A 115,343-nucleotide genomic window follows, 5' to 3' on the forward strand; every position below is an offset into this window, starting at 1 on the left:
CTAGTGTCCTTTAACAAAAGTTCATCGACTCCGTGACTGTCCCCCTGTATCCTGATAACAGGCACTCGGGAGGCGACCGGAATGGGACGACCGATCAAGACGTTGACGATCAGTGAAGCCGAACGCGACGAGCTCGAGAGCTGGCTGCGGCGGCGCCAGATGCCCGCGGCGGAACAACAGCGCGCGCGCATGATTCTGCTGAGCACGCGAGGCCTGAAGGCTTCGGAGATTGGCGCGCGGGTTGGCGTCTCGGCGGAGACGGTGAGCAAGTGGCGCAAGCGCTTCGAGCAGGCACGCATCGGAGGGCTCACGGATGCCCCGAGAAGCGGACGTCCCCGTACGATCGATGACGACAAGGTGACCGAAGTCATCAACAAGACGCTGCAGTCGAAGCCGGATAACGCGACGCACTGGTCGACCACGCTGATGGCCAAGGAGACCGGGCTCAATGCGATGGCCATCAGCCGGATTTGGCGGGCCTTCGGTCTCAAGCCGCATCGGCTCGAGACCTTCAAGTTGTCCACGGATCCGCACTTCGTGGCCAAGGTGCACGATATCGTGGGCCTGTACATGCACCCACCGGACCGCGCCCTGGTGCTGTGCGTCGACGAAAAGAGCCAGATCCAGGCCCTGAACCGGTCCCAGCCGGCGTTGCCGTTGTCGTTCGGCCATCCCGAGACCCGCACCCATGACTACCTGCGCCATGGCACGACCACCCTGTTCGCGGCACTGGATGTGGCCACCGGCGAGGTCATCGGCAAACTCCATAGAAGGCATCGCGCCAAGGAGTTCCTGGCGTTTCTCAACGAGATCGATCGCCAGGTCCCCGACGATCTCGACGTCCACCTCATCCTGGACAACTACGGCACCCACAAGACCGAAAAGGTTCGGGCCTGGTTCGCTGCACGACCGCGCTACCACGTGCACTTCACGCCGACCTCGGCGTCCTGGATCAACCTGGTCGAACGCTTCTTCGCGCTCATCTCGCAGCGCTGGATCAAGCGTCAATCGCATCGCAGTACTCGCGAACTCGAAGACTCCATCCGCGAATACCTGAAGACGTACAACGATGAGCCTCGACCGTTCATCTGGCGCAAAACAGCCGATCAAATTATCGCGTCGATCGCCCGTCTAACCGATCGCCTCGATAAAAATACGAACTTTTGTTAAAGGACACTAGGGAGCGCATGAATTTTCTCCACACCCTGGGTCATGCGGCACGCAACCTCGCTCCGATCGTGATCGTGGTGGCGGTGTTCCAGGCGCTGGTGCTGCGCTCGGTGCCGGATGGCCTGCTGTCGATGGTGGTGGGCCTGGCCATCGTGGTGTTCGGCGTGGCCTTGTTCCTGCAGGGCCTGGAGATGGGGATCTTCCCCATCGGCAAGAACCTGTCCAACGCACTGGCGCGGCGTGGATCGTTGCTGTTGCTGATGGCCTTCGGCTTTACGCTCGGGTTTGCGACGGTGATCGCGGAGCCGGCCCTGATCGCGGTGGCGGAGCAGGCGGAGGTGATCAGCGAGGGCCGTATCGAGGGCATGGTGCTGCGGCTGATTGTCGCGCTTTCGGTAGGGGCCGTGGTGGCGCTGGGGATCCTGCGTACGGTGCTCGGACATCCGCTGCACTGGTACATCCTGACCGGCTATGTGCTGGTGGTGCTGGTGACCTTCTTCGCCCCCGAGGAGATCGTGGGCTTGGCTTACGACTCGGGCGGGGTGACCACGAACATCGTGACGGTGCCGCTCGTGGCGGCACTGGGCCTGGGGCTGGCGGCCTCCATAAGCGGGCGTAACCCGCTGCGCGACGGCTTCGGGTTGGTGGCGCTGGCGGTGATGGTGCCGATGATCACGGTGCAGATCTACGGGATCATCGTGTTTACAGGAGCGGAGATCGCGGCTCCAACCGGCGCCGAGACAGCGGCCATGGATCCGGGAACCGATCTGCCAGGCGCAGGCGAGCGGCACTGGCTGTCCGCGATGGGCATGGACCTGTTGCTGATGCTGCGTGACGTGGCACCGATCATCGCGGTGATCGTGGTGTTCCAGTATTTCGTGCTGCGCAAGCGCATCCCGTATCTGCCGCGGGTGATGTTCGGTTTCGTGTTGGTGGTGCTGGGGCTTTATGCCTTCGTGGTGGGGCTGAAGCTGGGCCTGTTCCCGATCGGCGAGAGCATGGCCGAGCAGTTGATTACCAACGAACTGTTCGTGTGGGTCTATTTGTTCGCCTTTTCCATCGGGTTCGCGACCACCATGGCGGAACCGGCGCTGATCGCGATTGGCCAGAAGGCCGAGGAGGCCGCTCGCGGTTCGTTGCGCGGCAATGTAATCCGCATCCTGGTGGCGCTGGGCGTGGCCATTGGCATCACCATCGGAGTGCACCGCATTCTGGCGGGGGACTCCATCCACCACTACATCATGGGCGGCTACCTGCTGGTGATCGTGCTCACGATCCTGGCGCCCAAGCAGATCGTGGCACTGGCCTTCGATCTTGGCGGGGTGACCACCTCCGAGGTGACTGTGCCCCTGGTGACGGCTCTGGGGATCGGCCTGGCGACGCACCTGGAGGATCGCAACGTACTGATCGACGGCTTCGGTCTGATCGCGTTCGCGTCGATATTTCCCATCGTCACGGTGATGCTCTACGCGATCGCCGTGGACCTTTACGAACGCTGGTCCGCTCGCGACGAGCGGCAGGAGGAGTGAGCAATGCGATTTTCTGCACTGGTGGCCGTCCTCTCGGATGATCTGGAGGAACAGGCGATTGCCACGGCCAAGGAAGCGGGCGCTGGTGGCGTAACCATCATGGATGCGCGCGGGATTGGCGCCGAGGCCCGCAGGACGTTTCTCGGCATGACCTACGAGGGCAGTCAGTCGGTCCTCTTGTGGGTGCTGGAGAAGAAGGTGGCCCTGGACGTGCTCAAGTGCATCTCGAGGGAGCTGGACCTGGCCAATGACCCGCGGGGAGTGGCCTTTACGGTGGATGTGGCCCATCTCGCCGGTATCGGGCGCAAGCAGATCGAGCAGTTCCAGGAACAGGTCAAGGAAGAACTCTGACGGAGAGCAACATGCTGGTAAGCGAAATTCTAAGACCCAATGTCGTCACGGTGTCTCCCCTGGCACCGCTGCGCGAGGCGATGCAGCTGATGCGCAAGCATGGCGTCAAGTCGCTGGTGGTGGAGAAGCAGCACGCCCACGATGCCTACGGCATCATCACCTATACGACCATCCTCAAGACGATCGTGGCGGAAGAGGGCGATATCGACCTCTCGAATGTCTATGATGTCTGCACGAAACCGGTGATCACGGTGCCCGCCGAGATGGATGTGAAGTACGTCGCGCGGCTCATGGTGAGCCAGGGGATCCGGCGGCTGGTGGTGCTGAAGGGCAACGAGCTGGAAGGGATCGTGACGACCAGCGACATTGTCGGTTCGATCCTCGAGATGGCGGACATGGACTGAACCGCGCCGCCCCAAGCGGGTCGGATTTCAGTGACCTCGCGCATGACCCCGTGTCGTGCGTTCATTTTTTGCAGAAGGCCCGATATGGCGTCCGTGTCGATCATCGAGGGGTTCGAGAAACTCCGACTGCTGGATGCCGCTATCGAGCAATCGTACAACTCGGTCGTCATTACCGACGCCGATCTGGACGGCGGTCCGCGGATCGTTTACGTCAATGCCGGTTTCGAGCGCATGACCGGGTATTCGCGGGAAGAAGCCCTGGGGAAAACCCCGCGTATCCTGCAGGGTCCGGCAACCTCGCGCGCCGTTCTGGACAGGTTGCGCGGGGCCCTCGTCAGTGGCGAGTATTTCGAGGGCGAAACGGTCAACTACCGCAAGGATGGCTCCTCGTACGAGGTTCGCTGGCACATCTCGCCCATATATGCCAGCGATAACGACCGTGACATCACCCACTTTGTCTCGGTGCAAAAGGACATTACCGAGGAGCGGCGGCGGGATGACGAGCTGCGGCTATTGTCGACGGCGCTTGAGGTGTCGGTGGACCCCGTGCTGATCACCGATCCCGAAGGCACGATCACCTATGTGAACGCGGCCTTCGAGGAGCAGACCGGATACAGCCGGAATGAAGCGGTAGGCAAGAATCCGCGGTTCCTTCAGTCCGGTCAGCAGGAGCCCGGGTTCTATCGCGAGATGTGGGATACGCTCGCGCGCGGCGAAGCCTTTCGTGGCGAGTTCGTGAACCGCCGCCGCGACGGCACCCTGATGAACATGGAGCAGAGCATCAGTCCGGTGACCGATGCCCATGGCCGGGTGACGCACTACGTGTCGATCAGCAAGGATGTGACCGATCGAGTGCGCATGGAGGACGAGATCCGGCGTCTGGCGCATACCGACTGGCTGACGGGGCTGGCCAACCGCCTGAGCCTGGGCAACACGCTGGAGGCGGAGATGGAGCGCAGCCGCCGCTACGGACGGCCCCTTTCCCTGATCATGTTCGATATCGACCATTTCAAGGACTTCAACGACGACTACGGCCACGAGACCGGAGATGACGTCCTCAAGCGGCTGGCCGATACGGTGCAGGGCGCGCTGCGCGAGGCGGATGCCCTGGGGCGCTGGGGCGGGGAGGAGTTCATGGTCGTCGTGCCAGAGACCCCTGGCGCGGGCGCCGAGGCCATGGCCGAAAAGCTGCGCAAGGCCGTCGCGGCCATGGAAACGGCGTGCCCGGTGTCGGTTACGGCCAGTTTCGGGGTGACCGAGATGCGCCAGGGCGATACCCCCAAGACCTTCGCCCGCCGCGTGGACGAGGCGATGTATCAGGCCAAGGAGGCGGGGCGCAACCGCGTCGTCTTGCTCTGAGGCCGTGGTTCCGGTAGTGCGGCGGCGGCCCTAACGAAAACGGGCCGACCCCAAAAGGGCCGGCCCGTCCTGTCGGGGATGCCATGCCCCGAGATTGGCAGCGTCCGGACTACGCGCGGCGGCGCAGCACCCAGATCTCCAGCAGGGCCCAGTCTTCGCCCGGATAGTTCTCCTGCTCCAGCGGCGACAGGCGGCGATGGCGGCTGGCGGTGCTGCCGACGAATTCCAGGTGTTCCAGCAGCAGGCGCTTGGTCGCGTCGGCCTTTTCCAGGGCGAAGGGGTTCAGGAAGTTGACCAGCATGTAGCCCTCGCGCGGGGTCTCGGCGAAGGAGCGGATCAGCTTCTCGATTGCCGGCGGGTCCAGATAGACCAGCGATGCGGTGGAGATCACGATGTCCGCGTCGGCCATGGCCTTTTCGATCGCGGCCTGGGTCTCCGGTGCGGGCTGGTTCAGGTCGGCCTCGAAGGTTTCGTCGAACAGCCCGGCGCTCTTGCCATAGGCCAGCGCGTTGCCCGAGATATCGATGCCGGTGGTCTTCATCGGCAGACGGCGCGGGGCGGCGACGGTCTTGCAGGCCTGCTCGTCGGCCCAGTTGGCGCGGATCGCCTCAACATCCATATTGTGGATGGCGGCCATGGTGGTGTTGCCAAAACAGCAGCACAGATCTACGTAGTTCAGGGTCTTGCCGGTGGCGGCCTGCTGCTCGGCCCAGGGAAGGATCAGCCGGTCGAAGGTTTGCCGGTTGAAGTCGTCGGAGATGTAGTCGAGCGCGTCGATGATGCGCTCCTTGAACGGCACCGGGGTCTCGGCGACGTAGATATCGTCGAAATGCTGTTTCTTCTCCTCGGTCTTCACTTGCGGCTCACTCATCGGCTTTTCCTCGTTGTATAAACCCACCATGCTCGGGGGTATGCGTGTAGAGCGTCAAGTAACGGCACTCACGCCAGTGATGCTGGCATGGCCTCGCGGAGCCCTTTGGCTATGTATCATGAAGGTGTACGCAACGGATTTCTGTCCGGTGCGGGAAGCGAATGATGCCGGTAAGGGGCGTGCATGAAGATCGACTGTTTCAAGGCCTACGACATACGTGGCCGGGTGCCGGACCAGCTCAATCCGGATGTGGTGCGGGCGATCGGGCGCGCCTTCGCCGAGGAGATCCGGCCGGGACGCACAGTCGTCGGGCACGATATCCGCCTTTCCAGCCCGGAACTGGCGCGGGCGCTCACCGAAGGGCTTACGGCGGGCGGGAGTGATGTTGCCGATATAGGCATGTGTGGCACAGAGGAGGTGTATTTCGCCACCGCGCACTATGGGGCCGGTGGCGGGATCATGGTGACGGCCAGCCACAATCCGCTGGACTATAACGGGCTGAAACTGGTACGCAGCGATGCGCGCCCGATCAGCGGGGATTCCGGGCTGCAGGCGATTCGCGCTCGCGCCGAGCGCGGTGACTTCCGGCCCATGCCCCACGGGCAGGTCCGGCACCTGGATCATCGGGCGGACTACATCTCCCGGTTGCTGGCTTCGGTCGACCGCGAAACCTTGCCGAAACTCAAGGTGGTCGTGAACCCCGGAAACGGGGGGGCGGGGCCGGTGCTGGAGGCCCTGGAGCCGCATCTCCCGTTCGAGCTGATCCGCGTCAACTTCGAACCGGATGGGCGTTTCCCCAATGGCATTCCCAATCCATTGCTGCCGGAAAACCGCGCGGCCACCGCGGAGGCGGTGCGCAAGCACGGCGCCGATCTGGGCGTGGCCTGGGACGGCGACTTTGATCGCTGCTTCCTGTTCGACGCCCAGGGCAACTTCATCGAGGGGTATTACATCGTGGGCCTGCTGGCCGAGGCCTGCCTGGAGGGGCACGCCGGGGAGTGCATCGTCCATGATCCGCGCCTGACCTGGAACACCATTGAGATGGTGTGTGCCGCGGGGGGCGAACCCATCCAGTCCAAGACCGGACACGCCTTCATGAAGGAGCGGCTGCGCCACGAGGATGGAATCTACGGGGGCGAGATGAGTGCTCACCACTACTTCCGGGACTTCTACTACTGCGATACCGGGATGTTGCCCTGGTTGCGGGTGGCCGAGCTCATGGGCCGACGCGGCCAGGCATTGGGCGAGATGGTGGCCGAGCGCATGGCGCGCTTCCCCTGCAGCGGCGAGCTGAATTTCGAGGTCGAGGACGCCGCCGCCGCCACCGATCGGGTGATGCAGGCCTACGCGTCGGAAGCCGTGGGGCTGGATCATACGGACGGCGTCAGCCTGGAATTCGCGGACTGGCGCTTCAACCTGCGCAGTTCCAATACCGAGCCGCTGTTGCGGTTGAATGTGGAGACCCGCGCCGATCCGGCCCTGCTGGAACGCCGCGTGGACGAGATTTCACGCCTGATACGGGGGTAAGGCCGATGGAACCTACGCAAAGCCGGACGGAACTGCAGCCGGTGATACTGGCCGGCGGATCGGGGACTCGGCTGTGGCCGGTATCGCGCAGTCACTACCCCAAGCAGTTCCTGCCCCTGACCGGGGAGCAGACGTTGCTGCAGCAGACGGTCGAGCGGCTCGACGGTCTGGGCGCGTCGGCGCCCCTGGTGCTGGCCAACGTCGAGCATCGCTTCCTGGCGGCCGAACAGTTGCGGGCGGCAGGTGTGGAGCATGCCCGCATCGTGCTGGAGCCGGAGGGGCGCAATACCGCCCCGGCGATCGCCCTGGCCGCATTGCAGGCGCAGGCGGAAGGGCGCGACCCGTTGTTGCTGATCTTGGCGGCGGACCACCACATCGGTGATCCCGAGGCCTTCCAGGCCGCCGTGGCGCGAGCCATGACGCTGGCGGAGGCGGGCCACCTGGTGACCTTCGGGATCGTGCCTACCGCTGCGGAGACCGGTTATGGCTACATCCAGCAGGGTGAGTCCCTGGGGGAGGCCGGGGCGCGAGTGGCGCGTTTCGTCGAGAAGCCGGATGCCGCCACCGCGCGCGAGTACGTCGACAGTGGCGATTACCTCTGGAACAGCGGCATGTTCGTGTTCCGCGCCTCGCTGTACATGCAGGAGTTGCAGCGTTTCGAACCGGGCATCGTCGAGGCTTGTCGCGCTGCGCTGGAGGGCGCCCGCGAGGACCTCGACTTCCTGCGGGTGGACCCGGAGGCCTTCGCCGCGGCCCCGAACATCTCGGTGGATTACGCGGTGATGGAGCGCACCGAGCACGCCGCCGTCACACCGCTGGCCGCCGGTTGGAGCGACATCGGCTCGTGGTCCGCTCTGGCGGGCGTGCGTGGGGTGGATGAGCAGGGCAACACCCTGCGCGGGGACTGCCTGCTGGAAGATAGCGAAGGCTGCGTGGTGGATGCCGACGGCCTGCTGGTCGCCGGCATTGGCCTGCGCAACCTGGCCGTGGTCGCCACCCGTGACGCCGTACTGGTTGCCGACCGCGACCGCGTCCAGGACGTCAAACTCATCGTTGAGCGCCTGAAAGCCGACAACCGCAGCGAGCACGTCGATCACACAGCGGTTTATCGTCCCTGGGGGTGCTACGAATCCATCGATACCGGGGCGCGCTATCAGGTCAAGCGCATCACCGTGAACCCCGGTGCGCGTCTTTCCCTGCAGATGCACCATCATCGGGCCGAACATTGGGTAGTAGTCAGCGGCACCGCGCGGGTGACCAATGGCGAGCAGAACTACCTGGTCACCGAGAACGAATCGACTTTCATCCCGATTGGCCAGGTTCACTGCCTGGAGAACCCCGGCGCGCTCCCGCTGGAACTGATCGAGGTGCAATCCGGCAGCTACCTCGGCGAGGATGACATTGTCCGCCTGGAGGACGTCTACGGCCGCGCGTGACCGGGCATCGGGTGGTTCCGGGAATGCTATGATCCGCCCTTTTGGGCGGCGCGCGGACGGGGCGTGGCCTGCGAGCAGGAGTTGGCATGGCCAAAGTGGCATTGATCACCGGGATTACCGGGCAGGACGGGGCCTACCTGGCCGAGTTTTTGCTGGACAAGGGCTACGAGGTGCACGGCATCAAGCGCCGCTCCTCTCTGTTTAATACCGATCGTATCGACCACCTGTATCAGGATCCGCACGAGAGTGATCGCCGGTTCATCCTGCATCACGGGGATCTGACTGATTCGACCTGCCTGATCCGCATCATTCAGCAGGTGCAGCCGGACGAGATCTACAATCTCGCCGCGCAGTCGCATGTCGCGGTCTCGTTTGAGGAGCCGGAGTACACCGCCAACTCCGATGCCCTGGGCACGCTCCGCGTGCTGGAGGCGATCCGCATCCTCGGTATGGAGCAGACCACGCGCTTCTATCAGGCCAGCACCTCGGAGCTCTACGGGAAGGTTCAGGCCACCCCGCAGGACGAGACCACCCCGTTCTATCCACGCAGCCCGTATGCGGTGGCCAAGCTGTATGCCTACTGGATCGTGGTGAATTACCGCGAGGCCTACGGGATGTATGCCTGCAACGGCATCCTGTTCAACCACGAATCGCCGGTGCGCGGCGAGACCTTCGTCACCCGCAAGATTACGCGCGCCCTGGCCCGCATCAAGCTGGGGCTGCAGGAACGGCTCTATCTGGGGAACCTGGATGCCAAACGGGACTGGGGGCATGCCCGTGACTACGTCGAGATGCAGTGGCTGATGCTGCAGCAGGAAACCCCGGACGACTACGTGATCGCCACCGGCGAACAGCACAGCGTGCGCGACTTCGTGGACGCCGCGGCGCGCGAGCTGGGCATGAGTATCGAATGGCGCGGCGAGGGCGTGGACGAACAGGGATTCGACGAAAAGGGCCGCTGCATCGTGTCGGTGGACCCGCGCTATTTTCGTCCCACCGAGGTTGAGACCTTGTTGGGGGATGCCAGCAAGGCCAAGCGTGAGCTGGGCTGGGAACCGCGCATTCGCTTTGGCGAACTGGTGGCCGAGATGGTGCGCGAGGACCTCAGGAGCGCCGAGCGGGACGAGCTGGTGCGCGACCACGGCTACCGGACCCTGAGCCGCCATGAGTAATTCGCAACGCGTCTTCGTCGCCGGACACCGCGGGATGGTGGGCAGCGCGATCTGTCGCCAGCTCGAGGACTGGCCGGGTGTGGAACTGCTGACCCGCAGCCATGCGGAGCTGGACCTGACCGATCAGGCGGCAGTCGAGGCCTTCATGCGCGTGGAGCGCCCGGATCAGGTCTACCTCGCGGCGGCGAAGGTCGGGGGCATCCATGCCAACAACACCTATCCGGCCGAGTTCATCCGCGACAACCTCGCGATCCAGACGAACGTGATCCATGGCGCGCACATCGCGGGCGTGCGGCGGCTGCTCTTTCTCGGGTCCAGCTGCATCTATCCGCGCGAGGCGCCGCAGCCGATCCCCGAGGAGGCCCTGCTGACCGGGCCGCTGGAGCCGACCAACGAGCCCTACGCGATTGCCAAGATCGCCGGCATCAAGCTGTGCGAGAGCTACAACCGGCAGTACGGAACGGATTACCGCTCGGTGATGCCGACCAACCTCTACGGCCCGGGTGACAACTATCACCCGGAGAACAGCCACGTGATTCCCGGGCTGATCCGGCGCTTTCACGAGGCGAAGCGGGCCGGAGCCGGGCATGTGACCGTCTGGGGGAGTGGCACCCCGCGCCGGGAGTTCCTCCACGTGGATGACATGGCGGCGGCCTGTGTGCACGTGATGAACCTCGATCACGTGACCTACGCAGAACACACGGAACCGATGCTGAGCCATATCAACGTCGGCACCGGCGAGGATCTTGCGATCGCCGACCTGGCGCGGTTGGTGGCGCGGGTGGTCGGCTTTGCCGGCGAACTGCGTTTTGACACCTCGCGCCCGGACGGGACGCCGCGCAAGCTGCTGGATGTCTCGCGACTCGCGGCGCTGGGATGGAAGGCCCGAATCGAACTTGAAGAGGGGCTCTCCGGGGCCTATGCCGAGTTCTTGGAACGCGGCGGAGATCGGCCGTGACCGAGCCCACCTCGCGTCCGATTCGGGTCAAGTTTCTCTCGACCATGCGCGAGGGTATCTGGCGCCATCAGTTGCCGGACGGCGAGGGGCGCTGGGGGCGCTGCGAGTTCGTTTTCGACCCCGCGGTAACGGACTACGACTGGCTGGTGGTCTACGACGAATTTCCTTCCAACACCGGGCGCAACCGGCACTACAGCGAACAGCTGACCTGTGGGGCCGAGCGCACGCTCCTGGTAACCATGGAGCCGCCGTCCATCAAGTCCTACGGCCGGCGTTTTACCCGGCAGTTCGGGCGCGTGCTGACCTCGCACCCGGAATGGGCTCTCAAGCACCGGCGGCGCATCCATTCCCAGCAGGGGATGCTCTGGTACTACGGTTTCGGCAGTCAGGGCGAGCGGGCGTACAACGATATGCACGCGAAGCCGCCGCTGGAGAAGACCCGCGAGATCGCCACCATGTGTTCGGCGAAACGCCAGCGCCACACCTTGCACCGGCGGCGCTATGACTTCACCTGGGCGCTGAAGTCCGAGTTGCCGGAACTGGAGATCTTTGGCAAGGGGGTGCAGCCGCTGGATGACAAGGCCGAGTGCCTGGACGCGTACCGGTACCATCTGGCGGTGGAGAATTACGTGGGTGCGCACCACTGGACCGAGAAGCTGGCGGACGCCTTTCTCGGCGCGACGCTCCCGTTTTACTACGGTGCGCCCAATGCGGCGGACTATTTTCCGCCGGAAAGCTTCATCGCGATTGATATCGAAGACGTGGAGGGGACGGCACAACGCATTCGCCGCGCCATCCGCGACAACGAGTATGAACAGCGCCTGCCACACATCCTCGAGGCCCGGCGCCGGGTACTGGAGGAGTACAACCAGTTCGCCGTGGTCTCGCGGATTATTGAAGCCGCACACGACACCGAGCCGGCTGGTCCCACGGGGCAGTGGATCCATTCTCGTCGCGCCCTGCGGCGCCGCGATCCGCTGGCCGCTCTGGAAGGAGCCTGGGAGAAGGTCAGCCAGCGCGTTGGCCACCTCGCCGGACGTACCTGAACTGGCCGCTTTGCGGTTCAGCCGAAGTCGCGGGAGTGGGTGGCGAGTTCGCCGAGCCAGGTGCTGCGGTCGATCAGGCGCTGCACGATCAGGTGGCCGACGCCCTCGCTGTACTGCCACTCGCCGTGGGCTTCCAGCAGGCGGCTGTGCAGGACCTCGGCGCGAAAGCGCTCCACCCGATCCGGCCAGACGATCAGGTTGAGCGTACCGGTCTCGTCTTCCAGGGTCAGGAATACCGTGCCGTTGGCCGAGCCGGGGCGCTGGCGGGTGATCACCAGTCCGGCGTAGCGGGCGCCACTGTGGCCGGGTTGTTCGAGTAGCCTGGAGGCGGTGGCCAGGCGGTGCTGTTCCAGGGACGGGCGCATCAGTGCCAGCGGGTGCGGGCCCAGGCTCAGCCCGGTAGTGGCGTAGTCCTGCACCAGGTCGTCCACGGCATCCGGGCGGGGCAGCAACGGGGTCACGTCGGCCTCGCGTACGGTCTCGCCCGGTCCTTCGGCGAACAGTGGCAGGGGTTCCTCCACCGCCTCGGTCGCCCAGCGCGCCTGGTGGCGATTGCCGGCCAGGCCCTTCAGCGCGTCGGCGCGGGCCAGGCGATTGGCCTGGGCGCGGGTGAGGGCGGCGCGGGCCACCAGGTCCGGCACGTCCGCGAAGGCCCGTTCAACGCGGGCGGTGACCACGCGCTCGGCGACGTCGCGCGCCAGCCCGCCGACGCGGTTGAGGCCCAGGCGCAGGGCCAGCGCGTCGCTCCCGGCCAGCGGTTCCACCGAGCACTCCCAGTCGCTACAACGCACGTCCACCGGGCGGACCTCCACGCCGTGGCGGCGGGCGTCGGCGACGATCTGCGCCGGGGCGTAGAAGCCCATCGGCTGGCTGTTCAGCAGGGCGCAGGCGAAGATCGCGGGCTCGTGGCACTTGAGCCAGGACGAGACATAGGTGATCAGCGCAAAGCTGGCCGAGTGCGACTCGGGGAAGCCGTATTCGCCAAAACCGAGGATCTGCTTGTACAGCTGCTCGGCGAATTTCTCCGGATAGCCGCGTTCGCGCATGCCGTCCATCAGGCGTTCGCGGTAGCGCGCGAGCTGGCCGGTGCGGCGCCAGGCGCCGATCGCGCGGCGCAGCCCGTCCGCCTCGCCGGCAGAGAAGCCGGCCGCGACCATCGCCAGCTCGATGACTTGCTCCTGGAAGATCGGCACGCCCAGGGTGCGCCCGAGAACGCGTTTCACCTCGCTATTTGGGTAGCGCACCCGTTCCGGGTGGGCCCGGCGCTTGAGATACGGGTGCACCATCTCGCCCTGGATCGGGCCGGGGCGCACGATGGCGATCTCGATGACCAGGTCGTAGAAATTTGCCGGTTTCAGCCGCGGCAGCATGCTCATCTGGGCGCGCGACTCGATCTGGAACACGCCCAGGGTGTCGGCCTTCTGCAGCATGCGGTAGACCCCTGGGTCCTCGGCGGGGATGTCGGCCAGGCCCCAGTCGCGGCCCCGGTGGCGCGCCATGAGTTCCAGTGCGCGGCGTACGCAGGAGAGCATCCCCAGCGCCAGCACGTCGATCTTCAACAGCCCCACGGCGTCGAGGTCGTCCTTGTCCCACTGGATCACCGAACGTTCCGGCATGGCCGCGTTCTCGATGGGCACCAGTTCGTCCAGCCGGCCTTCGGCGATCACGAAGCCGCCGGTGTGCTGCGACAGGTGGCGCGGGAAGCCGAGCAGCTCGGCGGTCAGGGTCTGCCACTGCCGGGCCAGGGCGCCATCCGGGTCCAGTCCGACCTCGCGCAGGCGCTCGGCGGGGATGCCGTCATCCCACCAGGCGAGGTTGGCGGTCAGTGCGTCCAGCCGTGCGCGCGAGATGCCCAGCGCCCGGCCGACGTCGCGCAGGGCGCTGCGACGGCGATAGCGGATCACCGTGCAGGCCAGTGCAGCGCGCTCGCGGCCGTAGCGCTGGTAGATGTACTGGATGACCTCTTCGCGGCGCTCGTGTTCGAAGTCGACATCGATATCCGGCGGCTCGCCGCGCTCGGCGGAGATGAAGCGCTCGAACAGCATGCTGGAGCGCGAGGGATCGACTGCGGTGATGCCGAGGGCATAACACACGGCCGAATTGGCGGCCGAGCCGCGCCCCTGGCACAGGATCCCGCGGCCACGGGCAAAGCACACGATGTCGTAGACGGTCAGGAAGTACGGCTCGTAGCCCAGCTCGCGGATGATGCCCAGTTCGCGTTCGATCTGTTCCTGCACGTTCGGCGGGATGCCGTCGGGCCAGCGCTTGAGCGCGCCCTTGAGGGTCTCCTCGCGCAGGTAGGCGGACGGGGTCATGGTCTTCGGCAACGGGTCGGTGGGGTAGCGGTAGGTGACCGCGTCCAGCGAGAAGTCGCAGTCCCGCGCGATGGTCACACTGGCCTCAAGCCAGGCGGCGGGATACAGCGTGGCCAGCTCGGCCCGCGGGCGCAGGCAGCGTTCCCCATTGGGGAAGCGTTCATGCGCCGCCTCCGCGACCGTCGAACGCAGGCGCAGGGCAGTAAGCACGTCCTGCAGGGCGCGCCGGCCGCGCCGGTGCATGTGCACGTCGCCGCAGGCGACGAGCGGGAGTCCAGTGGCGGTTCCCAGCGCCCGGGCGCGGGCCGTCAGGGTGGCATCTTCGGGGGTACGCAACTGGCTCACGGCCAGGTGGCCCTGACCTAGGGCGGCCCATCCGGACAGCCAGTGGGCCGCTTCGGCGAGCGACGCCCCTGGGCTGTCGGCCTCGACCCGCAGCAGGCTGTGCCAGCCGGCGCGGCTCTCGGCGGGCAGGGCATCCAGGTCGGCGCGCGTCAGGTGGTAGTGTCCCTTGTTCGCCGCGCCGCGGGCCCGAGTGACCAATCGACACAGGGCGGCGTATCCCGTGGGATTGCGCACCAGAAGCGTCAGGGTGGGGCCATCGGCCAGCCGGAAGGTCGCCCCCAGGATCAGGTGTAACCCACATTCCTTTGCTGCCGAGTGTGCTCGTACTGCACCCGCCAGCGAGGCGATATCGGTCAGCGCCAGCGCGCGATAGCCCAGTTCCTGCGCCCTTTCGACCAGTTCCTCCGGGTGCGAAGCCCCGCGCAGGAACGAGAAGTTGCTGAGCGTCGTCAGTTCGGCATAGGCCGGGGGGGCGACAGGATGCTTGCGGGTGGGGGTATGGGCTTCGATCTCCATATACTGTCGATATATACAGTATTTGGAGATCGCCCCACAATGACCGCAGGGATCGCCAACCCATTACGCTTGAACGTGGTGCCGGGATTCCAGGCCTCTGACGAACCGCTCCCCAGTTTGTTGTAATCGTCTGTGTACACTGAGCGAAGATCCTCATGTATTCGCTGCGTGCCTGGAGACCCCATGCGCTACGTCCTGCTCCCGATGGTGTTGATTTCCCTGATCTTTGCGCTGGGGAATGTGGTGCTGTTCAACGCGTTGCCGAAACCGGACCGGCTGAAAGAGCCGCTGGCGCTGGAGTACGGGACTTCGTCGGAGCAGTTCCGGCGGGACATGGGCCTGCTCCTGCAGCAGCCGATCGTGAGCGGCAACCGCATTGACCTGTTACAGGACGGCGAGGCCATCTACGCGGCCAAGATCGAGGCGATCGAAAACGCCGAGCATTCGGTCACCTTCGAGGTATACGAGTACTGGGGCGAGCAGGCGGCGATCTTCTCCGAGGTCCTGGCGCGTGCGGCGGAACGCGGGGTTCGGGTGCATGCCATGCTGGATTTCCTTGGTTCGCGCGATGCTGACCCGGAGATGTTCGAGCGCATGGAAGAGGCCGGGGTGGAGCTGGTGCGCTGGCGCGAGCCGTCCTGGTACCAGTTATCGCGCTTCAATCACCGCACGCACCGCAAGCTATTGGTGGTGGACGGTCATACCGGTTTCATTGGGGGAGCCAATGTGGCCGATCCCTGGGTTGACGGTGACGACCGCGATGGCTATCGCGACAATCACTTCCGCATCCAGGGCCCGGTGGTCGGCAATCTGCAGGCGGTGTTCCTGGAGACCTGGCTGGACGCCACGGGGCGGATGCCCACCGGCGAGGCGTATTTCCCCGAGCTGTCCGAAATGGGGGATCGCGACGCCCAGATGGTTAACAGTGCCCCGCGCGAGGGGCGTCACCGGGTACGCCTGATGTTTCTGCATGCCATCGCCGCGGCGGAAGAGCACATCACGATCGGCACGGCCTATTTCTATCCCGATCCGCGGTTCCTGGAGGTACTGGAGGAGGCGGCCGACCGGGGCGTCCGTATTCGCGTGCTGGTCCCGGGCGACAGCATGAACTTCGGTTTCTTCCGTCATGCATCGGTCAATCGCTGGCGGCCGATGCTCGAATCCGGGGTGGAACTGTACGAGTATCATCCGCGCATGTACCACTCCAAGCTGATGGCGATCGACGACCGCTGGGCCAGTATCGGCTCCGCGAATCTGCACAACCGGTCGTTTCGCCTGAACGACGAGGCCAACCTGAACATCTGGGACGAAGGCTTCGCCCGCGAGATCCGCGAACAGATCGAGGTGGACAAGGCCGATGCCGAGCGCCTGACCATCGAGGACTGGGAGAACCGGCCGCTGCGGCGCCGCCTGGCGGGGTGGATCACGCACCTGATTGGTCCCTACCTTTGATTCATTACCACCATGTTTCCGCAGGAAAGCACCGTGACACTGACGACCACCCATTCGGCAGACACGCTTGAAATCGGCACGATCCACCTGCTGGAGGGTGGCGCGATCGGTATGACCCGTTGCCCTGGCAAGCGTCGGGATCGCGAGGTCTGCGAGGCGCGGGATGTACAGGCGGATCTGGTGGCCCTGTCTGGCTGGGGCGCAACTGCGGTCGTGACCTTGAACCAGGAGGGTGAGCTGGAAAGCCTTGGCGTACGCGATCTGGGGAAGGCCGTGCAGGCTGCGGGCATGCGCTGGCTGCATTTGCCGATCGGTGACATGGCGGCCCCCGACCGACCCTGGGAAGAGGGCTGGAAGGACATCGGACCACGGGTCCACCAGTGGTTACAGGCCGGGGAGCGCGTGGTTTTCCACTGCGGAGGGGGGCAGGGCCGAGCCGGGACCATTGCCGCCCTGACCCTCATCGAACGCGGATTGGCGTCGGAAGACGCCATTCGAGAGGTGCGATTGGCCCGCCCCGGCGCGATCGAAAGCATCGATCAAGAGCGCTACCTGCTGAATCATCCGCGCCCGACCTGATCGGACTGCCTGGCGCTACAAGCCGTTGCGGGCGAGCAGTGCGGGGATCTTGCGCTTGAAGCGGAAGAACCCGTGGGTTGCATGGGGCCAAGCGAGATCGTCCCACGTCCGGCGCAGGGGGATGATCTCGATTCCGTCTTCCGCCAACTCGTGCGCAAGAGTATCGAGGGCGTCGGCCAAGGGCCCGACGGGCGCCTCGGGTGTGGCAATGGTGGTCACGCTGGCGGCGACGCACTGCACGCGGAGGGCATCAGCGTGTGGCCGCGGGAGCACGGATGCGGGCTTTTGCAGGGCCTCGCCCGCGTGCTGCACCGCGTCCTTGGCCAGTGCGTCGACCCAGGTGGCGGCCTTGGGACCAAACGGCCAGGGCATGTCGGGGTGACCACGCGGAGTGACGGCGACCGCGGCCACGTTGGTTCCTTTCGGGAGCAATTCATGGCCATTGAAGTCGTCTCCGTGAAGCAGGAGCAGCACGCGCCGGTCCCGCGGTAGAGTTCGCGGTGCGGGCAGCGCTCCGGGCGGAGGTGGGGCCTCGTCGCGGATCGCGGGTGCCTGGGGCGCCAGGCCGGTGGGGCGGAATCGGTTATCGGTAAAGCGCGCGATGTTGTCGGCACTGGCCTGGTAGGTCTTGCCCGGCGTTTGGATGCCGGCGATCCAACGCCAGCCTAGGGTGTTCGAGGCTGGGTCGGCATCAAGCAGGTGACGCATGAAGAAGTCCGCCCCAAGGGTCCATGGAAGCCTCAACGTGAAAATCCAGATGGAGGCGAACCACATGCGGGCGTGATTGTGCAGATAGCCGGTTTCGACCAGTTCGCGGGCCCAGTGATCGAACCCCTCCAGCCCGCTGCGTCCAGCCTCGGCGGCAGCGACCGCCTCGCGCAACCCGTTGTCCCTGGCGAGGCGCGCCTGTTCGATGTCGCGCTCGTCTAGGAATGACCGCCAGACCTGGGGGCGCATCTGCAGCCACCCTTTCCAGTAGGTGCGCCAGAAGACCTCCTGGACAAATTTCTCGGCCGCCTTGGGTGAATGGTGGGCGAGCACCTTTGCGATCACCTCGTGTTCGGTAATGGCCCGATGGCGGATGTAGGGCGAGAGCAGGGATACGTTGTCGCGTTCACCTGGACCGGGGTCGCGGTTTCGCTGAGCCGCGTAGTGACGACCCGCGAGGGGGGCGAAGTCCGAGAGCCGTTCCAGGGCGGCTGCCCGCGTCGTGGGGAAGAAGGCGGTGTGACCATCCGGCGCCTGGCCGGTGGACTTGAAGGGGCTGGTCACTGGGCGTGCCGGTCCGGCGCCGGAAGGGCTTGAAGGACCGTGTCGGCCAGTGCTTCGCCGCTGTCGAATGCAGCTTCTACCCGCGGCCCCAGGGCCCAGTCGCCGCAGGCGCCGAGCCGTTGCTCCGCGTCCCAGAGACAGGACTGGTCGGCGGCCTGTTCGACCCGTGCGTATAGCCATCTATGGACCTGATGCTGGAGGAGGCGGGCTGAGCCGAGCAGGGGCCGGAGGGCCGTCAGCAGCGGTTGCGCTAGCTGATCGGGGCCTTTCTGGATGTGCTCACGGGACCAGTCTGGGCCTGCGTGGGCCACGAGCGTCTCCGGTTTTGCGTTGCGGCCGGGTTTGGTGTTGTTGCGGGCTACCCAGGCGAGCGGTTGCCCGGAGAGTTCCTGCGATGGTCGGTCCATTGTGATCTGGCCTTCGAAAGCTGCCAACAGCGCAATGCAGGGTGCGTAGCGAACCCCGTCGAGCTCCGGAAAGCCCATTCCGGCGGTAACCGCCAGTTCGGCGGCCTGGGGTGCTGGAAGCGCAAGCAATACTGCGTCGAATGGTCCGTCCAAGTCGGCGTTCTCCGACGGCCTCTCAACTCGTAGATGCCAGCCATCGACTGACCGTAGAAGCGTCTCGACGCGGGAATTGAGCCGCACGTTTAGAGGGGTGGCCAGGGCGTCGGCCGGGGCTGTCATGCCAGGGCAGCCCACCAGCCGGCCGTCTCCCCAGGTCGCTACGACACCTTGCTGCTGCCAAGCCTGGACCTGTCGCGCAAAGCGTGCGCCGCGGGCCGTGAAAAACTGGGCACCGTGATCGAAAGTCAGGTGATTAGCGCGCCGGGTCGCCATGCGCCCGCCAAGGCCCCGGCTCTTCTCCAGCACAAGGCAGTCATGTCCGGCATCATGCAGGCGCCGGGCGGCAGTGAGCCCGGAGATACCGGCGCCAATGATCGCTATGCGTGCCAAACCCCGTTAGCCGCCCGTTTGCACCAGAGGTCGCACACGGGAGAAACCGCCATCCACTGACAGGATCTGTCCGGTTACCCATTCGGCTTCGTCGGACAAGAGCCATGCGGCGGCCCGTGCGAGATCCTCCGCCTGCCCGTAGCGTTGCAGCGGATACTGCGCCGTGATCTGTTGCTCGGCAAGCGGTGACGCAAACAGGCGTTCGGTAGCTCCCGTCCGGGTCAGACCCGGGGCGATGCCGTTGATGCGGATGCCGTGACCGGCGTAGGTCGCGGCAGCGGCGGGGACCAGGCTGGCGATGGCGCCTTTGGCCATGGCGATTGCCTCGTGATTGGAGACCCCGATCTGAGCGACGACGGAGCTGAACAGGACGGCACTGCCGGAGGGTTCGTTGGCTTGTAGCCGGGCCTTCACCCAGGCTCGAAGGGTGTAGAAGGCGCTGTCCTGGTTGGCGGCAATGCAGGCGCGGTACTGCGCCTCCGTCGTGCGGTGCAAGGGCGCCAGAAGCGCGCTGCCCGCGCAGTGGGCGAGTTGCGTGGGGGACTCTCCGAGATGTTCGGAGGCCTGGGCCACAGCCCGATCCGCGCCTTCCGCGGTGCTGACATCCGCGACGATTGTGTATGCCTGGAGGCTCTCTGGCAGGTGGGCACACAGGGTTTCCAGTCCCTCGGCGTCTCGCGAGATCAGGGCGATCCGGTCCCATGCGGGATCGAGTGCCTGCAACAGCGCTCCCGCCACGCCGCCGGTGGCGCCGGTCACCAGTAACGTACGTCCGCTCATCGGGCGTGGCTCCTGTCGGATGGTTCCTCGGGGCAAGACAAAGCGTTCGTCCTGTGCCGGACGAGCAAGTTCAATGTCGGGTTTCGTGCAGCCATTGGGCTGGGGCTCGAGCGAACCTGGCGGCATGCTGGGGAGTCTGCACTGGGAAAGGCTGGGCCGGCGCCTTCGATGCAGGCCGGTTCAGGCCCCATGTTCCAGAGTCCATACCGAATACCCGAGCCCGTCCACCTCGTATGGTTCAAGCGCGATCTGCGCGTCGATGATCACGCCCCGCTCCAGCACGCCGCACAAGCGGGGCCCATACTGCCGCTGTACATCGTGGCACCGGGTTACTGGGAGCTCTCGGACACCAGCCGGCGTCACTGGGATTTCGTCCGCGCAAGCCTACTGGAACTGGACCAGGCCGTGTCCGAACGGGGTCGACCTCTCGTCGTGCGTGAGGGCGATGCGGTGGAGGTGCTCGAACAACTGTGCGAAGAGATCCCTGTGGTCTCGGTGTACAGCCACCAGGAAACCGGAAATCGCTGGACCGATGACCGTGATGGCGCGGTCGCGCACCTGCTTCGCCATCGCGGCATCCCATGGCGGGAGTATCGCCAGCATGGGGTAGTCCGAGGTCTGCGTAACCGCGATGGCTGGGTGTCCCAGTGGGAGGAATTGATGCGCGAGTCCGCGTTTGTACCGCCCGGGGCCCTGGCCGCCGGACCCGCCGTGGCGGGTGGCGTGGAGCGCCTGCCTCGCTGCCCGAAGGGTGTGGTGGCAGATGCCGTGACCGAACTGCAGGAACCGGGCTCGGAGGCAGGACGCGGGGTTATGCGCGATTTGCTGCGGGAACGCGGGCAGCGTTAGGCCGGCGGTATCAGCAGCCCCGGCCGTGCCTGGACGGCAAGTTCCCGCCTGAGTCCGCATCTGGCCTATGGCACGGTTTCGTTACGTCGCGTGCTGCAGGCCTTGCGTGACCGCCAGATTCAGTTACGGGCACCAAGCGGCCAGGATCGCCGGCAGGCCGCGTGGTGAAAGTCGCTGCGCCAGTTCGAAGAACGGCTGCACTGGCACTGCCACTTCCTGCAGAAGCTGGAAGATGCCCCGGACATCGAATTCCACAACCTGCACCGTGCGTGTGATGGCCTGCGCGAAGACGCCTTTGACGAGCACCGATTTTGTGCCTGGAAGGATGGCCTCACAGGATATTCGCTGGTCGATGCGTGCATGCGCGCGATGGTCGTCGCGTTCGCCTCGTATCGCCTCTGGCTCCACTGGCGGCGACCGGCGCTGCATCTGGCTCGCATGTTCACGGGCTACGAGCCGGGCATCCACTACAGCCAGATGCAGATGCAGTCCGGCACGACAGGCTTTAACGCACTGCGAATCTACAACCCCGTGAAGCAGTCACTGGAGCAGGAGCCGGAAGGCCAATTTATTCGTCAGTGGGTGCCTGAACTGGCAAGGGTGCCGGGCGACTGGATTCATCAGCCATGGAAGATGCCGGAAAGCCTGCAGCGCCAATCCAGTTGCCGCATCGGACACGATTATCCGGCGCCCTTGGTGGATCATAAAGAGGCTGCGAGGAGGGCACGTGAACGCTTCAAGGCGGTGCGGGGAAACGGTGCTTTCCGCCAGCAGAATGCTGGCATCCATCGGCGTCATGGCAGCCGGCGTCGACTCTCGGCGCGTATCCAGGGCCGGGCGGGGCAGGGGCGTGCGCGGGATCAACTGGATCTCTTTCCGGACCCGGATCCATGAGTGGCTTCCGGACCTGTCGATTTGGCGCTTCCGGGTGGTCCGATCATCGTGCCCCGTCATGCGGTAGGGTGGCGCATCGCGGTCGGCGCGCTTGCACGGCCCCGCCGCGACAACCCTCCCCTGTACCTGGCGAAACGTTCCATGCGAAGCGCAATCTATGATTTTCTGATTCTCCGGCTGACGGCGCGCTGGTACGCAGCCGCACTGGATCGGATGCCCGAGGGGGCCCGGGTGCTGGACGTTGGCATCGGCACGGGCGGGGCGTTGCTGGCGAATGCTGGGGACGTGAGGCGTAAGCGGTTGCGCCTGACCGGGATCGATATCGATGGCGACTATGTCCGGCGGGCTCGGCGGCGTCTGGCGGGATCGCCGCTTGTGGACAGCGTCGAGGTGTGGAAGGAATCCGTGTATGACCACGTGGCTGGGCCCTACGACGTGGTGTATTTCTCTGCGAGCTTCATGCTGCTGCCCGATCCGGAGCGGGCCCTGCGCCACTGCAAGGGTCTGCTGGCAACCGGTGGCCGGTTCGTGTTCACGCAGACGATTCAACGGCGCACTGTGCGCTGGATGGAGACGCTGAAGCCCTTGCTACGGCGGATCACGACCATCGATTTTGGGCATGTGACCTACGAGGCCGATCTCCGCGCGCAGCTCGCCGCCGCGGATCTGGTGGTGGAGGAATGGAGCGTGCTGGCCACCCATGGGTCGCGCGCTTCCTGCCTCGTGGTGGCGTGTCCGGCGAGCGAAGACGCCGGATTAGGCAGGGGGCTTGCGCGCCAGGATCATGTAGTTAACGCTCATGGATCGTGACAACCACATCCGGCGGTTGAGCGGATTTACCTTGACCCCTGTCTGCGCCGCGGGTTCCAGGCCGTCCCGGGCGAGCAGCTCCCGTGTTTCCCGCGGCGTCACAAAGCGCTTCCATTGATGGGTGCCCCGGGGCAGGATGCGGAACAGGTACTCGGCGCCGACAATCGCCACCACGAATGAGACCGGACTCCGGTTGATGGTGGCCACAAAGGTGTGGCCGCCGGGGCGGAGCATGCGGTTGACGCTCCCCATGAACGCGGGCAGGTCCGCGACGTGTTCGACCACCTCCATGTTGAGGATCACGTCGAAGGCTTCCCCGCGTGCGGCGAGGGCCTCGGCGGTGTTGACCTCGTAGCGGACATCCAGGCCTTGTTCTTCGGCGTGATGCCGCGCTGCGGCGATGTTGCGGTCGACGACATCCACCCCGAGCACGTCCGCGCCCAGGCGGGCCATCGCCTCGCTCAACAGGCCGCCGCCGCAGCCGATGTCCAGCATGCGCAGGCCGGCCAGGGGGTGGTCGGCTTCCGGGTCCCGTCCGAGCGAGTGGCAGAGCTGATCCCGGATGTAGTCGGTGCGCAGGCGATTCAGCACGTGCAGGGGCCAGAGTCTGCCATCCGGTTGCCACCACATCTCGGCCAGGGCGCGGTAGCGCTCCACCTCGATGGGATCGACGGTTCGGTCGCGTTCAACATTTGGAGCGTTCATCGGGGCCCTACTCACAATTCCGGTAGCGATCTCTATCGGACCATGCGATGCCGAGTTTGATCGCACCCCGCTGCGATCGATGCGATCGTGGGTCCTCTGGAGTAGGGGACCGAGGGATTTAGAATGGCGCAGATGATCATCGGGGTGGACCTGTCCGGCCCGGGGAGTTCCTTGCATACGTCGGTCGCTGTGTTCCGCGAACAGGGCGGGGGACTCCAACTGACGGAGCTGCTTGCGGGAGCGAACGACCAGGCCATTCTGGACCAGGTGCCGGCCGGCGCGATTGTGGGGCTGGACGCACCACTGTCGTATTCCGCCACCGGCGGCAGCCGCGAGTCGGATCAGGCCTTGCGCCGTCTGGCTGTGGGGCTGGACCTCCCGGCAGGGACCGTAATGGCCCCGTCGGCGCCACGTATGGCCTATCTGACGCTGCGCGGTGTGGCCGTCAGCCGAATGCTCTGTATGGAACGCCCGGATGCGCGAGTGGTGGAGGTGCATCCAACCGTGGCCATGGCCCTGCGAGCGGCCCCTGTCGCCGCCTTACGGGCCATGAAGAAGGATCCGGCGGCGCGCCAGATACTGCTCGCGTGGCTTGAAGCGAGGGGACTGGCTGGTGCGCAGGATCTTGGGGGCGCCAGTGACCACTCGGTGGCAGCCTGTGCCGCGGCCCTGGCCGCCTGGCAGTGGAGCCAGGGCAAGGCCGCGTGGAGCTATCCGGCGCAGCCGCCATTGCATCCTTTTGACTTTGCCTGCTGAGCGGACCTTGTCCTCTCGAAATGTCCCGGGTGCGGGCGAAGTTTTGACCATGACCATATCGAGGCAGCGGTTGGTTTTAGATCCGGGAAATCGGCGCGGTTACGCAGTCCAATCCCGTCGCTCAGAAGACTTCGGCCCGCCCTCTGGACAGCGATAACACCCATCGGATGAACCCCGTTCGGGGCTTGGTGCCGAAACCGTATTTGCACCACTTGATCAAATGAATGGATCTCTCGGTTTGGAGATTGTGCGTACCGACAGAGTGGCCGAGCAGAAAACGTTGTTCGTGTCATCCGGCCGGTCGTCGACAGGGCGTCCCCGAATGCACTGACTGGAATCCTGAATGATAGTGTCGTTGCAGTGGCGAAGGGCGCGTGGCATGGACAAACCCTCGCGGTGATGTGCTATCCACAGTAGCCTGGGTTTTGCATGGGGCCATAGTCTTGCGCTTCTCGAGTGGCAGGCCCTGCGCTCAGGCCGGTGCCGCAAGCCGGCCATCCGATTTCTGCAAGGAGCACGAACATGTCAGCAAGACAACAAGTCACGCAGCTGTTACGTAGCGCTGACGTCGAGGTCGGGGGGCAGCGGCCCTGGGATGTCCAGGTCCACGACGAGCGGCTGTATCGGCGGATTCTGGCGGAGGGGTCGCTCGGCGCCGGCGAGGCCTATATGGAAAGCTGGTGGGACACCGAGCGGCTCGACGCGCTGTTCTTCCGGTTGCTTCGGGCACGTTTGGACCGCGAGGTGCGCAGCCCGGCGGTGCTCGGCCGGGTGCTGCTGAGCTGGCTCGCTAATGAGCAGAGTCGCCGGCGCTCGCGGCGGGTCGCGGAGCAGCACTACGACCTCTCGAACCGGCTCTACGAGTCCATGCTCGGGCCGACCATGCAATACACCTGCGCCTATTACGGCCCCGACGGGGCTGACGCGACCCTGGACGAAGCCCAGCGCGCAAAGCTGGACCTGATCGCGCGCAAGCTGCACCTGGAGCCGGGTATGCGCGTGCTCGAACTGGGCGGCGGGTTCGGCGAGCTGGCCCGGTTTCTGGCCGCGGAGCACGGATGCGAGGTGGACAGCTACAACATCAGCAGTCAGCAGGTGGAGTACGCGAGAGGGCTTTGCGAGGGCCTGCCGGTCGACGTTCGGCAGCAGGACTACCGCGAGGCGGCCAATGAATCCCGGGAATACGACCGTGTCCTGAGTGTCGGTCTGATGGAGCACGTCGGGCCGAAGAACTTTCGCGCCTTCTTCGATCTGGCCCGGGCCCGCCTGAAGCCCGGCGGCCTGGCGCTGGTCCACACCATCGGCGGCAACATTAGCCGTGGCGGCACCGACCGCTGGATCGCCAAATACATCTTCCCCGGTGGCGTGATCCCATCCGAGGCGCAGCTCACTCGGGCCAAGGAGGGGCTGTTCGTGCTCGAGGACTGGCACAACTTCGGCCCGGACTATGACCGCACCCTGATGGTCTGGGACGACAATTTCGTTGCCGCGTGGCCGGATCTGAAACAAAGCGAAGGCCTGGATGAACGCTTCTACCGGATGTGGCGCTATTACCTGTTGAGCTGTGCCGGCGCCTTCCGGGCGCGCCAGCTGAATCTCTGGCAGCTCGTGCTCAGCCACGGGGATCTGCCGCGTTACGAGCCGGTCCGATGAGCAGCGCCGCCTGGGCCGCCCACCGCAATCGTGTGGAGGCGATGGCCGCGGCGCTGGCCGGGTCGGACGGACCGGTGCGCCTGAGAAAGTCGACCAGCAACCTGTTCAGGCCGCGCGAGGAGGCCCGCCGGACGGAGATCGACGTGGCTTCGCTCAACCACGTGATCGAGATCGACCCCGAGGCCTGCATTGCCGAGGTGGAGGGCATGACGACCTATGCCGACGTGGTCGACGCAACCCTGCCGCACGGCCTGTCACCGGCCATCGTGCCCGAGCTCAAGAGCATCACGGTCGGCGGCGCGACCACCGGGATCGGCATCGAGTCGGGTGCGTTCCGCTACGGCCTGGTGCACGACACGGTGGACGAGCTCGACGTCATGGTCGCCGACGGTCGCGTGTTGACCTGCTCGCGCGAGCATCGCCCGGAACTGTTCTACGGCTTTCCGAACTCCTACGGCAGCCTCGGTTACGCCACCCGGGTCCGACTGCGGCTGATTCCGGTGCAGCCCTATGTCCGGCTCGAGCACACACGCTTCCGCGACCCCGAAGAACTGTTCACGGCGATCGCCGAGGAATGCGCGCATCCGACCTGTGCATTTCTCGATGGCGTGTACTTCGCACCCGGCGATTACGTGCTGACCCGCGCGCATTGCGTGGAATCGCCGCCGGCGGGCACCGAGGCCAGCGACTACACCTGGATGCGCCAGTACTGGCGGAGCCTGCGCGAGCGGCGCGAGGATTATCTGAGCATCCACGACTACCTCTGGCGCTGGGACACCGACTGGTTCTGGTGCAGCAGGAATGTCGGCGCCCACCTCAAGCCGGTGCGGCTGCTTCTCGGGCGCAAGCGCCTGTCGAGCGTGACCTACCAGAAGATCATGCGCGCCAGCCGCCGCTGGCCGCTGAGTCTGCTCCATGCGGTTCGCCCGCGCAGCGAGTCGGTGATCCAGGACGTCGACATCCCGATCGCCAGCGCCGCGGCGTTTCTGGCCGATTTCGAGGCCGAAATCGGGATCCGTCCGGTGTGGATCTGCCCATTTGTCGTGCCCGAGGCCGGGTTCTCGTTGTTCCAGCTGCGTACCGATACCGCGTACATCAACTTCGGCTTCTGGGACATGGTCCGCTCCAGCGAGCCCGATGGTTATTACAACGCTCGGGTCGAGGCACTGGTCGCGAAGCACGGCGGCAAGAAAAGCCTGTACTCGCGCAGCACCTACGACGAAGCCACCTTCTGGCAGAACTACGACCGCCCGGCCTACGAGGCCCTCAAGCGCGAATGCGATCCCGAAGGACGCTTTCCGGGACTCTATGAAAAGGCGGTGCAACGGGGCTGAGGCCGGTTGGGTCTCGAGGTCGGAACCGCTCGTCCACACCCTGGTGCGTCGCGCGCCGGGAAACCGCGGCGACCGGCAAGAGCGCGATCGACGGTCAATGCAGCGTTGCGCGTCCAGGGTGCCGTGGGCCGACCCCGTTAACGCGGCACGCAAAATGCGTTAACGGATGCTTTGACAGGGGGCGGGGAGTCGGTAGAATACGCGGCTCGAAGACGACAGGCGCGTAGCTCAGCTGGTTAGAGCACCACCTTGACATGGTGGGGGTCGTTGGTTCGAGTCCAATCGCGCCTACCAGATTGTGAAGAAGCGAGTCAGGGTCCGCCCGGCTCGCTTTTTTTATGCCTGGGCGGGCGGTATCGACAGGCCGCGTACGCGGCGTCAGGCTGGCACCGGGCGTGCTATTTGATAAAGGGGGCATCGCGTCGGGCGATTGCTTGTTCATGCGTGATTCGTACCGGTTTTCCTGGCTTCTGGCAGTGCTGCTGTTTCTGGCACTCGCGGCGGGTTGTGCGCCGTTGCAGCCGGCGCCGGAACGCGGATGGCAAGCGCTGGAGCCCCCCGCCTCAGAAGGACCGCTAGCGGAGTGGCTGGAAGGATTTGCGCCGGCCCGCGATCAGGGCAAGACGGGATTCCGGCTGCTGGACGAGGGGGCCGAAGCCTTCCGCTGGCGGGTGATGAGCGTGCGCATGGCGCGCGAACGAATCCAGGTGCAGGCCTATATCTGGCGCGACGATGCTGCCGGACGGGTGTTGATGGGCGAATTGCTCGGGGCGGCCGATCGTGGCGTTCGGGTCTCGTTGCTCCTGGATGACGTCGACGCGCGTGGGCGGGACGCGACGCTGGCCGCGATTGCGCAGCATCCGAACGTTGAGGTTCGGATCTTCAATCCCTTCCGTACGCGCGAGGGCCTGCTGCGGGCCAGTGCCGAGTTCTTTTTTCGTGGTAGCGACCTGAACCACCGGATGCACAACAAGGCCTGGGTGGTGGACGGGCGCCTGGCGATTACGGGCGGGCGCAATGTCGGGGACGAGTACTTCGAGGCGAGCCCCGATTACAATTTTGCGGATCTGGATCTGGTGGTGGTGGGGCCGCTGGTGCGCGAGATCGACCGGTCGTTCGTGGAATTCTGGAACAGTCCGGGCGCGATCGGAGTCGAGCGCGTTGCGCGAAAGGACGGTTCGCCGGAGCGCCTGGCAATGCAGCAGGGGTCCTTGCGAGCCTGGCTGGCGCAGAATCACACCCATCCCCTGATGCAGATGGAACCCTTGAATGGGCAACCGGTGCCGCAGCCGATTGCCGACCCGGCGGCATATGTGTGGACGACGCAAGCCGAGTTCGTGGTCGATAACGAGGCCAAGGCGCGTGCACGAGGCGATGGCTCGCGCGTTGCGGACGCCCTGGGTGAGCGGCTGCTGGGGGTGGAGAAGGAACTGCTGATCGTCTCGCCGTACTTTGTGCCGGGGCGCGACGGGACCGCCCAGCTGTCGCGGATGAGCGAGTCGGGGGTGCGTGTACAGGTGCTGACGAACTCGCTGGCGGCCAACGATGTGGCCTTTACCCATGCCGGCTATGCGCGACGGCGACATGCGTTGCTGGATGCACGCGTCGAGCTGTTCGAGCTGCGTCCGACCGGGCCGCCGCGCTGGGCGCGCCTGGAGCGCGATCGCGGCATCGACGCCTCGCAGGCCAGCCTGCATTCCAAGCTGCTGGTTTTCGACCGCGAGGAGGCCTTTGTCGGCTCGTTCAACCTGGACCCGCGCTCGGCGCATACCAACAGCGAGTCCGGTGTGTTCCTGTCCGAGCCGGTTTTGGTGGAGCAGCTGGCCGCGCTGCATCAACGGGGGATTCGACCGCAGGTGGCCTACCGGGTGGAGCGGGATGCATCCGGTGGTCTGGTATGGCGGGACGGTTCCGGAAATGCCTACCGTCAGGAGCCCAAGGCGGGTCTGTGGCGTCGGTTTGTGTCCGGGATGACCCGGATCCTTCCCGTCGAGCCGTTATTGTAGGCGGACCGTCCCGGCGAGAGCGCACAACATAAAGGGAGAGCGAGACATCATGGATTGTGGACAGTGTGGCAAGCAGAACCCGCCAGAGGCGCGGTTTTGTATTCAGTGTGGTGCGCCACTGGCGGCCGGAGTCGGTAGTGACGACGGCCCGCCCGAGGCGCGCGCGGCCTACGGTGGCTTCTGGGTGCGCGTGGGGGCCTATCTGCTGGATGCGGTGATTATCGGTGTGCCGCAGATCGTGGCGCAGGCGCTGATCAGCCCGGAGACCCTGGCTGCGCGCGGGCCGGATGATCCCGTGCCGCCGGGGGAGGCGGCCTGGTTTCTGGTGAATGTCGTGGTGGCTTGGTTGTACTGGGCCGGCATGCACAGCTCCCAGTACCAAGCGACGCTGGGCAAGATGGTGTTCGGGCTGCGGGTGGTGGACTTCCAGGGCGAGCGGATCTCGTTCCTGCGTGCGACCGGGCGGCATTTCGCGACCATCCTGTCCGGGCTGATCCTGATGATCGGCTACATCATGGTGGCCTTTACCAAGCGTCGGCAGGCCTTGCATGACCTGATCGCGCAGACCCTGGTGGTGCGCAAGGAGTGGGTGCGCTGATTGTGCCAGGGACGACGCCCGACTCCCGGTTCGAGCCGCAGCGCGCGCCATGAGTGAGGCGGCGAAGCATTTCGATGTGGTCGTGATCGGGGGCGGGGCGGCCGGGCTGATGTGTGCCCTGACGGCGGGCGCCCGCGGGCGCCGGGTGCTGGTGCTGGACCACGCCAACCGGGTCGGGAAGAAGATCCTGATGTCGGGCGGCGGCCGCTGCAACTTCACCAACATGTACTGCGAGCCGGAGAATTTCATCTCCGCGAACCCGCATTTCGTGAAGTCCGCGCTCAGCCGCTACAGCCAGTGGGACTTCGTCGCCCTGGTGGACAAGCACGGCATTCCCTACCACGAGAAGAAGCTGGGCCAGCTGTTCTGCGACCATTCGTCGAAGGACATCGTGCGGATGCTGCTGGACGAGTGCGCGGCGGCCGGTGTCGCGGTGCGCACCGACACGCCGGTGACGGATGTAGAAACGGGCACGCCGCACCGCCTGCAGGCCGGTGCGGAGGCCATTGCCTGCGAGTCGCTGGTGATTGCCACGGGCGGCTATTCCATCCCGCGCATGGGGGCCACCGGATTCGGGCTGGACCTCGCGCGCTCGCTGGGGCTGCCGGTGCAGCCAACCCGTCCGGCCCTGGTGCCGTTCACCCTGAGCGGGCGCCCCCTGGAGGAGCTGGAGGGGCTGTCGGGGGTGGCGCTGGATACGGTGACGACGGCCGGGGGCATGGGGTTTCGCGAAAATCTGCTGTTCACGCATCGGGGATTGAGCGGGCCGGCGGTGTTGCAGGCGTCGTCCTACTGGGAGGAGGGACAGGCGGTGGCGATCGACCTGTTCCCGGGCATCGATCTGGCGGCGCATCTGCGCGAACTGCGCGAGCAGCGTCCGAAGCTGGAGCTCAAGAGTGTGCTGGGCGAGCAGCTGACGCGCCGGGTTGCGCAGCGCTGGTGCGAGTTGTGGGTGGAGAACCGGGCGCTGGAGCACTTGAGCAACGCGGATATCGAGCAGGTAGTGGCCGCTTGTCAGCCATGGACGGTGTGGCCTGCAGGGACCGAGGGTTATCGCACGGCGGAAGTCACCCTGGGCGGGGTGGACACCGCTGCGCTGTCATCCAAGACGATGGAGTGCCGGACGATCCCGGGCCTTTACTTCATTGGCGAGGTGGTGGATGTAACCGGGCACCTGGGTGGCCACAACTTCCAGTGGGCTTGGGCCTCCGGACACGCCGCGGGCGACTACGCCTGAGCGGTTTTCGTGCGCCGTGCACACGGCCTTTCGTGCTGTTCCGGAAACTGTGGTGGGGTTTTCCCTGTCGGGTTGGAAGAACCCGCGGAGGGTGACTACTCTTCGAAGGCAGTCCCACGCAGAAATCCAAGGAGCAGGCATGAAGATCGATCAGTTGGTAGAGACGGCCGAAGCGATGGTGGCTCCCGGCAAGGGCATCATCGCCATTGATGAATCCACCGGGACGATTGCCAAGCGCCTGGGCGCGGTCGGTGTCGAGAATACCGAGGAGAACCGCCGCACGTACCGCGAGCTGTTGCTGACGACGCCGAAGCTGAAGGAGTACATCTCGGGCGCGATCCTGTATGACGAGACGCTTCGCCAGTCCACCCGTGACGGCAAGCCGTTCGTGGACGTGATGAACGAGGCCGGCATCCTGCCCGGCATCAAGGTCGATACCGGCGCGAAGGATCTGGCCGGCTTCCCCGGGGAGAAGGTGACCGAGGGCCTGGACGGGCTGCGCGAGCGGCTCGAGGAGTACGCGCGGATGGGGGCCCGGTTTGCCAAATGGCGCGCGGTCATCACCATTGGCGAGACCATGCCCACGGATACCTGCATCGAGTCGAATGCGCATGCCCTGGCACGGTATGCCGCACTGTGCCAGGAGCACGGGATCGTGCCGATCGTGGAGCCGGAGGTCCTGATGGATGGCGACCATGACATCGAGACCTGTTACGGCGTGACCGAGGCGACCCAGCGGGCCGTGTTCCGGGCGCTGTACGAGCATCACGTGCTGCTCGAGGGCACCATCCTCAAGGCCAGCATGGTGCTGCCGGGCAAGGACTGCCCCGAGCAGGCCAGTGTCGAGGACGTCGCCCATGCGACCCTGCGCTGCCTGGAATCCGCCGTGCCGGCGATCCTGCCGGGGGTGGTGTTCCTCTCGGGCGGGCAGAGCGACGCCGATGCCACCAATCACCTGGACGCCATGAACCAGATCGGTGGGACACCGTGGCCGCTGTCCTTCTCCTATGGCCGTGGCATGCAGCAGGCCGCGATGGAGCTTTGGGGCAAGGATCCCGCCGCCAATTTCGAGAAGGCCCAGCAGACGGTGTTCGAGCGCGCCCGGGACAACGGGCTGGCGGCCCAGGGAAAGTACGGGGCCTGAGGTCGCCGCCTGCCAACCGCGGTGCGCAAGCGCGGCAAACGGATCGCCGTATATATTGATCTGGATCAAGAAAGACCGTCGGAAGGCTGGCTAGCCTGAGATCGTCGGATCCGATCCTCGGCCTAGCAAGGGATGCACGATCCCCCAGCGTGCGCTGCGGGCCGATTGCTTCCGACGGTGTATGTCGCGTCTTGGCCTGCTATCTCCGGATGGCAGGCTTTTTTGTGTCTGCACCGGTGCGAAATGTGACGGGCGTGGCAAAAAGATGGAAATTCGCCAACACTCAGGAAATGGCGTGTTTTCCTCCCGATCTCCATCAAACATCGCGAAAATACGCTGTTGTTATGTCCATTCCCCCGTCCGGTCCGGGGAACATTCGCGGTGGCCGTGCGTCGTGAGCTTGGTAAGGGGTGCGATTGGCGTCCCGGATAAAACCAAGCCACCAAGGAGATCCATATGAGTCTTACGCGCAGAGAGTTTCTCGAAGCCATGGTCGCGGCCAGTGCCGCCGGCTTCTCGATGAATGCCTGGGCAGGCGAGAAGGGGTCCTGGAAGCCGGCCGATGCAAACATGTACGACCTGCCGAAATTCGGCAACGTGTCGCTGCTGCACTACACCGACTGCCACGCGCAGCTGAAGCCGGTGCACTTCCGCGAGCCGGACGTGAACATCGGCGTGGGCGATATGCAGGGCAAGCCGCCAGTGCTGGCCGGCAAGGAAATGCTGGAATATTTCGATATCCAGCCGGGCACGCCGCTGGCGCATGCTGTCACCCATATGGACTTCAAGTATGCGGCCGAGAAGTACGGTCGTCTGGGTGGGTTCTCCCATCTGTCCACGCTGGTCCAGAAGCTGCGCGCGGATCGCCCGAATTCCCTGCTGCTGGATGGTGGCGATACCTGGCAGGGCTCCGCCACGTCGCTGTGGACGAACGGGCAGGACATGGTCGATGCGCAGAAACTACTGGGCGTGGACATCATGGTCGGCCACTGGGAGTTCACCTTCGGCGACGAGCGGGTGATGGAGATCATCGAGAACGACTTCAAACCCAACAACATCGAGTTCCTGGCGCAGAACATCGAGGATCGCGACTGGGGCGACCCGGTGTTCGAGCCCTATACCATCCGCGAGATGAATGGCGTGCCGGTCGCCGTGATCGGCCAGGCGTTTCCCTATACATCCGTGGCCAACCCCGACTACATGTTCCCGGACTGGAGCTTCGGCATCCGCGACGAGAACATGCAGCGCATGATCGACGAGTGCCGCGAGAAGGGCGCCAAGGTCGTGGCGATCCTGTCGCACAACGGCATGGTCACCGACATGGAGATGGCGCGTCGCCTGCGCGATGTGGACATCATCATGGGCGGGCACACGCATGACGCGGTGCCGGGCGCGATGGAGATCGAGAATGCCGGTGGCGAGACCACGCTGGTCACCAATGCCGGCTCCAATGGCAAGTTCCTTGGTGTGATGGATCTGGATGTGACCGACAGCGGCATCCGCGACTACAAGTTCACCCTGCTGCCGGTGTTCTCCAACCTGATCGAGCCGGACGCCGAGATGGAGGAGCACATCCGCACAGTGCGCGAGCCCTATGAGGACAAACTGAATGAAGAACTGGCCGTAACCGACGGTGTTCTCTACCGCCGCGGCAATTTCAACGGCACCTTCGACGAGGTCATCATGGATGCGATGATCAAGGAAATGGATGCCGAGGTGGCCCTGTCGCCCGGCTTCCGCTGGGGCATTAGCGTCCTGCCGGGTTCGCCCATCACCTTCGAGGAGTTGATGACGCAGACCGCGACCACCTACTCGGAGACGCAGCGCAACGAGATGACCGGTGCGCAGCTGAAGAATGCCCTGGAGGACGTGGCCAACTCGATCTTCAATGCCAACCCCTACCATCACCGCGGCGGGGACATGGTGCGGACCTCCGGCATCGAATACACCATCGATCCGCACGAATCGATGGGTAGCCGTATCAGCGACATGCACATCAATGGTGAGCCGCTGGACCCGGACAAGAACTACGTGGTGGCCGGCTGGGCCAATGTCCACGAGCCGCTGGATACCGATCCGGTATGGGATGTGGTCGCCGGGTATCTGCGCGATCGCGACACCATCAGCCCCGGCAAGCCCTACCTGCCGAAGCTGAAGAACGTGGCGGGTGATCCTGGTCTGGATCGCTGATCAGCGTTTGGCTTGGCCTGTGCAAGCGGGCCGGGTAGTCTCGCAGCCGCCGTGCACCATTGGGGTGTGCGGCGGCTTTTTTGTGTGTGGGAGAGGGGTTCTGGGATGGGAACGAGCGGATCAGGCTTTTCCGGCCTGCTGCTGTATTGTCGCGCGGGCTTCGAGGCGGACCTGACGGCCGAGCTGACCGACCGCGCAGCGCGCGCGGGGCTGGGTGGCTTTGCGCGGGTGCAGCCAGGCAGCGGGTACGTCCATTTCGAGCCGGCCGGCTGCACGGTGGAGGGGCTGGCGCGCGCCTTGCCCTTCGAGGAATTGATCTTTGCGCGGCAGGTCTTTCCGGCGTTGCCCGCACTCGAGGGCCTGGATCGCGCGGATCGGCTGACGCCCATCATCGAACAGGCGTTTGCAGCCGGATGCCCGGTGGATTCCATCTGGCACGAGATGCCCGATACCAACGAGGGCAAGGGCCTGCGCCGGTTGATCAAGGCTGTGGAACGCCCGCTGGCCTCCGTCCTGCGCAAACGCGGGGTGCTGCGGGCGCAGGCAGGCGGGCTGCGCCTGCATGTGTTCTGGCACTCCGGCGACTGCGTGCAACTGGGCCTTAGCCGGCCCGGTGAACGCAGCGAATGGCCGGGCGGGATCTTGCATCTGCGCTCGCCGCGCGAGGCGCCCAGCCGGTCGACCCTGAAGTTGGAGGAGGCCTGGCACACCTTCATCCCGCGGGGGGCCTGGGACACGCGCCTGGCGCAGGGGATGCAGGCCGTGGACCTGGGCGCGGCTCCGGGCGGCTGGACCTGGCAGCTGGTGCGACGCGGTATGTACGTGCACGCAGTAGATAATGGCCCGATGGATGCCCCGTTGATGGCAACCACCCAGGTGGAGCACCACCGCGAGGACGCCTTCTCCTGGGTGCCACCGAAATCAGTCACCTGGCTGGTCTGCGACATCGTGGACAAGCCCTCGCGGGTGGCCGCACGCATGGCGGACTGGCTGGAGGCCGGCTGGTGCCGCGAGGCCATCTTCAATCTCAAGCTGCCGATGAAACAGCGCTGGAAAACCGTATACGACTGCCTCGACCACATCGAGGAACGCCTGCTGGATGCCCGAATCACCCACCGGATGCGGGCGCGCCAGCTCTATCACGACCGCGAGGAGATCACCGTGCATGTCGAGCGGGGCTGAATTGGATGTACTCGCCCTGACGCGACCGTTTTGCGTCCGAAATTGCACGAATAAGCGTCTCATTGGGCGGTTTTTGTGGTCAAAAAAGACGTGGAGTCAGGTGGTTACCGTGGTCCGACCCTGGCGGTCACCCGTCGGGCCGGGCGGTGGCCATGTACCATATGTCAGGACCGCAGGAGAGGGTTGCGGTTGGACCCCTGCACCTGGACTGAAGAGGCCTGCTAATGACTCCCGCCACCGAAGACGCCCCTGATCCGCAACGGGAGACTTCGGTTCCGGCCAGTGACGGTTCCGCCACGATCGAAGAGTTGTTGCTTGGCCTGCAGGCGCAGCTCGCCGAATCCGACTCCCAAGCCGCTGTCTGCGATTTCCTGCAAGGCCTGGATGAACAGGCCATCGCCTTGTTGCTGGAATCGTTTCCATTCCGTGAGCGGGAACGCATCTGGTCCTGCATACCTCAAGACCAGCGCGGGGAGGTATTGGCCGAAGTCGGCGTGGATGCCCGCGAGCATTTGATGGCGGACATGCCGGTCGAGGAGGTCACGGCCCTGGCGCAGGATCTTCCACCGGAAACGGTGGCGGAGCTCCTGGACACGATCGACGATCCGATCCGCGAATCCGTGATCGAAACGCTGGCCGCGGGAGTGCGACACCATGTCACGACGCTTCATGGCTACGATGACGATGCGGTCGGGCGTTACATGGATCCCGAAACCACCAATGTGAAACCGGATGTAACACTCGAGGCCGTTCAACGGTTTGTACGCATTAGTCACTCGCTGGACAGCGAGTCGCAGGAATTGCTGGTCACGGACAAGGATGCCCGCCTCGTTGGCTCGCTACGTCTGGTCGACCTCGTGCGCAACCATCAAAAAAGGACGGTTGCCGATTTCATGTACATGCCGACGTGCCTGCTCGACACCATGGATATCCGCAGGGCGGCAACCATCCTGCGTGCCCGGGAACTGCCGTTTGCGCCCGTGGTAGACGCCGAAGGCGTCCTCGTAGGTCAGCTGAACATGAGCCACATCATGGAGATCGTGCGCGAGGATGCGGACGCGACCCTGCTCGGGATGGCCGGGGTCAAGGAAGAAGGCGAGCTGTTCGCACCGATCCGGTTCAGTATTCGCAGTCGCGGTATCTGGCTCGGCATTAATCTGGCAACGGCCTTTCTGGCCGCCTACGTCATTGGCCAGTTCGAGGCCGTGCTCTCGCAGGTCGTCGCCCTGGCGGTACTCATGCCCGTGGTGGCCAGCATGGGGGGTATTGCCGGGAGCCAGACCCTGACCGTGGTCATCCGTGGCCTGGCCATGGGTCAAATCGCCGGTACGAATCGTTGGTGGCTCTTGAACAAGGAGCTGTGGGTCGGCCTGGCCAACGGGATTATCTGGGCATTGGTTGTCGGCCTGGTGGCCCATTTGTGGTTCCAGGACCTGGCGATCAGCCTCATCATCACGCTGGCGATCATCATCAACATGACGGTGGCCAACGTGGCCGGGATCACCATACCGCTGACCTTGAAACGCCTCGGCATGGACCCCGCACTTTCCGGAGCGGTCATCCTGACCACCGTCACCGACGTGGTCGGATTTCTGTCATTCCTGGGGCTGGCGACGCTGCTGATTCTGGTCTGAGCTTCGTGTTTCAAGCCTTCCCGGGCCTCGCGGCATTCGCCGATCCGGGTACGCGTTGATGAGGTCCGGGATTACGGTGCATGTCGAGCGGGGTTGAGGCGGGTTCTACTCGCCCTGGACCGTGATCGTGAGCTTGCGCGTGTGGGCGGCGTAGCGGTGTTCCCAGAGGAACAGGCCCTGCCACTGGCCGAGGATCAGGCGGCCCTGGCCGACCGGAACGGTCAGGTCGTTGTGCGTGAGCATGGCGCGGGCGTGGGCGGCCATGTCGTCGTCGCCTTCCATATCGTGGCGGTAGGCAGGATCGCGGTCCGGGGCCATGCGTGCGATCAGGGTCTCCAGGTCATGGCGCACGTCGGGATCGGCGTTCTCGGTGACGAGCAGGGAGGCGCTGGTGTGATGCTGGAAGACGTGACAGGTGCCGGTGGTGATGCCGGAGGCGCGCACAATGTGCTCGACCGCCTGAGTAATGTTCAGGGTGCCGCGTCCGCGGGTTTTCTCGGTCAGGGTGTCCTGGTAGACGGCCATGCGTATTCCTCGAATACAAACAAAAAAGCGCCCGTAGGCGCTTGATTGGTCGATCTAAATTGGTGGAGGCGGCGCCCGCCGCCGTGGGGTTGCGTCCTGTAGCGCCAAGTAACGCAAGCCCCTGAACGCGCACAGTTTAACCCTTGCCCCTTGTAACGTGAAGTAACGACGCGTAGCATCCGATAACACGCCCTTTGTTGGGTAGGTTGGAGGTTACGTAATGCCAAAGAAAGCCAAGGAACTGACCGCCACGCAGGTGCGGAGACTGACCGCTAAACCGGGGCTGCACGCCGTGGGCGGAGTCTCCGGCCTGCTGTTGCAGGTCACGAAGTCCGGCGCCACGTCCTGGGTGCTGCGTTACTCCACCGGAGAGATGCGCCCCACGGCCAGCGGGAAGGCGTATGCCGTCCGGCACGATATGGGGCTGGGACCGTTCCCGGAAGTGACGCTTGCGCAGGCGCGTGACGCGGCGCGAGGGGCCAAGCAACAGATTCGGGAGGGTATCGACCCGGTTGCCGAGCGAAAGGCCGCGAGAGACGCCACCAGGGCCGCACAGACGAAGCGTAAGACCTTTGAGCAGGTTGCCCGCGAATGCCACCACGTCAAGGCGCAAGACTTCCGCAGCGAAAAACACCGCGCCGACTGGATTGGCTCGCTGGAACGGTACGCGTTCGAGAAACTGGGCAGCCTGCCGGTGGACGCTATCGAACTGCCGCACGTTAAAGACGTCCTGGACCCGATCTGGACCAGCAAGACCGAGACAGCCACGCGCGTGCGCCAGCGCATTGAATCCGTGCTGACCTTCGCCACGGTCTCCGGCTATAGGGAAGGCGAGAACCCGGCCCGCTGGGACGGCAACCTCAAGGAGGTTATGCCGAATGTGGGCAAGCGCAAGCGGACCAAGCACCACCCCGCATTGCCCTGGCAACGGGTGCCGGAGTTCATGGCCGACCTGCACACGCGCGAAGGCGTAGGGGCGCGGGCGCTAGAGTTCGCGATCCTGACGGCGGCCCGTTCTGGCGAAGTGCGCAAAGCAACGTGGGATGAAATCGACCTTGCCGCCCGCGTCTGGACGATCCCCTCCGAACGGATGAAAGCAGGCAAGCCGCACCGTGTGCCCCTAAGCGATCACGCGGTGGCCCTGTTGGAGTCTCTGCCGCGCATGGAGGGCGGCTATCTGTTCGCGGCCCCGCGTGGTGGCGTGTTATCGGATATGAGTATCAGCGCCGTCTGCCGCCGCATGGGATACACCGAACCCACCACGGGGCGCGTGGTGGTGCCGCACGGGTTCCGTTCATCGTTCAAGGACTGGGCACGGTCCCGTACCGCATACCCGGATGAAGTCTCGGAACTGGCCCTTGCCCATGTGAACAGCGACGCCACCCGCGCGGCCTATGCTCGCGACGAACTACTGCCGCAACGGTCGCGGCTGATGGTCGATTGGGCGGGGTTCCTGGATGAGGGGCCACCGAATACGGCCACCGTGGCAACCATTGGGCAGGCGACGGCATGAACGATACCGAAGTGAAAAGGCACCTACGCGCCGCCCACCGGGCTGACCCCGAGGCGTTCGACGCCCTGCTGCGCGAATACCAGGAGCGCGGCCCGGAAGCATTCGCGGCCCCGAAGCCGGGCACGAATGCAGGCAAGCCGGGCGATATGCACGTGGTCCGGGCGCTCCTACTCGCGCGAACAATGAACCGCACGGAGCAGGGCGAATCCGAACGGGCCGTGCTGCGTGATGTTGCGGACAATGCCGACTTTTGGAAAAACCACCAAACGGGCAATTTTGGGGTATTCGATAACTTTGAAACCACAAAAACCCATCTAAGAGCCGCGAAACAAAAGTACAAGACTGACCCGAAGTTCCGCGAAGACGTGGACTTTTACCGCTGGGCATTGACCGAACTGGGTTAGCAATACCGGCGACGATATTCCTAACCCGCCCCGCCTTTTAAGAACCTGCACCCGTTGTTACTGATAAACACGAGGTGCAGACAATGACCCACCAAAAGCCGACCCACCTAAGCGATAAGCAAATCGCGGACCTTTACAACGTCCATCCAAAAACCCCTTGGCGCTGGGCGCGTGAAGGCAAGTTCCCGAAGCCAATCAAACTCACGTCCGGCTGCACGCGGTGGCGCGTGGCCGATCTGGAAGCGTGGGAAGTTGAACGGGAGGGCGGGCACGATGCTTGAAGCAAAAGAAAGCCCCGCCCCGGAGGCAACCGGGAACGGGGCAGAGATGAGCGGGCGGCTCGGTCCTAATTATAGCACCGGCACTGCTCCGGTCCACAATCTTCTCGACCGTCTGGACAAGGTTAAACAGAACGGGCCTGGCCGATGGATGGCTTGTTGCCCGGCGCATGGTGATAGGTCCCCGTCTTTGTCCATTCGCGAGACCGATGACGGCACTGTCCTAGTGCATTGTTTCGCGGGTTGCGGTGTGCCTGATGTTATGGCCGCCGTGGGTCTCGAAATGCGGGACCTGTTCCCGGAAGACCCCAGCCGGGACCACCGCCGCCCCATGCGAGGCACGCAGCGCCGTCATGTTCCGCGCGATGTTCTGTCTGCACTTGCACAGGAGGCGCTGCTGGTGATGGTGGCCGCTGAGGCGGTCCATCGTGGTGAATCCCTCGCGGATACCGACCTCGACCGCCTGTCGCAAGCCGCTGGCCGTCTGCGTGCTGCGGCGCGGGAGGTGGGCTGCGATGTCTGAGAATCGAGGCGTGACCTATCTGGACCAGCAAGTCCAGAAGATGAACGCAAGTGCCAGCCAGTGGCCCGAAGCGGTGGACCTGTTCGGGAACCTACAGCCCGAACCGTTCCCCGTGGATTGTCTGCCCGACGCGATTGCCGACTTTGCGAAGGACCAGGGCGAACTGATGGGCGTTGATCCCGGCGTAGTCGGCATGGCCGCGATCACGGTTGCCGCAGCCTGCACGGATGACCGAATCCAAATCCAGCCGAAGCGGCACGATCCCACCTGGACCGAATCCGCGCGCCTGTGGTTTGCAGCCGTGGGCCAGCCGTCCGCCAAGAAGTCTCCCGCACTGTCGAAAGCGATGGGGCCAGCGAACAGCGTAGATGCGGAATGGCGCAAGGAGTCCAACAAGAAGCGCCAAGAGTATGAGCGCACCCTGAAGCGGATGCAGAAGGAAGAGCCGGACAAGATCCCGCCTGACGCGCCCGTGTACAAGCGCCTGATCTTCGGAGACACCACCGTCGAGAAGATGGGGGCCGTGATGGCGGAATGTGAACCGCGCGGCGTGCTGGTCTTTCGCGATGAACTGACCGGCTGGCTGTCGAGCATGGACGCCTACAAGAACGGCGGCGGTAAGGACCGGGCCGATTGGCTGGAAGCGTACAACGGCGGCCCGAACAGTATCGACCGGGTTAGCCGAGGTTCGACCTTCATCGAGAACTGGTCCGCGTCCGTGGTGGGCGGCATTCAACCGTCCGTTATTCACGACTACGCGGGCAACAGCAACCACGACGGGATGATCCAGCGTTTCATGATCCTGTTCGCGCGGGATGCGCAGCGCGGGGAGGATCGCCACCCGGACATGGACGCCAAGCGCGCCTACAAGGACGTGATCGAACACCTCGCGGGGACTAAGCCGGGGTTCGACGTGGTGAAGCTGTCAGAGGGCGCACACGACGTTAAGGAGGCCTTGTGGGATCGTCTGCACGCCGTCACCCAATCGCACCCCAATCCGTTCCTGACGGCGGCCCTCGGTAAGTGGGAAGGGCTTTTCTCTCGCCTGCTGCTGACATTCCACGCTATCGACTGCGCGACCGAGGGCACACACCCGTCCAGCAAGGAGGCGAGCGCCACCAATGCAGAGCGCGTCTCCGATCTATTGTGGGGCTGCCTGCTGCCGCACGCCGTCCGGTTCTACCAGGAACTCGACAACATCGAAGACAACGCCCGAACGGTTGCGGGGCTGATCCTGGCGCGGACCTGGGAGCGGTTCACCGTCAAACGGGACATGGACCGGAATCTACGTGTCTCCCGTAAGTGGAAGCCCTGGGAGCTGGACGAAACCATGCAGCGGCTTCAGTCCTACGGCTGGCTTTCGCCGGATGGCGACAAGCTAAACGAGCGGGGCCGTCCGGCTGCGTACATGGTGAACCCGAGCGTACATGCGCGCTTCGCTGCTGTGGCCGAACAGGAACGCCAGCGCCGCGAACAGGTATCCACCCTGATGAAAGACCTCGGCGGCTAAAAATGTCGGCAATGTCGTATGCGCGTGCGAGTACTAATAAACCTTCTCCCTTTCTTTCTCTGTGTCTGGGCTGGCTTTGTTATTCGCTACGTGCGCGCATACGACAAATGCGACATTCCGCACACCACCACCAAAAGAGGTAATGAGATGAACACCACAGCAACCAAAGCACTGAACAAGTTTTTCGAGGCGATGGAGGCGGACGAATGCAGCATTGCGGAAACTGCCGGGGTGCTGTACGGCACGGCGTACGGGCTGGTGCTGGAAAACCTGGGCCATAAGGCCGCGATTGATTGGGCGACCATCATGGTTCGCGAAACGAAAGCGCAGATCGAGCACGACCTTTCGGCGCGGAGACACTGACGGACGGCCCCGGAATGACCGGGGCTATTTGTTGTTGGGAATCATTCGCGTTTGAAAGGGTCTTTCCCGACCGGGGGAGGGTCGCACCAGCGAAAAACCGAGTTCGATTCCCAACTGCTCCGCCACGCTCCATTGTGCTGCAGGCGTTGACGGGTACAATTATCAGTATACCCAACAACATACCCCACCAAAACAGGCAAGATGGACACAAAACACGCCGAGACAACCAGCCGTTATGCAGCGGATTGGATCGACAAGCTGGACGGCCGCACCCGGCTGGCGCAGGCCGCCCGTGAACGCCTGACCGCGCTGCAGGCTGATCTGGGTGGTGTGGAGGCTTTGAGCTACCAGCGGCAAAGCATTTGCCGTCGCGTCGTTTGGTTGGAGGTTCAGATTGAGCAGCGGGAGGCCGCGCTTGCCCGTGGCGAGGAAATCGACGAAGCGCGGCATACCAACAATATCAACACCCTGACGGGTCTACTCAAGGCAATCGGTTTAGACCGTAAAGCCCGTGACGTGCCCGACCTTGCAACGTATCTACGCGAGCGCGCCGGATGAAGTGGTCGATATGCCCGACGTGTACATACAACCCCGGCCGGGGCGAGTGGTGCCCTGCCGCTCAGCGTCACGCCACGGCGCACCCTAAACGATGCCCCGAGTTCCGAGGTAGCCGGGACGCTAAGCACGTCGCCACGCTGCGCCGCATGGCGCTGGACGAACTGCACGCCGGGAACCAGTCTCGTTATGCCGCCATGTTGAACGTGGCGCACCAGGCTGCCGAGGCGGTGCGCAAGTGAATATCCGCGAAGTGATGACCGACCCGGCCCTGTTTGGCGCACAGTTCGGCGGCCCGTCATGGGAAGCATGGAGGGCGCTTCTCGCGGGCTTTTATGGCCTGCCCCTGACGGATGCCGAGGCGGAACACTGGCACGCCCTGACAGGCCGCGAGAGCGTCCCAGGCAGCGCACACGACGAACTCTGGATGACCATTGGCCGAAGGGGCGGGAAGTCCCAGAATGCGGCCCTATTGGCTGTATATGAAGCCGCCTTTCGTGACCATGCCGACCGGCTATCACCCGGCGAAATGGCGACGGTGGCCGTACTCGCGGCTGATCGCAAGCAGGCGCGGGCCGTGTTTCGGTATGTGGCCGGTCTGCTGCGCTCTAACCCGATGCTAGAACGGATGATCGTTCGCGAAGATAAAGAATCAATCGAACTATCGAACCGGGCCGTTATTGAGATCACCACGGCTTCATTCCGCGCCACGCGTGGGGCAACGTACGGCTGTGTGATCGCAGACGAAATCGCATTTTGGCGCAGCGACGAAAGCGCAAACCCGGATGCTGAAATCATTAACGCCCTACGCCCTGGCCTCGCAACATTAGGCGGCCCGTTGATTTGCCTTTCCTCGCCCTACGCGCGCCGGGGCGTTCTCTGGGATGCCTACCGCCGCCACTACGGCAAAGACTCCAACATTCTGGTCGCGCAGGCACCGTCGCGCACGATGAATCCCGAACTACCGGAACGCGTGGTGGCCGAGGCAATGGCACGTGACCCGGCATCCGCACGTGCCGAGTACATGGCCGAGTTCCGAACGGACGTGGAAACGTTCGTTTCCCGCGAGACGGTAGACGCCTGCACGGTCCCTGGTCGCCAGGAATTGCCACCGGTCCCCGACACGCAGTACCGGGCATTCACTGACCCGTCAGGCGGATCGAAGGACGCCTTCACACTGGCCATTTCGCACCGCGAGGGGGACGTGGTGGTAGTCGATGCGGTGCGCGCCCGGAAGCCGCCGTTCTCGCCCGAGGCCGTGGTGTCGGAATTCTGCGAATTGCTGAAGCAATACCGGATCAGTTCCGTTACGGGCGACCGCTACGCGGGAGAATGGCCACGCGAGCAATTTAAGAAACGCGGTATTGCGTACAAGTTGAGCGACCGCCCCGCGAGTGACATTTACCGCGACATTTTGCCTTTGTTGAATTCCGGCCGTGTGGAGTTGTTAGAAAACGATGCATTACAGCGCGAATTGATCGGGCTAGAACGGCGAACTGCACGGAGCGGAAAAGACAACATTTCACACCCGCCGAATGGGCACGATGATATTGTAAATTCGGTGGCGGGAAGTATAATAGAACATAATAAGCAGCGATCGACTCCCCGTGTCAGGTCGCTTGCTTCAGGTGATCCCGCGGGACGCGGGCTATCCGCCGGGATGGCGCAGCGGGATGCTGTCGGCCCTTTCGGTTTCGATGACGGGATCTTTTAATTCGAAACCAAAGGTAATAGCAATGACTAAACTCAACGAAACGATTGAAGGGCTGGCGCAGGATTTCACCACGTTCCAGCAGAAGCAGGACCAGCGCGTTTCGCAGCTAGAAACGGCGCTTGCTCGCAAGGCCAAGTTCGACGTTGGCGCGTCTGCGAATGATGGTCCGGAAACCAAGGCGCTTGGTGACTGGCTGCGTGGTGCCGAGTTCGACCGGAAGGCGCTTTCCGTCACCAGTGATGGCCAGGGCGTAACCGTCCGCGAGGACTGGGTGGATCAGATCTTCAAGAAGATCCGCGAATCCAGCCCCGTCCGGTCGGTGGCGAATCTCATCAGCACCGAGTCGAACGAAGTCGAGGTGCTTGTGGACCGGGGCGAGCCGGATTCGGCATGGACTGCCGAGGAAGCGAACCGGACGCAGACCGACATTGATTTCCTGACCCGCCATAAGATCGCGGTTCATGAGCACTACGCGTATCCGAGCGCGACCCAGCAGATGCTTGAGGACTCTCGATTCGATGTAGAGGGCTGGATTCAGGGCAAGGTGGGTACGCGTTTCGCCCGGCAGGAATCGGAAGCGTTTATCACTGGTGACGGCAACGGCCAGCCGCGCGGCATTCTGGATTATGACTTCGTGCCGGATGATGCTTTCGAGTGGGGCGCTGATCCGGCTGCCTACACCATCGGCACGGTCTATACCGGTGTCGCTGGCGATTTCGCCGCAGAGACACCGGATGATGCGCTTTATGATCTGGTCGATTCGCTCAAGGCGGACTATCTGCCGGGTGCGTCGTTCCTGATGACTCGTGCCATGCGGAACAAGATTCGGAAGCTGCGGGACGGTGATGACCGGAGCCTGTTGCAGATGAGTCTGGCCGATGGCGTTCCCGACACGCTCCTCGGCTATCAGGTACGCCTCGCGGAAGATATGCCCGAACTGGCGGACGGCGCTGTCGGCCTGCTGTTCGGTAACTTCAGCGAAGCCTATACCGTGGTCGATCGCATCGGCGTGAGCGTGCTGCGCGACCCGTACACCAAGCCCGGTTTCGTAAATTGGTATGTTCGCAAGCGCGTCGGTGGTGCTGTCACCAATCCAGAAGCCGTGAAGGCCCTTATCCTGGGCGCTGAACCGGCGTAAAGAAAAACCAGCCGTAGGCTGGTCTCCAGCCGAGCCGGGCGGTTAATCCCGGACAAGGTATGGTTCCACCTTGTTGATGAAACGGACCAGTTGCCCTCCTTGGGTCCCGCCTAGGGGGGCTTTTTTGTGTCTGGCCGTTGTTGGGTAGGTGATGGGGAAAAAGAAAAAGGCACCCGTAGGTGCCTGATTTTACTGCTTAATTGGTGGAGGCGGCGGGAATCGAACCCGCGTCCGCAGGACCTCCGCCTTCGGCTCTACATGCTTATTCTGTCTTTTAATTTAACCAGCGACCACCCGACAGTCAGGGCATGTAGCTGGCGATCCCGGTTGAGTTTTAATGGATCCACGCCGGGCGCGCTTCACCACGAGCTTATGAGAGTCGACGCCCGATACTGGACGCATAAGCACGGCTCCAGTCGGACGGCATCTACCGGTTTTTAAGCGGCGAGTGCGTAGTTGTCGTCGTTGGCAACTATTTTTTTGCAGCGGTTTTAACGAGGTCCACTACAGCCTCGGCATGCACCTCAGGTTTCGCGACCCGCGTCGAAGCCATGTCGCCCCCAAGTACTACATGGACAGGGTAACGCATCGGGAGTTCCCCAACCAGCGCAATTGCGGTCCCGTACCGGTCCCGCGCGGCAGGCGCCTCCGGTACAATGCGCGGCTTTCGGTACGTCCGGTTTCGAGGAAGCGTAATGCGGGTTGTGGAAGGGGGCGCGGCGGTCTCGCCGTTTCGACTGCGGGCTCTGGAGGCAGGGCTGCGGACAAGCGTACCGGGTGCCGGCCCGCTGGCGGCACGGTTCATCTATTTCGTGGAGACTCGCCGCCGGCTGAGTCCGGACGAGGAGGCGGTGCTGGCGCGCCTGCTGCGCGAGGGCGAGGCCTGGGAGGCGCCCGAATTTGCGGTGCAGCGCGAACTGGTGGTGATCCCGCGCTTTGGCACGATCAGCCCGTGGTCGTCCAAGGCCACCGAGATCGCCCACCATGCCGGACTGGAGGACGCGGTCGAGCGCATCGAGCGTGGCATCCACTGGCAGATCGGGGGCGAAGTGGCGGCGAGCGCGGATCTGGAGGTGCTGGCCGACCTGCTCCACGACCGCATGACCGAGGCGGTGATCGAGGACCCCGCGGCGGCCGCTCAGCTGTTCCACAGCGAGACGCCACGGTCGCTGGGGCGTGTGGAGCTGGGCGAGGATGCTCGCGCGGCGCTGGAGCGCGCCAATGGCGAACTGGGCCTGGCGCTGTCCCCGGACGAGATCGATTACCTGGCCGATGGCTTCTCCGTGCTGGGCCGCGCGCCGACCGATGCCGAGCTGATGATGTTTGCGCAGGCCAACTCGGAACACTGCCGACACAAGATCTTCAATGCCGCCTGGGTGCTGGACGGCGAGGCGGACGAGCGCACGCTGTTCGGGATGATTCGCCAGACCCATGCGCGCCATCCCGAGGGCGTGCTGTCCGCCTACAGCGACAACGCATCGGTGATCGCCGGGCACGAAGGTACGCGCCTGATGCCGGATGCAATTACCGGCGAGTATCGTCGCGAGGCGCTGGATCTGGCAATCCTGATGAAGGTCGAGACGCATAACCATCCGACCGCCATTTCGCCGTTTCCCGGGGCGGCCACCGGCTCTGGGGGCGAGATCCGTGACGAGGGCGCGACGGGGCAGGGGTCCAAGCCCAAGGCAGGGCTGACCGGGTTCTCCGTGTCCAACCTGCGCATTCCCGGCTTCGAGCAGCCCTGGGAGCGGGATTTTGGTCGCCCTGGCCGCATCGAAAGCGCGCGCCAGATCATGCTGGACGGCCCGATCGGCGCGGCCGCGTTCAATAACGAGTTCGGGCGGCCGGCGCTGGCTGGCTACTTCCGCACGCTGGAGATGGCGCTGCCGGATGGCGCCGATGGCGAGACCCTGTACGGCTACCACAAGCCGATCATGCTCGCCGGCGGGGTCGGGTCGATCCGCGGCGAGCATGTGCACAAGCAGGATGTGCCGGCCGGCACCCCGATCGTGGTTCTGGGCGGCCCGGCGATGCTGATCGGCCTGGGCGGCGGGGCGGCCTCGTCCATGGCGAGTGGGGCGAGCTCGGAGCAGCTGGACTTTGCCTCGGTGCAGCGCGGCAACCCCGAGATGGAGCGGCGCTGCCAGGAAGTGATCGACCGTTGTACGGCCCTGGGGGCCGGAAATCCAATCCTGTCGATCCACGATGTGGGTGCGGGCGGGTTGTCCAACGCCATTCCGGAGATCCTGGATGACGCCGGGCGCGGTGGGGTGATCCAGTTGCGCGACCTGCCGACGGCCGAGCCGGGTCTGTCGCCGATGGAGCTGTGGTGCAACGAGGCGCAGGAACGCTACGTGCTGGCGATTGCCCGCGAACATCTGGAGACCTTCCGTACCCTGGCGGCGCGTGAGCGCGCCCCGTTCGCGGTGGTGGGCGAGGCCACGGACGAGGGACACCTGAAGGTCGAGGACGACCTGTTCCACGAGCCGCCGGTGGATATGCCCATGGGCATGTTGCTGGGCAAGATGCCGTTAATGACCCGCGAGGACCGCCGCCGGGCGCCGCCGGTGACGGACTTCGACCCCGAGGCCTGTCCGTTGGCGGAGGCGTTGGAGCGCGTGCTGCACATGCCTGCGGTCGCGGCCAAGCACTTCCTGATCACGATCGGGGATCGCAGCGTGGGGGGGCTGGTCGCGCGCGATCAGATGGTCGGTCCCTGGCAGGTGCCGGTGGCGGACTGCGCCGTCACGCTGACGGATTTCGACGGGTATACCGGCGAGGCGATGGCGATGGGCGAGCGCACGCCGCTCGCGATCCTGTCGGCGCCGGCCTCCGGGCGCATGGCGATCGGCGAAGTGGTGACCAACCTGGCCGGGGCCGATATCGATGGCACGGATGCGATTCGCCTTTCGGCCAACTGGATGGCCGCCGCCGGGGTACCCGGCGAGGACGCCAACCTGTTCGACACCGTGCGCGCCATTGCCGAGGACCTGTGTCCGGCGCTGGGGATATCGATCCCGGTGGGCAAGGACTCGCTGTCCATGCGCACGGTATGGGAGACCGAGGACGGGCAGGCGCGGCACATGCACGCCCCGGTCTCGTTGATCGTGTCGGGCTTTGCCCGGGTCGCGGATACCCGCCGGACCCTGACGCCGCAGCCGGATCCGGCGGCGGACGATCGGCTGTGGCTGATCGATCTGGGCGAGGGCTGCTCGCGTATGGGGGGCTCGGCGCTGGCTCAGGGCTACGGGCATATTGGCGAGACCGCCCCGGACGTGGTGGATGCCGCCCGCCTGCGCGCCTTCTTCGATGCCATCGGCACCCTGCGCCGCAACGGCCTGTTGCGCGCCTACCATGACCGCTCCGACGGCGGACTGATCACGACCCTGCTGGAGATGGCCTTCGCCGGGCGCTGTGGGCTCGATGTGGAGATCCCTGGCGGCCAGCCGGTAGCGGCCTGGCTGTTCAACGAGGAACTGGGTGCGGTGGTCCAGATGGCTGCGGGTTCCGAGTCCGCGCTGCGCGACGCCTTCGCGGAGGCGGGGCTGGAGGCGCACCTGCATCCGGTGGCGCGCCTGCGCGAGGACGAACAGATCGCCATCCGCCAGGACGGGCGGGATCTGTACACCGGTGACCGTGCCGGTCTGCAGCGTCAGTGGCAGGAGACCTCGGCGCGCATGCAGCGGCTGCGCGATGATCCGGAGTGTGCCGACGAGGAGCTCGCGCGGGTGGATGCCGATGGCGGTCTGCGGCCACGGGTGAATTTCGATCCGGCCGAGGATGTGGCCGCCCCGATGATCGCGCGCGGCGAACGTCCGCGCATTGCGATCCTCCGCGAGCAGGGGGTCAATGGGCAGCTGGAGATGGCGGCGGCGTTCGAGCGCGCCGGGTTTGCCCCGGTGGATGTCCACATGACCGACCTGCTGGATGGGCGTCAGGATCTGGGCTCGATGCAGGGGATGGCCGTCTGCGGCGGGTTTTCCTACGGCGACGTGCTGGGTGCCGGCGGCGGCTGGGCGCAGACGATCCTGAATCATTCGGCTCTGCGGGATGCCTTCCAGGGGTTCTTCGAGCGTCCCGAGACCTTCACGCTGGGGGTCTGCAACGGCTGTCAGATGCTTTCGCATCTGGCACCGCTGATCCCGGGGGCCGATCACTGGCCGCGTTTTGTGCGCAACCGTTCCGAGCAGTTCGAGGCGCGCCTGTCGCAGGTGCGCATCGAGCCGGGCCCGGCGGTGCTGCTCGACGGAATGGCCGGCTCGGTGTTGCCGGTTGTGGTCTCCCATGGCGAGGGACGCACCCGTTACGCTGACGGTGTGCCGGTCCACGATCAGGCCACCCTGCGCTACGTGGAGGCCGATGACACCCCGGCGACGGTTTATCCGGCCAACCCGAATGGCTCGGCCGGCGGAGCCACCGGCTTCGCCAGCGAGGATGGGCGTGCGCTGATCATGATGCCGCATCCAGAACGGGTGTTCCGCAGTGTGCAGCATAGCTGGCACCCGGCGGACTGGGGCGAGGAGGGCCCGTGGTTGCGGCTGTTCCGCAATGCCCGGGTATTTGTCGGCTAAGGCCCACCATGGTCTATAACGGAAACATTTGTTCCGGCGACGAGGGAGGCGGGAGCGCACATGGATGACGCCAGTCAGGACGAGTTTCTCGGAGATGACCTGCGTGTGACGACCGCGCTGATGATTGGTCCGTCGGTCCGGCCCGCCACCGATCCGGTGCTGGCGCAGCGCCTCATCGAAAACCTGGACCTGTTCGACGCCGCCCACCCACGCGGCGCGATGCCGCACGAGGACGAGACTTCGCCCGAGGTGCAGCGCCTGGAACACAAGCTGGATCTGTTGTTGCACCTGGTCGCAGAGTCACTCCACCCCGAGCGTCCCGATCCGGTGGAGGCGACGCTCAGTGGCCACGGGATTGTGCTGCCCGCAGGCACGTTGCCGGAGGGTTGTGAGCGCGTGGAGGTCTACCTCAGCCGCCTGTTGCCCCAGCCGTGCGTGCTAGGCGTCGAAAGTCCGACGACACGTGGAGGCTTGCAGATGACCCGCTGGACGGGGGTCGAAGGTCCCCTGGAAGAGGCGATCGGTCGCTGGATCTTTCGCTTGCATCGCCGCGAGGTCGCCGGGAAACGCCAGAAAGTTGACGGCAATCACAAATAGGCTCGATACTGCGAACTCGATCACACCATTGGATGCCGGCCGGGGCGTTTCCCGGGCGGGCGCATCCGATCGCGGCAGTCGGGGCACAGCGGTATGCGGGGTTCGGGGGAACAACAACAGGCGATGCGCATTGCACTCAGCGGCGATGCAGGAGCCACGGACGCAACACAGGCGATCCTGAACTGCCTCGGCTGCGTGGCCGAGACCCACACCAACCCGACTGACCTGATGGATGGCACACCCGCCGCAGCCGTGTGGCTTTGCGGGCCTGCCGCCGAGCTGTCCGCACGCCTGCAGGAGCCGCGCGGGGATTTGGCGCCGGTTGTTGTGCAACCGACTGACGGTGGCAAGGTGCAGGCCGACGGGGTGGATTGCATCGTCGAGCATCCGCTCTCGATTGGCCGGGTTTCTCAGGTCCTCCAGTGGCTGCGCTTCGGTCGCGAGCCGGGGTACGACGATATCCCCGGGCTGGTCGGGTCGCATCCGACCATGCAGGCGGTCAAGCGTCTGGTCGGGCAAGTGGCGCGAACCGATGCCACGGCGCTGATTCTGGGCGAGACCGGTTCCGGCAAGGAGGTGGTGGCCCGCGCGATCCACAACGCCTCCGACCGCGCGGATAAACCCTTCGTGGCAGTCAACTGCGGCGCCATCCCGGCGGACCTGCTGGAGAGCGAGCTGTTCGGCCACGAGAAGGGCGCGTTTACCGGCGCCTTCACCGCGCGCGCCGGCCGGTTTGAACTGGCCGAGGATGGCACGCTGTTTCTCGACGAGATCGGCGACATGCCGTTGCCGATGCAGGTGAAACTGCTGCGCGTACTGCAGGAGCGGGTGTTCGAGCGGGTGGGTTCCAACAAATCGATCTCGGCCCGCGCGCGAATCATCGCGGCTACCCACCGGAATCTGGATGACGCGGTGGCGGAGGGCGGTTTCCGTCAGGATCTGTTTTTCCGCCTGAGTGTATTCCCGATCGAGCTGCCACCTCTGCGCGAACGCACCAGCGACATGCCGTTGCTGATCGCCGCTCTGGAAGACCGGCTGCGCGAGCAGGGCATGGCCCCAGCCCACCTGACCCCTGCGGTGGTTGCCCACCTGGGTCAACTGGCGTGGCCGGGAAATATCCGCGAGCTGGCGAACCTGCTGGAGCAGCTTGCGATCATCTATCCGGATCTACCGGTGGACCTGGCGCAGCTGCCACCGCGGGTGCGTCCGGACGGAATCGAGGATCTGACCCTGCCGCCGACTACGCCGAATGGTTTCGAAGGCGGTTCCGCGGCGGGCTCCAACCTGCTGGCCGGTGGTCTGCCACCGGAGGGCGTCGATCTGCGCAGCTTCCTCAACGACCTGGAACGCGACATGATCACCCGTGCCCTGGACGAGACGGGACACGTGGTGGCGCGCGCCGCGCGGCGTCTGGGCATGCGGCGGACCACGCTGGTTGAGCGCATGCGCAAGTTCGGGCTGGGCAAGGCCTGAGAAGACGCGAATGCGGGCGTGAACGCGCCCGGAAATCGGTGTGCTCAAGTGGACGGAATCCCGTCACTCGCAGGAGCCTAGATGGACGACCCCAGCGTCATAGGCTTGACGAATCCCGGTTCGATCCAGAAAAACCCTCTATAAACTAATCGCCTGCATTGGTGGCGCGATGTTTGCTAGATCTTCCCCGAATCGATACGGGAAGAACTTCATGTCGCGAGCCACGATCCTGCTGGTGGATGCCGAACCCGAACTACGAGAGGCCGTGGTCCAGGTGCTGGCCACGATCCCGCGGGTGCGTCTGCAGACGTGTACTGCCGACGCGCTGGTGCAATCCCTGGAGGTGTCCGCCCCGGCGGTCATCCTGCTGGCGCATCCTGCGGACCTGTCCCGGGATGCCCTGAGCCAAGCCACGGCAGCACTGGCGGCAGTCAGCCGCGACGCAAGCCAGGATCAGGAGCTGGCTGCGATGCGACATGGGCTGGAGGCGCACTTCGCGCTCCCGCGGATGGCGGACGAGCTGGCCGGGTGGCTGCGTCCGCGAGTGCGGCCGGAGCCGTCGCTCGAGGTCCCTGCATTGGTGACACGCAGTCCCGTGATGCGCGGCATCGATCGCTTCGTTACGCGCATTGCCGGCAGCACGGCAACCGTCTTCGTTACCGGTGAGTCGGGGGTGGGCAAGGAGGTCCTGGCGCGGCAGCTGCACGCGCGCTCGCCGCGGCGACGGGGACCATTCGAAGCGATCAACTGCGCCGCACTGCCCGAGGCGATGCTTGAGGCGATGCTCTTCGGGCATGCCAAGGGCGCCTTTACCGGCGCGGTCGAGGCGCGACCGGGCAAGTTTGTGCGGGCTGACGGCGGCACATTGCTGCTGGACGAAGTGACGGAGATCCCGGTGCATTTGCAGGCAAAGCTGCTGCGTGCGCTGCAGGAGCGCGAGGTCGAGCCCCTGGGCGGGCGGCGGCCGCAGCGCGTGGACGTGCGCGTGATCGCGACCTCCAATCGCGATTTGCGCGCGGCCGTGGCCGAAGGGCATTTGCGTGAAGACCTGTACTACCGACTGAACGTCTTTCCCCTGTGCATCCCGCCACTGCGCGAGCGTGCGGAAGATATTGTGCCCTTGGCCGAGGCGTTGCTCCGACGCCTGAGTGGCGGCCAGCTCCAGACCCTGGATGACGGCGCACAACGACGGCTGCGCGAACACGACTGGCCGGGCAACGTGCGCGAACTGGCGAACGTGATGGAACGCGCGGTCACATTGCATGACAACGCGGATCCGCAGGTGAGTGCAGAGTCGGTTTGGCTGGATGCGGACATGGTGAACCCCTGGAGTACCGGGGCCGGCGAGGTGACCACCGGGGCGCAATCGATACCGGATGACGAGAACCCGACACCGATGCTGGAGCAGACCCTGCAGACGCAGGAGAGCAGGGTGATCATGAACGTCCTGCGCGAGTCCGGCGGGCGGCGCAAGGAGGCGGCCGACCGGCTGGGAATCAGCCCCAGAACATTGCGTTACAAGATTGCGCGTCTGCGCGAGCACGGCTTTGCGGTGCCCGCGTCGGGCTAGTGTGCCGTCGCCTGGCATATGGATTGCTTGAGAGTTTCTGTCGAACACGAAAATACGGCGGGCCCTTCGTGGTCGGTCGGCCGGCGTAACAAGACGCCCCGGGGGTAGTGAGCATGAGCGAGATGCAGATCCAGAACGTCCTGCAGCAGATGCGTCAACTGACGCAAGCCAACGGCGTGGAGAACACGAATGCGGCTCAGCAGACGCGCGAACCCCAGCGCGTCGGCGGCGCGGACTTTCAGAACGTGCTGACGGAGTCGCTGCGGGGTGTCAATCAGGTACAGCAGCAGGCGACCGATCTGCAGACGCGCTTCGAGTTGGGCGACGACAACGTGAGCCTGCCGCAGGTGATGACCGCGATGAGCAAGTCGAGCATCGCCTTCGAGGCGACCAACCAGGTGCGCAACCGTCTGCTGACGGCGTATCAGGAAATCATGCGGATGCAGGTCTGATCGGCCGATCGGGCTGAGGGAGAGAACGGACGATGGCCGAAAATGCACAATCCCTGCCCGCGGTGGTGACCGGCGGGATCAAGGAGTTTAACGGGATGCCTGCGGGCCGCCAGCTTGCCCTGATCGGGATGCTGGCGGGTGCCATTGTGGTGATTGTGGCGCTGCTGTACTGGGCGCTGCGGCCGACCTACGTACCGCTGTTTCCGCGCATGGATGCGGAGGATGCGGCGGAGGTCGTGCAAGTCCTTTCGCAGGCCGGTATCCAGTATCAGGTCGATTCCACGACGGGGCAGGTGAAGGTGCCCCAGGGCGAGGTGGCGGGCGCGCGACTGCAGCTGGCCGGCGAAGGCCTGCCACGTTCCGGCGACATGGGCTTCGAGCTGCTGCAGGAGGATACCGGCCTGGGTACGAGCCGGATGATCGAGGGGGCGCGCCACCATCGGGCGATGGAGGGCGAACTGGCGCGTACTGTGGCATCGCTGAATGCAGTGGACCGGGCGCGTGTGCACATTGCCGAGGGTGAGCAGTCGGTGTTCGTGCGTGATCGGCGCCCGGCCAGCGCGTCGGTGGTCGTGCACCTGCGCGGTGGGCGGTCCCTGAGCGAGTCGCAGGTCGGTGCGATCGTGCACCTGGTCGCGTCCAGCACCTCTGATCTGGATCCTGATCGGGTCACTGTGGTGGACCAAAGTGGGACGCTCCTGACCCAGGATGGCGGCGAGACGGGCATGGGTGGTAGTGGCGACCGCCTGAGTTTCACCCGCGACGTGGAGACCCGCTATACCGACCGTATCCGTGACCTGCTGATTCCGATCGTCGGGCGCGACAAGGTACGGGTGCAGGTGAACGCGGACATCGACTTCTCGAGCGTCGAGCGCACCGAGGAACTGTACGATCCCGAGACGATTGCCCTGCGGTCCGAGCAGACCCGCGAGGACGAGCGCACCGGACCCGAGGGCGGTATCGGGGGTGTCCCCGGGGCGCTGACTAACCAGCCGCCCGCCGGTGGGGTTGTCGGCGAGGAAGGCGAGGAGGGTGATGGCCCGCCCGCGGCGCTCCCGGGCAGCCGCAGCACCAATATCACCCGCAACTACGAGGTGGATCGCCGCATCAACCATATCCGCGAAATGCCGGGCGGCGTGCAGCGCGTGTCCACGGCCGTGGTGGTGGACTTCCGCCAGGAGGTCAACGAGGACGGCGAGACCGTGCAGGTGGCGAGGGATGCGGAGGAACTGCAACGCATCGAGGCGCTGGTGCGCGAGGCGGTAGGATTCAATGCCGAACGGGGGGATACGATCAATGTAGTGACCGCCCCGTTCGAAGCGCCCATCGAGGCGGTGGCGGCGGACGAAATTGCGTTCTGGGAACAACCCTGGTTCCTCGAGGTGGTCAAGATCGTGGCGGCATTGCTGCTAGCTCTGATTATCCTGTTGACGGTGGTGCGTCCGGCGATGAAACATCTGATGAAGCGGCCGGCTCCGCCGCCGCGGCGCGAGGAAGATCGCGAGGCGCTGACCGACGAGTCAGGCGGCAGCGAGACGGGCATGGCGATGGGTCAGGGTGAGGGTTCGGCCGTGGCTGCGCTGACTGGCCCCAAGGGGCCGGACCAGCAGGAGATGGATCTGGAGGCGGTGCGCGAGATGGTCCGCGAGGACCCCAAGCGCGTGGCACAGGTGATGAAGACGTGGTTGGGTGACGATGGCCGCTGACAAGAACGCCAAACAGGAAGGTGCCGAGCGCGCCGCCGTGTTCATGATGAGCCTCGGCGAGGACGCGGCGGCCGAGGTCATGCGCCACATGGGGCCCAAGGAGGTGCAGAAGATTGGCACCGCGATGGCCTCCATGGACCGCATTTCGCGCAGTGACGTGAACGCGGCGCTGCACGAGTTCTCCACTCACGTGCAGGAACAGACGGCGCTGGGGGTGGGTGCCGACGAGTACGTGCGCAGCGTCATGGAGAGCGCGCTGGGTGACAAGGCCTCGGGCCTGATCGACCGCATCCTGCTCGGACGCAATTCCAAGGGGATCGAGGCCCTCAAGTGGCTGGACCCGCGGGCGATCGCCGACATGCTGCGCAACGAGCACCCGCAGATCGTGGCGATTGTGCTTTCCCACCTCGACTCCGACCAGGCGTCGGACACCCTGCAGTACCTGCCCGCGCGGGTGCAGTCCGACATCGTGATGCGCATTGCGACCATGGATGGCGTCCAGCCCCAGGCCCTGCAGGAGCTGGACGAGATCCTCGACCGTCAGCTTTCCGGCAATGCCGCGAGCAAGACGTCGATGCTGGGTGGCGTGCGTTCGGCGGCCAACATCATGAACTTGATGGAGGGCTCACGGGAGGCGGAGATCATGGATACGATCAAGGAGTCCGATTCCGATCTGGGTTCGCGGATCGAGGAAGAGATGTTCGTGTTCGAGAACCTGGTGGAGATCGACGACCGCGGTATCCAGACGCTGATGCGCGAGATCCAGACGGAATCGCTGGTGCTTGCGATGAAGGGTGCCGACGACGACATGAAGGACAAGATCTTCCGCAACATGTCCAAGCGCGCGGCCGAGATGCTGCGCGAGGACCTCGAGGCCAAGGGCCCGGTCCGGGTCAGCGAGGTCGAGGGTGCGCAGAAGGAGATCCTGTCCGTGGCCCGCCGGCTCGCGGAGAACGGCGATATCGTCCTGGGTGGCGGTGGTAGCGAGGCGATGTTGTGACCGATGGCCCGGCGGCCAGGCTTTACACCGACGCGGCGGCATCGCTCTGGGAGCCGCCGGAGATTGGTGACAATGGGGTCCATCCCCCGCGTCGCCTGCCGACGGCCGCCGAGATCGAGGAGATCGAGGACGAAGCCCGCAAGAACGGGTTCGAGGGCGGTTATGCCGAGGGGCATGAGCTTGGCAAGAAAGAGGCCGAGAAGGCCACCCGGGCGCGCGAGGACAAGAAACTGCGCGAGACGGTCGCCATGCTGGAATCCGTGGCCGGCGGCCTTGCTGATCCCCTGGCGGATGCCGCCGATGCCCTGGAGCCGGAGTTGTTGGCGCTGGTGACGGCGCTTGCACGCAAGGTCGTCCAGAGCGAGCTGGAGACGCGACCGGAGCAGATCCGGACGGTCCTGGAGGGGGCATTGGCCCAGCTTCCCGGGCGCAACCAGGAGGTTCGGGTGCACTTGAACCCGGAGGACCAGGCGCTGGTGGAGGCCTATGGTGAGCGGGCGGATGCGCGCATCACCTGGGTCCCGGACGCGGGCCTGGCGCGCGGCGGCTGCCGTCTCGAATCGGGCGCGGCGAGCGTCGATGCAAGTCTCGAACGGCGTCTGCAGCACGCCGTGGAAGCCCTCTGGGATGGGGAGTATCCGGAGATGGACAGCGCACCCGACGAGGAAGATCACCAGTCCGCCACTTCCGTGGACAGCGCGGCCCCGGAGGATTCATGAGTACCCCGATTGACGAGGTGCGCCGCAAGGGCCGGGAACGACTGAGTAGTGGCTTGTTGGATCGTTTGCAGCAGTCGCGCGGGCGGGTCGAGCGGGTCAACCCACCGCAGTCGGAGGGTCACCTGTCGCGCCTGACCGGCCTGACGCTGGAGGCGGAAGGCCTGCGCTTGCCCATTGGGGGGCGTGCGCTGATCCACGGCGAGAACGGAGACACGGTGCCGGCCGAGGTCGTCGGTTTCCAGAATGAACGCACGTTCCTGATGCCCGAGGAGATCGCGGCGGGCCTGACGCCCGGCGCGCGCATCGAACCGCTGGACAACCAGCGTCAGATTCCGGTCGGGGAGGGGTTGCTGGGCCGCGTGATCGATGCCAACGGGCAGCCGCTGGACGGAAAAGGCCCAATCCGTACCCATGAGTTTGGGCTGTTGGCCGGGCGGCCGATCAACCCGCTGCAACGCGCACCGGTACGTGAGCCGCTGGATGTTGGCATCCGGGCAATCAATGGTCTGCTGTCGGTGGGTCGTGGTCAGCGCCTCGGTCTGTTCGCCGGATCCGGGGTCGGCAAGAGTGTGCTGCTGGGGATGATGACGCGCAACACGACGGCGGACGTGATCGTGGTCGGACTGATCGGCGAGCGCGGTCGGGAAGTGAACGAGTTCATCCACGAGATTCTCGACGAGGAATCGCGCACGCGCACGGTGGTGGTCGCGGTGCCGGCCGACCAGTCGCCGCTGCTGCGTCAGCACGGGGCCTGGGTGGCCACTGCGGTGGCGGAGCATTTCCGCGACCAGGGCCTGCACGTGCTGTTGCTGATGGACTCCCTGACCCGCTTTGCCCAGGGCGCCCGCGAGATCGCGATGGCGATCGGCGAGCCGCCGGCCTCCAAGGGGTATGCGGCATCGGTATTTGCGCGCCTGCCGCAACTGGTGGAGCGCGCTGGCAACGGCGACGTAGGGGGCGGCTCGATTACCGCCTTCTATACCGTGCTCGCCGAGGGCGATGACCAGAACGATCCGATCGTGGACGCCGCGCGCGCGATCCTGGACGGCCATGTCGTGCTGTCGCGCGAGGTGGCAGAGACCGGGCGCTACCCGGCGATCGACGTCGGTGCATCGGTCTCGCGCGTGATGTCGTCGCTGATCTCGCCGGAACACGAGCGGGCGGCGCGACGCTTCCGCGGCCTTTCCGCCACCTATATGCAGAACCGCGATCTGATCGCGGTCGGGGCCTATCGCAAGGGTGCCGACCCGCATCTGGACGAGGCAGTGGCGATGCACGAGCGCCTCGAGGCGTATCTGGCGCAGGGTCGCGAAGAGGCCGTCGGCTTTGACCGGGCGCGGGATGACCTGCTGGCGCTGGTTGGCGGGGCGGCATGAACCCGAAGCGCCTGGAACGACTGTTGCGCCTGCGCCGGATCGAGGAGAGCGAGGCCACCCGCCAGTTGGGTGAACGTCTGCAGCAACTGGATGGCATTGCCGGTCAGCGCGATCGCCTGGAAACCTATCAGCGCGAGTATCTGCAGGCGACCCTTCCGGATGACGCCAACGCCCTCAAGTGGTTGGCGGGCATGCGCGACCAGTTGCGCTCGGCGCTGGAGCAACAGGATCTGCGCATTCAGGCCGCGGAGTCGCAGGTGGAGACCGCGCGCCAGGAGTGGCTGGAGCGCCACCGCAACAGCCTGTCGCTGGAAAAGCTGCTGCAACGCCGGAAGGCCGAGACGGCGCAACACGGCGCCCGGCGCCAGCAGACCGAACAGGATTTGTGGGCCACGCGGCAGGCTCATGCGCGCGAGGAAGCGTCGCGTTGGCAAAGTTCTTGAATGGACCGTGACTATCGATTAGGGCAAGGGCCCGGGGATCCGCCCGGCACACCGAGGATTCGGAGATGATCGCGACACAGAACACCGGTCAGGGCATGCTGCCGCTGCTGCAATTGCTGGGCGGCGAGGCATCGCTGCAGGACCTGGACGGCCTGAAGGGGCTGAAAGGGAAGGACGGCGAGGGGTTCCTCGCGGTTCTGGAGCCGCAGATGGAGGCCTTGTTGGCGAACCTGGGCGTGCCCGGGGACGAGCTGGAAGGCCTTGATCTGGAAGCCATGCTGGCGCGGTTGCAGGATCTACTCGACGGGCAGGGTTTCGCCGCGGGCGACGAGGCGGGTGGCAAGGGCTTGCCGGTCGCCAGCCTGATGGCGGGAGTGCAGGAACCGGGGCGCATGGACGCCGCCCGTGGGGAGGCGGGCGCCTCTGGCCGCGGGGGTACCGAGGGCCAGGCGTTGCCGGTCAAGCCCCTGCCTGCAGCCGTCATGCGCCTGTTTGTCGAGGCGAGCCAGGCGGCAGGCGGGCGCGACGGCCTGGCCGCACTGAAGCCCGAACTGCTGGGCGCGCAGGGCGGGCTGTCGCGGGACGGTGTGCTCGATGTCCTCGCCCAGTGGATGACCCAGGGCGGGGACGAGTCGCGTCGGGGGCGTACCGATCCCCTGGGGGGCGTCCTGCCGGCTCTCGCCGGTGGCCAGGCCGAGGGGGCGGACGCTGCACGCGCGTTGCCGCGACTGGACCTGACCCGGCTCCTGCAGCAGCCCAATGGGGCCCGCGAGCTGGCCGATCAGGTGCGCATGCTCGCCCAGGCACAGGGTGGACGAACCGAGCTCAAGCTGCATCCCCCGCAGCTGGGCAGTCTGGATATTCGGGTGCTGGTCGAGGGTGACCGCACAAGCATCCAGTTCATTAGTGCCAATCCGGTGACCCGCGAGGTGCTGGAGGCGGCCATGCCGCGCTTGCGCGACAGCCTCGCCGAGAGCGGGCTGATGCTCGAGGACGCGACCGTCTCCGACCAGGCGGCCGAGGAGCAGGCCGAGCAGGATGAGCGCCAGGCCGCCGCCGGGACAGATTCGGAACTGGACGAGGCCGAAGACAACGAGAATGGCGGCAGCACGCTCTCGATGCTGAATCGGCGCCTGGATCTGTTTGCCTGAGGCGAGCCCGGCGCGGGCTCGGTCTTGTCTTGCGATATCCGATGGGCGGCCGGCGGTATCCGTGACCTGCCCCATCGGGCGTCTTTCTCTGTCGTAGCGATCTTCCATGAGTGCCGCCAAGAATCCGTCTTTCCCGCGCGGCGGGCGGCCGATTCTTGACGTTATCGCCCGTTCCTTCCCCCGAAGTGTCCTTCCTTCCCCTTCAGTACTGGTCGCTAACTATCGGATAAATCGATAGAAAGCCAATGCTGGCATCTGCCTTGCTAAGGTCTTTTCCGAGATCAAATCCTCGGTTTACCGGACAGCGGGTGCGACATGGCGAAGAAGGAAGTCAATCTGGACGACGAAGAAGGCGGCACCCCGAAGAAGGGCGGCATGGGCAAGCTGCTTGTGCTGCTGCTGATCGTGATTCTGTTGGTGGGCGGCGGGGCCGCTGCGGCCTGGTTCTTCCTGGTTGCGGGCGACGAGGCTGCCGAACAGGTGGTGGAAGGCCCGCCCGAGCGCTTCTACACCAGCCTGGAGCCGATGACTGTCAACATCGAAGCGCCGGGACGCATCCGGTATCTGCGTGCCGAGGTGAGCCTGGTGACCCACGAGGCGCCGGTGATCGAGGCGTTCGAGCGGCATATGCCGGCGATCCGCAACGACATCCTGGGCATCCTGGCGGAACAGCGTTACGAGGATCTGAATACGCGTGATGGCAAGGAATCGCTGGCGGAGGAGCTGAAGGAAGCAATCCGCGAGATTCTGCGCTCGCGGGATGCGCCGGACGCGGTCGAGGCCGTGTTGTTCAACGAACTGGTGATGCAGTAGGAGCCCCGTTATGGCGCAGACGGATATCCTCAGCCAGGACGAGATCGATGCCCTCCTGCATGGTGTGGACGAGGGCGACGTCGAGACCGAAGACCCGTATCCGAGTGACGGTCAGGCGCGGGAATTCAACTTTGCCACGCAGGATCGCATCGTCCGTGGGCGCATGCCCACGCTGGAGATGATCAACGAGCGCTTTGCGCGTCAGCTCCGGGTCCGTCTGTTCAATGTACTGCGTCGTTCGGCCGAGATCTCGGTGGTCGGCACCCGTATCACCAAGTTCTCCGAGTACATGCACTCGCTGTTTGTCCCCACCAGCCTCAATCTGGTGCGGGCGCATCCACTGCATGGCACCGGCTTGTTCGTGTTCGATCCCAAGCTGGTGTTCATCCTGGTCGACAACTTTTTCGGTGGCGACGGACGCTACTACACCCGCATCGAGGGACGAGACTTCACCCCGATGGAGATGAAGGTCGTCCACGGCGTGCTGGAGGGGGCCTTCGAGGATATGCAGAAGGCCTGGCAGCCGGTGATGGAGCTCAAGTTCGAGTTCCTGAACTCCGAGGTCAACCCACAGTTCGCGAACATCGTCTCGCCGACCGAAATCGTGGTTATCAGCGAGTTCCACATCGAGCTCGACGGGGGCGGCGGCAATCTGCACGTGACCCTGCCGTACTCGATGATCGAGCCGATCCGCGAACAGCTGGATACCGGCATCCAGTCGGATCGCTCCGATGTGGACCAGCGCTGGATGCACGCGCTGCAGGAGGAGATCCAGACCGCCGAGGTCGAGATCAGCTCCATGCTGGCGGAGACCGAGGTCACCGTGCGCGAGCTGCTGGATATCCAGCCGGGCGACATCATTCCGGTGGACCTCCCCGAGAAGATCACCTTGCAGGTCGAAGACATCCCGATGTTCCGCGGGAAGTTCGGCGTATCCAATGGCATGAATGCGATCCAGGTTTCGGAACGCATTATCAAACGATAGAGGGCGCAGCATGGCTGACACCGACGATCCCAAACAGGACACCCCGGCCGTGGATGAAGATACCGCGGGCGCTGAAACCATGGCCGACACCGAAGGCGGCAGCGATGACCAGGCGCTGGCGGATGAGTGGGCGGCGGCCCTGGCCGAGCAGAAGGATGACGACGGCGAAGACGCGGCTGATCCCGATGAGTTGCTGAACGCCGCGCAAGGCGGGGCTGCTGCGGGGGGAGGTGATGACGCGACCGCAGCGAAGCAGACGCCGAAGTCCGAGAAAAAGGAGCGCAAGCACCAGCCCGATTCGTCCGCGGAGGCCCTGCAGCCCGAACAACTCTCGGGGGTGGTGCAGGGCGACGGCGAGGAGATGAATCTGGAGATGGTGCTGGACGTTCCAGTGACGATCGCCATGGAGATCGGCCGCACGCGGATCCCGATCCGCAACCTGCTGCAGCTGAACCAGGGCTCGGTGGTGGAACTGGACCGTCTGGCCGGGGAGCCGCTGGACGTGCTGGTGAATGGCACGCTGATCGCGCATGGCGAGGTCGTGGTGGTCAACGAGAAGTTCGGGATCCGGCTGACCGATGTGATCAGCCCCAGTGAGCGCATCCGCAAGCTCAAATAGCCATGAATCCACGTAATACGCGCAGTTCGGCCCTCGTCCTGGCGGCCGTCACGGGGACCCTCTGGCCATTGACTGCCCTTGCGGAGGGTGGCAGTGGCGGGGCCGCGGCCTATCTGACCCAGCTAATCGGCGGTCTGGTACTGGTGATCGGTGCCATTGTGGTGCTGGGCTGGATCCTGCGCCGGACCCAGGGCGGACTGAACCGCGGCTCGCAGGTGATCGAGATCGTCGCGGCACGTTCGGTGGGCACGCGCGAGCGTCTGGTGCTGGTTCAGGTGGGCGATGAACAGGTGCTGGTGGGCGTGGCGCCCTCCGGCATGCGCACCCTGCACACGATGCGCGAGCCGGTGGTGGCGCCGGCCGGGGAGACGCCGGATTTCTCCAGCGCACTCAAGCGCGCCGTGACCCGCCGGGCTCCGCCCGGTAGCAGCGAGCGGGGGCAGTCGTGATGGCGCTGTTCCTGCGGTTCGCGCTGGCACTGGGCCTGCTGCTCCTGCCGGGGCTCGCCGGTGCCCAGGTGGCGCAGGGCATCGAGGCCCTGACTGTGACCACCAACGGAGACGGGGGCGAGACCTACTCGGTCACGCTGCAGATCATCCTGTTGATGACGCTGCTCACCCTGCTGCCGTCGATCCTGATCATGATGACGTCCTTCACCCGGATCATTGTGGTGTTGGCGATCCTGCGCCAGGGCTTGGGCACGACCCAGACACCCTCGAACCAGATCCTGATCGGTTTGGCCTTTTTCCTGACCCTGTTCGTGATGGCCCCGGTGCTCGACGAAATCTACGAGACCGCGTTTGTGCCCTACGTGAACGAGGAGATCGGGACAGAGGAGGTGATCGAGGCGGGGGTGCAGCCGTTGCGCGAGTTCATGTTGATGCATACCCGTGAAAGCGATATCGCGATGTTTGCCGAGATCAACGGGATCGACGGATTCGAAGAGGCGGATGACATCCCGTTGAACCTGCTGGTGCCGGCGTTCATTACCAGCGAGCTCAAGACCGCATTCCAGATTGGCTTCCTGATCCTGATCCCGTTCCTGATCATCGACCTGGTGGTGGCCTCGGTCCTGATGTCGATGGGGATGGTGATGCTCTCCCCGCTGATTATCTCGCTGCCGTTCAAGGTGATGCTGTTCGTTCTGGTGGACGGCTGGGCGCTGATGATGAACACCCTTGCCACCAGTTTCTTCGTGTAGGAGAGCGCGATGACACCCGAACTCGTTGTGGATATCGGTCGCGAGACACTAACCGTGGTGGTCCTGCTGGCCGCGCCGCCGCTGCTGACGGCGCTGGCCGTGGGTCTGACCATCGGGATGCTGCAGGCAGCGACCCAGATACAGGAAATGACCCTGTCGTTCATCCCCAAGCTGCTGGCGATGTTCGCGGCGCTGCTGATCAGCGGGCACTGGATGCTGGCGTTGTTGATCGACTACACCGAGCGCCTCTACGAGAGTGCGCCGGGGATGGTGGGGTAGGCATGGCCCTGGCGGCGGAACAGCTGGTGCTGTGGGTGGGGGCGGTCCTGTGGCCGTTCGCCCGCATTGGCGCCATGCTCGTCGCCATGCCGATCTTCGGCGCGGATACGGTCAATGCGCGGGTGCGCATGGGGCTGGCGCTGTTGCTGGCGATCTTTGTGGCCATGCAGGGCCCGGTCCTGCCGGATATCGATCCGTTGAGCCTTGAGGGCGTGCTGGTCACCCTGCACCAGGTCGCGATCGGCGTGTTCATGGGGTTCATTCTGCAGATGGTGTTCTCGGCCGTGACCCAGGCGGGCGAGGTGGTCGCACTGGGTATGGGCCTGGGTTTTGCCTCCATCATGGATCCGGCCCAGGGGGTGCAGGTCCCGGTGGTCTCCACCATTTTCGTCATCTTCTCGACCCTGCTGTTCCTCGCAATGAACGGCCATCTGATTGCTCTGGAGCTGATGTTGACCAGCTTCGAGACCATGCCGATCGCCCCGACCGGTCTGAACGCCGAGGCCTTCTACGCCCTGGTGGCCTTCGGCTCCACGATGTTTGTGGGCGCGGTGCTGGTGGCATTGCCGGCGGTTGCGTCGCTCCTGTTGGTGAATATCTCCATGGGGGTCATCACCCGCGCGTCCCCGCAGCTCAACATCTTCGCGGTGGGTTTCCCGATGATGATCCTGATCGGGTTCGTGCTGATGATGTTGATCCTGCCGGGCCTGCCGGAACGTTTTGGCGAACTGATGTTCGAGGCCTTCAACCTGATGCAGACCCGGATGGGCTTCTGAAATGGCCGAGAACGAAAGCGGACAGGAAAAAAGCGAAGAGCCCACTCCGAAACGCCTGCGCGAGGCGAAGGAGAAGGGGCAGGTCCCGCGCTCGCGCGAGCTGAGCACCTTTCTGGTGCTGATGGCGGGCGGGAGCTTCCTGCTGATGTACGGCCCGAACATGGGGGCGCAACTTACTGAACAGATGAGCAGTCGCCTGGATTTCGAACGCGAAATGGCCTACGACTCGTCGCTGTTATTGCCGTATCTGGCCGACGAGATTTTCCGCACCCTGCGGACCCTGTTCCCTCTGTTCGGCGTACTGGTGGTGGCCGCGGTACTCGCGCCGATCGTGATCGGCGGCGCCAATTTTTCCTGGAAGGCCGCCGCGCCCAAGGTCTCCAAGCTGAATCCCGGGAAGGGCCTCAAGCGAATCTTCTCCTGGCAGGGGCTGATGGAGTTCGGCAAGACCTTCGCCAAGTTCGTACTGATCAGCAGTGTCGCGGTCGCCGTGCTGGCCACCTTCTCCGACCGGCTGCTGATGCTCGGTTACGAGCCTGTTCATCAGGGCATCATCCATGCCGCCCAGCTGGTTCTGGGAACCTTCATCGCGGTCTCGGCGGCCCTGATCGTGGTCGCCGCCATTGATGCGCCGTTCCAGATGTGGAATCACCAGAAGCAACTGCGCATGACCCGGCAGGAGGTCAAGGACGAGTACAAGGAGACCGACGGCAAGCCAGAGGTCAAGCAGAAGATCCGTCAGTTGCAGCAGGAGATGGCGCAGCGGCGAATGATGGAAGAGGTCCCCAAGGCCGACGTGATCATCACCAACCCGACCCACTACGCCGTGGCTATCGTCTACGAGGCCTCGCGCATGGCGGCACCGAAGGTGGTGGCCAAGGGCGTCGACGAGGTGGCCGCCTCGATCCGTGCAGTCGGGGACGAACACGCGATCATCCGCGTCGAGGCCCCGCGCGTGGCCCGCGCCATCTACTTCACCACCGATCTGAACCAGGAAGTGCCCAACGGGCTGTTCGTGGCCGTGGCCCGCATCCTGGCGTACGTCTACCAGCTCAAGCGGGCCGATGCCGACGCGCAGATGCCGGATGACCTCCCAGTACCCGAGGACTATCTCGATCCTGACAAGCAACGCGGCCCGCGGAGGGATCGCTAATGGCCTTCTTTGACCGTCTGGGTAACGTGGGCAAGTGGGGGCTGGGGGCGCCGATCCTGCTGATCGCGATGCTCTCGATGATGGTGCTGCCGCTGCCGCCGCTGGCGCTGGATGTGCTGTTCACCTTCAATATCGCGCTGTCGCTGGTGGTGATCATGGTCGCGGTGTACACCCCGCGGCCGCTGGAATTCGCGGTCTTCCCGACGGTGTTGCTGGTCGCCACGCTGCTGCGCCTGGCGCTGAACATCGCCTCCACCCGCGTGATCCTGCTGGAAGGCCACACCGGCACGGATGCCGCCGGCAAGGTCATCCAGGCCTTCGGCGACTTCGTGGTCGGCGGCAACTACACCGTGGGGCTGGTGGTGTTCGCGATCCTGATCATCATCAACTTCGTGGTGGTGACCAAGGGGGCCGGGCGTGTGTCCGAGGTCAGCGCCCGCTTTACCCTGGACTCCATGCCCGGCAAGCAGATGGCGATCGACGCCGACCTGAACGCCGGCATCCTGACTCAGGAAGAGGCGCGCAAGCGCCGCGAGGAGATTGCCAGCGAGGCGGACTTCTACGGCTCCATGGACGGTGCCTCCAAGTTCGTCCGCGGCGATGCCATCGCGGGGATCCTGATCCTGTTCGTAAACATCATCGGCGGGCTCACCATCGGTGCGGTGCAGCACGGCATGTCGATCGGCGATGCCGCGACCAACTACGTGTTGCTGACCATCGGCGACGGCATCGTTGCCCAGATCCCGTCGCTGGTGCTGTCCTCCGCCACCGCGATCATCGTGACCCGCGTGACCAGCAGCCAGGACATGGGCCAGCAGGTGTACGGGCAGATGTTCTCCAACCCGCGGGTCCTGTACGTCGCCGGTGGCGTGATCGGCGCGCTGGGCGTCGTGCCGGGCATGCCCAACGCCGTGTTCCTGGGGCTTGCGGCGCTGATCTTTGGCTGGGCCTACCTGCTCAAGCGCCGGAGCCGCGAGGCCGAGGTGGAAGTGGAGCGCATCCCGCAGGAAGACGAAGGCGGGGCTCGTTCGGAGGATCGCGACCTGACCTGGGAAGATGTCCCGCCGGTGGACTTGGTCTCCCTCGAGGTCGGCTACCGCCTGATCCCGCTGGTGGACCGTACCCAGGACGGTCAGTTGATGGGGCGGATCAAGGGCGTGCGCCGCAAGCTGTCGCAGGAGCTCGGGTTCCTGCTGCAGCCGGTGCACATCCGCGACAACCTGGAGCTGAGCCCGAACGCCTATCGGATCAGCCTGCTGGGCGTCACTGTGGCGGAGGCCGAGGTGTTTCCCGATCGCGAACTGGCGATCAATCCGGGCGAGGTCTTCGGCACCGTGCCGGGCACCCCGACCAAGGACCCGACCTTCAACCTGGATGCCTTGTGGATCGACCCGTCGGATCGCGACCAGGCCCAGGGCGCCGGCTATACCGTGGTCGACTGCTCCACGGTGATTGCGACGCATCTGTCGCAGGTGTTCCGCGAGAACGCCCATCGCCTGATCGGGCACGAGGAGGCACAGCACCTGCTGGATCAGCTGGCGCGGCATTCGCCGAAGCTGGTGGAGAACCTCGTGCCCAAGACCCTGTCGCTTTCGATCGTGCTGAAGGTGTTGCAGAACCTGCTGGCCGAGCAGGTCTCGATCCGCGACCTGCGCACGATCGCCGAAACCCTGGCAGACGACGGGGTGAAGAGTCAGGATCCCGGCACTTTGACCGCAGCGGTGCGCGTCGCGCTGTCGCGTTCCATCGTCCAGGACCTTGTGGGACCGGAGGATGAGTTGCCACTGATTGCCCTGGACCCATCGCTGGAACAGCTCTTGCATAAGTCCCTGCAGGGCAGCTCGGGTGGCACGGTTGGACTGGAGCCCGGGCTGGCGGAACGGTTGCAGCGTTCGGTTGCGGACGCGGCGCGGCGCCAGGAGACAGCCGGCCAAGCGGCGATCCTGGTGGTGGCACCGGAGATCCGTTCCTGGATTGCCGGCTGGTTGCGCGGCGCGGTTCGCAGCCTGACCGTCCTGGCGTTTACCGAGATCCCCGACAACCGGCGGATTCGGGTAGTGGCCACGGTCGGTCAGGAAGAAACGGCGAAGCAGTCCGCATGAGACATAGGGGTTCCGCCGCGTGAGCGGCGCAGGAGATCAAAGCATGAATGTCAGACGATATCGGGCCCGGGACATGCGCGACGCCATGCGTCAGGTGCGCGAACAACAGGGAGAGGATGCCGTGATCCTCTCCAGTCGCCGGGTGGATGGCTGGTTGGAGGTGGTCGCCGCCCTGGAGGATGGCGAGTCCTCGGAGCCGGTGCGCGAGCCGGAGGCCGCAAAGCCGGCCCGCGAGGCGCGAACCGCCGACCGCGCCCCGAATTCGGCGGCGCCTTCCTGGCCGGCCGATCCCGAACTCACTGCGATGCGCCAGGAGTTGCGTGACCTGCGCAGCCTGATGACGCGTCAGTATGCGGAGAGTGACGAGGCTCGCTGGGCGGCCCGTCATCCGCTGGCGGCAGAATGCAAGGTCCGCCTGATCGACCGCGGCTTCAGTGAATCGCTGGCCCGCAGCCTGGCGGGCAGCATCCTCGATGACAGCTCCCCCGAGCAGGCTTGGGAGCGTCTCCGCGCGCGGCTTTCGGGTGCGATTGCCACGCATCGCCCGGCGATCCTGGACGAGGGCGGGCTGCTGGCGATGGTGGGGCCGACCGGTGTCGGCAAGACCACCACGCTGGCACGGATCGCGTTGCGCCAGATCCGTCGGATGGGACCGGATTCGGTTACGCTGGTGACCCTGGATAGCCAGCGCATCGGTGCCACACGGCAGCTGCAAGCCTTTGCGCAGATGGCGGGGATCTCGGTGCGCGTGCTGCAGAATGCGCGCGAACTGCGCGATCTGGCGCGGCGCGCGGACGATGGCCACCTGATCCTGGTGGATACCGCCGGGCAGGCGCCGCGCGCGGTGGAGGAGGAGTCGCTGTTCGCGCATCTGCCGCCGGATATCCGTGCCGAGAGCTGGTTGGTTGTGTCGGCCACGACCCAGGGCAGTACCTTGCGGCGGGTGCTGGACGCGTTTCGCAAGGCGGATCCCTCGGCGCTGGTGCTGACCAAGCTGGACGAGGCAGAACAGCTGGGCGAGGTCCTGTCGGTCCTGCTGGACCAGCACCTGGGGCTTGGGTTTGTAAGCGATGGCCAGCGCATCGCCGAGGATTTTCACCGGGTCGATACGGGGTATCTGACCCGTCTGGCGCTGGACGACGACGCGGACGGCGCGCGGGCGGGTGGCAATGCCCGCGAGACCTGGGCCGCCGAACGGCTGGCCGAAATGGAACCGCCGCGACGCTCGCGCTCGCCGCTGCGCCCGGCGCAGGGGGCCGAGCCGGCCACACTGGAACTGATTCAGCCGGTTGGAAAGGGGCGTTATGCCACGCACTAACAAGCCGTTGAAGGTCATTGCGGTCGCCTCGGGCAAGGGCGGCGTGGGCAAGACCAACGTGTCGGTCAATCTGGCGGTCGGCCTGGCCCGGTTGGGCCGCGAGGTGATGCTGTTCGATGCGGATCTGGGCCTGGCCAACGTGGACCTGTTGCTCGGGATGCGCCCGGAGCGCACCCTGCACGACCTGGTGACCGGCGCGGTGGACAGCCTGGACGATGTCCTGGTTCAGGGGCCGGACGGGGTGAAGGTGGTCCCGTCGGCCTCCGGTATCGCGGCGATGGCGAATCTTACGCCGGCCGAGCACGCGGGGCTGATCCATGCCTTCAGCGCCTACCGCAAGCCGCTGGATGTCCTGATCGTGGATACCGCTGCAGGCCTGCAGGAGTCGGTGACTTCGTTCTGCCGGGCGGTACAGGAGACCCTGGTGGTGGTCTGCGACGAGCCGGCTTCGATTACCGATGCCTATGCCCTGATCAAGGTGCTGCATCGTGACCACGGGCTGCGGCGTTTCCGCATGGTCACCAACATGGTCAGCGGACGCGAGGGTGCGGAGCGGCTGATGCAGAAACTCAATACCGTCTGTGGCAATTACCTGCCGGAGGTGGTCCTGGATCTGGCCGGCTATATCCCGATGGACGAACATCTGCGCAAGTCCGTGCAGAAAAGGGCACCGGTGGTTCAGCAGTATCCCGGCAGTCCGGCCGGCAAGGCGTTTGCCGAACTGGCACGCACGGTGGACCGCTGGCCGGTTGGTGGGGGTGACCACGGGGGCGTCGGGTTCTTCGTGGAACGAATGCTGCAGAGTGCATGATGACGACGCGTAATCGACTTTCCGGCTACCAGGCGACGTCCACCGCGACCGGTGGACACGAGAAGTTGATTGCCGATCACGTTGAACTGGTGCATCGCATCGCGCACCACCTGATGGCCCGTCTGCCGGCCTCGGTCCAGGTCGATGATCTGATCCAGGCCGGCATGATCGGCCTTCTGGAGGCGGCGCGGCAGTTCGAGGGCGGGCAGGGGGCGACCTTTGCCACCTACGCCGGAATCCGCATCCGCGGTGCGATGATCGACGAATTGCGTCGCAGTGACTGGACGCCGCGTTCGGTGCATCGCAACAGCCGGCGTATTGCCGCCGCGATCCAGAGTGTCGAGGCCCGCGAGGGGCGTGCGGCACGTGGGAGCGAGGTGGCGGCCGAGCTGGACGTGGCGATCGATGACTATTACGACATGCTCAAGGACCACGCCGGGGCCCATCTGTTTGCGCTGGACGATCTGGGTGGCGGGGATGACGGGGCCGATCGCGTGATCGAGGGGCAGGAAGTCTCTCCGTCGCGTAGCCTTGAGGCTGGCGAGTTTCGCGAGGAGTTGGCCGAGGCCCTTGGGGATCTGCCTGAACGCGAACGCCTGGTGCTGTCGCTGTATTACACCGAAGAACTGAATCTGCGCGAGATCGGGGCTGTTCTGGGCGTGACCGAGTCGCGCGTGAGCCAGATTCGCAGCCAGGCGGTCATCCGGCTGCGCGCGCGCATGGGGTCGTGGCTCGAAGACGGCACGGCTTTGCAGTTATTCTAAAACTCACCTTATGAATCCCGGAGTGACGTGTGGACAAGGGAATGAAAATTCTCATCGTGGACGATTTTTCCACGATGCGGCGCATTATCAAGAACCTCTTGCGCGATCTTGGCTTCAATAATACGCAGGAAGCCGACGATGGCAGCACCGCGCTGCCGATGCTGCAAAATGGTGACTTCGACTTCCTGATTACCGACTGGAACATGCCCAACATGCCGGGCATCGACCTGCTGAAGGCCGTCCGGGCGGATGCCAACCTGAAGTCGATGCCGGTGCTGATGGTGACGGCCGAGGCCAAGCGCGACCAGATCGTGGAGGCTGCGGAGGCAGGTGTGAACGGTTACGTGGTCAAGCCGTTTACCGCCGAAACGCTGAAGGAAAAGATCGACAAGATCTTCGAACGTATTGAAGCACAGGGCTAAGCATCGCCCAGCGATGAATACGGACGACGTCCGTCTCGCTTGCGCGGGTGGACGTGACCCGGCTCCTTCGGCGCCGTACCAGCAAGAGGCTCCTCATGACTGAACAGGAACACCCCCCACGCGACGGCCAGCTCGAGCTGGCCCGGCAACTGGTGCAGACGCTCGAGGCGGGCGACGACGCGGCGGCACGCGCGCTGGTGCAGGATCTAGCGCGTCCTTACGACCGCGAGCTCTTCGACGAACTGGGCAAGCTGACGCGCGACCTTCACGAGGCCTTGCAGAGTTTCCGTGGCGACTCGCGTCTGGTAGAGCTGACCCAGGCGGAGATCCCGGATGCGAAGGAACGCCTGAACTACGTGGTCACCATGACCGAGCAGGCCGCGCACGCCACGATGGGCGCCATCGAGTCGAGCCTGCCGATCGCGGAGTCGTTCAGCCAGCAGGCGGCCGACTTGACCGCCAAATGGACGCGCTTTCGCAACCGGCAGCTCTCGGTGGACGAATTCCGCGATTTCGCGCGTGAGCTGGACAGCTTTTTCGGGCAGGCGGGCGAGGACGCCGAGGAATTGCGGCGGCTGCTCTCCGAGGTGTTGATGGCACAAAGTTATCAGGACATTACCGGCCAGGTGATTCGCCGGGTGATCCAGCTGGTGACCGACCTCGAAGAGAACCTCGTTACCCTGATTCGGCTCTCCAGCGGGCGCATGGAGCAGGTCGAAGCGGCCGAAGCGTCCCTGGAGCGTGGCGAAGAAGACCGCGAGGCGGACCGCAAGGGCCACGGCCCCAGTGTGCCCAAGACTCAAGATTCCAGCGCAGATGTCGTTCAAGGACAGGACGAGGTGGACGATCTGCTATCAAGCCTGGGCTTCTAGCAGTGCCTCCCATACGACTGGCGCCACGGGACCGGAGAGACTGAATGGCCATCGACCCCAATGACGAAATCCTTCAGGACTTCCTGATCGAGGCCGGGGAACTGCTGGAGGGGCTCAACGAGCAACTCATCGACCTGGAACAGAATCCGGACGACCGGGATCTGTTGAATGCGGTCTTTCGAAGCTTCCATACCATCAAGGGGGGCGCCGGGTTCTTGAGCCTGGATCCGCTGGTGACGGTGTGTCATCACGCCGAGGACGTCTTCAATCTGCTGCGCAACGGCGAACGCCGTGCCGATAGCCATCTGATGGACACCATGCTCCGCGTACTGGACTCCCTGAACGTCATGTTCGGGGATCTGCGCTCCGGAGTGGACCCGACCCCCGCCGATGCCGCGGTGGTCGAGGACCTGCGGCGCATGGCAAAAAACGAAGACGTGGCCGGAGATACCGCCTCGGCGGCGCCCGCGCCTGAACCGGAGCCCGTCCCCGAGCCACAGGCCTCGGCCCCCGGCGACGCCATGGTGGGCGGCGGGGAGGAGATCACGGACGACGAGTTCGAGGCCCTGCTGGATACGTTGCATGGTGACGGTGCCCCGGCACCCGTGGACGCGGCCGTGTCGGGCGGCGCCGGGGCCAGCGAGGATTCGGGCGGTGATCTGATCAGCGACGACGAGTTCGAGAATTTGTTGGACGAGTTGCAGGCCAAGGGCGGGGGTCCGGCATCGCCCGAACCGGCTGCGGACGCCCCTGCGGATCCACTGCCGACCGAGCCCGCGGCCGCGGCGTCCGAGCCGGAAAAAGCAGTAACGCCGGAGCCGGCTGCCGCCGGTGGGCAGGGCGGTGGTGGTGCCCGCGCCGGCGGGGCCGAGGCCGGGGGGCGCCCGGCTCCACAGGGCGAGACCTCCGTGCGTGTGGATACCGAGCGGCTGGACGAGATCATGAACCTGGTGGGCGAGCTGGTTCTGGTGCGAAACCGGCTGAGCATGCTGCGTTCGCAGCATGTCGACGACGAACTGGGCAAGGCGATCAGTTCGCTGGCACTGGTGACCTCCGACCTGCAGACCTCGGTGATGAAGACCCGCATGCAGCCGGTGAAGAAGGTCTTCAATCGCTTCCCTCGAGTGATCCGCGATCTGTCGCGGAATCTGGGCAAGGAGATCGAACTGGAGATCTTCGGCGAGGAAACCGACCTCGACAAGAATCTGGTCGAGGCCCTGTCCGATCCGCTGGTGCATCTGGTGCGGAATGCTGTGGACCATGGCATCGAGACGCCCGATGTGCGCGAGGCGGCGGGCAAGCCGCGCAAGGGTACGGTCGTGCTCGGAGCGGCCCAGGAGGGCGATCACATCGCACTGCTGATCAAGGACGACGGCGGTGGCATGGACCCACAGGCCCTGCGTCGGAAGGTGGTGGAGAAGGGGCTGATGGAGCCCGCGATGGCCGAACGCATGACCGATCGCGAGGCCTTCAACGTGATCTTCATGGCCGGATTCTCCACCAAGACCGAGATCTCGGACGTCTCCGGCCGCGGGGTTGGCATGGACGTGGTCAAGACCAAGATCTCGCAGCTCAACGGCACCATCGAGATCGATTCCGAGATCGGGGTAGGGACCACGCTGCGGGTGAAGCTGCCCCTGACCCTGGCGATCCTGCCCGCGCTGATGGTGATTCTGGACGGCCGGCGTTTTGCGATCCCGCTGGCTTCGGTCTCCGAGATCCTGGATCTGGATTTGACCAAGACGAATTACGTGGATGACCAGGAAGTCATCATGGTGCGCAAGCACGCCCTGCCTGTTCATTACCTCAAGCGCTGGTTGAAGCCGGGGCACGAGCCCGAGCCGCGCAAGGATGCGCACGTGGTGGTGGTCCACACCGCCGACCGCAAGGTAGGGCTGGTAGTGGATGATCTCGTGGGGCAGGAAGAGGTGGTCATCAAGCCGCTCGGCCAGAATCTGCAAGGTGTGAAGGGCCTGGCGGGAGCGACGATCACCGGAGATGGCGGCATCGCCCTGATCCTCGACGTCTCTGATCTGGTGACGATCCTGATGCGGCAACTGCAAATGTCCGGTCGACCGCGCCGCGCGTCGCGCTCGAGCGAGGGCTGAGGATGCCGATCAGGGTTCTGGTGGTTGACGACTCGGGGTTCTTTCGTCGGCGTATCGCCGAGATCCTGGATTCCGATTCCGGCATCGAGGTCGTGGGTTCGGCCGAGAATGGCGAGCAGGCGATCGCCAAGGTCCGGGAGCTCGATCCCGATGTCGTGACCATGGATATCGAGATGCCGGTGATGGACGGCATCACCGCGGTGCGCAAGATCATGGCCGAGCGCCCGCTTCCGATCCTGATGTTCTCCAGTCTCACCACCGAGGGAGCCCAGGCGACCCTGGATGCGCTGGAGGCCGGTGCGGTGGACTTCCTTCCCAAGCGCTTCAGCGACATGGCCGGGGACGAGGACAGCGCACGCATGCTGCTTCGGCGCCGTGTGCGCTCGTTGTCACGCAGCCGGGCGCGTTCCGTTAGTGCCCCGGGCACGACCACGCCTGCGCGGGAAGCCCGTCCGTCCGCGCGCCGCGAAGAGACGGACCGTCAGGCGGCGGCCGATGCGCGCAAGCCGGCTCCGGCGGTTGCCAGTTCCCGGCCGCCGACGCCGCTGCGGCAGTTGCGCGCGGTGCTGATTGGTACCTCCACCGGCGGTCCGGTGGCGCTGCAGGAGGTGCTGAAGCCGCTCCCGGCGAATTTCCCGCTGCCGATCCTGCTGGTGCAACACATGCCCGCCAGTTTTACCCCGGCCTTCGCCGAACGCCTGAACGCCATGTGCAATATCGAAGTCCGTCAGGCGAAGGACGGCGACGTGCTGAAACCGGGCGTGGCGCTGCTGGCGCCGGGCGGGATGCAGATGACCCTGGAACGCGGCAGCCAGACGCATGTGCGAATTGCGGAGAGCCCTCTGGGCACCATCTACAAGCCGAGCGTGGATGCGGCCTTCGGTTCCGCTGTGGAGGCGCTGCGCGGGCAGGTGCTTGCCGTGATCCTTACCGGCATGGGCGCCGATGGCCGCGAAGGCACGCGGGCGCTGAAGGGCGCCGGTGCGCAGGTGTGGTCGCAGGATGCGGCGACCTGCGTGGTGTACGGGATGCCGGCGGCAGTGGCCGAGGCCGGCCTGTCCGATCATGTGTACCCGCTGCCCGAAATCGGGCCCGCACTGGTGAAGGGGTTCTGCTGACATGGATATCCTGAGCCTCATCGGGATTACCCTGGGGCTGGTGGCGGTTCTCGGCGGCAGCATTGCCAAGGGCAGTGGCCTGGGCGCGCTGTGGAATGCCGCGGCCTTCCTGATCGTGGTGCTGGGAACCCTGGGGGCGACCCTGGTGCAGGCACGGCTGTCGGTGTTCATGCACGGTATGCGCATCCTGCCGTGGGCCTTCAAGCCACCGAAGGTCGACAATCGCGCGACGGTCGAGCAGATCGTCGAGTGGTCGCATGTCGCGCGCAAGGAAGGCCTGCTAGGCCTGGAGACGCTGGCCGACGAGGAGACCGACGGCTTTGCCCGCAAGGGGCTGCAACTGCTGGTGGACGGTAGTGAACCGCAGACCATTCGCCAGATCATGGAGGCCGACCTCGACAACCGCGAGCACTTCGACCTGCAGGGCGCGAAGATCTTCGAGAGCATGGGGATCTATGCCCCGACCCTGGGGATTGTCGGCGCGGTGATGGGCCTGATGGCAGTGATGCAGAACCTCGCGGATCCGAGCAAGCTGGGGGCGGGCATCGCGGCGGCCTTTGTCGCCACGATCTACGGCATTGCCTCGGCCAACCTGCTGTTCCTGCCGGTGGCCAACAAGTTGAAGTCGATTATTCAGAACCGTTCGCAACACCAGCAAATGCTGATGGAAGGTCTTATCGCCATTGCGGAAGGGGAAAACCCGCGGAACATCGAAAGCAAGCTGAGTGGCTTCATCCACGAGTGAGGTCACCATGGCGCGACGCAAACGGGCGGAAGAACACCAGAATCACGAGGCTTGGGCCATCCCCTATGGGGACCTGGTCACACTGCTGCTGGCGTTCTTCGTGGTGATGTACGCCATCTCCTCGGTGGACGACGGCAAGTACCGGGTGCTGTCCGAGTCGCTCGTGGACGCCTTCCGCGCACCGATGCAGGCCGACCCGATTCAGGTCGGGGATCCCACCGTGGCCCAGGAACGTACACCGCAGGATCTGCGTGCCCTGGTGCCTATCGAGGTCCAGCCGGGTCTGGTGGAAGAGGGTCCGCAGCCCATCGACATGGCTTTGAGCGGGATGCTTGACGAGGGCCCGGACGACGCTGGGATGCAGGCGTTCCTGGACGAACTGGCGGATACCGCGCGCGAGATCGAACAGGCGATGGCGCAATGGATCGAGGATGGCGACCTGCGCGTGACGCGCGAGGCCTATTGGCTGGAGATCGAGATCACCAGCCGTCTGCTGTTTGCGTCCGGGGCGGCGACCCTGAACCCGCAGGCGGAAGCTCTTCTGCAAGAGGTTGGCGGGATTCTGGCGCCACGTGTCTCGCGCGTTCATGTGGAGGGACACACGGACAATGTGCCCATCCAGACCGCGATCTATCCGTCGAACTGGGAGCTTTCGTCCGGACGGGCGGCCGCGGTGGTCAGCGTGTTCGAGGAGGTCGGGGTCGATCCGGAGAATCTGGTCGCCCTTGGCTATGGCGAGCACCGGCCGGCGGCCAGCAACGACACCGCGGAGGGACGGGCCGAGAACCGGCGCGTGTCCATCGTGGTACTGCCCGGGGCGCGTCCGCGCGCCGAGGGCGCGCAGGAACCGGAGCGCCTGCGCGAGGATCTTCCGCCCGCACCGCTCCCGACGGATGGAGACACACCATGAAGGTCTGGGCGGTTGCGAACCAAAAGGGCGGTGTGGGCAAGACCACCACCACGGTGACGCTGGGCGGCCTGCTGTCGGGCCCGGAGCAACGCGTGCTGCTGGTGGATGTGGACCCGCACGGATCGCTGACCGCGTATTTCGGCCATGATCCGGAGACCGCCACGCGCGGGGTGTACGAGCTTTTCAGCCAGTGCGCCGAGGGTGCGGATCCAGACCCGAATGGTCTGATCCGCGAGACCCGGTTCCCGGGGCTGGACCTACTGACCGCGAGTACCGCGCTGGCAACGCTGGATCGCCAGCTGGGCACCCGCAGTGGCATGGGGCTGGTGCTGCGTCACGCGCTGGAGAAGATCTCGGACCAGTACGACTACGTGCTGCTGGATTGCCCGCCGATGCTCGGTGTGCTGATGGTCAATGCCCTGGCCGCCTGTGACGAACTGCTGGTGCCGGTGCAGACCGAGTTCCTCGCCCTGAAGGGGCTGGAACGAATGATCAATACGCTGAAAATGGTACAGAAATCGCGCAAGTCCGAGTTGGCGTACCGAATTATTCCGACCCTGTTCGACCGTCGAACGCGGGCGGCGCACGAGGCCTTGTCGGAACTGCGCCGTTTGTACGGCGACGACGTCTGGCCGGGCGTAATCCCGGTGGACACGAAATTCCGTGATGCCTCCAGTGCCGGGCAGCCGCTGTGTTTCATGATCCCGGACGCCCGGGGCGTGCTTGCCTACTCGGATCTGCTGGAGGCCATTGGTGGCCGGCTGTCCGAACCCCATGAACGGAGGCGACGCGGATGAAACGTTCCATAGTCGACAACCTGGCCCTTAAGGCCGAGCCGGAGGCGCTGGATGACTACTTCGGCAGCCTGCTGGACGAGCCGGAGCCCGTTCGGCCGCTTCTGCGACCGGATATCCTGGAGCCACGGCCACCGGTAGAAGAAGCGGCGCCCGTAGTGGAGCTGGAAGCCCCGGTCCGTGAAGCAGACGCGGTGGACCTCCCGGCGCCGGTAGTGGCCTCGACCCCACCAGCCCCACCGGCCGATCCGGCGGAGCGCGAGTATGCGCGGCCCGAGCAGCCGTTTTCGGCCCTCGTGATCGAGGCTGGCAATCTGACCCTGCTGGCGCCGCTACATGCGCTGGGCGGGGTGGCGCCGCTGGACAGCCTGGAAGTGCGGCCCACCCCGAATCATTCGGTCTGGTACCTTGGATTGGCGGATACCAAGCAGGGGCGGGTGCAGCTGATTGACCTGGCCGCCGTGGTGACACCGGAAGATCGCGATTACGAGCCGGATACGGCCCGGCAGGTGGTGTTCCTCGCGGGTTCGCGGTTCGCGCTGGCCTGCCGCGCGATTCACGGCACCCGGGTGATCCATCCGGAGTCGTTGCGCTGGCGCAGCCAGCGCCGGCGCCTGCCCTGGCTGGCCGGCGTGGAACGCGAGAAGATGGCGACGTTGCTGGACCTGGAGGCGCTGGACCGCACCCTCGACGAGGGTGGCTGGGACTGATCCCGGCCGGTGCCATTCAAGCATGGCGGTAATCGGCCGATAACCCGGTCAAGACGACACTACAGGGCGGCCCCCGCCGGCACGGAATATCGAGGATGACATGAGCAGCGCACAAGACGTAGAAGCCATGACCAAGGCCGACACCGCTCCGTATGTGACTTTCAGTCTCGCGGAGGAAACCTATGCGATCGACGTTCTGCAGGTTCAGGAGGTGCTCAAGGTTACCGAGATCGCCCCGGTACCGGGCGTGCCGGACTACATCCTCGGGATCATCAACCTGCGCGGCAATGTCGTTACGGTCATTGACGCCCGGCGGCGTATGGGGCTGGATGATCGCGAATCGGATGAGGCCTCGCGCATCGTGATCATCGATGTGGACAATCAGAACGTGGGGATTCTGGTGGATTCCGTCTCGGAGGTCGTGCGGATCTCCCCGGATTCGGTCGAGCCGGCGCCCGAGGTGGGTAACGATGACAGCAGCCGCTTTATCCAGGGCGTGACCAGCACCGAGGAGGGCCTCACCATCCTGGTGGACCTCAACAGGCTGCTATCGGACGACGAGTGGGCGCAATTGCGCGAACTGTAGCCGCGCACATCGGGTCTACAGTGAACAGACGAGGACCATGAGGCGCAAGCCGGGAGGTGAGCCATGGTCGACGAACTCCAGCCGGACCGGACTGTTCGACCGGTCCATACCACCGTTCCCGGGCGCAGTTTGAGCGACGACCACGACCGCGATCCGGTGTTTCGTCCCGCAGTGCGTCCAACCCAGCAGCGTCCGCCGCGCAAGGAAGAACGTCGCCAGCGGCGCGGCCTGATCGACGACTACGCCTGAACGCCCCGGTGACCGGCACCCACTCGGTCCGGGCGCGGTTCCGTGTCCGAGTTTTTCGCCATGGCTGGTCACGCCCTCACGAATCACGCGACAATCGGCAGGCCTCGGGTTTCAGGAGTGTGCAGGCAATGGGAGAGGGAATGCTGATCTGGCTCGCCGCGTTGATTGCGTTGCTGGCGACCATCGTCGCCGGATTTGCCGTGGGGCTCGTGATTCTGTTGCGTCGGCAGTTGGCGGCCCTGCGCCAGGATTATCAGCGCCAGGCCACCTCGGTGATGGCCCTGCAAGGGGCCATGAAGGCCCTGTCGGAAGGGGTTGCGACCCATGGGCAGGCACAGGCCTCGGTACAGCGTGCCCTGGAACGCCTGCATGACCAGCACAGCGAGCTACGCGCGCGCGAGGGCGACAGCGGTGCCTACGAGCAGGCGATTCTTCTGATCCAGCAGGGGCTGGGTCGTGAGGAGGTCCGTCGGCGTTGCGGACTTACTTCGACCGAACTCGACTTGTTGTTCAGCCTGCACGGCTCCGGGAATGCCGGCGGTTCCGGGTTCGCCGGGCGTTCATGAGTCCCGGTCCGGCCCTTCGCGGTCCGGTCTGGACTGGCGCGAGGGGGCCTGATACCCACTGCCCCGGTCGTCGGGTGTGATCCCTGCCAGCAGGAACACAAAGGCGAGAATCTCCGCGACTGCGACGTAGAGCTCTTCCGGGATCTCGCTGCCGACGGGGACCTGCGCCAGCGCCTCGCTCAGGGCCGGGTCCTGATGCAGCGGGATTCCGTGTTCCTCGGCAATGCGCAGGATGGCCTCGGCCGTCAGGCCCGAGCCGCTGGCTGTGATCCGCGGCGCCTGCCGACGATCCCATTCCAGTGCGACCGCCTTGGCCGGTGATGGGCCGCGGTCGGGCGTTCGGTCCCCATGATCCTTTCGTGCCATCGGCTCAGGCCTGTTCGTCCAGCATGCGATGCGAATTCGTGGGGCGCGGGTCCGTATCGACCTCGCCCTGACGTACCGAAAGCCCCGTCACCGTCAGGTCGCGCTCGCCCAGCCGATCGCGGAGATAAGCCATTTCGCTGCGCAGTCGAGTGACAGTATCGGCCTCGGGTGCGGTGAAGTGCACGCTGACGCCCCCATTGCGCGATGCCAGGGCGATCCGCGTCGGGCCGAGGTCACCGATATCCAGCGTCAACACAATCGACCAGGGCGCTTCGGCTTCGTCGTCGCTTCCGCCTTCGCGGTGGATCTCGCCGAAAACGCCGTGGATACCCTGCTCGCTGCGTAGCGGAAGTTCGAATAACCAGCGACTGTTGCCGGGCTCGTCACTTGCGAAGGACTGTAGCGACTGGAGCTGGAGCGACGTGACACGTTTCAGGAGCCCCTCCAGAAGTCCGGACAGGGCGGCCGGGGCAGGGGGAGCCGAGGCGGTGGCGGGGGGTGCTTGCGCTGCAGGGCGTGCGTCCGCCGCTTGGCGAACCTGGTCTGCGGCACGCAGCAGCTGGGCCTTGAGATCTGCCGCGAATGGATGCATCGGGCCTTGACCGCGTCCGGCATGCCCCAGCATGGCCTCCATCCAGAGTCCCGATTGCTGGACGTGCTGGCGCAGGGTCTCGGGCTGTGCCAGTTGGGCCGGGGTGGGCAGGAGCTCCAGGATACGGTGCAGTGCGGGTGCGGCCTTGGCCCCGGCGATGGCGCTCGTGGCTGGCGCCCCGGTCCCGGAGGGCTGGGTCAGCAGGCCATGCAGAGCCGGCCCCAGTGGGCGAGCCCCGGGGAGCTGCAGACGCAGTTCTTGTCCCAGCCACTGCTGGGCCGGGTTGGGCGCTGAGCCGCTACTGGCGGGGCGGGGTGCGGCGCGATCCATGGTCAGGGGGAGCAGGCGGACCTCCAGGCGTGGCTCGGTGCGGGTGATCTCGGCCAGCATGGCGATGCCGGAAGCGCCCGAGCCGGGTCGGTTCAACAAGGCCGTGGGCAATGCGCCGGTCAGCTGGGCGGTGACCACCGTTGCAGGGGGGGAGGGGCGTGTCGCGGTCGATGCGCCGCTGCGCCCCGGGGAGGGTTCGAGACGCAGCCGCACCCCGCGATCGGCAAGTACCTCCAGGACACGAACCTCGATGCGCGTTCCGGTCTGGAGGGATTGTCGCGTTCCGGTGCCCGCCCCACTGGCCACATTGCCGGGGGGTGTCCAGCCGGGAATGCGCGGACCGCCAAGGTCGACCATCAATGGATCTCGTGATGCAAAGCCTCAGCATGGCATACCGGAGGGCGGGGAATGAAACGGCCCGCCCAGGATGCCCGGTTTGTTATCCTGATGCCTTTGGCGATTCGGACTGTGGAGCGATGTCGAAGATACGTGTACTGATGGTTTGCCTGGGTAATATTTGTCGCTCGCCGATGGCCCATGGAGTGTTCGAGGCGCGGGTGCGCGAACACGGACTGAGCGAGGCCATCGAGGTCGATTCGGCCGGAACCGCCGGGTATCACGTGGGGGCGAAGGCGGATAGCCGGGCCCGCCAGGAGGCGCGCTCGCGCGGCTACGATCTGGAACATCTGCGCGCGCGTCGGCTGGAGCCCGAGGATTTCCTGGAGTTCGATTACATCCTGACCATGGACGACGCGAACTACCGCAATGCCGAGCGCATCCGTCCGGCAGATGCGCGGGCGGAGTTGCTGCGGTTTCTGGATTTTGCGCCACAGTTCGGCGAACACGAAGTCCCGGACCCGTACTACGGCGGGGGCGAAGGGTTCGTGCACGTCATGGACCTGGTGGAAGCGGCAGCGGATGGGTTGCTGGAACATATCCGCGATCGCCACACGTTGAAGGCCTCCTGACAGCACTGCCGGGCGAGTGGCGGACCGGGCGCAGGAGTCGCTGCCGGAGTCGACTGGCGCAGGGTCGCGTGCAAGCCGAGCCAAAGGCATCGGTCTGACCCTTCTGGAAAATCATCCATTCGGAATCCCGAGGCCGGAACGACAAAGGGCCCGCCAATAGGCGGGCCCTTTTTGGTTGGACGAGGGACCTCGTCCTGTCAGTCGTCGCCTTTTCGGTTCGGACTTTCGGCGGCCGGTTCCGCTGGCTCGGCAGTGGGCTTGGGCGCGGCAGGTTTGTCGTCTTTCGCCTCCGCAGGCTTTTCTGCTTTTACTTCGTCCGGCCTTGAAGCAGCGGCCCCTTCATCGGTGGGGGTGGCCTCCGCCTTGGTCGCCTTTGGCCGCCGGGTTCTTGGCTTGGGAGCGGTGTCCGGCTGGTCCGTCGGGGTCGCATCGGTCTTGCTCGCGACATCCCCGGCATCGGCTGCGGACTTCTTGGCCCGGGCCGGGCGCTTGGACGGGGCCTTGTCGCTTTGGCCTGTGGCGTCCGCCGTGTCTTGCTTCGCAGCCGGCTCGGCTTTTGGGGTCGGTTCCCGGGAATCGGAAACGGCCGGCTGGCTTTCCGTCGACGTGTTCGGCTCGCTGGAGCCCGGAGTCCCTTCGTCGGCGGAGGTATCTGCAGAGGCCGGGGCTGGCTTGCGGCCGCGACCACCGCGGCTACGCCCCTTGGTGGGTGCGGTGTCCTTGGGGGCACCATCGTCGGGGCTGGCCTTTTCCGGTGGCGGGGTACTCTCGCCACCGTCCTTGGTTGGGGCAGAGGACTCGGGGTTCTGAACTTCTTTGGGCGTCTCAGCCTGCGTCTTTCCGGTGTCGGCCGCGGGGGCTGAGTCCGGGGCGGCCGTATCACTGCCGGATTCCGGAGCGGAACCCTCGTTTGCAGTGTTCTGCGCACCGTCGGTGCCGGCTTCGCCGGCGTTTTCGCCAGAACGTCCACGACCGCCACGACGCCGGCCGCCGCGACGGGAACGGCGGGAACGGGTGCTGCGACCCTTGCTGCCGTCATCCTCGTCCGACTTCTCCGGTCCGTTACCCGCAGGAGTGTCCGCGGCTACGCTCGTGGCGGTCTCGTCCTTGTCCCGTGCTGGCTTCTCGGCCGGCTTTTCGGCCGGTTTCGAGTCTGCGGACTTCTCGGCTCCCCTGTTGTCAGGCGTCCGGCCTTCGGCGGCTTGTTTCGGCGATTCGTTGCTCGTGCCCTTCGCGGCATCGGCATCTTTCTTGCCGCCACGACGGGAACGGCCCTTGGCACCATCGGGCTTGGTGCCATTGCCCTTGGCACTATCCGTCTTGTCGGGTGCGCCCTTCTTGCCCTTGTCGGTGTCGTCACGCTTGTCGCCGGTATTGCGGCCGCCGTTGTCGGCCTTTTTCCGACTGCCCCCGCGGCCGCTGCCCTTGCCGCCGCGGTTGCTTTCGCCGGCGCGCCCGCGACCTCCGCCCTTGCGGCTGTCTTCCTGATCATCTTCCGGTCCGTCCGCCGGACGCGCGTTGGGGAACAGCGAGGACCAGATGCGTGTGAAGAATCCGGGCTTCGCTACCGGCTGTGACGTCTCCGGTGCGGAGGGCGCGCTGTCGCTGACCGGGGCCGGCCCGGTCATCTTGACGCCCTGGACCAGCGGCTTCTCGACCTTGCTGCGGCGCTCCTGATGCGGATCGCTCTCGTCCTCGGTGGTCTCCACCAGTTCGTGCGAGCCGCGGTCGCTGATCGTCTCTTCGCGTTCGTCGCCGCGCACGCGGCGGACCTCGAAGCGTGGGGTGAGGTACTGCGGATTGGGGATGATGCTGATGTCGACCTTGTGGCGATCCTCGATGTCGTTGATCGATTCGCGTTTCTCGTTCAGCAGGAAGGTGCCCACGTCGACCGGGACCTGACCCATCACCAGACCAGTGCGGTCCTTCATCGCCTCTTCCTCGATCAATCGCAGGATCGACAGGGCGAGGGATTCCACGCTACGGATCTGGCCGTGACCCTGGCAGCGCGGGCAGGTGTTCTGGCTGGATTCCCCCAGCGACGAACGCAGGCGCTGGCGCGACATCTCCAGCAGGCCGAAGCGGCTGATGCGCCCGACCTGGACCCGGGCACGATCCATCTCCAGCGCTTCGCGCAGGCGGTTTTCGACCTCCCGCTGGTGCTTGTTGGCGTTCATGTCGATGAAATCGATCACGATCAGGCCGCCCAGGTCGCGGATGCGCAACTGGCGCGCGACTTCTTCCGCCGCCTCCAGGTTGGTGTGGAAGGCGGTCTCCTCGATGTCGCCACCCTTGGTCGAGCGCGCAGAGTTGACGTCGATGGAGATCAGGGCTTCGGTGTGGTCGATGACCAGCGCACCGCCGGAGGGCAGGGTGACGTCGCGGTCGAATGCGCTCTCGATCTGGCTCTCGATCTGGTAACGATTGAACAGCGGGACCGGGTCGTCGTAGCGCTTGAGCTTGCGCAGGCTGTTGGGCATGACCAGACGAACGAATTCCTCGGCCTGCTGGTACACGTCGTTGTCATCGATGATGACCTCGCCGACGTCGTTGCGCATGTGGTCGCGCAGGGCGCGGATGATGACGTTGCTTTCCTGGTGGATCAGCGCCGGGGTCTTGGCCTTTTCCGCCGCTTCGGTGACCGCCGCCCACAGGGCAGTCATGTAATCCAGATCCCACTGGAGCTCTTCGGTGGTACGCCCGACGCCCGCGGTCCGGGCGATTACGCCCATGCCGTCCGGCATCGTCAGTCCGGAGAGTGCGTCACGCAGGGAGGCGCGGTCTTCGCCCTCGATGCGGCGCGAGACTCCGCCGGCTTTCGGGTTGTTGGGCATCAGGACCAGATAGCGGCCGGCCAGGCTGATGTAGGTAGTCAGCGCGGCACCCTTGTTGCCGCGCTCTTCCTTTTCTACCTGGACGAGGAGTTCCGTGCCTTCCTTCAGGAAGTCGCGGATTGGCTTGTCGCTGTCGGCAGGGGCGCCAACCGCGGAATGAGCGATTTCCTTGAACGGGAGGAAGCCGTGGCGATCAGCACCAAAGTTGACGAACGCGGCCTCCAGGCTCGGTTCGACGCGGGTGATCTTGGCCTTGTAGATGTTCGCCTTTTTGCGTTCGCGCGAAGGCAGTTCGATATCCAGGTCGTACAGCCGCTGGCCGTCGACCATGGCGACCCGCAACTCTTCCGGCTGCGTGGCATTGATCAGGATGCGTTTCATGCATTGGACTCGGTAGGGCGTCCTGGCGTCCGGCGGGGAAGATCGGGGTCCGGGGTGCGGCGATCGAGCGGCGGCACGGCAACGCTTGCGCACGCGTGCTCGCAGCGGCGGCGCGTAGCACAAGCCAACGCGCCAGCCAGGTGTTCACCAGCAACCACGGGATCAGTCGCCTGCGGGAGGCGTAGCCGGGGAGGCAGGACTGGGTTAGAAGAAATAGCGTCACAGTGTCGCTTTGTGGCGATGGCCCTTCGACCGGAGGCTGCGTTCAGCCTGTGGATCGAAGCGGCGGGTGATTCGAGGCGCGTTGCAGGCGTAGCACAGCAACGTACCGTGGGCCAATGTAGGGCATAACCCCCCGTCCGGGCAAGTTTTTCCGCCCGCAAGGGGGATGGGTACAGTAGCCCGGTGAGCGCAGCTCCGGTAGCATCCCGCGCCATGAAAGCAACGCGCGAACCCTCCGGCCCACGTACCTTCCAGGTCACCGAGCGTGGTGACGGTCAGCGGCTCGACAACTTCCTGCTGCGCGAACTGAAGGGCGTGCCCAAGGGCCTGATCTACCGCCTGGTCCGTCAGGGTGCCGTGCGGGTGGATGGGCGCCGGGCCAAGGCACACAAGCGCCTGGCGGTCGGCAACGAGGTCCGGGTGCCGGATCTGGATCGACCGGAGGCGGCCAGCAGCGAGATCCCGCCGAAGGTACTGGACCGGTTGCGGCGGGCGATTATCCACGAGGATGACGATGTGCTGGTGCTGGACAAGCCATCCGGCCTGGCGGTGCACGGCGGGAGCGGGCTGGCGTTTGGCATTATCGAGGCGATGCGCCAGTTACGGCCGGATATCGAGCTGGAACTGGGGCACCGCCTGGATCGCGAGACCAGTGGCTGCCTGCTGCTGGCCAAGCGCCGCTCGGCGCTGCAAGAATTCCATGCCGCGTTGCGTGAAGGGCGGGTCGAGAAGCGCTACCTGGCGCTGCTGGTGGGGCAGTTCGCGGGCGGACAGACCATCGAATGCGATGCCCCGGTCGCCAGTGGCCGACAGGAAGACGGCCGCCGCCGGATGCGTGCGGGCGAGACCGACAGCGACGGACCGCGGGCACGGGAAGCCCGGAGCGTCTTTGTGCCGCTGGAGGCGCACGGTGCCTTCCAGTTGGCGGAGGTGAAGATCGGGACCGGACGCACGCACCAGATTCGCGTCCACGGTCAGTCGATCGGCCATCCGGTGGGGGGCGATCACGACTACGGCTTGCCGGATGCCAATCGCAGCCTGCGGCGCCATGGGCTGACACGGCTGTTCCTGCACGCACAGGCACTGGCATACCAGTCGGCGGACGGCGAGCGACATATCTTCTCCGCCCCGTTGCCGGACGAGCTGACCGCGGTGCTCGCGAGCCTGGATGCCGGAGGCGAGGACGACGCATGATGACCCCGTTGCTGCCACCGGAGGAGGGCGACCTGCGCCTGGTTGTGTTTGACTGGGATGGAACGCTGATGGACTCGCCTCGCCGGATCGTGCACTGCCTGCAGCGTGCGGCGAAGGATACCGGTGCCCCGGTGCGGGACGAGGCGACGCTGCGCAATATTATCGGGCTCGGGGTTCAGGCAGCGGTCCGCGAGCTCTACCCGGACGCCGATGATGCCTTCGTGCAGCACTTTTCCGACACCTATCGCGAGTGTTATCTGGCGGCTGACGATGCCCCGGAGACCCCGCTGTTCGCCGGCGTGAGCGATCTGCTCGACTGGCTGGATGCGCGCGAGATCCTGCTGGCCGTGGCGACCAGCAAATCGCGACGGGGACTGGACCAGGCCCTGGAGGCGACCGGTCTGGGCAGGTACTTCGTGGCAACTGCCACGGGCGACGAATACCCGTCGAAGCCGAATCCGACGATGCTCCAGTCCGTGATGGGACGCACGGGGGTGGAACCGGCCCGGACGCGCATGGTCGGTGATAGCGTTTATGATCTCGAAATGGCGCGGCATGCAGGAGTACCGGCCGTGGCTGTCACCCACGGGGTGCATTCGCCGGAACGCCTGAGTGACGAATCCCCCCTGGCCTTGCAGCCGGATCTGGAATCGCTGCTTGAGGCGTTCCGGCGGGCTGAAGGTACAACTTAGAAAAGGAATCACGATGGGCTGGGCGAACGAGAACAAACCGGGCTGGGAACGCGAAGCCCTGGAGAACCTGGTCCAGGCACAGGTGATCGAACAACGCCGGGCCCGACGCTGGGGCATCTTCTTCAAGCTGTTGTTCTTCTTCTACCTGGTCGCGCTGCTGATCCTGGTGCGCGGCGGCGATCTGGGGCTTTCGGGGATGTTCGAGAGCGAACGCGAGCCCGCCGAACACGTTGCCGTGGTCGAAGTCGAGGGGCTGATTGCCTCCAGCGCGGCGGCCAATGCCGAGGACATCTCCAAGGTGCTGAAAGAGGCCTTCGAGGCGGATGGCACCCAGGCGGTAATGCTGCGTATCAACAGCGGGGGCGGAAGCCCGGTGCAGGCCGCCAACGTGCACGACGAGATCCTGCGGCTAAAGGAGAAGCACGCGGATATCCCCGTGTATGCGGTCATTGGGGATGTGGGCGCCTCGGCGGCCTATTACATCGCGGTGGCGGCGGACGAGATCTATGCCAGCCAGGCCAGCATGGTGGGTTCGATCGGCGTGCGCATGGACAGCTTCGGGCTCGTGGATCTGATCGACAATATCGGTGTGGAACGACGGCTGTTTACCGCCGGCGAGAACAAGGGGTTCCTGGACCCGTTCCTGCCGTTGGACGATGACCATGTGAATCACCTCGACGGGGTGCTGCAGGGCGTGCACGAGCAGTTCGTGGAGGTGGTGCGTGCCGGTCGTGGCGATCGCCTGGTCGAACACGACGATCTGTTCAACGGCCTGATCTGGACGGGCGATCGATCGGTGGAGCTCGGCCTGATCGATGGCATCGGCACGGACCGCAGCGTGGCGCGCGACGTGATCGGTGTGGAGAAGATGGTGGAGTTCAAGCCGCGGCGCAGCGCGCTGCAGTTGCTGTTCGAAGACCTCGGCATGGCGGCCTTCCAGCAATGGATGAGCTGGGAGACCACGCCGCAGTGGCGCTGAGGCGCTCTGGCCGGCCTCCCAGCCTGCGGTTCAGCTGCGATCGATGCGGGTGACGCGGGCGATCATGCCGATCACCGGATGGTCCAGGTAGAACAGTTCGTCGCCGGAGTTCATGCGCTGGCTGCCGCGTACCGTTATCGCGCGCGGCGGCTGGTCCCCCTGCGGTTCCTCGACGTGGTAGATCAGGTCGGTCTCCAGGTGCAGGAATCGCCCCACCCAGATACGCAGCCGGCCCTCCAGCTCGAAGCGTTCGTCCTGTTCCTCCATGAGCGGACGCGGCATCCGGTCGGCCTCGTCGCGCAGAAGATCACGCGTACCGATTCGCCGTCCCTGCTGCACGCGCAGCCAGGGGGCGGAGGCGTGGTCGCGTCCAGTCTGATCCCAGGCCAGGCTCGCCAGGATGCGCCCGGCGCCGGAGTCCTCCACCCGGCGTACCACGCGCTGCAGTTCAAAGCCCCTGCGTGAGTCGCGATAGATCCGCCCGCCCAGTTCGGATTCGCCGAGCATGGCCTCGCGCGGCGCGGCGAGCTCCATCTGCAGCCGACGGCTCTCGTCCGTGCGATGCTCGAAGATCACCAGTTCGATGCGATACTGGCGTCCGGCCTGTGCCAGGGCCGGCCCCGTGGCGCCAGCCAGGGGCAGGGCGGCCAGCCCGCCCAGCAGGCGGCGTCGAAGGGGGTTGTGGGGTTCGGATGGGTCGTTGCGCATTCAGGCGGCCTGTTGTTCGGGGCTGATGGTGTTCAAGAGGCGCAGGACGGCCTGCGCCCGAGCCTCCAGTGTCTCCATCGGCGCAAAGAAGCGGAAGGCCTTCTGGCCATCCAGTTTGTACATTTGCGGATCGGATTGCACCAGCTGGATCAGGGCCGCGATGTCCAGATTGGGACTCGGGCCAAAAACCAGGCGTCCGCCAGCAGGGCCCAGTTCCAGCTTGCGTATCCCGAGCGGGGTCAGCTTCAGCCGCAGACGGGCGGCCTCGAACAGGGCCTTGGCCGGGTCCGGAAGCAGGCCGAAACGGTCCACCAGTTCGACTTCAAGCTCGCGAAGGGCATCGGAGGTCGGTGCGCTGCTGATGCGCTTGTAGAGGATCAGCCGGGTGTGCACGTCGGGTACGTAGTCGCCCGGGAGCAGGGCGGGCAGGCCCAGTTCCACCTCGGTCCCGGTAGCCGCGGGCCCTTCGAGTTCCGGCATATTGCCGGAGCGCAGGGCATTCACGGCGCGGTTGAGCAGGTCGTTGTACATCGAGAATCCGACCTCGTGGATCTGCCCGCTCTGCTCGTCGCCGAGCAGCTCGCCGGCACCCCGAATCTCCAGGTCGTGGCTGGCCAGGGTGAAGCCCACGCCCAGGTCTTCCAGCGATGAGATGGCCTCCAGCCGTTTTTTGGCATCGGCGGACATGGCCTTCTCAGGCGGCGTGATCAGGTAGGCGTAAGCGCGGTGGTGTGAACGCCCGACGCGGCCACGCAACTGGTGCATCTGTGCCAGGCCCAGCTTGTCCGCACGGTTCATTATGATGGTGTTCGCGGTGGGGACGTCGATGCCGGTCTCGATGATGGTGGTGCACACCAGGATGTTGTAGCGCCGGTGATAGAAGTCGAGCATCACCTGTTCCAGTTCGCGCTCACGCATCTGCCCGTGGGCAATGCCGACCCGCGCCCCGGGCAACAGCTCCTGCAGGCCCTGGGCAGTGCGTTCGATGGTGTTGACCTCGTTGTGCACGAAGTACACCTGGCCCCCGCGCCGGATCTCGCGCAGGCAGGCCTCCTGGATGATGGCGTCGTTCCATTCGTTGACGAAGGTCTTGATCGCCAGGCGGTCGCGCGGTGGTGTGGTGATCACCGACAGGTCGCGCAGGCCGGCCAGGGCCATGTTCAGGGTGCGCGGGATCGGTGTGGCGGTCAGCGTGAGCATGTCGACCTCGGCGCGCATCTTCTTCAGCGCCTCCTTGTGGCGCACGCCAAAGCGCTGTTCCTCGTCGACGATCACCAGGCCGAGGTTGGAGAAGTCCAGGTTGGCCTGCAGCAGCTTGTGGGTGCCGATCACGATGTCGACCTTGCCGTCTTTCAGGCCCTCCAGTACGGCGGCCTGCTGCTTGGCGCTGCGAAAGCGTGACAGCGACTCGATGTGGACCGGCCAGTCGGCGAAGCGGTCGGTGAAGTTCTGGTGGTGCTGCTGGGCGAGCAGGGTGGTCGGGACTAGGACCACGACCTGCTTGTTGTTCTGCACCGCGACGAAGGCGGCGCGCATCGCGACCTCGGTCTTGCCGAAGCCCACGTCGCCACAGATCACGCGATCCATGGGTCGGGTGTCGGCCATGTCCGCGAGCACGGCGTCGATGGCCTGTTGCTGATCCAGGGTCTCCTCGAACGGGAACCCGGCGGCGAAGGCGTGATACTCGGCGGTGTCGGTAGCGAAGACCGTGCCCTGTTTCGCCGCGCGCCGGGCATGAATATCGAGCAGTTCGACGGCCACGTCCCGCGCCTTTTCCGCCGCCTTCTTGCGCGCCTTGCCCCATTGCTCGCTGCCGAGCCGGTGCAGGGGGGCGTGCTCGGCATCCGCGCCGGTATACCGGCTGATGAGGTGCAGCGAGGACACGGGGACATAGAGCTTGGCCTCGTCGGCGTACTCGAGCGTCAGGAACTCCGAAGGCTGGCCGTTGAAGTCCAGGGTCTGCAGCCCGAGATAACGGCCGACGCCCTGTTCCTCGTGGACCACCGGTGCACCGATGGTCAGGTCGCTGAGGTTCTGGATGACCGCGTCTGCGTCCCGCGTGGTGCGGTTGCGTCCGCGGGTCTGGCGCGCGCGTTCTCCGAGCAGGGCGGCCTCGGGGGCGACGGCCACACCCTCGGGCAGCACGAAGCCCTCGCCGAGCGCGGCCACGGTGACGTACAGGCCGGGTTCGGCGGTGAGGAAGGCGTCCCAGCCGTCCACGGCATGATGGGGTACGGCCTGGTCCCGCAACAGCGTCAGCAGGGCCTCGCGGCGACCGGCGGATTCCGCGGTCAGGAGCACGCGCTGTTGCCCCTCGACAAAGACCTTCAGGGGCTGGGCTGGATCGTCGCGGCCCTGCTGCATGCCGAGTTCCGGCAGCGCGTCGCAGGCAAATGCGATATCCGCGCCGCGTCCCGCGGGGAGCGGGGCGGCCGGGTCGCCCAAGGCAATGCCGGAGTGCTCGCGCAGTGCGCCGGACAGGCCGTCGACGTCCAGGTAGAGCCGTTCGGGCGGCAGCAGCGGTCGATCATACTGATGGCTGAGCTGTTCGAAGCGGTCATGGATCTCCTGGGCGAACTCCTCGGCCGCCCCGGCGATGTTGCCGACCTGCACCATCTGGACCTCGGGGCAGTAGTCGAACACCGTGTCCATGCCCTCGAAGAACAGCGGCAGGTAGGCCTCGATACCCGGCGGGACCAGGCCCTCGCTGATGTCGCGGTAGATCGGGTGCTTGGCGGGATCGCCTGAGAAATGCGCCCGGTAGCGGGTGCGGAATTCGCTGATGGAGGTATCGTTCAGCGGGAATTCGTGGCTGGGCAGGATCTCCAGTCGCTCGACCTTTTCGGTGGAGCGCTGCGACTCGGGGTCGAAGCGGCGCAGGGAGTCGATCTCGTCATCCAGAAACTCGATGCGCACGGGTTCGTCCGCGCCCATCGGAAACAGGTCGAGGATCTCCCCGCGGGCGGCGAATTCGCCATGGCTGATGACCTGCTGAACGGCGCTGTACCCGGCCTCGGTGAGGTTCTCGCGTAGGGTCATGCGGTCCAGGCGCTGGCCGGTTTGCAGCGAAAGGCCCTGGGTGGTCAGCCAGTCGCGCGGCGGCAGGCGCTGCATCAGGGTCGAGACCGGCATCAACACGATCCCGCGTTCCAGCCCCGGCAGGTGGTACAGCGTGCGCAGGCGTTCGGAGATGATGTCCTCGTGCGGGGAGAAGACATCGAACGGCAGGGTCTCCCAGTCCGGCAGGCGCAGCAGCGGCAGGTCGTGGTCGCCGGCGAAGAACTCCCACTCTTCCTGCCAGCGGTCGGCCGCCTCGTTGGATTCCGTGATCACCAGAAGTGGCCGGGCGAACTCGCCGGCGTTCCGCGAAAGTGCGAGCGTCGCCGCCGAGGCATTGAGCCCCGACCACACCTCGAATCCGGAGCCGGGGAGGCGGCCGGGATGGAGCGGATTGCGCCGTTGTTCGGACATGGGCCTGTTGTTCGGTCGGGGGGCGGAAAGGGCCGCGATTATACGGATTCCGCCTGATGGGTGCGCGTGAGCCAGAGGCCGCCCTGACGAATCGGTTTGTGCCGTGTGCGGGTCAAGGGTGTTTTTGCGGCGGATGGCATGGAGGTCACGGAGAAGGCCGGGGATTACCTGGGGCGGATCGCGCTAGTGGGCGTTGATCACCTCAGGTGGGATCGATGTAGCGTTGCAGGATCGGGCCGTAGGCATCGATGCGGCGATCGCGGAGAAAAGGCCACTGGCGGCGTACCGCCTCGGTCCGGCCGCGATCCAGCTCGACGGTGAGGATCTCCGGCTGCGCTTCGCCGGCGCGGGCCAGGATCTCGCCCTGGGGCCCCGCGACGAAGCTTGTGCCCCAGAAGTTCGCCCCGGGCGCGTGTCCGGAGGGGTCCGGTTCGTGCCCCGTGCGGTTGCAGGCGATCACCGGCAGGTTGTTGGCAACGGCGTGGCCGCGCTGGACGGTCATCCATGCATCCTGCTGCCGGGCCTGTTCCTCGGGCGTGTCCTGCGGGTCCCAGCCAATGGCGGTGGGATAGATCAGTAGCTCGGCGCCGGACAACGCCATGATGCGGGCGGCCTCCGGGTACCACTGGTCCCAGCAGACCAGGACCCCGAGGCGACCGACCGATGTGTCGATGGGGACGAAGCCGGTGTCCCCCGGGGTGAAATAGTACTTCTCGTAATAGCCGGGATCGTCCGGGATGTGCATCTTGCGGTAGGTGCCGACCGGGCGGCCGTCGGTCTCGAAGACCACCGCGGTGTTGTGATAGAGCCCGGGGGCGCGACGTTCGAACAGGGAGCCGACCAGGACCACGCCGTTGTCCCGTGCCATTGCGCCCAGGCGCTCGCAGCTCGGGCCGGGGATCGCCTCGGCGCGATCGAAGGTGGCGAGGTCCTCGGTCTGGCAGAAGTAGGGGCCGGTGTGCAACTCGGCCAATACGACCAGGCGGGCACCATTCGCGGCGGCCTCGGCGACCGCGGCCGCGGTGGCGTCGAGATTGGCCTCGACGCTCCCGGCGTCGCGGTGCTGGATCAGGGCGACGGACAATGGGTCGTTGGGCATGGCGGGTGCTCGGTGCAGAAGGTTATTCCTGCGGGATGCCGAGGGCAGCCGCAGGGTATTGCATGGTCAGGCAGTGCAGGCTGCCCCCCTGGCGAATGATCGCCCGGCAGTCGATCTCCACGATCTCGCGTCCCGGGAAGGCCCCGGCGAGCCGGTCGCGGGCGACGGCATCGGCGGGGTCATCGTAGACCGGCAGGAGCACCGCACCGTTCAGAATCAGGAAGTTCGCATAGGTGGCAGCCAGCCGTCGGCCGTCCTCGACGATGGGGGCCGGCCAAGGGAGCGGAATCAGGCGGTAGGGCTCTCCGGAGGTCTGGCGCAGGGCCCGGAGTTCCTGTTCCATCGCTTGCAGTTCGGGGTGATGGGGGTCCTGCGGATCGTCGCACTGGACGTAGGCGATCGTATCGCGGGCGCAGAAGCGGGCCAGCGTGTCGATATGGGCATCCGTGTCGTCGCCCTCCAGCTGCCCGTGTTCCAGCCAGAGGATCCGTTCGGCACCCAGCCATTCGCCGAGGCGCTGTTCCAGCCCGGTGCGATCCAGATCGGGGTTGCGGGTGCTGGAGAGCAGGCAGCGCGTTGTAGTGAGCAGTGTGCCGGCGCCGTCGGATTCGATCGACCCGCCTTCGAGGATCAGCCCGGTGGGTTCCGGTACACAGCTGCCGAATACGCCCTGGCTGGCCAGGGCCCGAGTGATCGCATCGTCCAGATCGGCGGGGTATTTGCCGCCCCAGCCGTTGAAGGTAAAGTCCAGCAGGCGTGGCTGATTGCCGTCGAATACCGTGATGGCGCCATGGTCGCGCGCCCAGGTGTCGTCACTCGAGGCCAGGGCAAACCACAGCCGGTCGGGCCGGATGGCGGTCTCGGTCAGGAAGCCGGAGATCTCCTCGATGTGCTCGGGATCGCGCGCGACGATGATGACCGGTTCGTACTGGCTGATGCTCGCGGCAATGGTGGCAAATACCGGGTGCACCTGATCCAGGACGGGTGCCCAGTCCGTGGCGTCATGCGGCCAGGTCAGCTGGATCGCACCCTGGGGCTCCCACTCGGCGGGGAGGCGGCGTTTGGGCGGCACCGGGGTGGCGTCCCCGGTACTCATGGACGGTCGGAGCGGGATCCGTTGCGCACTGCGCTGTGCAGGACGTACTCGCCCTCGAAGAACACGGAGAAGTCGGCATAGTCCCAGCGTGTGATCGGCGGATCGCCCACGGTGGCGTGGCGTTGTTCCGGCTCGCCGTGCTGGCGAATGACCGCTGACTGGCTCTGACCACGGGTTGGGGCCCCTTCACGTTCCTTTACCGTGAACCCCCCTTCGGGGCTGCGCAGGATGTCGGCCGAGGCGGTGGCCATGGCCCCGGCGAAAAGCGCCAGTACAAGGGCGCTGGCCGCGGTGCGCACGGTGCTGCCCCGGCGTGCGCCGGACTTCAAGGTGGGGTTCGCTGCGTTGCATTTCCCTGGCATGGCCAACTCTCCGTTTGCTGGATGGCTCCATGGTAGCGTCAACCGCGACGCCATGCCTCCCCCGACGCTTCCCCTATAGGCGCGACCCGGTATCTCTGGCATGCTTTCGCGATGTTTCGCCCCCTGACCCTTGCCATCGGCCTGCGCTATACGCGTGCCAAGCGGCGTAACCACTTCATCTCGTTCATCTCGGTGGTGTCGATCATCGGGCTGGTGCTCGGCGTGATGGCGCTGATCACCGTGTTGTCGGTGATGAACGGGTTCGAGCGCGAATTGCGCGAGCGCATCCTGGGGATGGCCTCGCATGCGACCATCGGTGAGGCCAACGGAGGGCTGCGTGACTGGGAGCGCCTGCAGCGCGAGGCGCCGGACATCGATGACCGGGTGGTGGCCGCGGCCCCTTATGTTCAGGGCGAAGCGATGCTGAGTGCGCGCGGGAACATCTCCGGGGCGCTGATCCGCGGTGTGGAGCCGGAGGCGGAGGAACGGGTGGCGCGCATCGGTGAACACATGATCCGGGGCGAGCTGGGGAGCCTGGAGGGCGGTCGCTACCGCGTTGTGCTTGGGCGCGAACTGGCGGCGGAACTGCGTGTGCAGGTTGGCGATTCGATCATCCTGATGGCTCCCCAGGCCTCGGTGTCGCCGGCCGGGGTGATGCCGCGCATGCGGCGCTTCGAGGTGTCCGGCCTGTTCGAGGTCGGCATGTATGAATACGACCGGGGGACTGCCTTCATCCATCTGGAGGATGCCCAGGCGGTGTTCCAGATGGGCGATCAGGTGACCGGGCTGCGGCTGCGGCTGACCGACATGATGCAGGCCGGGGTGATTGCACGCGACGTGGCGGCGCAGCTGGACGGGCTTTTCCGGGTGTCCGACTGGACCCGTCAGCACGCGAATCTGTTCCGCGCCATCCAGATGGAGAAGATGGTGATGTTCATCATCCTCTCGCTGATTGTGGCGGTCGCAGCCTTCAATATCGTCTCGACCCTGATCATGCTGGTGACCGACAAGCAGGGGGATATCGCGATCCTGCGAACGCTCGGGTTGTCGCCCGCAGGCATCATGGTGATCTTCATGGTCCAGGGGGTCGTGATCGGGGCGATCGGCATCCTCCTGGGTACCGCGGCCGGGGTCGCGCTGGCGTCCAATATCGATGTCGTCGTGCCCTTTATCGAGCGGCTGGTGGGCGTCGAATTCCTGTCCGCCGAAGTCTATTACATCAGTGACTTGCCATCTGAACTTAAACTGTCGGATGTTCTACGGGTCGGCATTCTGGGCTTCCTGCTGACGGTCGTGGCCACACTGTTCCCGGCCTGGCGCGCGGCCCGTACCCAGCCGGCGGAGGCGCTGCGCTATGACTGACCACGAGACTCCGGTCCTCGAGGCCTTGGGCGTGGAACGCCGTTTCCGCGACGGCAAGCTGGATGTGGCCGTGCTGACCGGGGTCGATTTCGCCCTGCAGCCGGGGGACCAGACCGCGATCATCGGTGCCTCGGGCAGCGGCAAGAGCACCCTGCTGCACCTGCTCGGTGGTCTGGACCGGCCGACGGCCGGCGAGGTGCGCTTGCTGGGCACGGACTGGACCCGCATGAGCGAGGCGCGGCGCGGGTACCTGCGCAACCAGCATCTGGGGTTCGTTTATCAGTTCCACCACCTGTTGCCGGAACTGACGGCCGCCGAGAATGTGGCCCTGCCACTGCTGATCCGGCGGATGTCCAACCGCAAGGCGCGGGAGGAGGCACGCCACTGGCTGCAGCAGGTGGATCTGGGTCACCGCCTGGAGCACAAGCCTTCGGAGCTCTCCGGTGGCGAGCGTCAGCGGGTCGCGATCGCCCGTGCGTTGGTCACCCGACCCTCGGCCATCCTGGCGGATGAGCCGACCGGGAACCTGGACCAGGAGCGGGCAGCGCAGGTGTTCGAGCTGCTGCGCGCGATGAATCGCTCCACCGGCACCGCGCTGGCCCTGGTTACCCACGACATCACCCTGGCGCGCGAGCTGGACCGCTCGGTGCAGCTGGTCAAGGGACACCTCGAGCCGGAGGTCTTCGACGGCCAATTGGCGGCGGTCCACGAATAGGCCCCCGTGCAGCGCGCATCCGCGCGCCTGGCAGCATCGGACCCTGAACGGGCTCGGTTGATCAGTCCAACGGCGGTTGCTTCTTGTTCGATTTTTCCTCTTCGCTGCGTTCCGCGGCTTCGCGCTCCGCCAGTTCCTTGCGCAGCCGCCGCAGATAACGGCGGCTGCGCACGCGCTGGACCACGTTCAGCCGCCACAGGAAGCGCACGAGCAAATAACCCGACAGGCTCGCGACCGAGCCCAGCAGGACGCTCCCCAGGAGCAGGGGCTGCCAGATGGTCAGTAACTCCGTGCTGAACCACTCCCAGCTCCAGTCCAGGCGGATATCGCGACGGGGTTCGTCCAGAAGCTTGCGCCCGATCGTGTAGGCCGTATACAACATGGGCGGCATGGTGATCGGGTTGGAGATCCAGACCAGGATCACCGAAATCGGCAGATTGACGCGGACGATAATGGCCACGGCCGCCGCGATCAGCATCTGCATGGGCAGTGGCAGGAAGGTCACGAAGAGCCCCACGGCAAACGCACCAGCCACGGAGCGGCGGTTCAGATGCCACAGATCCGGCGACCCCAGACGCGGCCCCAGCGGGGCGAGCGCCTTGTGCCCACGCATGCGCTCCATGCCGGGAAACATCTTCTTGATGATGTGTCTTGCCATGTTCCGGGTTGCCGATGGTGCGCCTGGCGCGGGCTCGCGACCGCGCATGTGGGTTCCATTCTCGCTGATTTGGGCCGGCGAATGCCTGTGTCGCCCGGCACGTGGGTCTTGGGCCACGCAGTGGGCCGGGCGTTCAGGGCCTCAACGTGACCGCTTTCACCCTCGGGCTTCTGGTCACGGCGTGGTGGCTGCACCGGGTACCGGAGCCGCTTCCGATGGCCCCGGGTCTGCTGCTCGCGCTGCTCGTGGTCACCGCGGGCGCCAGCGCCGGCCTGCGACGCTACGGCTACCGGGCCACTGTGCCATGGGCGATGGCGCTGGGTGGGGTGGTCGCCTGGGGGAGCGTCTCCATGACCGCGAACATCTGGCTCGAGGAGGCCTTGGCACCTTCGCTTGCGGGAGAAGAGGTCACCGTTCTTGCCACGGTCACCAGTTTGCCGGAACACACCGGGCATCGCAGCCGGTTTCGGGTCACGGTGGAGGCGGTCATCGCGGGGCCGGAGGCATTCGCTGCCCGTGAGCTCCTGGTGACGGCGTATCCGGCGCGGCCTGAGGTCGAGGCAGGCACACGCGGCCAGATGACCCTGCGCCTGCGCCCGGCCGAAGGGCCCGCGAATCCTGGCGGATTCGATCGCGCGGGGTGGTTTTACCGCGAGGGCCTGCATGGCTCCGCGACGTTGCTTGATCTGGAGTCGATCGGGAACGGAGTGTCGGCCGCACCGGCACGGCCCTGGCGGGCCGACTTGCACCGCGTCCGCGGCTGGCTGCGCGGGCGGCTGGAAGTCGCGGCCCCGGAGTTGCGCCATCCGGGGCTGGTGCAGGCCCTGGTCATTGGCGACCGTCAGGGGATGACCGCGCCGGAATGGCAGGCCTTTCTGCGCACCGGAACCAACCACCTGATGGCGATCTCCGGCTTGCATGTGGGGCTGGTTGCCGGTTTTGTCGGGTTGCTGTCGGGGTTGGTCTGGAGCGGTTTGTTGCCGCTGCAACGGGGTCTGCGGAAGGCGGCCTTCATGGCGCTGGCCGGTCTGGCGGGGGCTGCGGTGTATGCCGCGTTGGCCGGCTTCAGCATCCCGACCCAACGGGCGTTGATCATGCTCGCGGCCTTCATGGCGGCCCTGTTGTGGCGCCGCGAGGCGTTCGCCTGGCGAGGTCTGATGCTGGCCGCGATGGCGGTTGTGCTGTGGCAGCCGACGAGTGTACTGGCCCCCGGTTTCTGGTTTTCGTTTGGCGCGGTCGCGGTCATTCTTCTGTTGTTGCAGGGGCGCTCGGGGCGTCCGGGCTGGCGCGAGGCGGGGAGTATCCAGGTGATGCTGGCACTGGCGATGCTTCCGCTCAGTCTCGCCTGGTTCCAGTTGGGTTCGTGGGTCGCGCCGGTGGCCAACCTGGTGGCAGTGCCCGTGATCAGCCTGCTGGTGCTGCCGGTGTTGCTGGTCGGGGCAGGGCTGGCCGCCTTGTGGGCCCCTTTGGGTCAGCCGTTCCTGCACGCGGGCGACGGCGTACTGGCTCTGCTCGTCGGATTGCTGGATCTCCTGTCCGGATTGCCCGTGCTGGTGGACGAGCGGCGGGTCCCGCTGGCTGCGAGCTTGCTGGGCGGGCTCGCGGTGCTCGTGGCCTTGCAGCCGCGGCTGCGTCTGGGTGCCGTTTGGGTCGTGCTCGCAGGCATGGCGCTGGCCTTGCCCATGCGACCGGATATCGAGCCGGGTGCCGTGCACGTCCTCCTGCTGGATGTCGGGAACGGGCAGTCGGCCTTGCTGCAGACGCGTAACCACAACCTGTTGTTCGATGCGGGTCCCGGGCGTGCGGGTGGCTACAGCGCGGGTGAGCAGATTGTGGTCCCGACCCTTCGGGCCGAAGGGGTGCGCCGGCTGGATCGCATGATCCTCAGCCACGAACACGCCGCGCACGCCGGAGGCAGCGCCGGGGTCCGGGATTCCATACCCGTGGTCGAGACCCTGCGACGGGTGCCGGCAGAGGCCGATGAGCGGGCGTGCGAGGTCGGAGAGCGCTGGGAATGGGACGCGGTGCGATTCGAAGTGCTGCACCCGCCGCCCGGATGGGATGGCAGCGCCTCGGCCTCCTGCGTGCTGGCGGTGGAGACGGCCGGTGGTGTCCGTCTGTTGCTGACGGGCGGGCTCGGAGGACTGGGCGAGGCAGTGCTGATGCGTGATGTGCCGGACGGGCGTGCCAGTGATCTTCTGGTGCTGCCGCGCGGGGCTGGCACGGGCAGCTTGAGCCGGGGCTGGCTGGTGGATGCGCCGCCGCGCATCGCCTGGGCGAGTACCGATGGGCGCGGGCGCGGTCTGGAGGCCGCTGTCCGCGAACGTCTGAAGGCGGCCTGTGTGCCACTGCAGGAGACCGGGCTGCATGGCGTCTTGCGCCTGGAAGCGAACTCGGAGCTGGAGGTGGGGCCCGGTCATCGAGCCCGCCACCGGAGGCTCTGGCAGCCTGCGCCCTTGCCACCCTTGCGCGGGCAGGAGGGTTGCACCCCCACGCCGACGGACGAGACACGCTGGTAGAATAACCGGATGAATCGCGAACATTCCGACACCATCCGTCCCATCCGCTTCCGCGAGGGCGCGCTCCAGTTGCTGGACCAGCGCCGCCTCCCGCAGGAGAGCGTCTGGCAAACCTATCAGGACGCGCCCGCCGTGGCCGTGGCGATCCGCGACATGGTCGTGCGCGGGGCGCCGGCGATCGGCATCACGGCGGCATTCGGTGTGGTGCTGGCTTGTCAGTGCGCGACAGGTCACGACGACTGGCGTGCGCGTGTAGCCGCCGATATCGAGACCCTGCGCGGTTCGCGCCCGACAGCGGTGAATCTGTTCTGGGCGCTGGATCGCATGCAGGCGGTCGTGGCCGCCAGCGAGTCGGTGGATGCTGCCGTGAGCGAGACCCGGGCAGTAGCCGAGCGGATGCTGGAGGCAGACATTGCCGGCAATCGGCAATTGGGCGCCCTGGGTGCGCAATTGATCGAGCCGGGTCGCGGCGTGCTGACCCACTGCAATACGGGTTCGCTGGCAACCGGGGGCTATGGCACCGCGCTCGGTGTGATCCGGGCCGCCTGGGATGCCGGGCGTATCAAGGAGGTGTTTGCCGACGAGACCCGCCCCTGGCTGCAAGGCAGCCGACTGACCGCCTGGGAACTGGTGCACGACGGCATTCCGGTGCAGGTGCTGTGCGAGGGTGCGGCGGCCAGCCTGTTGCGCTCCGGCCGGGTGGGCTGGGTGATCGTCGGGGCGGACCGAATTGCCGCCAACGGCGATACCGCCAACAAGATCGGCACCTATGGCCTGGCGTTGCTGGCGCGGGCCCACGGGGTGCGTTTCATGGTTGCGGCGCCCGTGGCGACCATCGACTTCGAGATGGCAGACGGATCGGGCATCCCCATCGAGCAGCGCGGCGAGGACGAGGTGCTGGCGCTGGCCGGCCAGCGCGTGGCCGCCGACGGTGCGCGGGGATACAACCCGGCCTTTGACGTGACCCCGGCGGACCTGATCGATGCCATCGTCACCGAACGCGGTGTGGTCGAGGCCCCGACGCGGGAGCGCCTGGCCACACTGCGCGAGCCCGCGGCCGCGGAATCCACCACGACCGGGGCCTGACACCCGGGAAAATGGGGCCGGCACCGGCCGCCCTCGGGCCTGAGAGCCTCGGAGAACCGTTTTGAGGGGAGAAAAGGGCGCCCCCAGTGGTTACCCCTGTGGTATCATCGCGAGCTTGTTCAGACGGACGGCGTAACCCTCGATGGCTGAATTTGCCAAGGAAGTTTTTCCGGTCAATCTCGAAGACGAGATGCAGCAGTCTTACCTCGATTATGCGATGAGCGTAATCGTGGGCCGGGCCCTCCCCGATGTCCGTGACGGCCTCAAGCCGGTCCATCGCCGCGTGCTCTACGCGATGCGCGAGCTGGGCAACGACTACAACAAGCCGTACAAGAAGTCGGCGCGTGTGGTCGGTGACGTGATCGGTAAATACCACCCGCATGGCGACTCCGCCGTCTACGACGCCATCGTGCGCATGGCGCAGCCGTTCTCGATGCGCTACATGCTCGCAGACGGGCAGGGTAACTTCGGTTCCATCGACGGCGACTCGCCGGCGGCCATGCGCTACACCGAGGTGCGCATGGCGCGCATCGCGGCCGAGCTGCTGGCCGATATCGAAAAGGAAACGGTCGACTTTACCGACAACTACGACGGCTCCGAGAGCGAGCCGGCCGTGTTGCCGAGCAAGTTTCCCAACCTGCTGGTCAATGGTTCCGCCGGCATCGCGGTGGGGATGGCGACCAATATTCCGCCGCACAACCTGCGCGAGGTCGTCAACGCCTGCGTGGCGCTGATCGATGACCCCGACATCTCCATCGACGGCCTGATGGAACACGTGCCGGCGCCGGATTTCCCCACCGCCGGCATCATCAACGGCATCGATGGCGTGCGCGAGGCCTATCGGACCGGTCGCGGCCGGGTCCTGATCCGGGCACGCTCGCACGTGGAGCCGCTGGAAGGCGGCCAGCGCGAGGCGATTGTCGTCACCGAGCTGCCCTACCAGGTGAACAAGGCGCGTCTGACCGAGAAGATCGCCGAGCTGGTGAAGGAAAAGCGCATGGAGGGCATCTCCGAGCTGCGCGACGAGTCGGACAAGGACGGCATGCGCCTGGTCATCGAGCTCAAGCGTGGCGAGATGGCCGAGGTGGTCCTGAACCACCTCTACATGCACACCCAGATGCAGAATGTCTTCGGCATCAATATGGTCGCGCTGGTAGATGGCCAGCCGAAGGTGCTGGATCTGCGCCAGGTGCTGCGGGCCTTCCTGCGTCATCGCCGCGAGGTGGTGACCCGGCGCACGATCTTTGATCTGCGCAAGGCGCGCGAACGCGCCCACATCCTGGAAGGCCTGGCGATTGCGCTGGCCAATATCGATCCAGTGATCGAACTGATCCGTGCCGCGCCGAACCCGGCCGAGGCCAAGGCCGGGCTGCTGGCGCGCGCCTGGCCGCTGGGCGTGGTCAGCGACATGCTCGATCGCGCCGGGGCCAGTGCTTCGCGTCCCGAGGACATGGCGCCGGAATATGGCGTGAGCGAGGATGGTTATCGGCTGTCGGAGGCCCAGGCCCAGGCGATCCTGGATCTGCGTCTGCACCGCCTCACCGGGCTGGAACAGGACAAGATCCTCGACGAATATCGCGACCTTCTGGAGCTGATCGAAGACCTCCTGGATATCCTCGGTTCGGGCGACCGCCTGCAACAGGAAATCCGCAACGAACTGCTAGGGGTGGCCGAGCAGTTCGGCGACGAACGCCGTAGCGAGATCCGCGCGCGCCAGGCCAACCTGACGCTGGAGGACCTGATTGGCGAGGAAGACGTGGTCGTCACGCTTTCGCACGCCGGCTACGTGAAGTACCAGCCCGTGGCCGACTACCGCGCCCAGCGCCGGGGCGGTCGCGGCAAGGCGGCGACCAGCTTCAAGGAAGAGGATTTCATCGACCGGCTGGTGGTGGCCAATACGCACGACACGATCCTGTGCTTCTCCAGCCGCGGCCGGGTGTACTGGCTGAAGGTTTACGAGCTGCCGCAGGGGTCGCGGGCCGCGCGCGGCAAGCCGATCGTCAATCTGCTTCCGCTGGAAGCGGATGAACGCATCAGCACGATCCTTCCGGTGCGCGAGTACGACCCGGATCACTATGTATTCATGGTGACCGCGCAGGGAACGGTGAAGAAGACCCCGCTGACGGATTTCTCGCGCCGTCGCGCCTCCGGCATCATCGCGGTGGATCTGCGCGAGGGGGATCATCTGGTTGATGTCTCCCTGACCGACGGCACCCTCGACGTGATGCTGGTGACCACGGCCGGCAAGGCCGTGCGTTTCCACGAGAGCGACGTGCGCGCCATGGGGCGGACGGCCTGCGGCGTGCGCGGCGTGCGCATGGAGGATGACCAGCGGGTGATCGCGCTGCTGAATGTCGACGAGGGATCGGCGCTGCTGGCGACCGAACACGGTTACGGCAAGCGCACCCGTTTCGACGAATTCCCGGTGCATCGCCGTGGTGGCCAGGGCGTGATCGCGATCCAGACCGAGGGCCGCAATGGCTTGCTGGTCGGGGCCGCACGGGTGCTGGACGACGACGAGGTCATGCTGATCACCAATGGCGGGACGCTGGTGCGGACACCGATCGACCAGATTCCATTGATCGGTCGCAACACGCAGGGCGTGCGTCTGATCCGTCTCGATGAAGACGAAAACCTGGTCGAGCTCGCCCGGGTCGCCCAGTTGCAAGGCGAGGACGGCGTCGAAGACGATGAAGAGCCCGGTCAATCGGAAATCGGGACGGACCCGGAGACGGGTCCCGAATCCAGTGACGATGGAGAACAGGCATGACGCGAGTGATGAACTTCAGCGCGGGGCCGGCGGCCCTGCCTCAGGCGGTGCTCGAACGGGCGCGTGACGAGCTGCTGGACTTCCGCGGGTCCGGGATGTCCGTGATGGAGATGAGCCACCGCGGCAAGCCCTTCATGGCCGTGGCCGAGAAGGCCGAGCAGGACCTGCGCACGCTGATGGACATCCCCGACAACTACACGGTGTTGTTCCTGCAGGGCGGGGCGACCGGGCAGTTTGCCGCCATCCCGATGAACCTGGCGAATGGCCGGGGTATGGACTACATCGATACCGGGGCCTGGTCCGGCAAGGCCATCAAGGAGGCTCAGAAGTACGGGCCGGTGAATATAGTGGCCAGCTCGCAAGCGAGCGGGTACGACTCGATCCCGGATCGCGCCTCGTGGAACCTGGATCCGAACGCCGCCTACGTGCACTACACCCCGAACGAGACCATCGGCGGGGTCGAGTTTCCGGAAATTCCGGATGTGGGCGACGTACCGCTGGTGGCGGACATGTCCTCCACCATCCTGTCGCGTCCGATCGATGTGTCGAAGTTCGGCGTGATCTATGCCGGGGCGCAGAAGAACATCGGTCCGGCTGGCCTGACCGTGGTGATCGTGCGCAATGACCTGCTGGAGCGCGACAAGGGCAACGTGCCGGCGGTGCTGGACTGGGCGCTGCAGGCCAAGAACGATTCGATGTACAACACCCCGCCGACCTTTGGCTGGTACCTGGCCGGGCTGGTGTTCGAATGGTTGCTGGAGCAGGGCGGCCTGGAGAGCATGGGCAAGACCAACCAGCGCAAGGCCGCCAAGCTGTACCAGTACATCGACAACTCCGCCTTCTATCGCAACCCGGTCGAGCCCACGGCCCGGTCGTGGATGAATGTGCCGTTTATCCTGGCGGACGATTCCCTCGACGGGACGTTCCTCAACGAGGCGGATGCGGCCGGCCTGTCCTCGTTGAAGGGACATCGCTCGGTGGGCGGGATGCGCGCAAGTATCTATAACGCTGTGCCGGAAAGCTCCGTGGATGCCCTGATCGATTTCATGGCGGACTTCGAGAACCGCCACGCCTGATCCTGTCGAATCGTGGTCGCCGGGCGTAACTACCGGGCCAGGAGGTCGTGATGTACCGAATTCAGACCTACAACAACATCGCCGTGCGTGGGCTGGACCGCTTCCCGCGCGACCACTACGAGGTCGCGTCGGACATCAACCAGCCAGACGCATTGATGCTGCGGTCGTTCGACCTGCATTCGGTCGATATCCCGGATTCCGTCCTGGCCGTCGGGCGCGCCGGTAGCGGGGTGAACAACATCCCGGTGGAGGCGCTGTCCGAGCGCGGGGTGGCGGTGTTCAATGCCCCGGGCGCCAATGCCAACGCCGTGAAGGAATTGGTGATTGCCGGTCTGCTGTTGGCCGCGCGCAATCTGTTGCCGGCGGCAGGCTACGTGCAGGGGCTGGACCCCACCAAGGAGGACTTCATGTCCTCGGTGGAGCATGGCAAGAAGAAGTTCACCGGCTTTGAACTGCCCGGCCGGCGCCTGGCTGTGCTCGGCCTGGGTGCGATCGGTGTTGGCGTGGCCAATGCCGCGCGGGCGCTCGGCATGGAGGTGGTGGGCTTCGACCCCAAGGTGACGGTCGAGAACGCATGGCGTCTGGACTCCGGCATCGAGCGCGCGCGCTCGGTGGAAGCCGCGATGGAGGGGGCCGATGCGGTCACCGTGCATGTGCCACTGACCGAGAACACCGCCAACCTGGTCAACGCGAAGAACCTGAGCGGGATGAATCCCGGGGCGATGGTGCTGAACCTGGCGCGCGAGGGCATCGTGGACGACGCCGCTGTGCACGAGGGGCTGGACGCCGAACGCCTGCACGCCTACATCACCGATTTCCCGGTGCAGGCCATGATGGGGCACCCGCGGGTGATCACCCTGCCGCATCTGGGGGCCTCGACGACCGAGTCAGAGGAGAATTGTGCGGTGATGATCGCGGATCAGCTGCGTGATTATCTGGAAAACGGCAACGTGGTCAATTCGGTGAATCTCCCGACCCTGGTGCTGGATCGCAAGGGAGACACCCGGATCGCCGTCGTCAATCGCAACCTGCCGGACCGGGTCGGGCGCATCTCGCATACCCTGGGTGAGTCCAACATCAACATCCTGCACTTGATGAACGACTCCCGCGGTGACATTGCGTACACCCTGCTGGATGTGGATGGCCAGCCGGACCAGGCGACCCTGGATGCACTGCATGAGATCGACGGCGTGCTGCGGGCGCGGGTGCTGTAGATCGTGGCCGGGGACCCGCATTCGTCGCAGCCCGCCGACGGCCAGGAAGATCTGGCTGCCCTGCGGGCGCGCATCGACGCGCTGGATGCCGAGCTGCTCGAGCGGCTGAGCGAGCGTGCCCGCTGTGCCGAGGCCGTGGCCCGGGTGAAGCGCAGCCAGGAGAGCAATCCGGTGTTCTATCGTCCGGAGCGTGAAGCCGAGATCCTGCGCCGGGTGCGTGAGCAGAACCCCGGCCCGCTATCCGGCGAAGCGATCACCCGGCTGTTCCGCGAAATCATGTCCGAATGCCTGGCTCTGGAGCATCCGCTCCATGTGGCCTATCTGGGACCGGTGGGCACCTTTACGCATCTGGCGGCGCGCAAGCATTTCGGCCATGCGGTCGAGACCCAGCCGCTGGCCTCTATCGATGCCGTGTTCGACGCCGTGGAGACCGGTCGCGCGCAGTTCGGCGTGGTGCCCATCGAGAACAGCTCCGAGGGGGTGGTAACCCACACGGTCGACTGCTTCATGGATTCTTCGCTGCAGATCTGCGGTGAGGTCGTGACTCCGATTCACCACCATCTGCTGACGCACGCCGAAGATCTCGGTCAGGTCCGGCGCGTGCTGGCCCACGCCCAGGCGCTGGCGCAATGCCGCCAGTGGCTGGACGCGGAGCTGCCGAACGCCGAACGCGAGGCGGTCTCCAGCAACGCCCGCGCAGCCGAGATTGCGGCGCAGGACCCGACCGTGGCGGCACTCGCCAGCCAGGCCGCGGCCGACCATTACCAGATCCCGGTGCGGGCGCCGCACGTGGAAGATCGCGCCGACAACACCACACGTTTCCTGATTATCGGTTCCGGCACCACGGAACCCAGTGGCGCGGATCGCACCTCGGTGATGCTGACGACCGCCAATCGTCCGGGATCGCTGTATTCGCTGCTCAAGCCGATTGCGGAGTCGGGTATCAGCCTGACCCGTATCGAATCGCGCCCGTCGCGCTGCACGCCGTGGAACTACGTGTTCTTTCTCGACCTGGTCGGCCACCAGCAGGATCCGCTGATCCGCGAATGTCTGGAGCAGCTGCGCGCAAGCGCCGATACCGTCAAGGTGCTGGGGAGCTATCCCCAGGCCGCCACCTGAATCCCCGAGGTTTCCGCATGGCATCCAATCCTTCCGTATCCGCTACGGCCGGCCCGGCGTTTGATCCGGTGACTCTGGCGGTTGCTGGCGTCCAGGGGCTTAGCCCCTACCAGCCGGGCAAGCCCGTGGCCACGCTGGAACGCGAACTGGGGATTACCCAGGCAGTCAAGCTGGCCTCCAACGAGAATCCGCTGGGCCCGTCGCCCCTTGCGGTGGAAGCCGGGCGCGCGGCGCTGGCCGATGCGCATGTCTATCCCGACGGCAATGGCTTCGAGCTGAAGGCACGTCTGGCCGAACGCCATGGCGTGACCCCGGAGCAGATCACCCTCGGCAATGGCTCCAACGAGGTGCTGGAGTTGGTTGCACGGACCTGGCTGGCGCCGGGGCGTGCTGCCGTGTTTTCTGCCCACGCGTTTGCGGTCTATCCGCTGGTGACCCAGGCGGTGGATGCCGTGGCCCGAGTGGCCCCGGCGCTGCCCGCCGACCATCCGGAACAGCCCTTCGGGCACGATCTTGACGCGATGCAGGCGCGGGTGGATGGCGATGTGCGGGTCGTGTTCGTGGCCAACCCGAACAACCCGACCGGCACCTGGCTGGATGCGGCGGCGCTCGAAGCCTTCGTGGCCGCGATGCCGGTCACGACCGTGGTTGTTATCGACGAGGCCTATTTCGAATATGTCGAGGAGGCCGAGTATCCGGACACCACGCAATGGCTGGATCGCTATCCGAACCTGATCGTCACCCGGACTTTCTCCAAGATCCAGGGCCTGGCCGGACTGCGCCTCGGCTATGCGGTTAGCTCGCCGGCCATCGCGGACCTGCTGAATCGAGTGCGCCAGCCGTTCAATGTGAATGCGATTGCCCAGGCGGCCGGCCTGGCCGCGCTGGACGACCACGAGCATGTGGAAAAGTCGGTGGCCATCAATCGGGAGGGGGTTCGCCAGGTGAGCGCCGCCCTGCGCGAGCTGGGCTTGCGTGTGATCCCGTCGGTGGGCAATTTCGTGACCTTCGATACCGGCCGGGATCCGGGCCCGGTATATGACGACATGCTGCGCGACGGCGTGATTACGCGCCCGGTAGAGAATTACGGTCTCCCCGGGCATCTGCGCGTCACGGTCTCGACCCGTGCGGACAATGACCGCTTTCTCGCGGCCCTGAAAAAGGCCCTGGCGTGATCGAACGGCTGGTCATCTTCGGCGTTGGGCTGATCGGCGGTTCGCTGGCCCTGGCCCTGCGCGAGGCGGGGGCCGTGCGCGAGATCGTGGGTTGTTCGCGCAATGCAGACAATCTGCGCGAGGCGCAGCGCCTGGGCGTGATCGATCGCTGGACCACCGATGTCGCCGAGGCCGCCGAGGGCGCGGACCTGGGCGTTCTCGCCGTCCCGTTGGGGGCGATGGAGCCACTGGCGCGCGACCTGGCTGCGGCGTGGCCCGAAGACAGCCCGCTGACCGATGTGGGCAGCAGCAAGCAGGCCGTAATCGATGCGGTGGGTGCCGGCTTCGGCAAGGTCCCGCGCGCGTTTGTCCCCGGCCATCCGATTGCGGGAACCGAGAAGAGCGGGGTGGGGGCGGCCTTTGCCACCCTGTTCCGTGAGCGCCTGGTAATCCTGACACCGGTCGATGCCACGAATGCGCTGGCGACCGACCGAGTGGCCGCGATGTGGCAGGCCGCCGGGGCGCGGGTCGAGTACATGACCCCGGCGCACCACGACCGGGTGCTGGCCGCGACCAGTCACTTGCCCCATGTGCTGGCCTTCACGCTGGTGTCGTCGCTTGCGAACATGAGCGAGCGCGACGAGATCTTTCATTACGCCGCCGGGGGGTTTCGCGATTTCACGCGCATCGCCTCCAGCGATCCGGTGGTCTGGCGGGATATCTGCCTCGCCAATCGCACCGCCATCCTCGAGGTGATCGGGCAGTACCAGGCCGATCTGGAGGGTTTGCGCAGCGCCATCGAGCACGGCGATGCCGCGACCATCGAACAGAGCTTTGAACACGCCAAGGAAACCCGCGATCGCCTTTGCGACCCCGCGGACGCACAACTGGATACCTGAAAATCGATGAATACCTTTACCGTACAGCCCGGAGGGCAGCTTTCGGGCCGCGCCCGCGTGCCGGGCGACAAGTCGATCTCCCACCGGGCGATCATGCTGGGTGCGCTGGCCGAGGGCGAGACGCGTGTGACCGGATTCCTCGAGGGGGCCGATTGTATTGCGACACTGGAGGCGTTTCGTGCGATGGGCGTGGCGATCGAACGTACCGGTCCAGGCGATGTACGCATTCAGGGTGCCGGCGTGCACGGGCTCAAGGCCCCGGCGGCGGCACTGGACATGGGCAACTCGGGGACGGCGATGCGGCTGCTGTGCGGTGTACTGGCCGGCCAGGCGTTTGACAGCGAGCTGGTCGGTGATCGCTCCCTGAGCGGGCGCCCGATGCGCCGAGTCACCGACCCGCTCGCGCACATGGGTGCGCACATCGATACCAGCGAGGCCGGGACGCCACCGTTGCGGGTACACGGCGGGGCCCCGTTGCGGGGTACAGATCATGTATTGAAAGTCGCCAGTGCCCAGGTGAAGTCGGCCCTGTTGTTGGCAGGTCTTTGGGCGGACGGCAGGACCTGCGTGACCGAGCCGGCGCCCACCCGCGATCACACCGAGCGGATGCTGGCCGGATTCGGCTATCACGTGGAGCGCGACGGACCCCGTGCCTGTGTAGAGGGCGGCGGTCGCCTGGTCGCAAGCCCGGTGGATGTGCCAGCGGATATCTCGTCGGCGGCATTTTTTCTGGTCGGTGCCTCGATTGCCACCGGCTCGCGCATGCGCCTGGAACATGTGGGGATCAACCCGACGCGCACCGGCGTGATCGACATCCTGCGTCTGATGGGCGCCGAGATCCGCGTCCTCGATGAGCGCGAAGCCGGTGGCGAGCCCGTGGCCGATCTCGAGGTCGAGGCGGCCACTCTGAAGGGGATCCAGATCCCCGAGCACTTGGTGCCACTGGCAATCGATGAATTCCCGGCCATCTTCATCGCCGCGGCCTGTGCCGAGGGCGAGACGGTCCTGACCGGCGCGGAGGAGCTGCGGGTCAAGGAAAGTGATCGTATCCAGGTGATGGCCGATGGTCTGGCCGCGCTGGGCGTGGACTGCGCAGTGCAGCCGGATGGCATTCGCATCCAGGGCGGTGACGGTTTCACTGGGGGCGAGGTCGACAGTCATGGCGATCACCGCATCGCCATGTCGTTCGCGATGGCCGGGCTGCGTGCCCGAGCGCCGATCCGCATCCGCGATTGCGCCAACGTGGGGACCTCTTTCCCCGGCTTCGTGGCGCTGGCGCGTGAGGCCGGACTGCAACTGGAGGCGGCATGAGTACGGCCATTCCGGTACTGACCATTGATGGCCCCGGCGGTGCAGGGAAGGGCACGGTCTGCATGCGCGTAGCGGCGGCGATGGGCTGGCATCTTCTGGATAGCGGAGCCCTCTATCGGCTGTTGGGGCTGGCTGCGCGACAGCACGGCGTGGAACTGACCGACGAGGAGGCACTGGCCCGGCTGGCCGCGGGTCTGGATGTGGATTTCGAGGTCAATCGGGATGCCACGGCCGTGACCACGCTGCTGGAAGGCGCACCCGTGGACCAACTGCTGCGCACGGAGCAGACGGGCAGTGACGCCTCCCAGGTGGCTGCGATTCCGGCGGTGCGCGAGGCGCTGCTGGAGCGTCAGCGCGGTTTCGCGAAGGCCCCGGGGCTGGTCGCCGACGGGCGCGACATGGGCACGGTCGTGTTCCCCGAAGCGGACCTGAAGATCTTCCTGACGGCCTCGGCCGAGGAGCGGGCCAGGCGGCGATACATGCAGTTGAAGGAACAAGGACTTAGTGCTAATCTCTCCGCCCTTCAGGACGAGATGGAGGCCCGCGACCGGCGTGATCGCGAACGCAGCGTGGCCCCCCTCAAGCCCGCCGAAGATGCCTGGGAAGTGGATACCACGGACCTGGACATCGTCGGCGTGGTCGACATGATCCTGGAACGCCTTCGGGACGTACTCCCGGAACAAAGCCCCCGCCCCGCGGAATAAGCCGTCGGAAGCGGGATCATAAACGTCTAGAACTGGTTGCAGGAAGTATCTGCAAGCATTTGTTAAACCACAGGTTCACAAATCCATGAGTGAAAGTTTCGCGCAACTGCTCGAAGAGAGCATGGCCTACACCCAGATGCAGCCGGGTGCCATCCTCAGTGCCACCGTCATTGAGGTCACCCCGGAAGTCGTCGTGGTGAACGCCGGCCTGAAGTCCGAGGGGGTCATTCCCACCGAGCAGTTCATGAACGAAGAGGGTGAGCTCGAGGTCAAGGTCGGCGATGTCGTCGAAGTGGCCCTCGAAACCCCGGAAGACGGTTTCGGCGAGACGCGCATGTCGCGCGAGAAGGCCAAGCGAGCCAAGGCCTGGGACCGTCTCGAAGGTGCGATGGAAGAAGAGCAGTACGTCACCGGCAAGATCTCCGGCAAGGTCAAGGGTGGCTACACCGTCGAGCTGGGCGATATCCGGGCGTTCCTGCCGGGTTCACTCGTGGATGTCCGTCCGGTGCGCGATACCGCGTATCTGGAAGGCAAAGAGCTGGAATTCAAGCTCATCAAGCTGGATCGCCGTCGCAACAACGTGGTTGTGTCGCGTCGTGCCGTGGTCGAGCAGGAATACAGCGCCGAGCGCGAAGAGCTGCTGAAGAACCTGCAGGAAGGCGCGCAGGTCAAGGGCATCGTCAAGAACCTGACCGACTATGGTGCGTTCCTGGATCTGGGCGGCATCGACGGCCTGCTGCACATCACCGACATGGCCTGGAAGCGCGTCAAGCACCCGTCCGACGTAGTCGAGATCGGCCAGGAAGTCGAGGTCAAGGTCCTGAAGTTCGACCGCGAACGCATGCGCGTATCGCTGGGCCTGAAGCAGCTGGGCGAGGATCCGTGGGAAAACATCACCCGTCGTTACCCGACCGGCACCCGGATCTTCGGCAAGGTCACCAACATCACCGATTACGGCTGCTTCGTGGAGATCGAAGACGGCGTGGAAGGCCTGGTGCACGTGTCCGAGATGGACTGGACCAACAAGAACGTCAACCCGGGCAAGATGGTTGCCATCGGTGACGAGGTCGAGGTAATGATCCTGGACCTGGACGAAGAGCGCCGCCGCATCTCCTTGGGCATGAAGCAGTGCCAGTCCAACCCGTGGGACGACTTCGCCGCCAACCACAACCGGGGCGAGAAGGTCAGTGGCCAGATCAAGTCGATCACCGATTTCGGTGTGTTTGTTGGCCTGGAAGGCGGCATCGACGGCCTGATCCACCTCTCCGACCTGTCCTGGCACGAGGCCGGCGAAGAGGCGATCCGCAACTTCAAGAAGGGTGACGAGGTCGAGGCCGTGGTCCTGTCCGTGGATCCCGAGCGCGAGCGCATCTCCCTGGGCCTGAAGCAGCTGGACCGCGATCCGTTCGCCAACTTCGTGGCCGAGCACAGCAAGGGCAGCATCGTGTCCGGTACCGTGAAGGAAGTGGACGCCAAGGCCGCGGTGATCGAACTGGCCGACGGCATCGACGGCATCCTGCGTGCCGCCGACATCTCCCAGGATCGTGTGGAGGATGCCAGCACTGTGCTGAAGGTCGGCGAAACCGTCGAAGCCCGATTCATGGGCGTTGACAAGAAGACCCGCGCCATCAGCCTGTCGATCAAGGCCAAGGATCGCGCCGAGGAAGCCGAGATGGTCTCCGATTACGGCAGCAATGCCGGTACCGGTACTACCCTGGGCGATCTGCTCAAGGAGCAGATGGACAAGAACGACTAAGTCCGTTCTGCAGCGGCCCACGGTGCCGGAAGGTGCCGTGGGCCATTTTGTTCCGGGAAACCGGGTTTCCTTCCTGTCTGTGACGAGTGCCAGATGACCAAATCGGAATTGATCGAGAACCTCGCCCGGAAATCGCCACATTTGCCTGCCAGGGATGTCGAGATGTCGGTCAAGGCATTACTCGAACGGATGAGTCATGCGCTGGCCAATGGGCAGCGGGTAGAGATTCGGGGCTTCGGCAGTTTTTCCCTCCATTTCCGGCCCCCAAGGCTGGGACGTAACCCCAAGACCGGTGAAGGTGTTGCCTTGCCCGGTAAGCATGTCCCCCATTTCAAGCCCGGCAAGGAATTGCGCGAACGGGTAAACGGCTCCATCGACGGGAACGACTAGGGACCGTCCGTGGACGACCGACGTCGACAGCAGATTCGCAATGCCGTGGCCTTTGCCGCGCTTATCGTGATTTCGTCCGCTGTTGGCATTCTTGTTGTATTGAACGAAGACCTGGTGACCCTTGCGTTACCCGGTGTGCAGATCGAGGCGCCGCTCGTGGTGTTCCTCGGGATTGCGGCCCTGTTCGGGGTCGTTTTGGCTTCGCTCGTACTCTGGCTGCGGCTGCGCCGGTTGCGGCAAAAGATTGCAGACCTGCGCGAACAGAACCATGCCCTCAAGGTCGAGGTCGAGCAGTTGCGTACCGCACCCATGCGGGATTTCTACTAGTCACGTGGCGCGCATGCGGCCACTGACGCCCCCCACGTTTCTCTTCTCATCCGGGAACCATTCTCGCTCATGATCGACGACTGGTTCTGGTTGCTGCTCCCTATTGCGGCTGCGAGTGGCTGGTGGCTCGCGCGTTACGGCGTGCCGGAAGACCGAGAGGAACGGGAGCCGTCACTGGATCGCTACCTGGAAGGTGTGCGCCACCTCCTCGACGACCGCACGGATGATGCCCTTCAGGCCTTCATCGAAATGGTGGAAGTCGATCACGAAACCTTCGAGACCCATGTGATCCTGGGGCGGCTCTTCCGGCGCCGGGGCGAGGTCGACCGCGCCATCCGTATCCATCAGAACCTGGTCGCGCGGCCCACGCTGCCCGCGGCGCAGCGGGCACAGGCCCTGTGCGAACTGGGCGAGGATTTTCTCCTGGCCGGTGTACTGGATCGGGCGGAGGCGGTGTTTCGTGAATTGGCGGATTCG

General features: G+C 65.4%; 101 protein-coding genes, 1 tRNA gene, 1 other RNA gene and 2 pseudogenes (1 of these 105 running past the window's edge). 88 read left to right on the plus strand and 17 right to left on the minus strand.

Annotated elements, in window-relative coordinates; genetic code table 11:
• The first annotated feature begins 81 nt into the window (after positions 1 to 81).
• The 5 genes from D579_RS0105750 to D579_RS0105770 all read left to right on the plus strand — a co-directional run bounded on the left by D579_RS0105750 (position 82) and on the right by D579_RS0105770 (position 4,813).
• Entirely contained in the window at positions 82 to 1,170 is a 1,089-nt protein-coding gene (locus D579_RS0105750; RefSeq protein WP_012981522.1) for an IS630 family transposase, read from the plus strand.
• Positions 1,171 to 1,187: 17 nt separating this feature from the next.
• On the plus strand, positions 1,188 to 2,699 hold the full coding sequence (locus D579_RS0105755) for a DUF1538 domain-containing protein (RefSeq protein WP_018951369.1): 1,512 nt from the start codon (positions 1,188 to 1,190) through the stop codon (positions 2,697 to 2,699).
• Between the two features lie 3 nt (positions 2,700 to 2,702).
• Positions 2,703 to 3,050: a hypothetical protein gene (locus D579_RS0105760; RefSeq protein WP_018145799.1), complete on the plus strand. Its 348-nt coding sequence runs from the start codon at positions 2,703 to 2,705 to the stop codon at positions 3,048 to 3,050.
• 11 nt (positions 3,051 to 3,061) lie between these two features.
• Positions 3,062 to 3,454: a CBS domain-containing protein gene (locus D579_RS0105765; RefSeq protein WP_018145798.1), complete on the plus strand. Its 393-nt coding sequence runs from the start codon at positions 3,062 to 3,064 to the stop codon at positions 3,452 to 3,454.
• Positions 3,455 to 3,538: 84 nt separating this feature from the next.
• Positions 3,539 to 4,813, plus strand: coding sequence for a diguanylate cyclase (locus tag D579_RS0105770; RefSeq protein WP_018951370.1), 1,275 nt, complete (start codon positions 3,539 to 3,541; stop codon positions 4,811 to 4,813).
• 109 nt (positions 4,814 to 4,922) lie between these two features.
• On the opposite strand, the gene D579_RS0105775 is transcribed toward D579_RS0105770, so the two are convergent.
• Positions 4,923 to 5,684: a class I SAM-dependent methyltransferase gene (locus D579_RS0105775; RefSeq protein ID WP_018169659.1), complete on the minus strand. Its 762-nt coding sequence runs from the start codon at positions 5,682 to 5,684 to the stop codon at positions 4,923 to 4,925.
• A gap of 183 nt (positions 5,685 to 5,867) precedes the next feature.
• Here D579_RS0105775 and D579_RS0105780 point away from each other — a divergent pair, with 183 nt between their 5' ends.
• From D579_RS0105780 to D579_RS0105800, 5 genes are all read left to right on the plus strand, one after another.
• A complete protein-coding gene (locus tag D579_RS0105780; RefSeq protein WP_018951371.1) occupies positions 5,868 to 7,211 on the plus strand; it encodes a phosphomannomutase/phosphoglucomutase in 1,344 nt (447 codons plus the stop codon).
• 5 nt (positions 7,212 to 7,216) lie between these two features.
• Positions 7,217 to 8,647, plus strand: coding sequence for a mannose-1-phosphate guanylyltransferase/mannose-6-phosphate isomerase (locus D579_RS0105785; protein ID WP_026289449.1), 1,431 nt, complete (start codon positions 7,217 to 7,219; stop codon positions 8,645 to 8,647).
• Between the two features lie 86 nt (positions 8,648 to 8,733).
• Complete coding sequence (gene gmd / locus D579_RS0105790) at positions 8,734 to 9,819, plus strand: GDP-mannose 4,6-dehydratase (RefSeq protein WP_018951373.1); 1,086 nt, start codon at positions 8,734 to 8,736, stop codon at positions 9,817 to 9,819.
• On the plus strand, positions 9,812 to 10,777 hold the full coding sequence (locus D579_RS0105795; RefSeq protein ID WP_018951374.1) for a GDP-L-fucose synthase: 966 nt from the start codon (positions 9,812 to 9,814) through the stop codon (positions 10,775 to 10,777). Before gmd ends, D579_RS0105795 begins: the two co-directional genes overlap by 8 nt.
• A complete protein-coding gene (locus tag D579_RS0105800; RefSeq protein ID WP_018951375.1) occupies positions 10,774 to 11,823 on the plus strand; it encodes a glycosyltransferase family 10 domain-containing protein in 1,050 nt (349 codons plus the stop codon). The genes D579_RS0105795 and D579_RS0105800 overlap by 4 nt, the downstream gene beginning before the upstream one ends.
• A gap of 17 nt (positions 11,824 to 11,840) precedes the next feature.
• On the opposite strand, the gene D579_RS0105805 is transcribed toward D579_RS0105800, so the two are convergent.
• Positions 11,841 to 14,999 carry an error-prone DNA polymerase gene (locus D579_RS0105805; RefSeq protein ID WP_018951376.1) on the minus strand — a complete coding sequence of 1,053 codons (3,159 nt, stop codon included), beginning with the start codon at positions 14,997 to 14,999 and terminating at the stop codon, positions 11,841 to 11,843.
• A gap of 183 nt (positions 15,000 to 15,182) precedes the next feature.
• On the opposite strand from D579_RS0105805, the gene D579_RS0105810 reads away from it, so the two are divergent.
• Both D579_RS0105810 and D579_RS0105815 read left to right on the plus strand, forming a co-directional pair.
• The gene (locus D579_RS0105810; protein WP_018951377.1) at positions 15,183 to 16,451 is read left to right on the plus strand and encodes a phosphatidylserine/phosphatidylglycerophosphate/cardiolipin synthase family protein; all 1,269 of its coding nucleotides are present in this window, start codon (positions 15,183 to 15,185) and stop codon (positions 16,449 to 16,451) included.
• A 33-nt stretch (positions 16,452 to 16,484) separates the two neighbouring features.
• Positions 16,485 to 17,030 (plus strand): cyclin-dependent kinase inhibitor 3 family protein, encoded by a 546-nt coding sequence (locus D579_RS0105815; protein WP_018937697.1) that lies wholly within the window; start codon positions 16,485 to 16,487, stop codon positions 17,028 to 17,030.
• Between the two features lie 15 nt (positions 17,031 to 17,045).
• Here D579_RS0105815 and D579_RS0105820 read toward each other — a convergent pair whose 3' ends face one another.
• The 3 genes from D579_RS0105820 to D579_RS0105830 are packed head-to-tail and all read right to left on the minus strand — an operon-like array spanning position 17,046 to position 20,038.
• Positions 17,046 to 18,302, minus strand: a complete 1,257-nt coding sequence (locus D579_RS0105820; protein WP_018951379.1) for an FAD-binding domain-containing protein — start codon at positions 18,300 to 18,302, stop codon at positions 17,046 to 17,048.
• A complete protein-coding gene (locus D579_RS0105825; protein WP_026289450.1) occupies positions 18,299 to 19,258 on the minus strand; it encodes an NAD(P)/FAD-dependent oxidoreductase in 960 nt (319 codons plus the stop codon). Before D579_RS0105825 ends, D579_RS0105820 begins: the two co-directional genes overlap by 4 nt.
• Before the next feature lie 6 nt (positions 19,259 to 19,264).
• A complete protein-coding gene (locus D579_RS0105830; protein WP_018951381.1) occupies positions 19,265 to 20,038 on the minus strand; it encodes an SDR family NAD(P)-dependent oxidoreductase in 774 nt (257 codons plus the stop codon).
• 210 nt (positions 20,039 to 20,248) lie between these two features.
• Here D579_RS0105830 and D579_RS15450 point away from each other — a divergent pair.
• Positions 20,249 to 21,781, plus strand: a pseudogene (locus D579_RS15450) (FAD-binding domain-containing protein).
• Between the two features lie 141 nt (positions 21,782 to 21,922).
• Entirely contained in the window at positions 21,923 to 22,591 is a 669-nt protein-coding gene (locus tag D579_RS0105850) for a bifunctional 2-polyprenyl-6-hydroxyphenol methylase/3-demethylubiquinol 3-O-methyltransferase UbiG (protein ID WP_019568315.1), read from the plus strand.
• On the opposite strand, the gene ubiG is transcribed toward D579_RS0105850, so the two are convergent.
• The gene (gene ubiG, locus D579_RS0105855; protein ID WP_018951386.1) at positions 22,538 to 23,296 is read right to left on the minus strand and encodes a bifunctional 2-polyprenyl-6-hydroxyphenol methylase/3-demethylubiquinol 3-O-methyltransferase UbiG; all 759 of its coding nucleotides are present in this window, start codon (positions 23,294 to 23,296) and stop codon (positions 22,538 to 22,540) included. The genes D579_RS0105850 and ubiG overlap by 54 nt on opposite strands.
• A 123-nt stretch (positions 23,297 to 23,419) precedes the next feature.
• Here ubiG and D579_RS0105860 point away from each other — a divergent pair, with 123 nt between their 5' ends.
• From D579_RS0105860 to D579_RS0105910, 11 genes are all read left to right on the plus strand, one after another.
• Entirely contained in the window at positions 23,420 to 24,052 is a 633-nt protein-coding gene (locus D579_RS0105860) for a DUF429 domain-containing protein (protein ID WP_018951387.1), read from the plus strand.
• Positions 24,053 to 24,574: 522 nt separating this feature from the next.
• Complete coding sequence (cfa, locus tag D579_RS0105865; protein WP_018951388.1) at positions 24,575 to 25,705, plus strand: cyclopropane fatty acyl phospholipid synthase; 1,131 nt, start codon at positions 24,575 to 24,577, stop codon at positions 25,703 to 25,705.
• Complete coding sequence (locus D579_RS0105870; protein WP_018951389.1) at positions 25,702 to 27,039, plus strand: FAD-binding oxidoreductase; 1,338 nt, start codon at positions 25,702 to 25,704, stop codon at positions 27,037 to 27,039. Before cfa ends, D579_RS0105870 begins: the two co-directional genes overlap by 4 nt.
• A 217-nt stretch (positions 27,040 to 27,256) precedes the next feature.
• Positions 27,257 to 27,333 (plus strand) — tRNA-Val (locus D579_RS0105875).
• A 146-nt stretch (positions 27,334 to 27,479) separates the two neighbouring features.
• The gene (locus D579_RS0105880; RefSeq protein ID WP_018951390.1) at positions 27,480 to 29,045 is read left to right on the plus strand and encodes a phospholipase D family protein; all 1,566 of its coding nucleotides are present in this window, start codon (positions 27,480 to 27,482) and stop codon (positions 29,043 to 29,045) included.
• A 49-nt stretch (positions 29,046 to 29,094) separates the two neighbouring features.
• Positions 29,095 to 29,643, plus strand: coding sequence for an RDD family protein (locus tag D579_RS0105885; protein ID WP_018145771.1), 549 nt, complete (start codon positions 29,095 to 29,097; stop codon positions 29,641 to 29,643).
• A 49-nt stretch (positions 29,644 to 29,692) separates the two neighbouring features.
• The gene (locus D579_RS0105890) at positions 29,693 to 30,880 is read left to right on the plus strand and encodes an NAD(P)/FAD-dependent oxidoreductase (protein WP_018951391.1); all 1,188 of its coding nucleotides are present in this window, start codon (positions 29,693 to 29,695) and stop codon (positions 30,878 to 30,880) included.
• A 139-nt stretch (positions 30,881 to 31,019) separates the two neighbouring features.
• Positions 31,020 to 32,024 (plus strand): class I fructose-bisphosphate aldolase, encoded by a 1,005-nt coding sequence (locus D579_RS0105895; RefSeq protein WP_018145769.1) that lies wholly within the window; start codon positions 31,020 to 31,022, stop codon positions 32,022 to 32,024.
• 456 nt (positions 32,025 to 32,480) lie between these two features.
• On the plus strand, positions 32,481 to 34,214 hold the full coding sequence (soxB, locus tag D579_RS0105900) for a thiosulfohydrolase SoxB (RefSeq protein ID WP_018951392.1): 1,734 nt from the start codon (positions 32,481 to 32,483) through the stop codon (positions 34,212 to 34,214).
• Positions 34,215 to 34,319: 105 nt separating this feature from the next.
• Positions 34,320 to 35,396 carry a 23S rRNA (cytidine(2498)-2'-O)-methyltransferase RlmM gene (gene rlmM, locus D579_RS0105905; protein ID WP_018951393.1) on the plus strand — a complete coding sequence of 359 codons (1,077 nt, stop codon included), beginning with the start codon at positions 34,320 to 34,322 and terminating at the stop codon, positions 35,394 to 35,396.
• A 224-nt stretch (positions 35,397 to 35,620) separates the two neighbouring features.
• A complete protein-coding gene (locus D579_RS0105910) occupies positions 35,621 to 37,030 on the plus strand; it encodes a magnesium transporter (RefSeq protein WP_018951394.1) in 1,410 nt (469 codons plus the stop codon).
• Positions 37,031 to 37,135: 105 nt separating this feature from the next.
• Here D579_RS0105910 and D579_RS0105915 read toward each other — a convergent pair whose 3' ends face one another.
• The gene (locus D579_RS0105915) at positions 37,136 to 37,555 is read right to left on the minus strand and encodes a secondary thiamine-phosphate synthase enzyme YjbQ (RefSeq protein WP_018951395.1); all 420 of its coding nucleotides are present in this window, start codon (positions 37,553 to 37,555) and stop codon (positions 37,136 to 37,138) included.
• 220 nt (positions 37,556 to 37,775) lie between these two features.
• On the opposite strand from D579_RS0105915, the gene D579_RS0105920 reads away from it, so the two are divergent.
• The 9 genes from D579_RS0105920 (at position 37,776) to D579_RS0105960 (ending at position 45,553) form a co-directional block, all read left to right on the plus strand.
• Entirely contained in the window at positions 37,776 to 39,068 is a 1,293-nt protein-coding gene (locus D579_RS0105920; RefSeq protein ID WP_018951396.1) for an integrase arm-type DNA-binding domain-containing protein, read from the plus strand.
• A complete protein-coding gene (locus D579_RS0105925) occupies positions 39,065 to 39,472 on the plus strand; it encodes a hypothetical protein (RefSeq protein ID WP_018951397.1) in 408 nt (135 codons plus the stop codon). Before D579_RS0105920 ends, D579_RS0105925 begins: the two co-directional genes overlap by 4 nt.
• Positions 39,473 to 39,555: 83 nt before the next feature.
• On the plus strand, positions 39,556 to 39,753 hold the full coding sequence (locus D579_RS14660) for an AlpA family transcriptional regulator (protein ID WP_081621693.1): 198 nt from the start codon (positions 39,556 to 39,558) through the stop codon (positions 39,751 to 39,753).
• A gap of 328 nt (positions 39,754 to 40,081) precedes the next feature.
• Positions 40,082 to 40,273: a hypothetical protein gene (locus D579_RS15225; protein WP_231376840.1), complete on the plus strand. Its 192-nt coding sequence runs from the start codon at positions 40,082 to 40,084 to the stop codon at positions 40,271 to 40,273.
• Positions 40,266 to 41,783 carry a DUF3987 domain-containing protein gene (locus tag D579_RS0105935; RefSeq protein ID WP_018951399.1) on the plus strand — a complete coding sequence of 506 codons (1,518 nt, stop codon included), beginning with the start codon at positions 40,266 to 40,268 and terminating at the stop codon, positions 41,781 to 41,783. The genes D579_RS15225 and D579_RS0105935 overlap by 8 nt, the downstream gene beginning before the upstream one ends.
• 147 nt (positions 41,784 to 41,930) lie before the next feature.
• A complete protein-coding gene (locus D579_RS0105940) occupies positions 41,931 to 42,146 on the plus strand; it encodes a hypothetical protein (protein ID WP_018951400.1) in 216 nt (71 codons plus the stop codon).
• A 201-nt stretch (positions 42,147 to 42,347) separates the two neighbouring features.
• The gene (locus tag D579_RS0105945) at positions 42,348 to 42,704 is read left to right on the plus strand and encodes a hypothetical protein (protein ID WP_018951401.1); all 357 of its coding nucleotides are present in this window, start codon (positions 42,348 to 42,350) and stop codon (positions 42,702 to 42,704) included.
• 235 nt (positions 42,705 to 42,939) lie between these two features.
• Positions 42,940 to 44,415, plus strand: coding sequence for a hypothetical protein (locus tag D579_RS14195; protein ID WP_196800938.1), 1,476 nt, complete (start codon positions 42,940 to 42,942; stop codon positions 44,413 to 44,415).
• Between the two features lie 22 nt (positions 44,416 to 44,437).
• Positions 44,438 to 45,553: a phage major capsid protein gene (locus tag D579_RS0105960; protein WP_018951404.1), complete on the plus strand. Its 1,116-nt coding sequence runs from the start codon at positions 44,438 to 44,440 to the stop codon at positions 45,551 to 45,553.
• 201 nt (positions 45,554 to 45,754) lie between these two features.
• Here the strand turns inward: D579_RS0105960 and ssrA are convergent.
• Positions 45,755 to 46,115: a transfer-messenger RNA gene (gene ssrA, locus D579_RS14670) on the minus strand.
• A gap of 133 nt (positions 46,116 to 46,248) precedes the next feature.
• Between ssrA and purL the strand changes: the two genes are divergently transcribed.
• The 34 genes and pseudogenes from purL (at position 46,249) to D579_RS0106130 (ending at position 80,512) form a co-directional block, all read left to right on the plus strand.
• Positions 46,249 to 50,124: a phosphoribosylformylglycinamidine synthase gene (gene purL, locus D579_RS0105965; RefSeq protein WP_018951405.1), complete on the plus strand. Its 3,876-nt coding sequence runs from the start codon at positions 46,249 to 46,251 to the stop codon at positions 50,122 to 50,124.
• A 60-nt stretch (positions 50,125 to 50,184) separates the two neighbouring features.
• A complete protein-coding gene (locus D579_RS0105970) occupies positions 50,185 to 50,721 on the plus strand; it encodes a PilZ domain-containing protein (protein WP_018937645.1) in 537 nt (178 codons plus the stop codon).
• A gap of 93 nt (positions 50,722 to 50,814) precedes the next feature.
• Positions 50,815 to 52,194, plus strand: a complete 1,380-nt coding sequence (locus D579_RS0105975; RefSeq protein WP_026289452.1) for a sigma-54-dependent Fis family transcriptional regulator — start codon at positions 50,815 to 50,817, stop codon at positions 52,192 to 52,194.
• Positions 52,195 to 52,405: 211 nt separating this feature from the next.
• Positions 52,406 to 53,764 carry a sigma-54-dependent Fis family transcriptional regulator gene (locus D579_RS0105980; RefSeq protein ID WP_018951407.1) on the plus strand — a complete coding sequence of 453 codons (1,359 nt, stop codon included), beginning with the start codon at positions 52,406 to 52,408 and terminating at the stop codon, positions 53,762 to 53,764.
• Between the two features lie 113 nt (positions 53,765 to 53,877).
• A complete protein-coding gene (gene fliE, locus D579_RS0105985; protein WP_018937642.1) occupies positions 53,878 to 54,216 on the plus strand; it encodes a flagellar hook-basal body complex protein FliE in 339 nt (112 codons plus the stop codon).
• Positions 54,217 to 54,248: 32 nt separating this feature from the next.
• Positions 54,249 to 55,922 (plus strand): flagellar basal-body MS-ring/collar protein FliF, encoded by a 1,674-nt coding sequence (fliF, locus tag D579_RS0105990; RefSeq protein ID WP_018951409.1) that lies wholly within the window; start codon positions 54,249 to 54,251, stop codon positions 55,920 to 55,922.
• Positions 55,912 to 56,922, plus strand: a complete 1,011-nt coding sequence (gene fliG, locus D579_RS0105995; RefSeq protein ID WP_018145758.1) for a flagellar motor switch protein FliG — start codon at positions 55,912 to 55,914, stop codon at positions 56,920 to 56,922. Before fliF ends, fliG begins: the two co-directional genes overlap by 11 nt.
• Entirely contained in the window at positions 56,919 to 57,641 is a 723-nt protein-coding gene (locus tag D579_RS0106000; protein WP_018951410.1) for a FliH/SctL family protein, read from the plus strand. The genes fliG and D579_RS0106000 overlap by 4 nt, the downstream gene beginning before the upstream one ends.
• Positions 57,638 to 59,017, plus strand: a complete 1,380-nt coding sequence (locus tag D579_RS0106005) for a FliI/YscN family ATPase (protein WP_018951411.1) — start codon at positions 57,638 to 57,640, stop codon at positions 59,015 to 59,017. The genes D579_RS0106000 and D579_RS0106005 overlap by 4 nt, the downstream gene beginning before the upstream one ends.
• Positions 59,014 to 59,460 carry a flagellar export protein FliJ gene (locus tag D579_RS0106010; RefSeq protein WP_018951412.1) on the plus strand — a complete coding sequence of 149 codons (447 nt, stop codon included), beginning with the start codon at positions 59,014 to 59,016 and terminating at the stop codon, positions 59,458 to 59,460. The genes D579_RS0106005 and D579_RS0106010 overlap by 4 nt, the downstream gene beginning before the upstream one ends.
• A gap of 65 nt (positions 59,461 to 59,525) precedes the next feature.
• Positions 59,526 to 60,611, plus strand: coding sequence for a flagellar hook-length control protein FliK (locus tag D579_RS0106015; RefSeq protein WP_018951413.1), 1,086 nt, complete (start codon positions 59,526 to 59,528; stop codon positions 60,609 to 60,611).
• Positions 60,612 to 60,926: 315 nt separating this feature from the next.
• Complete coding sequence (gene fliL, locus D579_RS0106020; RefSeq protein WP_018145753.1) at positions 60,927 to 61,424, plus strand: flagellar basal body-associated protein FliL; 498 nt, start codon at positions 60,927 to 60,929, stop codon at positions 61,422 to 61,424.
• Between the two features lie 10 nt (positions 61,425 to 61,434).
• Positions 61,435 to 62,409: a flagellar motor switch protein FliM gene (fliM, locus tag D579_RS0106025; protein WP_018169722.1), complete on the plus strand. Its 975-nt coding sequence runs from the start codon at positions 61,435 to 61,437 to the stop codon at positions 62,407 to 62,409.
• 10 nt (positions 62,410 to 62,419) lie between these two features.
• On the plus strand, positions 62,420 to 63,028 hold the full coding sequence (fliN, locus tag D579_RS0106030; RefSeq protein WP_018937635.1) for a flagellar motor switch protein FliN: 609 nt from the start codon (positions 62,420 to 62,422) through the stop codon (positions 63,026 to 63,028).
• A gap of 2 nt (positions 63,029 to 63,030) precedes the next feature.
• A complete protein-coding gene (gene fliO, locus D579_RS0106035) occupies positions 63,031 to 63,477 on the plus strand; it encodes a flagellar biosynthetic protein FliO (RefSeq protein WP_018145750.1) in 447 nt (148 codons plus the stop codon).
• Positions 63,477 to 64,229, plus strand: a complete 753-nt coding sequence (gene fliP / locus D579_RS0106040) for a flagellar type III secretion system pore protein FliP (RefSeq protein ID WP_018145749.1) — start codon at positions 63,477 to 63,479, stop codon at positions 64,227 to 64,229. The genes fliO and fliP overlap by 1 nt, the downstream gene beginning before the upstream one ends.
• 9 nt (positions 64,230 to 64,238) lie before the next feature.
• Positions 64,239 to 64,508: a flagellar biosynthesis protein FliQ gene (fliQ, locus tag D579_RS0106045; RefSeq protein ID WP_018937634.1), complete on the plus strand. Its 270-nt coding sequence runs from the start codon at positions 64,239 to 64,241 to the stop codon at positions 64,506 to 64,508.
• Positions 64,509 to 64,510: 2 nt separating this feature from the next.
• On the plus strand, positions 64,511 to 65,284 hold the full coding sequence (gene fliR, locus D579_RS0106050; protein ID WP_018937633.1) for a flagellar biosynthetic protein FliR: 774 nt from the start codon (positions 64,511 to 64,513) through the stop codon (positions 65,282 to 65,284).
• Between the two features lies 1 nt (position 65,285).
• Positions 65,286 to 66,437, plus strand: a complete 1,152-nt coding sequence (gene flhB / locus D579_RS0106055; protein ID WP_018937632.1) for a flagellar biosynthesis protein FlhB — start codon at positions 65,286 to 65,288, stop codon at positions 66,435 to 66,437.
• On the plus strand, positions 66,437 to 68,539 hold the full coding sequence (gene flhA / locus D579_RS0106060) for a flagellar biosynthesis protein FlhA (protein WP_018951414.1): 2,103 nt from the start codon (positions 66,437 to 66,439) through the stop codon (positions 68,537 to 68,539). Before flhB ends, flhA begins: the two co-directional genes overlap by 1 nt.
• A 43-nt stretch (positions 68,540 to 68,582) precedes the next feature.
• Positions 68,583 to 69,675, plus strand: a pseudogene (gene flhF / locus D579_RS0106065) (flagellar biosynthesis protein FlhF); the annotation flags it as partial.
• Positions 69,676 to 69,843: 168 nt separating this feature from the next.
• Entirely contained in the window at positions 69,844 to 70,668 is an 825-nt protein-coding gene (locus tag D579_RS0106070) for a MinD/ParA family protein (RefSeq protein WP_018937629.1), read from the plus strand.
• Positions 70,665 to 71,432 (plus strand): RNA polymerase sigma factor FliA, encoded by a 768-nt coding sequence (locus D579_RS0106075; RefSeq protein WP_018951417.1) that lies wholly within the window; start codon positions 70,665 to 70,667, stop codon positions 71,430 to 71,432. Before D579_RS0106070 ends, D579_RS0106075 begins: the two co-directional genes overlap by 4 nt.
• Before the next feature lie 41 nt (positions 71,433 to 71,473).
• A complete protein-coding gene (cheY, locus tag D579_RS0106080) occupies positions 71,474 to 71,854 on the plus strand; it encodes a chemotaxis response regulator CheY (protein ID WP_018145741.1) in 381 nt (126 codons plus the stop codon).
• A gap of 95 nt (positions 71,855 to 71,949) precedes the next feature.
• Positions 71,950 to 72,726: a protein phosphatase CheZ gene (locus tag D579_RS0106085; RefSeq protein ID WP_018145740.1), complete on the plus strand. Its 777-nt coding sequence runs from the start codon at positions 71,950 to 71,952 to the stop codon at positions 72,724 to 72,726.
• Between the two features lie 44 nt (positions 72,727 to 72,770).
• On the plus strand, positions 72,771 to 74,834 hold the full coding sequence (locus D579_RS0106090) for a chemotaxis protein CheA (protein ID WP_018951418.1): 2,064 nt from the start codon (positions 72,771 to 72,773) through the stop codon (positions 74,832 to 74,834).
• A gap of 2 nt (positions 74,835 to 74,836) precedes the next feature.
• The gene (locus D579_RS0106095; protein WP_018951419.1) at positions 74,837 to 75,952 is read left to right on the plus strand and encodes a chemotaxis response regulator protein-glutamate methylesterase; all 1,116 of its coding nucleotides are present in this window, start codon (positions 74,837 to 74,839) and stop codon (positions 75,950 to 75,952) included.
• Between the two features lies 1 nt (position 75,953).
• Positions 75,954 to 76,697, plus strand: coding sequence for a flagellar motor protein (locus D579_RS0106100; protein WP_018145737.1), 744 nt, complete (start codon positions 75,954 to 75,956; stop codon positions 76,695 to 76,697).
• Positions 76,698 to 76,704: 7 nt separating this feature from the next.
• On the plus strand, positions 76,705 to 77,607 hold the full coding sequence (gene motD / locus D579_RS0106105; protein ID WP_018951420.1) for a flagellar motor protein MotD: 903 nt from the start codon (positions 76,705 to 76,707) through the stop codon (positions 77,605 to 77,607).
• Positions 77,604 to 78,404 carry a ParA family protein gene (locus D579_RS0106110; protein WP_018937624.1) on the plus strand — a complete coding sequence of 267 codons (801 nt, stop codon included), beginning with the start codon at positions 77,604 to 77,606 and terminating at the stop codon, positions 78,402 to 78,404. Before motD ends, D579_RS0106110 begins: the two co-directional genes overlap by 4 nt.
• On the plus strand, positions 78,401 to 79,111 hold the full coding sequence (locus tag D579_RS0106115; protein WP_018951421.1) for a chemotaxis protein CheW: 711 nt from the start codon (positions 78,401 to 78,403) through the stop codon (positions 79,109 to 79,111). The genes D579_RS0106110 and D579_RS0106115 overlap by 4 nt, the downstream gene beginning before the upstream one ends.
• Before the next feature lie 127 nt (positions 79,112 to 79,238).
• Positions 79,239 to 79,697, plus strand: coding sequence for a chemotaxis protein CheW (locus D579_RS0106120; protein WP_018145733.1), 459 nt, complete (start codon positions 79,239 to 79,241; stop codon positions 79,695 to 79,697).
• Positions 79,698 to 79,760: 63 nt separating this feature from the next.
• A complete protein-coding gene (locus D579_RS0106125) occupies positions 79,761 to 79,946 on the plus strand; it encodes a hypothetical protein (RefSeq protein WP_018169737.1) in 186 nt (61 codons plus the stop codon).
• 140 nt (positions 79,947 to 80,086) lie between these two features.
• Positions 80,087 to 80,512 carry a DUF2802 domain-containing protein gene (locus D579_RS0106130; RefSeq protein WP_018937622.1) on the plus strand — a complete coding sequence of 142 codons (426 nt, stop codon included), beginning with the start codon at positions 80,087 to 80,089 and terminating at the stop codon, positions 80,510 to 80,512.
• On the opposite strand, the gene D579_RS0106135 is transcribed toward D579_RS0106130, so the two are convergent.
• On the minus strand, positions 80,507 to 80,878 hold the full coding sequence (locus D579_RS0106135) for an EscU/YscU/HrcU family type III secretion system export apparatus switch protein (RefSeq protein WP_018937621.1): 372 nt from the start codon (positions 80,876 to 80,878) through the stop codon (positions 80,507 to 80,509). The two genes, D579_RS0106130 and D579_RS0106135, sit on opposite strands and share 6 nt — an antisense overlap.
• Positions 80,879 to 80,882: 4 nt before the next feature.
• On the minus strand, positions 80,883 to 82,157 hold the full coding sequence (locus tag D579_RS0106140) for a flagellar hook-length control protein FliK (RefSeq protein ID WP_018951422.1): 1,275 nt from the start codon (positions 82,155 to 82,157) through the stop codon (positions 80,883 to 80,885).
• Positions 82,158 to 82,276: 119 nt separating this feature from the next.
• On the opposite strand from D579_RS0106140, the gene D579_RS0106145 reads away from it, so the two are divergent.
• Positions 82,277 to 82,768 (plus strand): low molecular weight protein-tyrosine-phosphatase, encoded by a 492-nt coding sequence (locus tag D579_RS0106145; protein WP_038039593.1) that lies wholly within the window; start codon positions 82,277 to 82,279, stop codon positions 82,766 to 82,768.
• Positions 82,769 to 82,965: 197 nt separating this feature from the next.
• On the opposite strand, the gene D579_RS0106150 is transcribed toward D579_RS0106145, so the two are convergent.
• A complete protein-coding gene (locus tag D579_RS0106150; protein ID WP_018951423.1) occupies positions 82,966 to 85,983 on the minus strand; it encodes an Rne/Rng family ribonuclease in 3,018 nt (1,005 codons plus the stop codon).
• A gap of 435 nt (positions 85,984 to 86,418) precedes the next feature.
• On the opposite strand from D579_RS0106150, the gene D579_RS0106155 reads away from it, so the two are divergent.
• The 3 genes from D579_RS0106155 to D579_RS0106165 are packed head-to-tail and all read left to right on the plus strand — an operon-like array spanning position 86,419 to position 89,070.
• Positions 86,419 to 87,399 (plus strand): RluA family pseudouridine synthase, encoded by a 981-nt coding sequence (locus tag D579_RS0106155; RefSeq protein WP_018951424.1) that lies wholly within the window; start codon positions 86,419 to 86,421, stop codon positions 87,397 to 87,399.
• Positions 87,396 to 88,091, plus strand: a complete 696-nt coding sequence (locus tag D579_RS0106160) for an HAD family hydrolase (RefSeq protein ID WP_018951425.1) — start codon at positions 87,396 to 87,398, stop codon at positions 88,089 to 88,091. The genes D579_RS0106155 and D579_RS0106160 overlap by 4 nt, the downstream gene beginning before the upstream one ends.
• A gap of 13 nt (positions 88,092 to 88,104) precedes the next feature.
• Positions 88,105 to 89,070 (plus strand): S49 family peptidase, encoded by a 966-nt coding sequence (locus D579_RS0106165; protein WP_018937615.1) that lies wholly within the window; start codon positions 88,105 to 88,107, stop codon positions 89,068 to 89,070.
• Positions 89,071 to 89,100: 30 nt separating this feature from the next.
• Here the strand turns inward: D579_RS0106165 and D579_RS0106170 are convergent, their stop codons facing one another.
• The 5 genes from D579_RS0106170 to D579_RS0106190 form a co-directional block, all read right to left on the minus strand.
• Entirely contained in the window at positions 89,101 to 89,778 is a 678-nt protein-coding gene (locus D579_RS0106170; RefSeq protein ID WP_018951426.1) for a CsiV family protein, read from the minus strand.
• Complete coding sequence (gene mfd / locus D579_RS0106175) at positions 89,779 to 93,249, minus strand: transcription-repair coupling factor (protein WP_018951427.1); 3,471 nt, start codon at positions 93,247 to 93,249, stop codon at positions 89,779 to 89,781.
• Positions 93,250 to 93,451: 202 nt separating this feature from the next.
• Positions 93,452 to 94,348, minus strand: coding sequence for a carbon-nitrogen hydrolase (locus D579_RS0106180; RefSeq protein ID WP_018937612.1), 897 nt, complete (start codon positions 94,346 to 94,348; stop codon positions 93,452 to 93,454).
• A gap of 22 nt (positions 94,349 to 94,370) precedes the next feature.
• Complete coding sequence (locus D579_RS0106185) at positions 94,371 to 95,444, minus strand: agmatine/peptidylarginine deiminase (RefSeq protein ID WP_018937611.1); 1,074 nt, start codon at positions 95,442 to 95,444, stop codon at positions 94,371 to 94,373.
• Entirely contained in the window at positions 95,441 to 95,806 is a 366-nt protein-coding gene (locus D579_RS0106190; protein WP_038038137.1) for a hypothetical protein, read from the minus strand. Before D579_RS0106190 ends, D579_RS0106185 begins: the two co-directional genes overlap by 4 nt.
• A gap of 111 nt (positions 95,807 to 95,917) precedes the next feature.
• On the opposite strand from D579_RS0106190, the gene D579_RS0106195 reads away from it, so the two are divergent.
• Together D579_RS0106195 and D579_RS0106200 are read left to right on the plus strand one after the other, a co-directional pair.
• Positions 95,918 to 97,168, plus strand: coding sequence for a lipoprotein-releasing ABC transporter permease subunit (locus tag D579_RS0106195; RefSeq protein WP_018937609.1), 1,251 nt, complete (start codon positions 95,918 to 95,920; stop codon positions 97,166 to 97,168).
• Entirely contained in the window at positions 97,161 to 97,883 is a 723-nt protein-coding gene (locus D579_RS0106200; RefSeq protein WP_018951429.1) for an ABC transporter ATP-binding protein, read from the plus strand. Before D579_RS0106195 ends, D579_RS0106200 begins: the two co-directional genes overlap by 8 nt.
• Positions 97,884 to 97,944: 61 nt before the next feature.
• On the opposite strand, the gene D579_RS0106205 is transcribed toward D579_RS0106200, so the two are convergent.
• Positions 97,945 to 98,541, minus strand: coding sequence for a DUF2062 domain-containing protein (locus tag D579_RS0106205; protein ID WP_018176817.1), 597 nt, complete (start codon positions 98,539 to 98,541; stop codon positions 97,945 to 97,947).
• 215 nt (positions 98,542 to 98,756) lie between these two features.
• Between D579_RS0106205 and D579_RS0106210 the strand changes: the two genes are divergently transcribed.
• The 14 genes from D579_RS0106210 to D579_RS0106275 form a co-directional block, all read left to right on the plus strand.
• Entirely contained in the window at positions 98,757 to 101,060 is a 2,304-nt protein-coding gene (locus D579_RS0106210) for a DNA internalization-related competence protein ComEC/Rec2 (protein ID WP_018951430.1), read from the plus strand.
• Between the two features lie 9 nt (positions 101,061 to 101,069).
• On the plus strand, positions 101,070 to 102,146 hold the full coding sequence (gene mtnA, locus D579_RS0106215) for an S-methyl-5-thioribose-1-phosphate isomerase (protein ID WP_018951431.1): 1,077 nt from the start codon (positions 101,070 to 101,072) through the stop codon (positions 102,144 to 102,146).
• 142 nt (positions 102,147 to 102,288) lie between these two features.
• On the plus strand, positions 102,289 to 104,916 hold the full coding sequence (gene gyrA / locus D579_RS0106220; RefSeq protein ID WP_018951432.1) for a DNA gyrase subunit A: 2,628 nt from the start codon (positions 102,289 to 102,291) through the stop codon (positions 104,914 to 104,916).
• Positions 104,913 to 105,992, plus strand: coding sequence for a 3-phosphoserine/phosphohydroxythreonine transaminase (gene serC, locus D579_RS0106225; RefSeq protein ID WP_018937605.1), 1,080 nt, complete (start codon positions 104,913 to 104,915; stop codon positions 105,990 to 105,992). Before gyrA ends, serC begins: the two co-directional genes overlap by 4 nt.
• 50 nt (positions 105,993 to 106,042) lie before the next feature.
• A complete protein-coding gene (locus D579_RS0106230) occupies positions 106,043 to 107,206 on the plus strand; it encodes a 3-phosphoglycerate dehydrogenase family protein (RefSeq protein WP_018951433.1) in 1,164 nt (387 codons plus the stop codon).
• A gap of 3 nt (positions 107,207 to 107,209) precedes the next feature.
• On the plus strand, positions 107,210 to 108,325 hold the full coding sequence (pheA, locus tag D579_RS0106235) for a prephenate dehydratase (RefSeq protein ID WP_018176813.1): 1,116 nt from the start codon (positions 107,210 to 107,212) through the stop codon (positions 108,323 to 108,325).
• A gap of 17 nt (positions 108,326 to 108,342) precedes the next feature.
• Complete coding sequence (hisC, locus tag D579_RS0106240; RefSeq protein ID WP_018951434.1) at positions 108,343 to 109,500, plus strand: histidinol-phosphate transaminase; 1,158 nt, start codon at positions 108,343 to 108,345, stop codon at positions 109,498 to 109,500.
• Positions 109,497 to 110,378, plus strand: a complete 882-nt coding sequence (locus D579_RS0106245; RefSeq protein WP_018951435.1) for a prephenate dehydrogenase/arogenate dehydrogenase family protein — start codon at positions 109,497 to 109,499, stop codon at positions 110,376 to 110,378. The genes hisC and D579_RS0106245 overlap by 4 nt, the downstream gene beginning before the upstream one ends.
• Before the next feature lie 6 nt (positions 110,379 to 110,384).
• Positions 110,385 to 111,689, plus strand: coding sequence for a 3-phosphoshikimate 1-carboxyvinyltransferase (gene aroA, locus D579_RS0106250; protein WP_018951436.1), 1,305 nt, complete (start codon positions 110,385 to 110,387; stop codon positions 111,687 to 111,689).
• Positions 111,686 to 112,393, plus strand: coding sequence for a (d)CMP kinase (gene cmk, locus D579_RS0106255; RefSeq protein WP_018937600.1), 708 nt, complete (start codon positions 111,686 to 111,688; stop codon positions 112,391 to 112,393). Before aroA ends, cmk begins: the two co-directional genes overlap by 4 nt.
• Positions 112,394 to 112,478: 85 nt before the next feature.
• Positions 112,479 to 114,149, plus strand: coding sequence for a 30S ribosomal protein S1 (gene rpsA / locus D579_RS0106260; protein ID WP_018650149.1), 1,671 nt, complete (start codon positions 112,479 to 112,481; stop codon positions 114,147 to 114,149).
• 93 nt (positions 114,150 to 114,242) lie between these two features.
• Positions 114,243 to 114,539 (plus strand): integration host factor subunit beta, encoded by a 297-nt coding sequence (locus D579_RS0106265; RefSeq protein WP_018145704.1) that lies wholly within the window; start codon positions 114,243 to 114,245, stop codon positions 114,537 to 114,539.
• Positions 114,540 to 114,548: 9 nt separating this feature from the next.
• On the plus strand, positions 114,549 to 114,866 hold the full coding sequence (locus D579_RS0106270) for a lipopolysaccharide assembly protein LapA domain-containing protein (RefSeq protein ID WP_018145703.1): 318 nt from the start codon (positions 114,549 to 114,551) through the stop codon (positions 114,864 to 114,866).
• A 69-nt stretch (positions 114,867 to 114,935) separates the two neighbouring features.
• Positions 114,936 to 115,343: the 5' portion of a tetratricopeptide repeat protein gene (locus D579_RS0106275; protein WP_018169759.1), read on the plus strand. The gene runs 825 nt beyond the window's last position; the window shows 408 of its 1,233 coding nt (coding positions 1-408); the start codon lies at positions 114,936 to 114,938; its stop codon lies off the right edge, out of view.

This window comes from Thioalkalivibrio sp. AKL12 (assembly GCF_000377925.1).
GTDB classification, from domain to species: Bacteria; Pseudomonadota; Gammaproteobacteria; order Ectothiorhodospirales; family Ectothiorhodospiraceae; genus Thioalkalivibrio; species Thioalkalivibrio versutus.

Bases quoted from the DNA above. Each gene is read 5' to 3' on its own strand.
- D579_RS0105980 (WP_018951407.1), top strand. From the start codon at position 52,406: ATGTCGCGAGCCACGATCCTGCTGGTGGATGCCGAACCCGAACTACGA.
- D579_RS0106150 (WP_018951423.1), bottom strand. From the start codon at position 85,983: ATGAAACGCATCCTGATCAATGCCACGCAGCCGGAAGAGTTGCGGGTC.
- rlmM (WP_018951393.1), top strand. From the start codon at position 34,320: ATGGGAACGAGCGGATCAGGCTTTTCCGGCCTGCTGCTGTATTGTCGC.
- mfd (WP_018951427.1), bottom strand. From the start codon at position 93,249: ATGTCCGAACAACGGCGCAATCCGCTCCATCCCGGCCGCCTCCCCGGC.
- fliQ (WP_018937634.1), top strand. From the start codon at position 64,239: ATGACACCCGAACTCGTTGTGGATATCGGTCGCGAGACACTAACCGTG.
- D579_RS0106155 (WP_018951424.1), top strand. From the start codon at position 86,419: ATGAAAGCAACGCGCGAACCCTCCGGCCCACGTACCTTCCAGGTCACC.
- D579_RS0106125 (WP_018169737.1), top strand. From the start codon at position 79,761: ATGGTCGACGAACTCCAGCCGGACCGGACTGTTCGACCGGTCCATACC.
- D579_RS0105850 (WP_019568315.1), top strand. From the start codon at position 21,923: ATGCGAAGCGCAATCTATGATTTTCTGATTCTCCGGCTGACGGCGCGC.
- flhB (WP_018937632.1), top strand. From the start codon at position 65,286: ATGGCCGAGAACGAAAGCGGACAGGAAAAAAGCGAAGAGCCCACTCCG.
- cfa (WP_018951388.1), top strand. From the start codon at position 24,575: ATGTCAGCAAGACAACAAGTCACGCAGCTGTTACGTAGCGCTGACGTC.
- D579_RS0106015 (WP_018951413.1), top strand. From the start codon at position 59,526: ATGATCGCGACACAGAACACCGGTCAGGGCATGCTGCCGCTGCTGCAA.
- D579_RS0106145 (WP_038039593.1), top strand. From the start codon at position 82,277: ATGTCGAAGATACGTGTACTGATGGTTTGCCTGGGTAATATTTGTCGC.
- D579_RS0105755 (WP_018951369.1), top strand. From the start codon at position 1,188: ATGAATTTTCTCCACACCCTGGGTCATGCGGCACGCAACCTCGCTCCG.
- D579_RS0106010 (WP_018951412.1), top strand. From the start codon at position 59,014: ATGAACCCGAAGCGCCTGGAACGACTGTTGCGCCTGCGCCGGATCGAG.
- serC (WP_018937605.1), top strand. From the start codon at position 104,913: ATGACGCGAGTGATGAACTTCAGCGCGGGGCCGGCGGCCCTGCCTCAG.
- D579_RS0105940 (WP_018951400.1), top strand. From the start codon at position 41,931: ATGAACACCACAGCAACCAAAGCACTGAACAAGTTTTTCGAGGCGATG.
- fliL (WP_018145753.1), top strand. From the start codon at position 60,927: ATGGCGAAGAAGGAAGTCAATCTGGACGACGAAGAAGGCGGCACCCCG.
- D579_RS0106115 (WP_018951421.1), top strand. From the start codon at position 78,401: ATGAAACGTTCCATAGTCGACAACCTGGCCCTTAAGGCCGAGCCGGAG.
- D579_RS0105770 (WP_018951370.1), top strand. From the start codon at position 3,539: ATGGCGTCCGTGTCGATCATCGAGGGGTTCGAGAAACTCCGACTGCTG.
- D579_RS0105880 (WP_018951390.1), top strand. From the start codon at position 27,480: ATGCGTGATTCGTACCGGTTTTCCTGGCTTCTGGCAGTGCTGCTGTTT.
- flhA (WP_018951414.1), top strand. From the start codon at position 66,437: ATGGCCTTCTTTGACCGTCTGGGTAACGTGGGCAAGTGGGGGCTGGGG.
- soxB (WP_018951392.1), top strand. From the start codon at position 32,481: ATGAGTCTTACGCGCAGAGAGTTTCTCGAAGCCATGGTCGCGGCCAGT.
- D579_RS0106170 (WP_018951426.1), bottom strand. From the start codon at position 89,778: ATGCGCAACGACCCATCCGAACCCCACAACCCCCTTCGACGCCGCCTG.
- D579_RS0106140 (WP_018951422.1), bottom strand. From the start codon at position 82,157: ATGGTCGACCTTGGCGGTCCGCGCATTCCCGGCTGGACACCCCCCGGC.
- cmk (WP_018937600.1), top strand. From the start codon at position 111,686: ATGAGTACGGCCATTCCGGTACTGACCATTGATGGCCCCGGCGGTGCA.
- D579_RS0105750 (WP_012981522.1), top strand. From the start codon at position 82: ATGGGACGACCGATCAAGACGTTGACGATCAGTGAAGCCGAACGCGAC.
- fliN (WP_018937635.1), top strand. From the start codon at position 62,420: ATGGCTGACACCGACGATCCCAAACAGGACACCCCGGCCGTGGATGAA.
- rpsA (WP_018650149.1), top strand. From the start codon at position 112,479: ATGAGTGAAAGTTTCGCGCAACTGCTCGAAGAGAGCATGGCCTACACC.
- D579_RS0106100 (WP_018145737.1), top strand. From the start codon at position 75,954: ATGGATATCCTGAGCCTCATCGGGATTACCCTGGGGCTGGTGGCGGTT.
- fliM (WP_018169722.1), top strand. From the start codon at position 61,435: ATGGCGCAGACGGATATCCTCAGCCAGGACGAGATCGATGCCCTCCTG.
- fliR (WP_018937633.1), top strand. From the start codon at position 64,511: ATGGCCCTGGCGGCGGAACAGCTGGTGCTGTGGGTGGGGGCGGTCCTG.
- D579_RS0105760 (WP_018145799.1), top strand. From the start codon at position 2,703: ATGCGATTTTCTGCACTGGTGGCCGTCCTCTCGGATGATCTGGAGGAA.
- D579_RS0106135 (WP_018937621.1), bottom strand. From the start codon at position 80,878: ATGGCACGAAAGGATCATGGGGACCGAACGCCCGACCGCGGCCCATCA.
- motD (WP_018951420.1), top strand. From the start codon at position 76,705: ATGGCGCGACGCAAACGGGCGGAAGAACACCAGAATCACGAGGCTTGG.
- D579_RS0105975 (WP_026289452.1), top strand. From the start codon at position 50,815: ATGCGGGGTTCGGGGGAACAACAACAGGCGATGCGCATTGCACTCAGC.
- D579_RS0105765 (WP_018145798.1), top strand. From the start codon at position 3,062: ATGCTGGTAAGCGAAATTCTAAGACCCAATGTCGTCACGGTGTCTCCC.
- gmd (WP_018951373.1), top strand. From the start codon at position 8,734: ATGGCCAAAGTGGCATTGATCACCGGGATTACCGGGCAGGACGGGGCC.
- fliG (WP_018145758.1), top strand. From the start codon at position 55,912: ATGGCCGCTGACAAGAACGCCAAACAGGAAGGTGCCGAGCGCGCCGCC.
- aroA (WP_018951436.1), top strand. From the start codon at position 110,385: ATGAATACCTTTACCGTACAGCCCGGAGGGCAGCTTTCGGGCCGCGCC.
- D579_RS0105945 (WP_018951401.1), top strand. From the start codon at position 42,348: ATGGACACAAAACACGCCGAGACAACCAGCCGTTATGCAGCGGATTGG.
- D579_RS0106005 (WP_018951411.1), top strand. From the start codon at position 57,638: ATGAGTACCCCGATTGACGAGGTGCGCCGCAAGGGCCGGGAACGACTG.
- ubiG (WP_018951386.1), bottom strand. From the start codon at position 23,296: ATGAACGCTCCAAATGTTGAACGCGACCGAACCGTCGATCCCATCGAG.
- D579_RS0106210 (WP_018951430.1), top strand. From the start codon at position 98,757: ATGGCCCCGGGTCTGCTGCTCGCGCTGCTCGTGGTCACCGCGGGCGCC.
- D579_RS14660 (WP_081621693.1), top strand. From the start codon at position 39,556: ATGACCCACCAAAAGCCGACCCACCTAAGCGATAAGCAAATCGCGGAC.
- D579_RS0105925 (WP_018951397.1), top strand. From the start codon at position 39,065: ATGAACGATACCGAAGTGAAAAGGCACCTACGCGCCGCCCACCGGGCT.
- D579_RS0105775 (WP_018169659.1), bottom strand. From the start codon at position 5,684: ATGAGTGAGCCGCAAGTGAAGACCGAGGAGAAGAAACAGCATTTCGAC.
- D579_RS0106095 (WP_018951419.1), top strand. From the start codon at position 74,837: ATGCCGATCAGGGTTCTGGTGGTTGACGACTCGGGGTTCTTTCGTCGG.
- D579_RS0105970 (WP_018937645.1), top strand. From the start codon at position 50,185: ATGGATGACGCCAGTCAGGACGAGTTTCTCGGAGATGACCTGCGTGTG.
- D579_RS0106200 (WP_018951429.1), top strand. From the start codon at position 97,161: ATGACTGACCACGAGACTCCGGTCCTCGAGGCCTTGGGCGTGGAACGC.
- D579_RS0106180 (WP_018937612.1), bottom strand. From the start codon at position 94,348: ATGCCCAACGACCCATTGTCCGTCGCCCTGATCCAGCACCGCGACGCC.
- D579_RS0105805 (WP_018951376.1), bottom strand. From the start codon at position 14,999: ATGGAGATCGAAGCCCATACCCCCACCCGCAAGCATCCTGTCGCCCCC.
- D579_RS0106085 (WP_018145740.1), top strand. From the start codon at position 71,950: ATGACTGAACAGGAACACCCCCCACGCGACGGCCAGCTCGAGCTGGCC.
- D579_RS0105830 (WP_018951381.1), bottom strand. From the start codon at position 20,038: ATGAGCGGACGTACGTTACTGGTGACCGGCGCCACCGGCGGCGTGGCG.
- D579_RS0106070 (WP_018937629.1), top strand. From the start codon at position 69,844: ATGCCACGCACTAACAAGCCGTTGAAGGTCATTGCGGTCGCCTCGGGC.
- gyrA (WP_018951432.1), top strand. From the start codon at position 102,289: ATGGCTGAATTTGCCAAGGAAGTTTTTCCGGTCAATCTCGAAGACGAG.
- D579_RS0105785 (WP_026289449.1), top strand. From the start codon at position 7,217: ATGGAACCTACGCAAAGCCGGACGGAACTGCAGCCGGTGATACTGGCC.
- D579_RS0105920 (WP_018951396.1), top strand. From the start codon at position 37,776: ATGCCAAAGAAAGCCAAGGAACTGACCGCCACGCAGGTGCGGAGACTG.
- D579_RS0105885 (WP_018145771.1), top strand. From the start codon at position 29,095: ATGGATTGTGGACAGTGTGGCAAGCAGAACCCGCCAGAGGCGCGGTTT.
- D579_RS0106230 (WP_018951433.1), top strand. From the start codon at position 106,043: ATGTACCGAATTCAGACCTACAACAACATCGCCGTGCGTGGGCTGGAC.
- D579_RS0106165 (WP_018937615.1), top strand. From the start codon at position 88,105: ATGGGCTGGGCGAACGAGAACAAACCGGGCTGGGAACGCGAAGCCCTG.
- D579_RS0105890 (WP_018951391.1), top strand. From the start codon at position 29,693: ATGAGTGAGGCGGCGAAGCATTTCGATGTGGTCGTGATCGGGGGCGGG.
- D579_RS0105895 (WP_018145769.1), top strand. From the start codon at position 31,020: ATGAAGATCGATCAGTTGGTAGAGACGGCCGAAGCGATGGTGGCTCCC.
- D579_RS0105870 (WP_018951389.1), top strand. From the start codon at position 25,702: ATGAGCAGCGCCGCCTGGGCCGCCCACCGCAATCGTGTGGAGGCGATG.
- D579_RS0105910 (WP_018951394.1), top strand. From the start codon at position 35,621: ATGACTCCCGCCACCGAAGACGCCCCTGATCCGCAACGGGAGACTTCG.
- D579_RS0106195 (WP_018937609.1), top strand. From the start codon at position 95,918: ATGTTTCGCCCCCTGACCCTTGCCATCGGCCTGCGCTATACGCGTGCC.
- fliP (WP_018145749.1), top strand. From the start codon at position 63,477: ATGGCGCTGTTCCTGCGGTTCGCGCTGGCACTGGGCCTGCTGCTCCTG.
- D579_RS0106120 (WP_018145733.1), top strand. From the start codon at position 79,239: ATGACCAAGGCCGACACCGCTCCGTATGTGACTTTCAGTCTCGCGGAG.
- fliF (WP_018951409.1), top strand. From the start codon at position 54,249: ATGGCCGAAAATGCACAATCCCTGCCCGCGGTGGTGACCGGCGGGATC.
- D579_RS15225 (WP_231376840.1), top strand. From the start codon at position 40,082: ATGCGAGGCACGCAGCGCCGTCATGTTCCGCGCGATGTTCTGTCTGCA.
- D579_RS0106160 (WP_018951425.1), top strand. From the start codon at position 87,396: ATGATGACCCCGTTGCTGCCACCGGAGGAGGGCGACCTGCGCCTGGTT.
- D579_RS0106130 (WP_018937622.1), top strand. From the start codon at position 80,087: ATGCTGATCTGGCTCGCCGCGTTGATTGCGTTGCTGGCGACCATCGTC.
- D579_RS0106205 (WP_018176817.1), bottom strand. From the start codon at position 98,541: ATGGCAAGACACATCATCAAGAAGATGTTTCCCGGCATGGAGCGCATG.
- D579_RS0105795 (WP_018951374.1), top strand. From the start codon at position 9,812: ATGAGTAATTCGCAACGCGTCTTCGTCGCCGGACACCGCGGGATGGTG.
- D579_RS0106190 (WP_038038137.1), bottom strand. From the start codon at position 95,806: ATGCCAGGGAAATGCAACGCAGCGAACCCCACCTTGAAGTCCGGCGCA.
- D579_RS0106265 (WP_018145704.1), top strand. From the start codon at position 114,243: ATGACCAAATCGGAATTGATCGAGAACCTCGCCCGGAAATCGCCACAT.
- D579_RS0106185 (WP_018937611.1), bottom strand. From the start codon at position 95,444: ATGAGTACCGGGGACGCCACCCCGGTGCCGCCCAAACGCCGCCTCCCC.
- D579_RS0106090 (WP_018951418.1), top strand. From the start codon at position 72,771: ATGGCCATCGACCCCAATGACGAAATCCTTCAGGACTTCCTGATCGAG.
- D579_RS0105860 (WP_018951387.1), top strand. From the start codon at position 23,420: ATGGCGCAGATGATCATCGGGGTGGACCTGTCCGGCCCGGGGAGTTCC.
- D579_RS0105935 (WP_018951399.1), top strand. From the start codon at position 40,266: ATGTCTGAGAATCGAGGCGTGACCTATCTGGACCAGCAAGTCCAGAAG.
- D579_RS0105780 (WP_018951371.1), top strand. From the start codon at position 5,868: ATGAAGATCGACTGTTTCAAGGCCTACGACATACGTGGCCGGGTGCCG.
- cheY (WP_018145741.1), top strand. From the start codon at position 71,474: ATGAAAATTCTCATCGTGGACGATTTTTCCACGATGCGGCGCATTATC.
- mtnA (WP_018951431.1), top strand. From the start codon at position 101,070: ATGAATCGCGAACATTCCGACACCATCCGTCCCATCCGCTTCCGCGAG.
- purL (WP_018951405.1), top strand. From the start codon at position 46,249: ATGCGGGTTGTGGAAGGGGGCGCGGCGGTCTCGCCGTTTCGACTGCGG.
- D579_RS0106075 (WP_018951417.1), top strand. From the start codon at position 70,665: ATGATGACGACGCGTAATCGACTTTCCGGCTACCAGGCGACGTCCACC.
- fliE (WP_018937642.1), top strand. From the start codon at position 53,878: ATGAGCGAGATGCAGATCCAGAACGTCCTGCAGCAGATGCGTCAACTG.
- D579_RS0105810 (WP_018951377.1), top strand. From the start codon at position 15,183: ATGCGCTACGTCCTGCTCCCGATGGTGTTGATTTCCCTGATCTTTGCG.
- D579_RS0106110 (WP_018937624.1), top strand. From the start codon at position 77,604: ATGAAGGTCTGGGCGGTTGCGAACCAAAAGGGCGGTGTGGGCAAGACC.
- D579_RS0105960 (WP_018951404.1), top strand. From the start codon at position 44,438: ATGACTAAACTCAACGAAACGATTGAAGGGCTGGCGCAGGATTTCACC.
- fliO (WP_018145750.1), top strand. From the start codon at position 63,031: ATGAATCCACGTAATACGCGCAGTTCGGCCCTCGTCCTGGCGGCCGTC.
- hisC (WP_018951434.1), top strand. From the start codon at position 108,343: ATGGCATCCAATCCTTCCGTATCCGCTACGGCCGGCCCGGCGTTTGAT.
- D579_RS0105915 (WP_018951395.1), bottom strand. From the start codon at position 37,555: ATGGCCGTCTACCAGGACACCCTGACCGAGAAAACCCGCGGACGCGGC.